At 70.7% G+C, this 115,343-nt stretch carries 96 protein-coding genes, 1 tRNA gene and 1 pseudogene (1 of these 98 running past the window's edge); 59 read left to right on the top strand and 39 right to left on the bottom strand.

Translation table 11 applies throughout. The features are described 5' to 3' along the window. From ACIBU0_RS36450 to ACIBU0_RS36440, 3 genes are all read left to right on the top strand, one after another. Positions 1-772: the 3' portion of an APC family permease gene (locus ACIBU0_RS36450; protein ID WP_398827301.1), read on the top strand. The gene continues 773 nt to the left of window position 1, outside the view; only the last 772 of its 1,545 coding nucleotides appear in the window; its start codon lies off the left edge, out of view; the stop codon is at positions 770-772. Between the two features lie 88 nt (positions 773-860). Next, on the top strand, positions 861-1,589 hold the full coding sequence (locus ACIBU0_RS36445; RefSeq protein ID WP_398827299.1) for a molybdopterin-dependent oxidoreductase: 729 nt from the start codon (positions 861-863) through the stop codon (positions 1,587-1,589). Further along, on the top strand, positions 1,573-2,208 hold the full coding sequence (locus ACIBU0_RS36440; RefSeq protein WP_398827297.1) for a cytochrome b/b6 domain-containing protein: 636 nt from the start codon (positions 1,573-1,575) through the stop codon (positions 2,206-2,208). The genes ACIBU0_RS36445 and ACIBU0_RS36440 overlap by 17 nt, the downstream gene beginning before the upstream one ends. On the opposite strand, the gene ACIBU0_RS36435 is transcribed toward ACIBU0_RS36440, so the two are convergent. From ACIBU0_RS36435 to ACIBU0_RS36415, 5 genes are all read right to left on the bottom strand, one after another. Continuing rightward, positions 2,156-3,265 carry a hypothetical protein gene (locus tag ACIBU0_RS36435; RefSeq protein WP_398827295.1) on the bottom strand — a complete coding sequence of 370 codons (1,110 nt, stop codon included), beginning with the start codon at positions 3,263-3,265 and terminating at the stop codon, positions 2,156-2,158. The two genes, ACIBU0_RS36440 and ACIBU0_RS36435, sit on opposite strands and share 53 nt — an antisense overlap. Before the next feature lie 137 nt (positions 3,266-3,402). After that, positions 3,403-4,428 carry an L-idonate 5-dehydrogenase gene (locus ACIBU0_RS36430; protein ID WP_398827293.1) on the bottom strand — a complete coding sequence of 342 codons (1,026 nt, stop codon included), beginning with the start codon at positions 4,426-4,428 and terminating at the stop codon, positions 3,403-3,405. Between the two features lie 14 nt (positions 4,429-4,442). After that, entirely contained in the window at positions 4,443-5,207 is a 765-nt protein-coding gene (locus ACIBU0_RS36425; protein ID WP_398827291.1) for an SDR family oxidoreductase, read from the bottom strand. An 18-nt stretch (positions 5,208-5,225) separates the two neighbouring features. Next, positions 5,226-6,638, bottom strand: a complete 1,413-nt coding sequence (locus tag ACIBU0_RS36420; protein WP_398827289.1) for a GntP family permease — start codon at positions 6,636-6,638, stop codon at positions 5,226-5,228. Positions 6,639-6,676: 38 nt separating this feature from the next. Then, the gene (locus tag ACIBU0_RS36415; RefSeq protein ID WP_398827287.1) at positions 6,677-7,195 is read right to left on the bottom strand and encodes a gluconokinase; all 519 of its coding nucleotides are present in this window, start codon (positions 7,193-7,195) and stop codon (positions 6,677-6,679) included. Between the two features lie 138 nt (positions 7,196-7,333). Between ACIBU0_RS36415 and ACIBU0_RS36410 the strand changes: the two genes are divergently transcribed. Continuing rightward, positions 7,334-8,035 (top strand): FadR/GntR family transcriptional regulator, encoded by a 702-nt coding sequence (locus tag ACIBU0_RS36410; RefSeq protein WP_398827285.1) that lies wholly within the window; start codon positions 7,334-7,336, stop codon positions 8,033-8,035. A 9-nt stretch (positions 8,036-8,044) separates the two neighbouring features. Here ACIBU0_RS36410 and ACIBU0_RS36405 read toward each other — a convergent pair whose 3' ends face one another. From ACIBU0_RS36405 to ACIBU0_RS36380, 6 genes are all read right to left on the bottom strand, one after another. Then, on the bottom strand, positions 8,045-8,419 hold the full coding sequence (locus ACIBU0_RS36405) for a YchJ family protein (protein ID WP_398827283.1): 375 nt from the start codon (positions 8,417-8,419) through the stop codon (positions 8,045-8,047). A gap of 13 nt (positions 8,420-8,432) precedes the next feature. Continuing rightward, on the bottom strand, positions 8,433-9,776 hold the full coding sequence (locus tag ACIBU0_RS36400) for a M1 family metallopeptidase (protein WP_398827281.1): 1,344 nt from the start codon (positions 9,774-9,776) through the stop codon (positions 8,433-8,435). An 80-nt stretch (positions 9,777-9,856) separates the two neighbouring features. Next, positions 9,857-13,723 (bottom strand): Pls/PosA family non-ribosomal peptide synthetase, encoded by a 3,867-nt coding sequence (locus ACIBU0_RS36395; protein WP_398827279.1) that lies wholly within the window; start codon positions 13,721-13,723, stop codon positions 9,857-9,859. A 277-nt stretch (positions 13,724-14,000) separates the two neighbouring features. Next, on the bottom strand, positions 14,001-15,284 hold the full coding sequence (locus ACIBU0_RS36390; protein WP_398827277.1) for an McrC family protein: 1,284 nt from the start codon (positions 15,282-15,284) through the stop codon (positions 14,001-14,003). After that, a complete protein-coding gene (locus ACIBU0_RS36385) occupies positions 15,268-17,376 on the bottom strand; it encodes an AAA family ATPase (RefSeq protein WP_398827275.1) in 2,109 nt (702 codons plus the stop codon). Before ACIBU0_RS36385 ends, ACIBU0_RS36390 begins: the two co-directional genes overlap by 17 nt. An 83-nt stretch (positions 17,377-17,459) precedes the next feature. Then, positions 17,460-17,547, bottom strand: a tRNA-Leu gene (locus ACIBU0_RS36380). Between the two features lie 189 nt (positions 17,548-17,736). Here ACIBU0_RS36380 and ACIBU0_RS36375 point away from each other — a divergent pair. The 3 genes from ACIBU0_RS36375 (at position 17,737) to ACIBU0_RS36365 (ending at position 20,455) form a co-directional block, all read left to right on the top strand. Further along, complete coding sequence (locus ACIBU0_RS36375) at positions 17,737-19,062, top strand: M20/M25/M40 family metallo-hydrolase (protein WP_398827273.1); 1,326 nt, start codon at positions 17,737-17,739, stop codon at positions 19,060-19,062. Positions 19,063-19,219: 157 nt separating this feature from the next. Further along, complete coding sequence (gene chpH / locus ACIBU0_RS36370) at positions 19,220-19,453, top strand: chaplin ChpH (RefSeq protein WP_398827271.1); 234 nt, start codon at positions 19,220-19,222, stop codon at positions 19,451-19,453. A 171-nt stretch (positions 19,454-19,624) separates the two neighbouring features. Beyond that, the gene (locus ACIBU0_RS36365; RefSeq protein ID WP_398827269.1) at positions 19,625-20,455 is read left to right on the top strand and encodes a chaplin; all 831 of its coding nucleotides are present in this window, start codon (positions 19,625-19,627) and stop codon (positions 20,453-20,455) included. Positions 20,456-20,566: 111 nt separating this feature from the next. Here the strand turns inward: ACIBU0_RS36365 and ACIBU0_RS36360 are convergent, their stop codons facing one another. Next, entirely contained in the window at positions 20,567-20,755 is a 189-nt protein-coding gene (locus ACIBU0_RS36360) for a DUF5703 family protein (protein WP_005485166.1), read from the bottom strand. Positions 20,756-20,802: 47 nt separating this feature from the next. On the opposite strand from ACIBU0_RS36360, the gene ACIBU0_RS36355 reads away from it, so the two are divergent. Continuing rightward, the gene (locus ACIBU0_RS36355) at positions 20,803-21,507 is read left to right on the top strand and encodes a hypothetical protein (RefSeq protein WP_398827267.1); all 705 of its coding nucleotides are present in this window, start codon (positions 20,803-20,805) and stop codon (positions 21,505-21,507) included. 159 nt (positions 21,508-21,666) lie between these two features. On the opposite strand, the gene ACIBU0_RS36350 is transcribed toward ACIBU0_RS36355, so the two are convergent. Together ACIBU0_RS36350 and ACIBU0_RS36345 are read right to left on the bottom strand one after the other, a co-directional pair. Then, entirely contained in the window at positions 21,667-24,171 is a 2,505-nt protein-coding gene (locus ACIBU0_RS36350) for a helix-hairpin-helix domain-containing protein (protein ID WP_398827265.1), read from the bottom strand. Further along, entirely contained in the window at positions 24,168-25,151 is a 984-nt protein-coding gene (locus ACIBU0_RS36345) for an aldo/keto reductase (protein ID WP_398827263.1), read from the bottom strand. Before ACIBU0_RS36345 ends, ACIBU0_RS36350 begins: the two co-directional genes overlap by 4 nt. 184 nt (positions 25,152-25,335) lie before the next feature. Between ACIBU0_RS36345 and ACIBU0_RS36340 the strand changes: the two genes are divergently transcribed. Together ACIBU0_RS36340 and ACIBU0_RS36335 are read left to right on the top strand one after the other, a co-directional pair. Beyond that, positions 25,336-26,391, top strand: coding sequence for an LLM class F420-dependent oxidoreductase (locus tag ACIBU0_RS36340; protein ID WP_398827261.1), 1,056 nt, complete (start codon positions 25,336-25,338; stop codon positions 26,389-26,391). A gap of 241 nt (positions 26,392-26,632) precedes the next feature. Continuing rightward, complete coding sequence (locus ACIBU0_RS36335) at positions 26,633-27,421, top strand: ferritin-like domain-containing protein (protein ID WP_398827259.1); 789 nt, start codon at positions 26,633-26,635, stop codon at positions 27,419-27,421. A gap of 31 nt (positions 27,422-27,452) precedes the next feature. On the opposite strand, the gene corA is transcribed toward ACIBU0_RS36335, so the two are convergent. Further along, on the bottom strand, positions 27,453-28,451 hold the full coding sequence (corA, locus tag ACIBU0_RS36330; protein ID WP_398827257.1) for a magnesium/cobalt transporter CorA: 999 nt from the start codon (positions 28,449-28,451) through the stop codon (positions 27,453-27,455). Between the two features lie 62 nt (positions 28,452-28,513). Between corA and ACIBU0_RS36325 the strand changes: the two genes are divergently transcribed. From ACIBU0_RS36325 to mshC, 4 genes are all read left to right on the top strand, one after another. Further along, entirely contained in the window at positions 28,514-29,200 is a 687-nt protein-coding gene (locus ACIBU0_RS36325; RefSeq protein WP_398827255.1) for a histidine phosphatase family protein, read from the top strand. A gap of 99 nt (positions 29,201-29,299) precedes the next feature. Continuing rightward, positions 29,300-29,890 carry a DUF3090 domain-containing protein gene (locus tag ACIBU0_RS36320; RefSeq protein ID WP_398827253.1) on the top strand — a complete coding sequence of 197 codons (591 nt, stop codon included), beginning with the start codon at positions 29,300-29,302 and terminating at the stop codon, positions 29,888-29,890. Then, entirely contained in the window at positions 29,854-30,672 is an 819-nt protein-coding gene (locus tag ACIBU0_RS36315) for an SCO1664 family protein (RefSeq protein ID WP_398827251.1), read from the top strand. The genes ACIBU0_RS36320 and ACIBU0_RS36315 overlap by 37 nt, the downstream gene beginning before the upstream one ends. A 112-nt stretch (positions 30,673-30,784) precedes the next feature. Further along, complete coding sequence (mshC, locus tag ACIBU0_RS36310) at positions 30,785-32,014, top strand: cysteine--1-D-myo-inosityl 2-amino-2-deoxy-alpha-D-glucopyranoside ligase (RefSeq protein WP_398827249.1); 1,230 nt, start codon at positions 30,785-30,787, stop codon at positions 32,012-32,014. A gap of 67 nt (positions 32,015-32,081) precedes the next feature. On the opposite strand, the gene ACIBU0_RS36305 is transcribed toward mshC, so the two are convergent. Continuing rightward, a complete protein-coding gene (locus ACIBU0_RS36305; RefSeq protein ID WP_398827247.1) occupies positions 32,082-32,651 on the bottom strand; it encodes a hypothetical protein in 570 nt (189 codons plus the stop codon). 54 nt (positions 32,652-32,705) lie between these two features. Next, positions 32,706-34,427 carry a S8 family peptidase gene (locus ACIBU0_RS36300; RefSeq protein ID WP_398827245.1) on the bottom strand — a complete coding sequence of 574 codons (1,722 nt, stop codon included), beginning with the start codon at positions 34,425-34,427 and terminating at the stop codon, positions 32,706-32,708. A 326-nt stretch (positions 34,428-34,753) separates the two neighbouring features. On the opposite strand from ACIBU0_RS36300, the gene ACIBU0_RS36295 reads away from it, so the two are divergent. Continuing rightward, positions 34,754-35,773 (top strand): SMP-30/gluconolactonase/LRE family protein, encoded by a 1,020-nt coding sequence (locus tag ACIBU0_RS36295; protein ID WP_398827243.1) that lies wholly within the window; start codon positions 34,754-34,756, stop codon positions 35,771-35,773. Between the two features lie 72 nt (positions 35,774-35,845). Here the strand turns inward: ACIBU0_RS36295 and ACIBU0_RS36290 are convergent, their stop codons facing one another. Then, a complete protein-coding gene (locus tag ACIBU0_RS36290) occupies positions 35,846-36,775 on the bottom strand; it encodes a PAC2 family protein (RefSeq protein ID WP_398827241.1) in 930 nt (309 codons plus the stop codon). A gap of 304 nt (positions 36,776-37,079) precedes the next feature. Between ACIBU0_RS36290 and ACIBU0_RS36285 the strand changes: the two genes are divergently transcribed. Continuing rightward, on the top strand, positions 37,080-39,476 hold the full coding sequence (locus tag ACIBU0_RS36285) for an NACHT domain-containing protein (RefSeq protein WP_398827558.1): 2,397 nt from the start codon (positions 37,080-37,082) through the stop codon (positions 39,474-39,476). A 22-nt stretch (positions 39,477-39,498) separates the two neighbouring features. Here the strand turns inward: ACIBU0_RS36285 and ACIBU0_RS36280 are convergent, their stop codons facing one another. Continuing rightward, positions 39,499-40,170 (bottom strand): FadR/GntR family transcriptional regulator, encoded by a 672-nt coding sequence (locus tag ACIBU0_RS36280; protein WP_398827239.1) that lies wholly within the window; start codon positions 40,168-40,170, stop codon positions 39,499-39,501. Positions 40,171-40,315: 145 nt separating this feature from the next. Between ACIBU0_RS36280 and ACIBU0_RS36275 the strand changes: the two genes are divergently transcribed. Both ACIBU0_RS36275 and ACIBU0_RS36270 read left to right on the top strand, forming a co-directional pair. Then, positions 40,316-40,648, top strand: a complete 333-nt coding sequence (locus ACIBU0_RS36275) for an ArsR/SmtB family transcription factor (RefSeq protein WP_398827237.1) — start codon at positions 40,316-40,318, stop codon at positions 40,646-40,648. A 73-nt stretch (positions 40,649-40,721) separates the two neighbouring features. After that, on the top strand, positions 40,722-41,597 hold the full coding sequence (locus ACIBU0_RS36270) for a TIGR03620 family F420-dependent LLM class oxidoreductase (protein ID WP_398827235.1): 876 nt from the start codon (positions 40,722-40,724) through the stop codon (positions 41,595-41,597). Here ACIBU0_RS36270 and ACIBU0_RS36265 read toward each other — a convergent pair whose 3' ends face one another. Then, complete coding sequence (locus ACIBU0_RS36265; protein ID WP_398827233.1) at positions 41,598-41,723, bottom strand: hypothetical protein; 126 nt, start codon at positions 41,721-41,723, stop codon at positions 41,598-41,600. It abuts the gene before it with no gap. A gap of 23 nt (positions 41,724-41,746) precedes the next feature. On the opposite strand from ACIBU0_RS36265, the gene ACIBU0_RS36260 reads away from it, so the two are divergent. Beyond that, positions 41,747-41,980 carry a hypothetical protein gene (locus ACIBU0_RS36260; RefSeq protein ID WP_398827231.1) on the top strand — a complete coding sequence of 78 codons (234 nt, stop codon included), beginning with the start codon at positions 41,747-41,749 and terminating at the stop codon, positions 41,978-41,980. 410 nt (positions 41,981-42,390) lie between these two features. On the opposite strand, the gene ACIBU0_RS36255 is transcribed toward ACIBU0_RS36260, so the two are convergent. The 4 genes from ACIBU0_RS36255 to ACIBU0_RS36240 all read right to left on the bottom strand — a co-directional run bounded on the left by ACIBU0_RS36255 (position 42,391) and on the right by ACIBU0_RS36240 (position 47,634). Beyond that, a complete protein-coding gene (locus ACIBU0_RS36255) occupies positions 42,391-44,007 on the bottom strand; it encodes an FAD-dependent oxidoreductase (protein ID WP_398827229.1) in 1,617 nt (538 codons plus the stop codon). A 51-nt stretch (positions 44,008-44,058) separates the two neighbouring features. Further along, on the bottom strand, positions 44,059-45,600 hold the full coding sequence (gene glpK, locus ACIBU0_RS36250; RefSeq protein ID WP_398827227.1) for a glycerol kinase GlpK: 1,542 nt from the start codon (positions 45,598-45,600) through the stop codon (positions 44,059-44,061). A 97-nt stretch (positions 45,601-45,697) separates the two neighbouring features. Further along, on the bottom strand, positions 45,698-46,492 hold the full coding sequence (locus ACIBU0_RS36245) for an MIP/aquaporin family protein (RefSeq protein WP_398827225.1): 795 nt from the start codon (positions 46,490-46,492) through the stop codon (positions 45,698-45,700). A gap of 377 nt (positions 46,493-46,869) precedes the next feature. Further along, positions 46,870-47,634, bottom strand: a complete 765-nt coding sequence (locus ACIBU0_RS36240; RefSeq protein WP_398827223.1) for an IclR family transcriptional regulator — start codon at positions 47,632-47,634, stop codon at positions 46,870-46,872. A gap of 297 nt (positions 47,635-47,931) precedes the next feature. On the opposite strand from ACIBU0_RS36240, the gene metH reads away from it, so the two are divergent. The 4 genes from metH (at position 47,932) to ACIBU0_RS36220 (ending at position 56,020) form a co-directional block, all read left to right on the top strand. Beyond that, positions 47,932-51,456, top strand: coding sequence for a methionine synthase (gene metH / locus ACIBU0_RS36235; protein ID WP_398827221.1), 3,525 nt, complete (start codon positions 47,932-47,934; stop codon positions 51,454-51,456). 160 nt (positions 51,457-51,616) lie between these two features. Further along, positions 51,617-52,312, top strand: a complete 696-nt coding sequence (locus ACIBU0_RS36230) for an HAD family hydrolase (protein WP_398827220.1) — start codon at positions 51,617-51,619, stop codon at positions 52,310-52,312. Between the two features lie 424 nt (positions 52,313-52,736). Continuing rightward, positions 52,737-54,341 carry an ABC transporter substrate-binding protein gene (locus ACIBU0_RS36225; RefSeq protein ID WP_398827218.1) on the top strand — a complete coding sequence of 535 codons (1,605 nt, stop codon included), beginning with the start codon at positions 52,737-52,739 and terminating at the stop codon, positions 54,339-54,341. Positions 54,342-54,439: 98 nt separating this feature from the next. Beyond that, positions 54,440-56,020, top strand: a complete 1,581-nt coding sequence (locus tag ACIBU0_RS36220) for an ABC transporter substrate-binding protein (protein ID WP_398827216.1) — start codon at positions 54,440-54,442, stop codon at positions 56,018-56,020. Positions 56,021-56,107: 87 nt separating this feature from the next. Here ACIBU0_RS36220 and ACIBU0_RS36215 read toward each other — a convergent pair whose 3' ends face one another. Together ACIBU0_RS36215 and ACIBU0_RS36210 are read right to left on the bottom strand one after the other, a co-directional pair. Beyond that, the gene (locus ACIBU0_RS36215; protein ID WP_366025543.1) at positions 56,108-56,779 is read right to left on the bottom strand and encodes a response regulator transcription factor; all 672 of its coding nucleotides are present in this window, start codon (positions 56,777-56,779) and stop codon (positions 56,108-56,110) included. 79 nt (positions 56,780-56,858) lie between these two features. Next, a complete protein-coding gene (locus tag ACIBU0_RS36210; protein ID WP_398827214.1) occupies positions 56,859-57,845 on the bottom strand; it encodes a RecB family exonuclease in 987 nt (328 codons plus the stop codon). Positions 57,846-58,020: 175 nt separating this feature from the next. Here ACIBU0_RS36210 and ACIBU0_RS36205 point away from each other — a divergent pair, with 175 nt between their 5' ends. From ACIBU0_RS36205 to ACIBU0_RS36195, 3 genes are all read left to right on the top strand, one after another. Next, positions 58,021-59,787: a site-2 protease family protein gene (locus ACIBU0_RS36205; RefSeq protein WP_398827212.1), complete on the top strand. Its 1,767-nt coding sequence runs from the start codon at positions 58,021-58,023 to the stop codon at positions 59,785-59,787. Between the two features lie 77 nt (positions 59,788-59,864). Then, on the top strand, positions 59,865-60,767 hold the full coding sequence (locus ACIBU0_RS36200; RefSeq protein WP_398827210.1) for a tRNA (adenine-N1)-methyltransferase: 903 nt from the start codon (positions 59,865-59,867) through the stop codon (positions 60,765-60,767). A 274-nt stretch (positions 60,768-61,041) separates the two neighbouring features. Further along, positions 61,042-61,620, top strand: coding sequence for a hypothetical protein (locus ACIBU0_RS36195; protein WP_398827556.1), 579 nt, complete (start codon positions 61,042-61,044; stop codon positions 61,618-61,620). Positions 61,621-61,677: 57 nt separating this feature from the next. On the opposite strand, the gene ACIBU0_RS36190 is transcribed toward ACIBU0_RS36195, so the two are convergent. Continuing rightward, positions 61,678-61,983 carry a ferredoxin gene (locus ACIBU0_RS36190; protein ID WP_398827209.1) on the bottom strand — a complete coding sequence of 102 codons (306 nt, stop codon included), beginning with the start codon at positions 61,981-61,983 and terminating at the stop codon, positions 61,678-61,680. Between the two features lie 245 nt (positions 61,984-62,228). Between ACIBU0_RS36190 and arc the strand changes: the two genes are divergently transcribed. The 6 genes from arc (at position 62,229) to prcA (ending at position 68,473) form a co-directional block, all read left to right on the top strand. After that, complete coding sequence (gene arc, locus ACIBU0_RS36185) at positions 62,229-63,995, top strand: proteasome ATPase (RefSeq protein WP_398827207.1); 1,767 nt, start codon at positions 62,229-62,231, stop codon at positions 63,993-63,995. 257 nt (positions 63,996-64,252) lie between these two features. Continuing rightward, positions 64,253-65,764, top strand: a complete 1,512-nt coding sequence (dop, locus tag ACIBU0_RS36180; RefSeq protein WP_398827205.1) for a depupylase/deamidase Dop — start codon at positions 64,253-64,255, stop codon at positions 65,762-65,764. Positions 65,765-65,962: 198 nt separating this feature from the next. Continuing rightward, positions 65,963-66,181, top strand: a complete 219-nt coding sequence (locus tag ACIBU0_RS36175) for a ubiquitin-like protein Pup (RefSeq protein WP_030244016.1) — start codon at positions 65,963-65,965, stop codon at positions 66,179-66,181. Between the two features lie 44 nt (positions 66,182-66,225). After that, entirely contained in the window at positions 66,226-66,837 is a 612-nt protein-coding gene (locus tag ACIBU0_RS36170; RefSeq protein ID WP_398827203.1) for an endonuclease VII domain-containing protein, read from the top strand. Then, complete coding sequence (gene prcB / locus ACIBU0_RS36165; RefSeq protein WP_398827201.1) at positions 66,789-67,634, top strand: proteasome subunit beta; 846 nt, start codon at positions 66,789-66,791, stop codon at positions 67,632-67,634. The genes ACIBU0_RS36170 and prcB overlap by 49 nt, the downstream gene beginning before the upstream one ends. Before the next feature lie 59 nt (positions 67,635-67,693). Continuing rightward, a complete protein-coding gene (prcA, locus tag ACIBU0_RS36160; protein WP_398827199.1) occupies positions 67,694-68,473 on the top strand; it encodes a proteasome subunit alpha in 780 nt (259 codons plus the stop codon). 82 nt (positions 68,474-68,555) lie between these two features. Here prcA and ACIBU0_RS36155 read toward each other — a convergent pair whose 3' ends face one another. After that, entirely contained in the window at positions 68,556-69,572 is a 1,017-nt protein-coding gene (locus tag ACIBU0_RS36155) for a LacI family DNA-binding transcriptional regulator (RefSeq protein ID WP_398827197.1), read from the bottom strand. Positions 69,573-69,731: 159 nt separating this feature from the next. Here ACIBU0_RS36155 and ACIBU0_RS36150 point away from each other — a divergent pair, with 159 nt between their 5' ends. The 11 genes from ACIBU0_RS36150 (at position 69,732) to ACIBU0_RS36100 (ending at position 81,088) form a co-directional block, all read left to right on the top strand. Next, positions 69,732-70,991, top strand: a complete 1,260-nt coding sequence (locus ACIBU0_RS36150) for an MFS transporter (RefSeq protein WP_398827195.1) — start codon at positions 69,732-69,734, stop codon at positions 70,989-70,991. A 9-nt stretch (positions 70,992-71,000) separates the two neighbouring features. Further along, on the top strand, positions 71,001-72,362 hold the full coding sequence (gene pafA / locus ACIBU0_RS36145; RefSeq protein ID WP_019754142.1) for a Pup--protein ligase: 1,362 nt from the start codon (positions 71,001-71,003) through the stop codon (positions 72,360-72,362). A 109-nt stretch (positions 72,363-72,471) separates the two neighbouring features. Continuing rightward, the gene (locus tag ACIBU0_RS36140) at positions 72,472-73,416 is read left to right on the top strand and encodes an FKBP-type peptidyl-prolyl cis-trans isomerase (RefSeq protein ID WP_398827192.1); all 945 of its coding nucleotides are present in this window, start codon (positions 72,472-72,474) and stop codon (positions 73,414-73,416) included. A 62-nt stretch (positions 73,417-73,478) separates the two neighbouring features. Then, the gene (locus ACIBU0_RS36135; protein ID WP_398827190.1) at positions 73,479-73,850 is read left to right on the top strand and encodes an FKBP-type peptidyl-prolyl cis-trans isomerase; all 372 of its coding nucleotides are present in this window, start codon (positions 73,479-73,481) and stop codon (positions 73,848-73,850) included. Between the two features lie 171 nt (positions 73,851-74,021). Further along, positions 74,022-74,975, top strand: coding sequence for a helix-turn-helix transcriptional regulator (locus tag ACIBU0_RS36130; RefSeq protein WP_398827188.1), 954 nt, complete (start codon positions 74,022-74,024; stop codon positions 74,973-74,975). Positions 74,976-74,994: 19 nt separating this feature from the next. Beyond that, entirely contained in the window at positions 74,995-76,023 is a 1,029-nt protein-coding gene (locus tag ACIBU0_RS36125) for a helix-turn-helix transcriptional regulator (RefSeq protein WP_398827186.1), read from the top strand. Positions 76,024-76,094: 71 nt separating this feature from the next. Continuing rightward, positions 76,095-76,388 carry a hypothetical protein gene (locus tag ACIBU0_RS36120; protein WP_398827185.1) on the top strand — a complete coding sequence of 98 codons (294 nt, stop codon included), beginning with the start codon at positions 76,095-76,097 and terminating at the stop codon, positions 76,386-76,388. Positions 76,389-76,407: 19 nt separating this feature from the next. Continuing rightward, positions 76,408-76,602, top strand: a complete 195-nt coding sequence (locus ACIBU0_RS36115) for a hypothetical protein (protein WP_398827183.1) — start codon at positions 76,408-76,410, stop codon at positions 76,600-76,602. 258 nt (positions 76,603-76,860) lie between these two features. Then, a complete protein-coding gene (gene tatA / locus ACIBU0_RS36110; protein WP_398827181.1) occupies positions 76,861-77,142 on the top strand; it encodes a Sec-independent protein translocase subunit TatA in 282 nt (93 codons plus the stop codon). A 47-nt stretch (positions 77,143-77,189) separates the two neighbouring features. Beyond that, positions 77,190-78,119: a twin-arginine translocase subunit TatC gene (gene tatC, locus ACIBU0_RS36105; protein ID WP_398827179.1), complete on the top strand. Its 930-nt coding sequence runs from the start codon at positions 77,190-77,192 to the stop codon at positions 78,117-78,119. Positions 78,120-78,235: 116 nt separating this feature from the next. Beyond that, a complete protein-coding gene (locus ACIBU0_RS36100) occupies positions 78,236-81,088 on the top strand; it encodes a DEAD/DEAH box helicase (protein ID WP_398827177.1) in 2,853 nt (950 codons plus the stop codon). 69 nt (positions 81,089-81,157) lie between these two features. On the opposite strand, the gene helR is transcribed toward ACIBU0_RS36100, so the two are convergent. The 6 genes from helR to ACIBU0_RS36070 all read right to left on the bottom strand — a co-directional run bounded on the left by helR (position 81,158) and on the right by ACIBU0_RS36070 (position 91,557). Beyond that, on the bottom strand, positions 81,158-83,344 hold the full coding sequence (gene helR, locus ACIBU0_RS36095) for an RNA polymerase recycling motor ATPase HelR (protein ID WP_398827175.1): 2,187 nt from the start codon (positions 83,342-83,344) through the stop codon (positions 81,158-81,160). Positions 83,345-83,429: 85 nt separating this feature from the next. Beyond that, a complete protein-coding gene (locus ACIBU0_RS36090; protein WP_398827173.1) occupies positions 83,430-84,662 on the bottom strand; it encodes a glycosyltransferase in 1,233 nt (410 codons plus the stop codon). A 152-nt stretch (positions 84,663-84,814) separates the two neighbouring features. Continuing rightward, the gene (gene atzF / locus ACIBU0_RS36085; RefSeq protein ID WP_398827171.1) at positions 84,815-86,527 is read right to left on the bottom strand and encodes an allophanate hydrolase; all 1,713 of its coding nucleotides are present in this window, start codon (positions 86,525-86,527) and stop codon (positions 84,815-84,817) included. Between the two features lie 19 nt (positions 86,528-86,546). Continuing rightward, positions 86,547-90,068 (bottom strand): 5-oxoprolinase/urea amidolyase family protein, encoded by a 3,522-nt coding sequence (locus ACIBU0_RS36080; RefSeq protein ID WP_398827169.1) that lies wholly within the window; start codon positions 90,066-90,068, stop codon positions 86,547-86,549. Beyond that, positions 90,065-90,736, bottom strand: coding sequence for an urea amidolyase associated protein UAAP2 (locus ACIBU0_RS36075; protein ID WP_398827167.1), 672 nt, complete (start codon positions 90,734-90,736; stop codon positions 90,065-90,067). The genes ACIBU0_RS36080 and ACIBU0_RS36075 overlap by 4 nt, the downstream gene beginning before the upstream one ends. Next, positions 90,733-91,557 (bottom strand): urea amidolyase associated protein UAAP1, encoded by an 825-nt coding sequence (locus ACIBU0_RS36070; protein ID WP_398827165.1) that lies wholly within the window; start codon positions 91,555-91,557, stop codon positions 90,733-90,735. Before ACIBU0_RS36070 ends, ACIBU0_RS36075 begins: the two co-directional genes overlap by 4 nt. Positions 91,558-91,895: 338 nt before the next feature. Here ACIBU0_RS36070 and ACIBU0_RS36065 point away from each other — a divergent pair, with 338 nt between their 5' ends. The 6 genes from ACIBU0_RS36065 to ACIBU0_RS36040 all read left to right on the top strand — a co-directional run bounded on the left by ACIBU0_RS36065 (position 91,896) and on the right by ACIBU0_RS36040 (position 97,555). Next, positions 91,896-92,531, top strand: coding sequence for a TetR/AcrR family transcriptional regulator (locus ACIBU0_RS36065; RefSeq protein WP_398827163.1), 636 nt, complete (start codon positions 91,896-91,898; stop codon positions 92,529-92,531). A 347-nt stretch (positions 92,532-92,878) separates the two neighbouring features. Continuing rightward, positions 92,879-94,471 (top strand): sensor histidine kinase, encoded by a 1,593-nt coding sequence (locus ACIBU0_RS36060; protein WP_398827161.1) that lies wholly within the window; start codon positions 92,879-92,881, stop codon positions 94,469-94,471. Beyond that, complete coding sequence (locus ACIBU0_RS36055; RefSeq protein WP_398827159.1) at positions 94,468-94,875, top strand: roadblock/LC7 domain-containing protein; 408 nt, start codon at positions 94,468-94,470, stop codon at positions 94,873-94,875. The genes ACIBU0_RS36060 and ACIBU0_RS36055 overlap by 4 nt, the downstream gene beginning before the upstream one ends. After that, a complete protein-coding gene (locus ACIBU0_RS36050) occupies positions 94,872-95,276 on the top strand; it encodes a DUF742 domain-containing protein (protein ID WP_398827157.1) in 405 nt (134 codons plus the stop codon). The genes ACIBU0_RS36055 and ACIBU0_RS36050 overlap by 4 nt, the downstream gene beginning before the upstream one ends. Continuing rightward, entirely contained in the window at positions 95,257-95,877 is a 621-nt protein-coding gene (locus tag ACIBU0_RS36045; RefSeq protein ID WP_398827155.1) for a GTP-binding protein, read from the top strand. Before ACIBU0_RS36050 ends, ACIBU0_RS36045 begins: the two co-directional genes overlap by 20 nt. 247 nt (positions 95,878-96,124) lie before the next feature. After that, the gene (locus ACIBU0_RS36040) at positions 96,125-97,555 is read left to right on the top strand and encodes a cytochrome P450 (protein WP_398827153.1); all 1,431 of its coding nucleotides are present in this window, start codon (positions 96,125-96,127) and stop codon (positions 97,553-97,555) included. Between the two features lie 15 nt (positions 97,556-97,570). Here ACIBU0_RS36040 and ACIBU0_RS36035 read toward each other — a convergent pair whose 3' ends face one another. Further along, positions 97,571-98,512, bottom strand: a complete 942-nt coding sequence (locus ACIBU0_RS36035) for an RluA family pseudouridine synthase (protein ID WP_398827151.1) — start codon at positions 98,510-98,512, stop codon at positions 97,571-97,573. 853 nt (positions 98,513-99,365) lie between these two features. On the opposite strand from ACIBU0_RS36035, the gene ACIBU0_RS36030 reads away from it, so the two are divergent. Together ACIBU0_RS36030 and ACIBU0_RS36025 are read left to right on the top strand one after the other, a co-directional pair. Beyond that, complete coding sequence (locus tag ACIBU0_RS36030) at positions 99,366-100,025, top strand: hypothetical protein (RefSeq protein WP_398827554.1); 660 nt, start codon at positions 99,366-99,368, stop codon at positions 100,023-100,025. Positions 100,026-100,290: 265 nt separating this feature from the next. Further along, positions 100,291-101,343 (top strand): hypothetical protein, encoded by a 1,053-nt coding sequence (locus ACIBU0_RS36025; RefSeq protein WP_398827149.1) that lies wholly within the window; start codon positions 100,291-100,293, stop codon positions 101,341-101,343. Between the two features lie 461 nt (positions 101,344-101,804). Here ACIBU0_RS36025 and ACIBU0_RS36020 read toward each other — a convergent pair whose 3' ends face one another. Continuing rightward, the gene (locus ACIBU0_RS36020; RefSeq protein WP_398827147.1) at positions 101,805-103,364 is read right to left on the bottom strand and encodes an amino acid permease; all 1,560 of its coding nucleotides are present in this window, start codon (positions 103,362-103,364) and stop codon (positions 101,805-101,807) included. A gap of 243 nt (positions 103,365-103,607) precedes the next feature. Here ACIBU0_RS36020 and ACIBU0_RS36015 point away from each other — a divergent pair, with 243 nt between their 5' ends. The 3 genes from ACIBU0_RS36015 (at position 103,608) to ACIBU0_RS36005 (ending at position 106,271) form a co-directional block, all read left to right on the top strand. Further along, positions 103,608-104,231, top strand: a complete 624-nt coding sequence (locus ACIBU0_RS36015; RefSeq protein ID WP_398827145.1) for a PadR family transcriptional regulator — start codon at positions 103,608-103,610, stop codon at positions 104,229-104,231. 214 nt (positions 104,232-104,445) lie between these two features. Beyond that, positions 104,446-105,495, top strand: a complete 1,050-nt coding sequence (locus tag ACIBU0_RS36010) for an ABC transporter ATP-binding protein (protein ID WP_398827143.1) — start codon at positions 104,446-104,448, stop codon at positions 105,493-105,495. Then, positions 105,492-106,271 (top strand): ABC transporter permease, encoded by a 780-nt coding sequence (locus tag ACIBU0_RS36005; protein ID WP_398827141.1) that lies wholly within the window; start codon positions 105,492-105,494, stop codon positions 106,269-106,271. The genes ACIBU0_RS36010 and ACIBU0_RS36005 overlap by 4 nt, the downstream gene beginning before the upstream one ends. A gap of 65 nt (positions 106,272-106,336) precedes the next feature. Here ACIBU0_RS36005 and ACIBU0_RS36000 read toward each other — a convergent pair whose 3' ends face one another. Both ACIBU0_RS36000 and ACIBU0_RS35995 read right to left on the bottom strand, forming a co-directional pair. Further along, entirely contained in the window at positions 106,337-107,182 is an 846-nt protein-coding gene (locus tag ACIBU0_RS36000) for a siderophore-interacting protein (protein WP_398827139.1), read from the bottom strand. 133 nt (positions 107,183-107,315) lie between these two features. Continuing rightward, positions 107,316-108,245, bottom strand: a complete 930-nt coding sequence (locus ACIBU0_RS35995; RefSeq protein ID WP_398827552.1) for a 5'-3' exonuclease H3TH domain-containing protein — start codon at positions 108,243-108,245, stop codon at positions 107,316-107,318. 255 nt (positions 108,246-108,500) lie between these two features. Between ACIBU0_RS35995 and ACIBU0_RS35990 the strand changes: the two genes are divergently transcribed. The 4 genes and pseudogenes from ACIBU0_RS35990 to ACIBU0_RS35975 form a co-directional block, all read left to right on the top strand. Then, positions 108,501-109,580: a glycine betaine/L-proline ABC transporter ATP-binding protein gene (locus ACIBU0_RS35990; RefSeq protein ID WP_398827137.1), complete on the top strand. Its 1,080-nt coding sequence runs from the start codon at positions 108,501-108,503 to the stop codon at positions 109,578-109,580. Beyond that, the gene (locus ACIBU0_RS35985) at positions 109,573-111,399 is read left to right on the top strand and encodes an ABC transporter permease/substrate binding protein (RefSeq protein ID WP_398827135.1); all 1,827 of its coding nucleotides are present in this window, start codon (positions 109,573-109,575) and stop codon (positions 111,397-111,399) included. Before ACIBU0_RS35990 ends, ACIBU0_RS35985 begins: the two co-directional genes overlap by 8 nt. Before the next feature lie 528 nt (positions 111,400-111,927). Next, a complete protein-coding gene (locus tag ACIBU0_RS35980) occupies positions 111,928-112,497 on the top strand; it encodes a helix-turn-helix domain-containing protein (protein WP_398827133.1) in 570 nt (189 codons plus the stop codon). Next, a pseudogene (locus tag ACIBU0_RS35975) lies at positions 112,497-113,098 on the top strand (helical backbone metal receptor); the annotation flags it as partial. The gene ACIBU0_RS35980 and the pseudogene ACIBU0_RS35975, both read left to right, overlap by 1 nt. A 28-nt stretch (positions 113,099-113,126) precedes the next feature. Here ACIBU0_RS35975 and ACIBU0_RS35970 read toward each other — a convergent pair. Then, complete coding sequence (locus ACIBU0_RS35970) at positions 113,127-114,251, bottom strand: TDT family transporter (protein ID WP_398827131.1); 1,125 nt, start codon at positions 114,249-114,251, stop codon at positions 113,127-113,129. A 70-nt stretch (positions 114,252-114,321) separates the two neighbouring features. On the opposite strand from ACIBU0_RS35970, the gene ACIBU0_RS35965 reads away from it, so the two are divergent. After that, complete coding sequence (locus ACIBU0_RS35965; RefSeq protein WP_398827129.1) at positions 114,322-115,245, top strand: LysR family transcriptional regulator; 924 nt, start codon at positions 114,322-114,324, stop codon at positions 115,243-115,245. Positions 115,246-115,343 lie beyond the last annotated feature (98 nt).

Genomic DNA, 115,343 nt, shown 5'->3' with positions numbered 1-115,343 from the left:
GATCGGCGGCATCGCGGTGTTCTACACGATCAGCTGCTGGGCGTACACCGTCGCCACCGGGCCCTCGGCGATCGTCGGCACGGCGCAGGAGCAGAGCGCCGGGCTGCTGTTCTTCCTCACCGAGGACCTGCTCGGGACCGGCTTCACCGACGTCCTGCACGTCCTGTTCGTGACCGGCATGTTCGCGGCGATGCTCAGCTTCCACAACGTCGTCGCCCGCTACGCCTTCGCCATGGGCCGCGAGGGCCTGCTGCCCGCCGCCTTCGGCCGCACCAGCGGCGCGAGCGGCGCCCCCGGCACGGGTTCCCTGCTGCAGACGGTGATCTCGCTCCTGGTCGTGGCCGCCTTCGCCCTCACCGACGACAAGCCGGCCGGAGACCCGACCGCGCCGGTCCTGCACCTGTTCACCTGGATGGGCAGCCTGGGAGCGCTGGGCGTCGCGGCCCTGATGGCGGCCGCCTCGGTCTCCGTCATCGTCTTCTTCGTCCGCCGCGGAGCCGCCGGAGCCCAGCTCTGGCGGCTCGCGGCCTCCGGGCTCGCCGTCCTCGCGCTGCTCTTCATCGTCGTCTACACCGTCAAGGACTTCGACGTCCTGATCGGGGCGGGCCCGGGCTCGTCCCTGAGCTGGGCCCTGCCCGCCGTCCTCGCGCTCGCCCTGGTCGTGGGTCTGGCCCAAGGCCTGCTCCTGCGCTCCCGCACCCCCGAGCGGCACGCCCGCATCGGGCTCGGCAACGAGGCCTTCCAGCTGGAGAAGGCGGCCCACGGCGACTGACGAGAACCGGGTGAGAAGTGGTTACGGAACTCTGACGGGCACCCGCGATCCCTGGCCCCACGAGGGACGTGGGTGCTCGAATGAGTACGTGAACTCCGAAGAACCCGAAGAGCGGCGGGGCAAACCCATCGGCCGCCGCGTCTTCCTCGGCACTGTGGGCCTGGGCGCCCTCGGCGTGATCACCGCGCCCACCCTGCAGCGCGGCCTGGAGTCCTTCCTCGCGGGCGCGTCCGACAAGGACCCCACCGGTTTGACCGGCCTGCTGCCCAACGGCGGCGGCTTCCGCTACTACTCGGTCGCCTCCTCCGTACCCCACAAGAGCGACGGCAGCTACCGCCTCACGGTCGACGGCCTGGTCGACCGCCCCCGCAGCTACACCCTGGCCGACCTGCGCGCCCTGCCGCAGACCCGGCTCGTGCGCGACGTGCAGTGCGTCACCGGCTGGCGGGTCCCCGACACACCGTTCGAGGGGGTGCGCCTGTCCCGGCTCCTCGACGCCGCGGGAGTGCGCCAAGAGGCCGGGGCGGTGCGCTTCACCTGCTTCGACGGCACGTACACCGAGAGCCTCACCCTCGACCAGGCCCGCCGCTCCGACGTCCTCGTCGCCCTGCGCATGCAGGACAAGGACCTGGGCCACGCCCATGGCGGCCCGGTCCGCCTCTATGTGGGCCCCATGTACTTCTACAAGTCCGCCAAGTGGCTCTCCGGCATCACCGTCACCGAGGATGTGAAGCCCGGCTACTGGGAGGAACGGGGCTACGACGTCGACGCCTGGGTCGGTCGCTCGAACGGACGCGACGATGAGCCTACGAGTTGACGCCGACGCCCCCGGCCGGGCCACGAGCGTGCGGCGCTTCAGCCGCGCCGAGCGCTGGGTGCACCGCACGACGGCCGCGCTGATGGGCGTGTGCGTGGTGACGGCGGCCTGCCTCTACATCCCCCAGTTCGCCGAACTCGTCGGCCGCCGCGAGCTGGTGGTCCGTGTCCACGAGTGGGCCGGCCTCGCCCTGCCCGTGCCCGTCCTGGCCGGCCTCGCCTCCCGCGCCTTCCGCGCCGACCTGGGCTTCCTCAACCGCTTCGGCCCGCACGACCGGGTGTGGCTGCGCGCCGCGTTCCGCCGTGACAAGCGGGCCGCGTCCCGTCCCGCGGGCAAGTTCAACGCCGGGCAGAAGATCTACGCGTCCTGGATCGCCGGCGCGACGCTGGTGATGCTCGGCACGGGGCTGTTGATGTGGTTCACCCACCTCGCGCCGCTGGTGTGGCGCACGAGTGCCACTTTCGTCCACGACTGGCTGGCCCTGACCATCGGGATCGTCCTCGCCGGGCACATCGGCATGGCGCTGGGTGACCCGGAGGCGCGGCGAGGAATGCGGACGGGGTCAGTCAGCCGGGAGTGGGCCGAGCGCGAGCATCCCCTGTGGCGACATCGAGGGTGAGAAGGGCGGGGGTGGGGTGGTCTGGATCCCCGGGTGTCCCAGCCCCCGTGTCCGGCTCCGGGACCACCTCGGGAGCGGCGACCCTGAAGGCCGCCGGCAGGCGCACTTCGGTTCCGGCACACCGGACCGTCACCTCGACGGGACCCGGCTCCAGCACCGGTACGACGACGGACAGCACGAGCCGATCGCCCGACCGCGACGTCAGCACGGGAACTCCGGGCACCTGCTGTCCCCCGACGCTCACGCTCACGCCCGGCAGCAGCTCGGCGTGGTCGACGTAGGGGTCCGCCAGCTCGATGCCGATCGCCTCGCCGGGCCGCGCCTCGCCGTCGCCGCCCGTGTCCACTCCGGCGATCCGGAAAGCGCAGGCAGCGGGCGTCCCCCTGGACGGGGGCTTCAATCGCACGGTGGCGCCGGGATGCCGCCGGTGGAAGTCGAGCAGACCGCCCAGGACGGTGTACGCGGCACGGCCCTTGCAGGTGCCGGCCCCGTCCGCCAGGGCGGCATGGTCGCGGGCCGCCTGCTCCCAGCTGCCTCCCTCGCCCTGGACGGCCAGGCAGGCGGTGGCCAGCCCGCGCAGCAGCGTCCACTCCGGGTCGGCCGGCGTCCGGGGCACCAGGTTCAGGGCGGTCCGGCACTCGGCGGGGGCGCGGAGCAGGTCGTACACGCTTGCCGGATCAGGAATGCCGTCGGCGTTCGGCGAGTCGGGCCCTGCCGGGAGCCAGGTGGGGACTTCGAGGAGCCTCGGATGCGTGGACGGGCTGGGGGCCGGGCTCGGACTCCTGCCCGCCGCGCTGCTCCGGCGTCGGCCGGGCGGGGCCGTGGGGACGGGCACGGTCGCGTGGCCGTCGGCCTTCTGCCGTACCGGAGGAGCGGAACTCGACAGTCCGGTCTGCGGCGTGCGAGGGCCGCCCGAGGGACCGGCGGTGCCGACCACACCCCCGCCACCCCTGCCGTCCGCCGTGCCCTTCCCGTCACTGGTGAAGGCCGCGGTGGCCACCGCCACCGCCCCCGCGACGAGCAGCCCCGAGATACGCGTCCCGAGGGAAACCGCCATGAAGCCCCCCGATGTTCCCGCCCCCGAACACTGCGGCAGCCGCCGGGGGACACCTCATCATCGGGCCCGAAGTGCCCCCAGGGAAGGCGCTTCAGGGAGTCGTCGGTGTGATTTCAGGCGCTGAGCAGCGCGGAGGTTCAGCCTCCGAAGTCCAGCAGCACCTTGCAGGATGTGCTCCGCTCCGCGGCGAGCGCGAACGCCGAACCGGCCTCCCGCACCGGCACCACCGCACTGACCAGTCCGTCGAACGACGCCTCGGCGGCGAGCAGTTCCAGCGCTTCGTCGAACTCCCCGTCGAACCGGAACGCCCCCCGCAGCTCGATCTCCCGGCTGACGACGAGGTTCCCCGCGAACGGGCTGTGTCCCGGCGGCAGCATCCCGAGCTGCACCACGACACCCCCGCGCCGCACGAGCCGCAGACAGGTGTCCAGCCCCGCCGCCACCCCCGACGCCTCGATCGCCACGTCCACCTCGGAAGGCCACCCGGCATCGTCCGGATCGTCGGCCCGTACGAGGACGTCGGCGCCGGCGACGCGCGCGTACCGCAGGGCCGCGGGCAGCAGGTCCGTCACCGTCACGCGCCCCGCACCGGCCGCCTTCGCCGCCGCGACCACCAGACACCCGATGGGCCCGGCCCCGGTGACGAGGACGTGCCGCCCGGCCACGTCCCCGGCCCGCCGCACGGCGTGGAGCGCGACGGACAGCGGCTCGGCGAGGGCCGCCCGCCGCAGCTCCAGCCCGGGCGGGAGCGGCCGCAACTGCTCCGCCTGGACGACCACTTGGGCGGCGAAACCGCCCTGCACATGCGGGAAGCGGGCCGCGCTGCCGAGGTAGCGGGTGTCCCGGCAGACGTTCCGCCGCCCGTCGGCGCACTCCGGGCACACCCCGCAGGGAGTGGCCGGGTGCACCGCGACCGCCGTACCCGGAGCCGGACCCGATGCTCCGGCACCGTACGAGACCACCGTCCCGACGACCTCGTGCCCGAGCACCATCGGCTCCTTGAGGCGGAAGTCGCCGACTCCGCCGTGCCGCCAGTAGTGCAGGTCGGATCCGCAGATCCCGCCGTACCGCACGGCGACGAGGGCCTGTCCGGGGCCGGGATCCGGCACCGGCAACCGGTCGACCCGCAGGTCGCCCTGACCGTGGATCACACAACCGAGCATCCCCGGGGCCTCCTTCACAGCACGCTCGTCATGCCGCCGTCGACGTACAGGACCTGCCCGCTGACGAAGTCCGCGGCCGGAGAGGCGAGGAACAGCACCCCGCCCACCAGGTCCTCGGTACGACCCCAGCGCCCGGCCGGGGTGCGTCGCCGCACCCACGCGCTGAACTCCTCGTCCTGGACCAGGGGCCGGGTCAGCTCGGTCTCGATGTAGCCGGGGCCGAGACCGTTGACCTGGACGCCGTACGGCCCCCAGTCCGCGCACATGCCCTTGGTGAGCATCTTCAGCGCGCCCTTGGTGGCGGCGTAGGGCGCGATGCCGGGGCGGACGACCTCGCTCTGCAGCGAGCAGATGTTGACGATCTTTCCGTGGCCGCGTTCCGTCATCCGCCGGGCGGCCTCCCGGCCCACGAGGAACGCGCTGGTGAGGTTGGTGTCCAGGATGCGGTGCCAGTCGGAGTCGGTGAACTCGAGGAGCGGGGCGCGCAGTTGCATCCCGGCGTTGTTGACCAGGATGTCGAGCGGGCCCACCCGCTCCTCGACATCCGCGATCCCGGCGGCCACCGACGGACCGTCGGTCACGTCGAACACGGCCGTGTGGATCCGGTCCCCGGGCAGTTCGGCGGCGGCCTCGGCGAGGCGTTCGCCGTCCCGTCCGTTGAGGACCACCGTGCAGCCGGCCTCCGCCAGGCCGCGGGCGAGGGCCAGGCCGATGCCCCGACTGGAGCCGGTGACCAGGGTGGTGCGGCCGCTGATGTCGAAGAGGGGGTGAGCCGTCACGTCGTACTCCTCGTATCCCTAAATGATCAGCGAGAGCAGCAGGACCACACCACCGGCGACCACCGAGATGATCGTCTCCATGACGGACCAGGTCTTGACGGTCTGGCCGACGTTCAGGCCGAAGTACTCCTTCACCAGCCAGAACCCGGCGTCGTTCACATGGCTGAAGAACAGCGACCCGGCGCCGATGGCGAGGACCAGCAGGGCCGCGTGGGTGGTCGACATGTCGGCGGCCAGCGGGGCCACGAGCCCGGCGGCCGAGACCGTCGCCACCGTCGCCGAACCCGTCGCCAGCCGGATCGCCACCGCGATCAGCCAGGCCAGCAGCAGCGCCGGGATGGACCAGTCCTCGGAGATGTCCAGGACCATCTGCCCCACGCCGGTGTCGATCAGCGTCTGCTTGAAGCCGCCGCCCGCGCCGACGATGAGCAGGATGCCCGCGATGGGCGCGAGGCCCTTCTCGACGAGCGGCGACAGCCGCTCCTTGCCGAACCCGGCGGGCCGCAGCAGCGTGAAGATGCCCAGGAGTACGGCGGCGAGCAGCGCGATCATCGGGGAGCCGATGACGTCGAAGACACGCTGGACGGTGTGGGCCGGGTCGTCGATCACGATGTCGACCAGCGCCTTGGAGAGCATCAGGACGACCGGGAGGAGGATCGTGATCAGCGTGGGCCCGAAGCCGGGGAGCGGGCGCTTGCCCTGTTCGTCGGACTCCTCGGAAGGGCGCTGCGGAATCATCCGGTCCGGAGCGGGCACGTCCACCCAGCGGGCCGCGTACCGCGAGAACAGCGGACCGGCGATGACGACGGTCGGTATCGCGACGAGGACGCCGAGCGCCAGCGTGACACCCAGGTCGGCGCCGACGGCGTCGATCGCGACCAGCGGGCCGGGGTGCGGCGGGACCAGGCCGTGCATCACGGACAGGCCGGCGAGGGCGGGGATGCCGATGCGCATCAGCGAGTAGTTGCCGCGCTTGGCGACCATCAGCACGACCGGGATCAGCAGCACGACGCCGACCTCGAAGAACAACGGCAGACCGATCACCGAGGCGATCAGCACCATCGCCCACGGCATCGAACGGCCTCCCGCCCTGGCGAGGATCGTGTCGACGATCTGGTCGGCGCCGCCCGAGTCGGCGAGCATCTTGCCGAGGATCGCGCCGAGCGCGATCAGCACACCCACGCCGGCGACCGTGGTGCCGAGGCCGGTGGTGAAGCTGGCGATGGCCTTGTCGAGCGGTGCCCCGGCGATCGCGCCGAGCACGAGCGTTCCGAGGGTCAGCGACAGGAACGCGTGGAGCTTGAACTTGGTGATGAGCAGGACGATGACGGCGATGCCCGCCAGGACGGCGATGCCCAGCTGAGCGTGGCCGGCCGAGGTGATGGGCTCGACGGTGTCCGCTGCCAGCATCTCGACGCTGAGTCTGGTCACGGGGGTTCCCTTGCAGGTACGGGGGTCGGGGGAAGGGGTTACGCGGTCGGCTCGGGGAGCGCCGTCAGGGCCGCGGAGGCCCGTTCGGTGATCTCCTCGGGGCTGCCGGACACATCCACGACGACTCCCGCCTCGTCCTCCTGGAGCGGCTGGAGGGTGGCGAACTGGGAGTCGAGCAGCGTGGTCGGCATGAAATGCCCCTGCCGGTGCGACATCCGGTCCTCGATGACCGCGCGGTCACCCGCGAGGTGCAGGAACACGACGTCCGGTGCGGCTGCCCGCAACCGGTCGCGGTACGAACGCTTCAGCGCCGAGCAGCTGACCACCCCGCCGAGCCCGGCCCGGCCGTGCGCCCAGGCGCCGATGGCGTCGAGCCAGGGCCACCTGTCGTCGTCGTCGAGCGGGGTGCCGGCCGACATCTTGGCGATGTTCGCCGGCGAGTGGAAGTCGTCGCCCTCGGCGTAGGGGACGCCGAGCCGGGCCGCGAGCAGGGGACCGATGGTGGTCTTCCCGGTGCCCGCGACGCCCATGACCACGACGACATGGGGGGTACTCATCGCTGCCTCACTGTCTGCTGTCTTCGTCGACACGTGATGTCGACGCACACTGAAACCGATTAGGTACGACGAATTCAAGACTCTGTGATGAATAAGTCTGACTTTTTGTTCCCGTGATCTGCCCCGTACGCTGAGTGCATGAGCACACCGGGCCGGGGGCTGCACGGCCATGTACTGGAAACCCTCGGCCCCGCGATCACCGCGGGCGAGTACCCGCCGGGCAGCGTCCTGCGCACGGACGAGCTGGCCCAGCGCTTCGACGTGTCACGCTCGGTGATGCGCGAGGCGGTCCGCGTCCTGGAGTCCATGCACCTGGTCGAGTCCCGCCGCCGCGTGGGCGTGACGGTGCGCCCCAAGTCCGAGTGGAACGTCTACGACCCGCAGGTCATCCGCTGGCGCCTGGCCGGCGCCGACCGCCCGCAGCAACTGCGCTCCCTCACGGTGCTGCGCTCGGCGATCGAGCCGGTGGCGGCGGGCCTGGCGGCCAAGCACGCCACGGCCGACCAGTGCGCCGAACTCACCGAGTGCGCCCTGGGCATGGTCGCCCACTCACGCGGCCACCAGCTGGAGGGCTACCTCGTCCACGACGTCGCCTTCCACCGCGTCATCCTCAACGCCTCCGGCAACGAGATGTTCGCCCGCCTGGGCGACGTCGTCGCCGAGGTCCTCGCGGGCCGCACCCACCACGAGGTCATGTTCGAGGACCCCGACCCGGCCGCCGTGACCCTGCACGTCCAGGTCGCCGAGGCGGTCCGCGCGGGCGACGCGGTCCGCGCGGAACACCTGACCCGCGAGATCACGGTCGGCGCCCTCCAGGAACTGGACATACTGGCGCCCTGACCTGCGGTGCTACGCGGGAAACTCCCCGTCGACGTACACCCACGCCCCCTCGACCCGCTCGAACCGGCTCCGCTCCCGCAGCGCGCCGCCCCGGTAGGAGGCCCGGAACTCCACGATCCCCGTGGTGTGGAACGCGGAGCCGTCGACCGCGTCGAGGATCTCCAGCCCGGTCCACCGCATCCCGGGATCCAGCTCCAGCCTCGCGGGCCGCGTCCTCGGATGCCAGGTGCGCAGCAGGTACGCCACATCGCCCTTGACGAACGCGCTGTACCGCGACCGCATGAGCGCCTCGGCGGTCGGCGCGGCGGCGGTACCACTGTGGAAGCGGCCGCAGCAGTCGGCGTACGCCTTGGAGAGCCCGCACGGGCAGGAACGCGTGGTCATGCCCGCCATTCTGCTAGACGGCCGCCCGCGTCTCGGCGCCGGGCAACGGCGGCAGTGCCGCACCGTGGACCCACGCCTGGAACAGCTCGTCCACGGGCTCGGCCGCGAACCGTGCCACATGCGAGGCGAACGCCGACGTCGTCACCGTCCCGTTCCGGTGCAGCCCCGCCCAGGCCCGCAGCATGCGGAAGAAGGCGTCGTCGCCGAGCGCGCAGCGCAACGCGTGCACGGTGAGTCCGCCGCGCTCGTAGAGCCGGTCGTCGAACATCGACTTCCGCCCCGGATCCGCCAGCCGCAGATCCTGCGGCAGCGTCGACAGCAACCGGTGTGCGGCAGCGGCGAGTTGCTGTGCCGTACGGCCGCCCGACCGCTCCGACCACAGCCACTCCGCGTACTTCGCGAACCCCTCGTTCAGCCAGATGTGCCGCCAGTCGGCGATGGAGACGCTGTTGCCGAACCACTGGTGCGCCAGCTCGTGCGCGACCAGCCGCTCCGAACCCCGCGCCCCGTCCACGTGGTTGGCGCCGAACAGCGACAACCCCTGTGCCTCGACGGGCACATCGAGCTCCTCCTCGGTCACCACGACCGCGTACTCGTCGAAGGGGTACGGCCCGAACAGCTGCTGGAAGAGGTGCATCATCTGGGGCTGCCGCGCGAAGTCCCGCGAGAACTCCGGCAGCAGATGCGCCGGAATGTGCGCGTGCTGCGGCACCCCGCCCAGGCCCGGGTCGGCCAGCACCACGGTCTGGTACTTGCCGATCGCCAGTCCCACCAGATAGCTGGACGTCGGCGCCGACTGCTCGTACACCCAGGTGGTCGTCGACGCCTTCGTCGTCCGGGTCAGCAGCCGCCCGCCCGCCACCACCGCGTACGCCGACGGCGTGGTGACCGAGATCTGGTACGACGCCTTGTCGGCGGGGCGGTCGTTGCACGGGTACCAGGACGGCGCCCCGATCGGCTGGCTCGCCACCAGCGCCCCGTCCTCCAGCTCCTCCCAACCGAGCCCGCCCCAGGGGCTGTTCACCGGCTTGGGGTTGCCCGACCAGTGCACCTCGACCGTGAAGGCCGCCCCGGCGCGGACCGGCTTGGCGGGGCGCACACGCAGCCTGCCGCCGCGGTGCGTGTAGTGCGGCTGCCGTCCGTCGACCCGGACCCGCCCGATCCTGAAGTCGGCCAGGTTCAGCACGAACTCGGTCAGCGGCGCCCGGCCCGCTATGGCGTTGATCCGGGCCGTCCCCGACAGCCGGTTCGGTCCCGGGCGGTAGTCCAGCGCGAGCTCGTACCGGTGCACCCGGTACCGGGGATCGCCGTGCTCCGGGAAGTACGGGTCCGCGCCCGCCGCCTGCTGAACTGCCACCGCTGTCTGTGCTCCCTGCGCCGTACTGCTGCCACTCCGTGAAACCGGTTCACCGCCCTCCGGCTCCGAGTGACCGGCGCTCAGGGACGCCATGCCTCGATCGGATTGCCGAGCCAACGGGTGTCGTCGGGGACCGACTCCGCCGCCATGACCAGCGACGCGGGACCCAGCGTCGCACGGGCCCCGATCGCGCTGCCGGGCAGGACGATCCCGCCAGGACCCAGCGTCGCGCCCTCACGGAGGACCACAGTATCCGTCCGCAAGATCCGGTCGTGGAAGAGGTGCGTCTGGAGCACACAGCCCCGGTTCACCGTGGACGCGTCCTCCAACGTCACCAGATCGGTCTCCGGCAGCCAGTAGCTCTCCACCCACACGCCCCTGCCGATCCGCGCGCCCAGCCCCCGCAGCCACGCCGTCATCACCGGCGTACCCGGCACCGAGCCCGCCAGCCACGGCACCGCGAGCACCTCGACGAAGGTGTCGGCCAGCTCGTTGCGCCACACGAAGGCGGACCACAGCGGATGCTCCCCGCTGTGGTGCCGCCCCACCAGCAGCCACTTCGCGACGATCGACACGACGCCGGCCACAGCCCCCGCCCCGAGCAGCACCAGCCCCGACAGCAGCGGCGCCCACACCGCCAGCGCACACAGCGCCGCCACCGTCAGCACCGCAAGCCCCGCCGAGCAGAACACCGGCACGATCCGGCACAGCTCCACCAGAGCGCGCGCCCACAGCAAGCGCGAAGGCGGCTCGTACGTACGGCTCTGGTCACCGTCGGCCGCGGCGCGCGGCAGCTTGACCGGCGGCAGCCCCAGATACGACGTGCCCTTCTTGGCCTTCTTCGGCGTTGCCGACAGCACCCCGACCAGCCCGCCGTCCGGCACGCTCCGCCCCGGCGCCGTCATCCCCGAGTTCCCGAGGAAGGCCCGCCGCCCGATCTCCGCCCGCCCGATCCGCATCCAGCCCCCGCCGAGCTCGTACGGCGCGGTCAGCGTGTCGTCGGCGAGGAACGCGCCCTCGCCGACCGTCGTCAGGCTGGGCAGCGCCAGCACGGTCGACACCTCGGCGCCCTTGCCGATCCGCATCCCGAGCAGCCGCAGCCACACCGGCGTGACCAGCCCGGCGTACAGCGGGAACAGCGTCTCGCGCGAGCGGTCCATCAGCTGCGTGACCGTCCACGCCTGCCAGCCGACCCGCCCGTGCGTCGGATACGTCCCCTCGCGCAGCCCCAGACTCAGCAGCCGTACCGCGATCAGGAGCAGCAGCGCGTACGTCAGCCCGTAGGCGAGCGTCGCCGGTACGAGGGCCTGCGCGGCGCCCGTCAGCGGCGCGTCCGGCGTGAGGAACGCGCGGGCCACGAGGAAGGCGGCCAGCCCCGCCAGCACCGGAAGCGCGGTCAGCGCGAATCCGGTGACGCCGTACAACACCCGCCAGTACGTGCCGCGCCGCGGCCGCTCCTTGGGCCAGTTGCGCTTGGCCTTGCCCAGCTTGACCGCGGGCGCGCCCGCCCACCGCTGACCGGTGGGAACCTGCCCCGTCACCGCGGAACCGGGCGCCACCTCGGCCCGCTTGCCCACCCGGGCACCGGGCAAGAGCGTGCTGCGCGTGCCGACGACGGCGTGCGCGCCCACCTTCACCGCCCCGATCTCCAGCCGGTCCCCGTCCAGCCAGTACCCGGACAGGTCCACCTCGGACTCGACGGCCGCGCCCCGCCCCAGCTTGAGCAGCCCGGTGACCGGCGGCAGCGAGTGCAGGTCCACGTCCGGACCCACCTTGGCGCCCAGCGCCCGCGCGTACCGCTCCAGCCACGCCCCGGTCAGCGAGGTCGCCCCACTGAACTCGGCGAGCCGCTCGGCGGTCCACAGCCGCAGATGCACGCCGCCACCCCGCGCGTACCGGCCGGGCTTCACGCCCCTGAGCAGCAGTCGCGCGCCCCCGGCGGCCAGCGCGAGCCGCCCCGGCGGACTGAACAGGACGACCGCACCGACCGCGACGAGCCACCAAGGGGCCGTCGGCAGCCAGCCGTAGGCGGGCAGCAGATTCCCCAGCGCGGCCAGCGCGACCGTCCAGCGCAGTCCGAGCAGGGTGAACAGCGGCAGGAGGAGCAGCAGCTGGATCACCTGAGCCCGCCTCGGCACGGGCGCGACGAACCGCTCCGACCCATCCTCCTGTACGGACTCCTCCAGGCGCCGGGCCAGCTTGCGCAGCACCGGCTGCTGGTAGATGTCCAGGACGGCCGCACTCGGATAGCGCGTCCGCAGCCGCGTCGTCAGCTGCGCGGCGGCCAGACTGCTGCCGCCGATCGCGAAGAACTCGTCGGAGGCGCTGGTGACGGGGATGCCGAGCACCTCGGTCCACTGCTCGGCGAGCCAGGCCTCGGTACCGTACAGCTGCTCGGCGGGACCGCCCGTTTCGAGGCCCTCCAGCGGCCAGGGCAGCGCGTTGCGGTCCACCTTGCCGGAGGTCCGCGTCGGCAGGTCCTCGACCGGTGCGAGCAACGGCACCAGCGCGGCGGGCAGTTCGGCGCGCAGCTTCTCGACCGCGGCCGCGTGGTCCCACCCGTCCTGGGTGACGACGTACCCGACGAGCAGCTGGTTGCCGCTGCGCGCGGTGCGCACGGCGGCGGCCGCACCGGCCACCCCGGGCAGCGCCTGCAACGCGGCGTCCACCTCACCGAGCTCGATCCGCCGCCCGCCCAGCTTGATCTGCTCGTCGGCCCGCCCGAGGAAGACCAGCCCCTCGGGCTCGGCGCGGACGAGGTCACCGCTGCGATACGCCCGCTCCCACCCCAGGGACTGAAGCGGCGCGTACTTCTCGGCGTCCTTCTCGGCATCGAGATACCGGGCCAGCCCGACCCCGCCGATCACCAACTGCCCGCTGGAGCCCATCGGCACGGGCTCCCCGGCCTCGTCGACGACGGCCAGCTCCCACCCGTTCAACGGCAGCCCGATCCGGATCGGCTCCTCGCCGCTCATCAGCGAGGCGCAGGCGACGACGGTCGCCTCGGTCGGCCCGTACGTGTTCCAGACCTCGCGTCCCTCGGTCACCAGCCGCTGCGCCAGCTCCGGCGGACAGGCCTCACCGCCGAAGATCAGCAGCCGTACGTCGTTGAGGGTCTCGGGTTCCCACAGCGCGGCCAGCGTCGGCACCGTGGACACCACGGTGATCTCCTGCTCGACCAGCCAGGGCCCCAGATCGGCCCCGCTCCTGACCTGCGCACGCGGCACCGGTACCAGACAGGCCCCGTACCGCCACGCCAGCCACATCTCCTCGCAGGACGCGTCGAACGCCACCGACAGCCCCGCCATGACCCGGTCCCCGGGCCCGATCGGCTCGTCGACAAGGAACAGCGCGGCCTCGGCGTCCACGAACGCGGCGGCACTGCGGTGACTCACGGCCACGCCCTTGGGCTTGCCCGTCGAGCCGGAGGTGAAGATGATCCACGCGTCGTGCCCGACGCCGGGCCGGGCGGCGGGAACATCGGAGACGCCATGCACGGCGATCTCGTGCCCGGCCCCGATGACGGCCCGGACACCGGCCTCCCCGAACACCAGCTCGGCCCGCTCGTCGGGGTCCTCGGCGTCCACGGGGACATAGGCGGCACCCGCGGTGAGTACGGCGAGAATGGCGACGTAGAGGTCATTGGTGCCGGAGGGCACCCGTACGCCCACCCGGTCGCCCAGCCCGACCCCGGCCCCGGCGAGCCGCCGCCGCAGCCGCTCCACCTCGACGGCCAGCGCGCGGTAGGTCAGACAGGTCGTGCCGTCGTCCAGGGCGGGCTCGTCCGGACAGGACCGCACGGAGGCGTCGAAGACGTCGACGAGCGTGCGGGGGGAGGCCGCGGGGCCCCCGGAGAAACGTGCCGTGTCACCGAACCGCTGGTGGATCTCCGCGCCGAGCTCTTCGTCGAGCAGGCCGAGAGCGTCGCTCTCCTGTATGGCTGCCATCCGGTCCTCGCGTCTCGATCCCGGAAGCCTCCGGGGTGCTGGCGGGCCCGCAGGTCTGCCTGGGGTTGTCCGGCTCCAGCTCCGTAACAAGCCGGAAATTTTAGTACGACGCTAGGTTCGGGGCTGATGGTTCGCCACTCAGAGTGGCCGTTCGAGTGAGCTCGGCAAGCTGGTTCCGGGCCGCTGACCTGCGGATCTTCCTGCCGCGCGAGAGATGTCCCACACGAACCGCACCAAGGTCAAGAAGGCGACATTCAGGGGCAGTTCGTGCGCCGCGTCAGCTGCCGCCGCCCGCCGCGAACCCCGCGACCAGCTTCCGCAACGGCTCCGCCGCCTGCTCGGGAGCCAGCCGGGTGTCGATGCCCAGGACGCTGATCGTTCCCAGGTGACCGCGCGGCCCGTCGACCCGGACGGTCCGGCTCGTGGCGCCGTCCGGCGCGGGGTGGACGATGGCGGCGAGCGGCGCGTCCGGCGTGGTGTATCCGGCGATGTACGTAAGGAGTTGGTGCCGGTTCTCGGCGCTGAGGTGCCGCCCGTCGTATCCGATGTACTTGGCGTCGAGCGGCAGGAAGCGCACAGGTGGGCCCTCGAACCGCAGGAGGACGTCGGGCTTGAACGGCTGACGGTAGGGCCCCGTCTCGTCGCTCGTCCTGATGGCCCGGTCGTCGGCGACGTCCTCCTTGCGCCCGCCGAACTCGGCCGCCGCCCCCGCGGCCATCCGCCGCACGACCCGCTCCCACAGCAGGTCCATGCCCAGCAGCAGACTCTTCGAGGGCAGGCCGCGGTCGCTCAGCAGGTCGGTGACCCCGCCTCCGCCCAGCACCAGCCGTGCCCAAGTGTGGGCGGCACGGTAGCGGGAGTTGAGCCTGGTGTACCGCGCGCGGGCCATCAGGCGTGATACCGCGACCTGAGGCCGGGGCCGGGGGAAGTGTTCGGCCGTGTCCCGCAGGGCTCGGGCCAGCTCGGCGTCGGTGGCCAGCGGAATCGCCGCGTGCAGCGCGGCACCGCAGATCAGGTTCTCCCAGGTGTCCACGCGCCGTTCGAAGGTCCGCACGTGCAGCCGGTCCACGGCGCCGTACCGACGGGACAGCTGGGCCCGCAGGTCCAGTTGCCCGCGCAGCACGGGCTGCTCCTGCTCGCTGCGTACGTACTCGCGCCGCAGTCCCTCGTCGAGCAGCGCCCGGCACTCGGTGAGCAGGGCGTGCGGGACGACGGCCGCGTAGCCCGCTGTTCCCGTGAGCCAGCTCCGGCTCGTCCGGTCGTGCGGTACGGGGATGTCCTGCGCGTAGCAGAGCCATGAGATGAGCCGGGCGCCGGAGATGGTCATCTTCGGCGTGATCGTCAGGCGCACGCGCTCCAGCCGGAGGACCCCGACCGTCGACCTGGCCTTGAGGTCCCAGCCCGTCAGGGTCCGCCGCAGCCGGAGCCGGCCACCGTCGACGAGCGGAGCGAGCACGCGGCGGTCGGCCTCGGTGAGCTGGTCGGGCGCCAGCAGGACGGACGTGTGCTCGTCCAGGACGACGTCCTGGAGACGGGAGCGGACCTCACCTGTCGACGGCATCGTCCGACTCCGTGAACTCGGCGGCGAGCGTGTGCGGGAGATCCTGCGCGGGCACGCGGGCGATGCGCCCGGACTCCGGGTCCACCAGGCCGCCCAGAACGGCCCGCAACGGCTCGGGCCGTCCCATGCCGTGATCCTCGATCTGCGGCACGATGTCGTGGTAGAAGACGGCGCTGAGCTCGTCCTCCGAGCTGACGGGCCGGTCCTCCCGAAGCAGAAACGCTTGGCCGAGCTGATGGTCGGGACCGAACTCGCGGACCAGTCTCGCGTTCAGCCCGGCGAGGAACGCCGCGAGGTCGAGCCCGCCGACGGAACCTTCGACGGAGTCCAGATCCGGCGGCACCTCCAGGAACGCGAACCGCCGCCGGATCGCCGCGTCCAGATGACCGACGCTGCGGTCGGCCGTGTTCATGGTGCCGATGATCCGCACATTGGCAGGGATGCTCACCTGCCGCCCGCTGATGGGCAGCGTCACCGGGATCCCCCGCTTGTCGATCTCCAGCAGCGTGACGAGTTCACCCAGGACGCGTGGCAGGTCGCCCCGGTTGATCTCGTCGATGACCAGCAGGAAGGTCCGGTCGGGCGCCTTCTCGGCCGCCGCGCAGATCCGCAGGAAGATCCCCTCGCGCCACTTCAGGTTCAGCCCCGCCTGGCCCGCGGCGGTGTCGGGCTTGTAGCCCTCCACGAAGTCCTCGTAGCCGTACGACGGATGGAAGGTCACCAGGGACACACCCGTCACTTCGGAGACCCCCGGGGCGGGAAGCAGCCCGGCCACGACGGACGCCCGTTCGGCGGCCGGCGCGTCGATGGCGTCCGCCCGCCCCGCCAGTGCCAGCGCCGCACTCAGGGCCAGCCTGGTCTTGCCGGTGCCCGGTGGGCCGTACAGGATCACCTGCCCCTTGTACTTCAGCGCGTCGAGCACGTCCTGCACGGCACCGGGGACGTCCACGGCCACCGGCGCGGCGGCACCGCGGCGGCTCAGGATCCGCCTCAGGAGCTTCTCCGGAACCTTCGCGAACGTCGGCTGCCAGGCGTTCTCGGGCGCGTCGAAGACCTGGGCGTAGCCCTCGTCCCAGGCCACGAGAACCTTGTGCCGGAACTCGTCGTAGCGCTCGTCATAGGTGTAGCCGCCGGTGACCTCGCCCAGCGCGAGCACTTCCGACTTGCCGCGGTTCGCGACGACACGGTCGCCGGGTTCCAGGTCCCGGTAGGCCAGCAACTGCCGGGCGAGCCGAAGATTGCCGCCGGTCGACTGGGGCCACACGTTGTCCAGTGCCCGCTTCAGTTCCGTGTCGCTCTCGTACTCGCCGAGATCGCCGATCTCGTCCCAGCCGACCCGGATGTGCTGCCCCGCCCGGCACTCCTCCCACAGGCGGGCGCCCGGTCCAGGAGCGATCTTCAAGGTGTCACGGCGCGGGGGCTTGGGAGAGAACTCGCCGTACAGGAAGCGCATGACCTCCAGCGGGTGCCACCCCTCGAACTCCGGCCTGCGGCGCACCAGGGCGAGCAGATCCCGGTTGGCCTGCCAGGAGTGAACGCCTCCGTAGAGCCGGTGACCGGTTCCGCCGAGTAACTCGGTGAAGTGCCGGATATGGGAAGCCGAGTAGATGGGCAGGAAGTCGTCCGGGAAGTAGGTGGCCAGGGTCTTGGTGACCAGCGCCTGCCCGTACGACAGCGTCACGAGCTCGTCGACGGCGAGGAAGTTCCGCTCCTGTACGGCGCCGAACGCGGCGACAAACTGACCGCGCACCACGTCCCAGGCCTCGTCCACGCTCAACTTCTGCAGCGGGGCCGGCAACCGCCACTCACCGGTGCGCCGGCTCCGGTAGATGATGTGCTTCGCCGCGCTGCCGCCCCGGATGCTGCCGAGCGCTTCCGTCCCGTACTCCATCAGCCAGCAGAACGGGCGGCCGGCACCCGGGTCGTGGACCGTGCCGAGGGCGTACCGGCTCAGCGGCAGACCCGGCCACTGCGTGAGCGGGAATCTCTCGACCACCTCCTGACGTGACCGCTCGGCCCGGGTCAGTACGTCCCTCAGCGCCGCCCGGTCGAAGGCCCGGGCCGCCTCTTCCACGCTCTTCTCGTCGGCCACCGGCTCATGATCCACCCTGGGGGCGGGACGGCGGGGCGAAAGTACGGAAAAGCAAAGGGCCCCTGGTGGACAGGGACCCTCACTGGTGTCCGAGGGGGGACTTGAACCCCCACGCCCGATAAAGGGCACTAGCACCTCAAGCTAGCGCGTCTGCCATTCCGCCACCCGGACAAGGTGTCTGTCGTGCGGGGTTTCCCTCGCGGCGACGAAGGAAACATTACCAGGCTTCGGAGGGTGCCTCGATCACCCCCCGTCGCGGCGTGAACGGCGTGTGACGGGTCGCCGCCGGTCTTGGGCGGCGCCGGGCGGAGGGGGAGGATGAGGGGGACCACCAGCAGGGACAGCGCGGGAGGAAGCAGCGTGAGCGACACGGACACGGCCAGGGGCGTCACCGGCGAGGACGAGGTCGTGGACCTCTGCCGCGAGCTGATCCAGATCGACACCAGCAACTACGGCGACCACTCGGGGCCGGGTGAGCGCAAGGCGGCCGAGTACGTCGCGGAGAAGCTCGCCGAGGTGGGGCTCGAACCCAAGATCTTCGAGTCGCACCCGGGGCGCGCCTCCACCGTGGCGCGGATCGAGGGGGAGGACCCGTCCCGGCCGGCGCTGCTCATCCACGGCCACACCGACGTCGTACCGGCGAACGCCGACGACTGGACCCACCACCCCTTCTCCGGCGAGGTCACCGACGGGTGCGTGTGGGGGCGTGGGGCCGTCGACATGAAGGACATGGACGCGATGACCCTGGCGGTCGTCCGGGACCGGCTGCGCAGCGGGCGCAGGCCGCCGCGGGACATCGTGCTCGCGTTCCTCGCGGACGAGGAGGCCGGCGGCAAGTACGGCGCCCGGTTCCTCGTCGACAAGCACCCGGACCTGTTCGAGGGCGTCACCGAGGCGATCAGCGAGGTGGGCGGATTCTCGTTCACCGTGAGCGAGCAGCGTCGGCTCTATCTGATCCAGACGGCCGAGAAGGGCATGCACTGGATGAAGCTGACCGTGGCCGGCACGGCGGGCCACGGGTCGATGATCCACCGGGACAACGCGATCACCGAGCTGTCGGAGGCCGTGGCCCGGCTGGGGCGGCACCAGTTCCCGGTGCGGGTCACCAAGACGACCCGGGCCTTCCTCGACGAACTCGGTGACGCCCTCGGCGTCGAGCTCGACGCCGAGGACATGGAGGCGACGCTCGCCAAGCTGGGCGGTATCGCCAAGCTCATCGGCGCGACGCTGCGGAACACGGCCAACCCGACCCAGCTCGGCGCCGGGTACAAGGTGAACGTCATCCCGGGCGAGGCCACCGCGCACGTCGACGGGCGCTTCCTGCCCGGGCACGAGGAGGAGTTCCTCGCGGACCTCGACCGGATCCTCGGCCCGAAGGTGCGGCGCGAGGACGTGCACTCCGACAAGGCCCTGGAGACCTCCTTCGACGGCTCGCTGGTCGAGGCGATGCAGTCGGCGCTGCTGGCCGAGGACCCGACCGCCAAGGCGATCCCCTACATGCTCTCCGGCGGCACCGACGCCAAGTCCTTCGACGACCTCGGCATCCGAGGCTTCGGCTTCGCGCCGCTGAAGCTGCCGCCGGAGCTGGACTTCGCGGGCATGTTCCACGGTGTCGACGAGCGGGTACCGGTCGACGGGCTGCAATTCGGGGTGCGCGTGCTGGACCGGTTCATCGATGCGTCCTGAATTGGGCCACTGAAACGACACTTCAGTAATCGTCCAGACGTACTGAACGTGGCTGGGGAGGGTGAACGCGCTCATAAGGTCGTAGCCCTATTAGTTCCTCCTCGTTACAGGTGATGCGATCAGCTACTTGTGATCGCATTGCCAACAAGGAGGAATAATGATCAAGAAGGTCGTCGCCGCTGCGGCTGCCACCGGTGGCCTGGTTCTCGCGGGCGCGGGCCTCGCTGTTGCCAGCTCGGGTGCCCAGGGTGCCGCTGTGCACTCCCCGGGTATCGCTTCCGGCAACGTCGTTCAGGCGCCGGTTCACGTCCCCGTGAACGTCTGCGGCAACACGATCTCGGTGATCGGGCTGCTGAACCCCGCCTTCGGCAACACCTGCATCAACAAGTGACGTTGTGCCTCGCCCCGTGAAAGGGGCTGAGCCCGTCGGCCCCGGAGCGCGTGCCATGCGCTCCGGGGCCGACCGGCCTTTTCTTCAGCGCCGGAACGTCGCTACATCGACCATCCGGCTTGATTCCGGCGTCGTCTTTTCGGAACAAGGTCGAAGGCAGGTAATTCAGCAATGCGACAGGTCACCCGCAAGGGCCTGATGACCGTGGCGGCCGCCACCGGCGTCCTCGCCGCCGCGAGCGGCGCCGCCCACGCGACCGGTTCGGGTGCGAGCGGCTCCAGCTCGGACTCGCCCGGCGTGCTGTCGGGCAACACGGTGCAGGCGCCGGTGCACGCGCCGGTCAACGTCTGCGGCAACACGGTCAACGTCATCGGGGTGCTCAACCCGGCGATCGGCAACAGCTGCGCCAACCAGGGCGGCGGTGCGTCCGGCGGCCACGACGGCACCGGCGGTGGCGGAGCGTCGGCCGACGGGCACGCCAGTGACTCGCCCGGCGTCGGCTCCGGCAACCACGTCCAGGCGCCGATCAACGTGCCGGTCAACGTGTGCGGCAACAGCGTCGACGTCATCGGCCTCGGCAACTCCACCGAGGGCAACGACTGCGCCAACAACGGCGGCGGGGCCCACACCCCGCCGGGCGGCGGCCACGAGAACCCGCCCGGGTCTCCGGAGCAGCCGGGCAACCCGGGTAACCCCGGCAACCCTGGTAACCCCGGCAACCCGGGTAACCCCGGTAACCCGGGCAACCCCGGAAGCCCGCAGAACCCGGACCAGCCGAGCCACCCCGGCACCCCGAGCACGCCGCCCGGCCAGGGCGACGTGACGCCGGGCGGCTCCTCGCACGGGAACCAGCCGGGCGCGCACTTCGTCACCCAGCCCCAGGGCGACGCACAGCTCGCGCAGACCGGCAGTGACCTGCCCATGGGCCTCGTCCTCCCGGTCGGCGCGGGGGCGCTGCTCGCGGGCGCGGTGCTCTACCGCAAGGCACGGGCAGCGGAGTAGGGCGTAGCCATCCGGTACGCACGGAGCGGGCCCCGCTGCCGCGGGGCCCGCTCCGTGCTGTGCGGTCCTTCTCCTGCTGTCCCTGTCTCGCTGTCTTCCTGTCGCCTCAGCTCACCACGTGGCCCGCACCTGGCGGATGATCCGGCGGCGCAGCCGCACCCGGCGGCTGCCGTCGCGCAGCAGGCTCAGGCGGTCCAACTCCCAGTGTCCGTACTCGGCATGGTCCGTCAGCAGGCGTGTGGCGTCCTTGCGGGATACCCCGCGCGGTACGTACACGTCGACAAATTCGTATTCCGGCATCGCATCTATTGTGCGGGCTGGGGCCCGGTACGGATAGCGTCTGCACTATGTCTGATGCTGTGCAGCCCACCGCTGCCGAGGTACGCGCCGCCGCCGAGGCGGTCAAGACCGCGCTCGACCGCCACCTGGCCGCGGTCGAACGCCGGTCGGGTGAGGACGATCCGGCCGTCTACGAGGCGTTCAACGACCTGGCCGCGGCCGCCGAGGCCTACGACGAGCTGCTCTACGACCGTTACGACGAGGTCACCCCCTTCGAGATCCCCGGTGCGGAGGACGCGCTGCCGCCGTACACGGGCCCCGAGGAACCGAACGCGCTGAGCGTGCTGATCCGCCGCGACTACGCCGTGGTGGAGCCGCAGCGGCTGCTGGCGCAGGCCGAGCGGATCGAGGCGGCGGACGACGAGGGCGCGGAGGCCGCCGGCACCGTGCACGGGGCGCTGGGCGTGCTGTTCGGCGAGTTCGAGCCGGACGAGATCGCCTCCCGGCACAAGGAGTTCGGCCTGGAGGAGGGCGACTCCACGCTCTGGGTGACCGCCGCGGACGTGGCGGCGGAGCCGGGGGAGTGGCTGGAGATGCCCTTCGAAGGGATCGATCCGCAGCGGGTGGTCTGCCGGTTCGACGTCAGCACGGTCTTCGACGACGAGATCGGTGACGTCGGTGACGAGATCGACGACGGGGACGATCTCGAGGACGACCTCGACACCGAGCTGGACGAGGACGAGGACCTGGAGCCGCTGGACGTGGACCGGTAGCGCGGGCGCGTCGGGTCGGCGGGGCTGATTCGACGGCGGCGGTCACGGTGGCGATCCGTGACCGCCGCCGTCGTGCTGTGTGACGAGGCCCCCACACTCTGCTGTTTCCTGGATCTTGAATCTTGGATCTGGGGATCTGCGGATCTGGGAGCGGATCGGTCAGTCCAGCGACGGCACCTGGTGGCCGAGCAGGACGGGGAGGCGGGTCGTGCGGGGCTTCGCCGGGATCTCTGCCACCGCTCGGGGGAGGGCCTGTTCCGCGCCGTGGACCACGGAGAGGTGGCGGTCTGCCCGGCCGAACGCCGTGTAGACCCAGGGGCGGCTGAGGGCCTGGGCCGCGTCGCCGGGGAGGACGACGACCGCCGCCGGCCAGCGGCAGCCCACCGCCTGGTGCGCGGTCAGGGCCCAGCCGTGCCGGACGGACTGCTCCACCCGGTCCTTCGGGACGACGACGGTCTCGCCCGCGCAGGACAGGTGCAGTCCCTCGGCGTCGGCCTTCACCACATGGCCCGGCAGCGTACGGCCCGGCGCGGGGGAGTAGGCGACGCGGTCACCGGGGTCGAAGCCGCCGAAGCGGCCCGGTCCGGGGTTGAGCCGCTCCTTGAGCGCGGCGTTGAGGGCGCGGGTGCCGGCCGCGCCGCCGTGGCCCGGCGTGATCACCTGGGTCTGCTCGGCCGGGATGCCGATCGCCCGCGGCACCGAGTCGGCGACGAGCTGCACGGTACGGTGCACGGCCTCGCCCGCGTCACGCACCGGCACGATCACGACCTCCTTGCCGGGCGCCTCGACCTGGTTCAGCTCGCCGATGCCGATACCGGACACCAGCTCGCCCAGCGGGCCGGGGTCCGGCCGCCGTGAGGCGATCTGCGGGCAGATCCGCGCCGCCAGCAGATCGGCGAACACCCGGCCGGGGCCCGCCGACCACAGCACCGCCGGATCCCCGGCCAGCACCAGCCGGGCCCCGTCCGGCAACGACTCCGTGAGCAGCGCCGCCGTCTCGACGTCCAACTGCGGCGCGTCGAGCACGACAAGCAGATCGAGATCCAGCGCCCCGTCCACGTCCCGACCGGGCCCTTCGGCACCGGAGAGCAGACCGGCCACGGTGACGACGCCGGGCTCGGCTCCCGTCCGCGAGGGGTCGGCCGGCCCGCCCGACTGGCTCAGCAGTGCCGAGAAGCGCGCTCGGCCGAGCGGGCTGTGCGCGGCCGCCCAGGCCCGCAGCCCGAGCCCCTGCGCCGCGTGCCACAGCGCCGCCGGCTCGGCGAGGGACGCTGCCCCGCCGGTGTGGAGGACCAGACCGTGCGCCGACACCGCGCGGATCAGGTCGGCGGCGGCGCCCGCGGCGGCCGCGGCCCGCTCCCACTCCTCGGCCGAACCGTCCTGCTTCGGCGCCGAGTTGATCAGGCGGGCCAGTCCGTCGGCGAGGCTCTCCTCCGCGAGGGCGTACCGCTCCAGGCCGACCAGGACACGGACCGGCCGCTCCTCGTCCTCCGCCGCTTCGTCGTCCCGTGGGGCCGGGGCGCCGGGTTCGTCCAGGGCGTCCTGGAAGGCCAGGGCATCGCCCTCGGCCAGGGTGTTCTGTACGGCCGTATCGGCGTCCGGCACACCCCGCTGGGCCAGCGCGGCGGTGAGCGTCGGCAGTTCGAGGGCCGTGTGTCCGGCCAGGGCCGCCTGCTCCAGGAGCCAGACGGTGAGCGCCCGGCCGCGCCGCTCGTCGTCCGGGCCGCACTCCGCGCCGAGCAGGGCCCGCGCGAACCCGTCGGCCTGGTCCGGCCGTACGCCGCCGACGCGCAGCAACTGCCAGGGGTCCGCCCGCAGCCGCTCACCCGCCCCCTCGCCGAGCATCGCGGCGACCTGCGGGGCGAAGTCCTCCGGGGCACCGCCGTCGGTCAGTACGCGCCGCACGGCGTCGAGGGTCTCGGGTGCGGGGGCTGCGGGCGTCTCGACCGCCGCAGGCTGTGGCCGGCGTACCGGCTCAGGGGCGGGCCGGCGTGGCGGCTCCGGCTCGCTGAAGACGGTGGCCACCGGCCTCGCCCCGCTCTCCACGGCACGTACGGCGGCGAGCAGATCCGCGGCTTTCCCGCTGAGCTTGGCCCCGCTCTCGACGGGCCCCTTCCTCTCCGCCTTCCGCCGCTCGATCCGCTCCCGCTCGACCCGCTGAGCGGCAAGCTCGGCCTCGGCCTCCGACACCTGCTGCGCGGAGTCGCCGTCGCCGTCCTCGGCGGAGGTCGTACGGGCGGCTGTGTCGCTGTCGCCGTCCTCGGTGGAGGAGGTGCGGGCCGCTGAGTCGCCGTCGCCGTGATCGGCCGAGGAGGCGCGCGTCGCGGCATCGTCGTCACTGCCGCCCGACCCGGCTCCGGGGACCGGACCCCCGCCGCCTGCGGCCTCGCTTTCCCCCTCCAGGCCGTTCGGCGGCGAATCCGCGGGCTTGTCCTCGCCCCCTTGGGTCCCTCCGGCCCCGCTTCCGCTGCTCCCGTCGTCGCCGCGCGACCCAGCAGCCGCACCTTCGCCGGTGACGGCCCCGCCCCCGGCGTCGGAGCCCCGCCCAGCGGCTTCGCCGCCGGCGGCCCGCGCGCCCCCGTCCCCCGGCGCCCCGCCCTCCGTCGCGGCCCCCGGCGGCACCGGCTCGGTGTTCTCCGTGGTCTCGGGCGGCTCCGTGCTCACAGCGTGCTCCAGTCGTGATCGGGATAGCGGTGCACGGGCGCCGACACATCGTCGAGCGCCCGGCAGATCTCGTCAGGAAGACTAAGGGCCTCCACTGACAACGCCGCCGTGAGCTGCTGTGCGTTGCGCGCGCCTATGACGGGCGCGGCCACGCCGGGCCGGTCGCGGACCCAGGCGAGGGCGACCTGGAGCGGGGTCACGGCCAGTCCGTCGGCCGCTGTCTGCACCGCGTCCACGATGCGGGTCGCCGTGTCGTCGAGGTACGGCGCGACGAAGGGCGCGAGGTGCTCGGAGGCACCCCGTGAGTCCGGCGGCGTCGCGTTGCGGTACTTGCCGGTGAGCACGCCCCGGCCGAGCGGGGAGGAGGGCAGCAGGCCGATGCCCAGATCGAGCGCGGCCGGCAGCACCTCGCGCTCCACGCCGCGCTGGAGCAACGAGTATTCCAACTGCGTGCTGGCCAGCCGGGTCCGCACACCCGGCGCCGCGAGCTGCCACGTCGCCGCCTTGGCCAGCTGCCAGCCGCAGAAGTTGGAGACACCGGCGTAGCGGGCGCGTCCGCTGCTGACCGCCAGGTCGAGGGCCTGGAGGGTCTCCTCCAGCGGCGTGTACGGGTCGTAGGCGTGGACGTGCCAGACGTCGACGTAGTCCGTGCCGAGCCGGGCCAGCGAGGCGTCCAGCGCGGAGAGCAGATGGCCGCGCGAGCCGTCGAAGCGGCGGTCGGGGTCGGGAACGCTGCCCGCCTTCGTGGAGATCACCAGGTCCCGGCGCGGGACCAGCCCTTCTATGAGACGGCCGAGGAGGTACTCGGCCTCTCCGTCGCCGTACACGTCGGCCGTGTCGACGAGGGTGCCGCCCGCCTCCCAGAACGTCTTCAGGAGGTCCGCGGCGTCATGCTCGTCGGTGTCCCTGCCCCAGGTGAGGGTGCCGAGCCCGATCCGGGACACGCGCAGGCCGGTGCGGCCGAGATGCCTCTGCTCCATGAACGCCGAGATTACTGGCCAGAACCTGCCACGTGGGGGCCTGTGGATGATCAGTTTGACCGGACGCCGACCGGCGGCGCCGGGGGCCGCCAGGGCGACGCCCGCCACACCGGCCTCCCCGTGGCAGGTCCCCCGCGCTATGGTCGGGCCCACAAGGGACGTTACTGATCGGTAAGGGGTCGCCATGCAGCTCGGGATCAACCTCGGCTACTGGGGTGCCGGAATGGACGCGGACAATCTCGCCGTCGCGCAGGAGGCGGACCGGCTGGGATACGCCGTGTGCTGGGCCGCCGAGGCGTACGGCTCGGACGCGGCCACCGTGCTCTCCTGGGTCGCCGCCCAGACCGAGCGCATCGACGTGGGCTCCGCCATCTTCCAGATCCCGGCCCGTCAGCCGGCGATGACCGCGATGACGGCCGCGACGCTGGACTCGCTCTCCGGCGGCCGCTTCCGGCTCGGCCTCGGCGTCTCGGGACCGCAGGTCTCCGAGGGCTGGTACGGCGTCAAGTTCGACAAGCCGCTGGCACGCACGCGCGAGTACGTCGAGATCGTCAGGAAGGCGATGACACGTGAGCGCCTGACGTACGAAGGGCAGCACTGGACGCTGCCCCTGCCCGGCGGCCCCGGCAAGCCGATCAAGCTGACCGTGCACCCGGAGCGCGAGCACATCCCGCTGTACATCGCCGCCATCGGTCCCAAGAACCTCGAACAGACCGGTGAGATCGCCGACGGCGCCCTCGTGATCTTCCCCTCCGCCGAGCACCTGGAGGAGACCACGATCCGCCACCTGCGCGCCGGGCGCGAGAAGGCCGGCAAGACCCTCGACGGGTTCGACGTCTGCCCGACGCTCCCGCTGGCCGTCGGCGAGGACAAGGACGTGACCACGCTCGCCGACACCTTCCGTCCCTACACCGCGCTGTACGTCGGCGGCATGGGCAGCGCGAAGCAGAACTTCTACAACCAGCTGGCGCAGCGCATGGGGTTCGAGGCCGCGGCCGCCGAGGTCCAGGAGAAGTACCTGTCCGGCGACAAGCAGGGCGCCGCGGCCGCCATTCCGCACGACCTGATCGACAAGACGACGCTGCTCGGTTCCGTGGACCGCATCGCGGACCGGATGAAGGAGTACGCGGCGGCCGGAGTCACCACCCTCAGCCTCGCCCCCGCCGGCTTCACGCTCGACGAGCGGATCGCCTCGCTCCGCGCCGGCACCGAGGCCCTGGAGCGCGCCGGACTGGCGTGACACGGGGCAGACGTGCTGAGGGCGTAGAGACCCGGAGATTTTCTACGGCCGTGGTGGGGGCTCGGGGGTCTTCCCCGCCACGGCCGTCAAGCAGAACAACGCGCGCGTGCCCGCACGGTTACGCCCCCGTCGTGACCCCGATGGTCATTCTTTTGGCGGAGTTGTCGGACACAACTGTTGCAGCACCTCTCTCAGCCCATTTGACTCGTTCTTTGCGGGATCCTGCAGAGAGGTGTCTCAGATGCTTTCGGCCAAGAGTCTGTTCCAGGAGATCCTCGACAACGACGAGTCCTTCCGCCTGTTCTGTTCCATCGCCGCCAGCGGTGAATCCCAGGGCGGCTGGGAGAACGCCCGCATCGCCGCGCTCGTCCCGGAGAGCGAACGCTCCCTCGCGCCCAAGATCACCCGGCACGGCGCGGACGAGGACAAGCACGGGCGGATCTTCAACGCCCTGCTGAAGAAGCGCGGCCTCGAGCCCGTCGCCGTCCCGCCCGAGACCGACTACACGATGCTGCTGGAGCGGCACGGCATCGGCCTGGCCCATGACAAGCTCAAGAGCGACGAACCCCTCACCGTCCAGGACATCGTGACGTATCTGTCGCACAGCAGGGTCACCGAACAGCGCGCCTCCGAGCAGATGGAGCTGCTGCGCAAGCACTTCGCCGACCACCCCGTCATCGGCCGCGCGGTCAAGCAGATCTCGGGCGACGAGGACAACCACCTCGCCTACTGCCACGAGGAACTCCTGCGCTTCGCGGCCCAGGGACACGGCCGGGCCATCCAGCGGACGCTGCGCGAGTGCGCGCTCGCCGAGATCCGGATCTACCGGGACGTCAGTCTCGCGGTCATGGACCACATGGGCCGCATCCTCGGCTGGTCCCGCCCGAAGGCGGCGCTGCTCGCCGCAGGCATCCACGCCGTGTACGCCTGGGAGCGGTTCGCGGGCTGGCGGCGCATGGTCTCCCTGAAGATGCCGGAACGGCGCGACGCCCTCGGCGGACCCGCCACCTCGGCGCCCGAGTTCGCCTGACGGCGCACGTACGCGTCGCTCCGGCCGAGCCCTACAACCAACCCCGTCTCTTGAACAGCCGGTACAGCAGCACCTCGACGGCGGTCATGCCCGCGATCAGCACCGGATACGACCAGGCCCACGTCAGCTCCGGCATGTGGTCGAAGTTCATCCCGTAGATCCCCGCGATCATCGTGGGGATCGCCGCCATGGCCGCCCACGCGGAGATCTTCCGCACATCGTCGTTCTGCCGGACGCTCATCTGCGCCAGATGCGCCGCGAGGACGTCGGAGACCAGCCGGTCCAGGCCCTCCACCGCCTCGTTCACGCGCGTGAGGTGGTCGCTCACGTCGCGGAAGAAGGGCTGCGCCTTCTCGTGCACGAACGGCACGCGCCCGCCGAACAGTCCCGTGCCCGCGAGCCGGGACAGCGGCTGCGCCAGAGGGCCGGTGGCCCTGCGGAACTCCAGGATCTGCCGCTTGAAGGCGTAGATGCGGGACGCGGTGTGCCGGGAGCTGCCGCCGACCGGCGAGAACACCTCCGCCTCCAGCTCCTCCAGGTCCGTGCCCAACTCGTCGGCCACGTCCACGTAGTGGTCGACCACGGCGTCGGCGATCGTGTACAGCACCGCCGTCGGGCCGTGCCGGAGCATCTCCGGCTCGTGCTCCAGACGGCGCCGTACCGTCCCGAGCGGCGCCTCCTCGCCGTGCCGGACGGTCACCACGAACGAGTCGCCGATGAAGACCATGACCTCGCCGGAGGAGACGATGTCGCTCTTCGGCTCGTACCCGACCGGCTTGAGGACCATGAACAGCGAGTCGTCGTACACCTCCAGCTTGGGCCGCTGGTGCGCCTTCAGAGCGTCCTCCACGGCCAGCGGGTGCAGCCCGAACTCCTCGGTGACCTTCTCGAACTCGTTCTCCGTGGGCTCGTACAGGCCGATCCAGACGAACGCGTCGTCCTGCAGACGGCACAGGTCCAGGGCGTCGGAGAGGTCCTCCGGCCCGTCCGCCCGGCGCCCGTCCCGGTAGATGGCGCAGTCGATGATCACGGAGCGTATTCTCCCGCCGTCCGCCCGCGGACGCACCCCCTGGTACGCCTACGCTGGGCGGCATGCCCACGCTGATCCTGGTCCGGCACGGACGTTCCACCGCCAACACCGAGGGAGTGCTCGCCGGCTGGACGCCCGGCGTCGCCCTCGACGAGCGCGGGGCCGCGCAGGCCGCCGCACTGCCCGCCCGGCTCGACGGGCTGCCGATCTCCGAGGTCGTCACGAGCCCCCTGCAGCGCTGCCAGGAGACGATCCGGCCGCTCCTCGGCGCCCGGCCCGGACTCACCGCACACACCGACGAGCGGATCGGGGAGTGCCACTACGGCGACTGGTCCGGCCGCAAGCTCGCCGAACTGGGCGACGAACCGCTGATGCAGGTCGTACAGGCGCACCCCTCGGCCGCCGCGTTCCCCGGCGGCGAGTCGATGCGCGCGATGCAGACCCGCGCCGCCGAAGCCGTACGCGAGTGGAACGCGCGCGTGGAGCGCGATCACGGCGCGGACGCCGTGTACCTGATGTGCTCGCACGGCGACATCATCAAGTCCCTCGTCGCTGACGCACTCGGTCTCCATCTCGACCTCTTCCAGAGGATCTCCGTCGAACCGTGTTCCATCACCGCGATCCGTTACACCCGCCTGAGGCCGTTCCTCGTACGCCTCGGGGACACCGGTGATTTCGCGTCCCTCGCCCCGCGCGAGGAACCGCCGGCCACGGACGCGACGGTCGGGGGCGGCGCGGGCGCACCGTGATCGTCCGGCGCAGTAGGGTGAAGCGGTCGAAGCAGCGCCGTACTCACGATTTCGCCGTACTCAGATTCGCCGTACCCACGATTCCCATGGAGACAGGACGTGTCCCGTCAGGTGTTCCTCTACGACCCCCCGGACCGCTTCGTGGCCGGTACGGTCGGGCTGCCCGGACGCCGTACGTTCTTCCTCCAGGCCACCGCAGGCTCCCGGGTGACCAGCGTGGCCCTGGAGAAGACCCAGGTCGCCGCCCTCGCCGAGCGCATGGACGAACTGCTCGACGAGGTCGTACGGCGTAGTGGCGGCAGCGCCGCCGTCCCCGCCATGGCGCCCACCGAGATCGCCGACACCGCACCTCTCGACACCCCCATCGAGGAGGAGTTCCGCGTCGGCACCATGGCCCTCGCCTGGGACGGCGAGGAGCAGCGCATGATCGTCGAGGCGCAGGCCCTCGTGGAGCTCGACGCCGACTCCGAGGAGGACCTCGCCGAGGCCGAGGAGCGGCTGCTCCAGGACGAGGAGAACGGACCTCCGATGCTGCGGGTCCGGCTCACCGGCGCGCAGGCGAGAGCCTTCGCCAAGCGCGCCCTGGACGTCGTCAACGCCGGGCGGCCGCCGTGCCCGCTGTGCAGCCTCCCGCTCGACCCGGAAGGACATGTATGTCCGCGCCAGAACGGATACCGCCGCGGAGCGTGACCTCGGTGGACCTGCTCGCCGAGGGTGAGCTGACCGTGCGCGGCCGCATCCGTGAGGCGTCGAACGCCGCCCTGTTCTGTACGGTCGCGCACGAGGGGCAGGAGGCGTCCTGCGTGTACAAGCCGGTCGCCGGTGAGCGGCCGCTGTGGGACTTTCCCGACGGGACGCTCGCGCAGCGCGAGGTCGCCGCGTACGAGGTCTCCGAGGCGACCGGCTGGGGGCTCGTACCGCCGACCGTGCTGCGGGACGGGCCGTACGGCGAGGGCATGGTCCAGCTGTGGATCGACGTGACGCCCGAGGCCGAGCTGCTCGCCCTCGTGGACGGTGAGGAGCCCGAGCCCGGCTGGAAGGCGATCGGCTTCGCCGAGGTCGGCGAGGGGAAGACCGCGCTGCTGGTGCACGCCGACGACGAGCGGCTGCGGCGGCTCGCCGTCCTGGACGCCGTGATCAACAACGCCGACCGCAAGGGCGGGCACCTGCTGCCCACCGAGGGCGGCCGGCTGTACGGCATCGACCACGGCGTCACCTTCAACGTCGAGAACAAGCTGCGGACGCTGCTGTGGGGCTGGGCGGGGGAGCCCCTCACCCCCGAATCCGTCGAGGTGCTCGGCACCCTGAAGGAAGGGCTGAAGCAGGGCGGCGAACTGGCCGTACGCCTGGCCGATCTGATCACAGCCGCCGAGGTGGAGGCCACGCGCGCGCGTGTCGAGGCGCTCCTGAGGTCCGGGAAGCATCCGGAGCCGAGCGGCGAGTGGCCGGCGATTCCCTGGCCGCCCGTCTAGCGGAGCCGTCCCGGCCGGCAGCACAATGGCCGGTATCGCACAAGAGCGCCTTACCGGCCATCCGGCCTGGTCCGGTTCGTATCCGGAACATCCGTCCGGTTAGGCTCATGACATGTATGCCTGGCCCGCTTCTGAGGTCCCCGCCCTGCCTGGTCAGGGCCGCGACCTGAGGATCCACGACACCGCGACCGGCGGTCTGGTCTCTCTTGACCCCGGTCCCGTCGCCCGTATCTACGTCTGCGGCATCACGCCGTACGACGCGACCCACATGGGTCACGCGGCGACCTACAACGCGTTCGACCTGGTTCAGCGCGTGTGGCTCGACACCAAGCGGCAGGTCCACTACGTCCAGAACGTCACCGACGTCGACGATCCGCTCCTGGAACGCGCCGAGCGGGACAGCATCGACTGGGTCGCCCTCGCCGAGAAGGAGACCGCGCTCTTCCGCGAGGACATGACCGCCCTGCGCATGCTGCCCCCGCAGCACTACATCGGCGCGGTGGAGGCGATACCCGGGATCGTGCCGCTCGTCGAGCGGCTGCGGGACGCCGGCGCCGCCTACGAACTCGAAGGCGACATCTACTTCTCCGTCGAGTCCGACCCGAACTTCGGCAAGGTCTCGAACCTCGACGCCGCCGCCATGCGGCTGCTGTCCGCCGAGCGCGGCGGCGACCCCGACCGGCCCGGCAAGAAGAACCCGCTCGACCCGATGCTCTGGATGGCCGCCCGGCCCGGCGAGCCCAGCTGGGACGGCGCCTCGCTCGGACGCGGCCGGCCCGGCTGGCACATCGAGTGCGTCGCCATCGCCCTCGACCACCTCGGCATGACCTTCGACGTCCAGGGCGGCGGCTCCGACCTCGCCTTCCCGCACCACGAGATGGGCGCCTCGCACGCCCAGGTGCTCACCGGCGAGTTCCCCATGGCCAAGGCCTACGTGCACGCCGGCATGGTCGCCCTGCACGGCGAGAAGATGTCCAAGTCCAAGGGGAACCTGGTCTTCGTGTCGCAGCTGCGGCGCGAGGGCGTCGACCCGGCCGCCATCCGGCTGGCCCTCCTCGCCCACCACTACCGGGCCGACTGGGAGTGGACCGACCAGGTCCTCGAGGACGCCGTCGCCCGCCTCGGCCGCTGGCGTGCCGCGGTGTCCCGGCCCGACGGGCCGTCGGCCGAGGCGCTGGTCGAGGAGATCCGCGACGCCCTCGCGAACGACCTGGACGCCCCGGCCGCGCTCGCGGCGGTCGACCGCTGGGTCGCCGTGCAGGAGGAGACGGGCGGTACGGACACGGGCGCCCCCGGTGTCGTATCGCGGGCCGTGGACGCCCTGTTGGGTGTCGCCCTGTAGCGACCGGAGCATGAGAGAGGGGCGCTTCCCCCGCCGGGTGGAAGCGCCCCTCTGGTTCAGGTGCCGGTCAGATCCGCTGGATCCGTACGCTGCGCAGGACGCTCGGCGACTGGGTGTCCCAGATGCCGATCACCTGGTGGCCGAACGCGAAGGCCTGCTGGATCTGCTGGTGGATCTGCGGGTTCGGGTTGTTGAGCACCCGGAACTGGTTGTTGATGCGCAGGAAGATCTGGTTCGGCTGCCCCTGGAGCGGGTGGACGACGTCGACGAAGCCGTTCGCCACACCGGAGGCGAGGGCCTGGGCCTGCACCTGCTGGACGACCTGCTGAACCGCCGCAAGCGTGACCTGCTGCAGCTGCTGTTGCATCTGCTGCTCGGCCTGCTGCGCCTGCTGGTCCTGCTGCTGGGTACCGAAAGGCTGGCCCAGCTGCTGCAGCAGCTGCTGGAACGGCTGCTGCTGGCCGAGCTGCTGGAGCTGCTCCAGCGAGCCGCTCATGCCGTACGGCTGCTGCTGGCCGAGGCCCTGCTGGCCGTAGCCCTGCTGCTGCCCGAACGGCTGCTGCTGGTACGGCGACGTGCTGGGGTACTGCTGGCCCTGCTGTTGTCCCATGTGACTCATCTGCGGGGTGGTGCTCATGCGGGTGTCACCTTCCCTTGATGTGATGGGCTTGCCTTGATGGGATGGGCTGCGTCAGCCGGTGATCACCAGGCCGACGATCTCGTCGTCCGAGAACCACACTCGGACATCGGGCCGTCCCCCCGCGAAGGCGGTGTGGACCGCCTGGCGGATCTCGGGAGACGGATGATTGAGGTTGCGCCACGCGCCGGCCACGAACAGCCGGAGCCGGGGCGGGAGTTCACGCGGATACGGCAGCAGCTCGTCCCAGTAGCGCTCGGCTTTGCCCGAGCCGACCGCCTGCGGCACCAGATACGTGACCGCCGCCTTGATGTCGGGCCGGTTGCCGATCCGCTGGGAGGCGGGCCGGCCCGGCGCGTCCTGCTGCGGGGAGCCCGTCGCCCGCAGCACCGTGCGGGCGCGTTCCGGGGACATCGGCTCCTGGCCCGCCGCCTTGAGCATGCCCTGCAGCGCGGCCAGGGCGCCGACCACGACCGGGGAGGCGGACGACGTCCCCGAGAACGTGTCGGTGTACCAGGCGATCTCCTCGGGCCCGCCCTGAAGGTCGCCGGGCCGGTCCCAGAAGCCGCCCGTCGTCGTCACCTCGCGTCCCCAGCCCTGGGCGTCCACCCGGGCGCCGTAGTTGGAGAACGCGAGCCGTGAGCGGTCCGGGCCGTGGTCGCGGCCGTGCGTGCCGGGCGGCGGGGCGCCCGCGCCGACCAGGACCGCGCCCGAGGGCGGGTTGGAGGGATTGAACGGGTTGCGCCACGACTCGGGGAATTCGTCGGGGCGGCGCTCGTAGACGGCGTCGTCGAGCGACTCGGCGCCGTTGCCCGCGGCGGCAACGACCAGGATGCCCTTGGAGGTGGCGTAGCGGACGGCGGCGAGGTCGTCCGGCCACCACTCGAGCGGGATGTAGCCGCGCTGGTCGTCGCGCTCGGCGTACTCGAACCGGGGCCCCGGGCGGTGCAGTTCGATCAGCACGATGTCGCCGGGGCTCAGCCGGTCGGCCGCCGCGTGGATCGCGGCCGCCGTGCCGATGCCCTGGAAGGACGCGGCCGCGGTCACCGTCTCCGGCACGATGCCGGTGACGCCGTACTCGTTGTGGTCGCCGCCGATCACGCCGATCACGGCGGTGCCGTGGTTGCGCCAGGCGAGGTCGGCCATCGGCGTGCCGACGACGACACCGGCCAGCTTGGCGGCCAGGTCCTCGTGGCCCAGCTGCCAGGAGCCCTCCACGTCGATCACCGTCACGCCCTGCCCGGAGCCGCCCGGCCGCTGCCAGGCCCAGTACGCGTCGACGCCCTCCGGCGCGGGCCGCAGATAGCCCTGCCGGCCGCTGTAGTCGGGCGTGACCGGCGCACCCTCCTTCAGGCGCCCGTCCTCACCGACCTGCCCGAGCGAGGCCGGCACCGCGCCCGGCTTCACATACGCCGTGTCGATCCCCGGCAACGCGGCGATGCGCGCGCGCAGTTGCTCGGCGCGGCTCTCCCCGCCGCGCACCCGGTAGAACAGCGCGAGGTCGGGCACGTCCTGGGCGACGGTGGCCTGCTGGAGCCGCTCCTCGCTGCCGAACAGCGGCTCCAGCGCGAGCTGTTCGTCCGTGAGGAACATGTTGAGCGCCGACACATCGGCGCCCGCCACCGACCGGACGCCCTCGGCCTGGGCCCGCAGCCGGGCCTCGGGACGGGCGACGACGATCAGTTCCTGCTCGGCTCCTCGATAGGTGAATCCCGCTCCGTCGGGCCCCGGCCCGGACGCTCCCGGACCCTGCGCCGGCTGTGCCTGCTCGCTCATCGTCTGCCGCTCCCTTCGGTCCTGCGGGTACCAAGTGCGGGTGGTGCGGCGCGCCTTCGGTGGAACAACCAAGCACGCCCGGACCGGTCCGTCCAGACTTATTTCGCCAACTCGGTTTGGAAACAAGTTGAATTGGGCAACGTGTGCAATCCGGCCTGAAAGAGATGTCACGCCACAATCGGGCCAGATGCTGTCCAGGTGCTGTCGAGGGGCTCTCTCTGGCTGCGGGGGCGGTCGGCGTGTGGTGGGGTGGACGAGTCAGCTGACCGTTGGACCCGCCGTCGGCCCGATCCGCCGGCCCGGTCCTGTCCGCGGAAGGACGCACCGTGGCCCTCGAACACCGCTCCTTCGCACCGCACCTCACCCGCCGCAGCCTCCTCACGGCCGGCGCCGCCACCGCGGGTGCCGTACTCGCCGGAGCCGCCGGCGCCTCCGCCACGGCGGCCGAAAGGACCGACAGAGCCGACAGAGCCGAGCGGGCCGAGAGGGCCGAACAGACCCAGCCCGCCGTGATCCCTCTCCCGAACGGCTTCCGCCCGGAGGGCATCACCATCGGCGGCGGACCCCACGCCTACCTCGGCTCCCTCGGCGACGGCTCGATCTACCGCGCCGACCTGCGCACCGGCGAGGGCTCGGTCATCTCCGCCGGGCCCGGCACCCCCTCGGTCGGCCTCAAACTCGACCACCTAGGACGCCTGTTCGTCGCCGGAGGCGGCCAGGGCGCCCGCGTCGTGGACGCCCGCACCGGCAGGATCCTCGCCTCGTACGTCCTCACCACCGCGGCCCCGACCTTCGCCAACGACGTGTTCCTGACCCCGCGCACGGCCTGGTTCACCGACTCCTACCAGCCCGCGCTGTACGCCCTGCCCCTCGGCCGGCACGGCGAACTGCCGGACGCCGAGAACGTCGTACGGATCACGCTGAGCGGCGACTGGAGCCAGGTCCCCGGCGAGGTCGTCAACGCCAACGGCATCACCCGCACCCCCGACGGCTCGGCCCTCCTCGTCGTGCAGTCCGGGGTCGGCGGCCTGCACCGCGTCAACCCGCGCACCGGCGTCACCCAGCGCGTCGATCTCGGCGACGCCGCCCCGCTCACCAACGGCGACGGCCTGCTGCTGACCGGCCGGACGCTGTACGTCGTCCAGAACCGGCAGAACGCGATCGACGTGTTCCGGCTCGCCGCCGACGGCCGCAGCGGCGTCTTCCGGCGCCGTATCACCGACCCGCTCTTCGACGTGCCGACCACGGTCGCCGCATACCGGGGCCGGCTCTACCTGCCCAACGCGCGCTTCACCACGACGCCGACGCCGCAGACGCCGTACGACGTGATCTCCGTGCCCGCGTGACCACTCCTGCGCGGGGACGGCGGAGGGCGGTGCGCAGCACAGCGCACCGCCCTCCGCCCGGCTGCGAGAGCCTCAGTCCTCCGAGGAGTCCTCGTCGTCGTCCTTGCCGCCCGGCTTCGGGGGCATCGGCGGACGCGTACGGTCCTCGGCCGACGGTCCGGCGCCGTCGCGCCGGCGCAGATACCGCTCGAACTCGCGGGCGATCGCCTCACCCGACGCCTCCGGCAGCTCCGCGGTGTCCCGGGCCTCCTCCAGCGTCTGCACGTACTCCGCGACCTCGCTGTCCTCGGCGGCCAGCTGGTCCACGCCGACCTGCCAGGCACGCGCGTCCTCGGGCAGCTCGCCCAGCGGGATGCGCACGTCGATCAGGTCCTCCAGCCGGTTGAGCAGGGCCAGCGTCGCCTTCGGGTTGGGCGGCTGCGACACGTAGTGCGGTACGGCGGCCCACAGCGACACCGCCGGCACGCCCGCGTGCGTGCACGCCTCCTGCAGGACGCCGACGATGCCCGTCGGGCCCTCGTACTTGGTCTCCTCCAGATCCATCCGGCGGGCCAGGTCCGTGTCGGACGTGGTCCCGCTGATGGGGACCGGACGCGTGTGCGGGGTGTCGCCGAGCAGGGCACCCAGGATGACCACCAGCTCCACGCCCAGTTCGTGCGCGAAGCCGAGCAGCTCGTTGCAGAACGAGCGCCACCGCATGGACGGTTCGATGCCTCGGACGAGTACGAGATCGCGCGGCTTCTCGCCGCCGACGCGGACGACGGACAACCTTGTCGTCGGCCACGTGATCTTGCGCACTCCGTCGTCCATCCACACCGTGGGGCGGTTCACCTGGAAGTCGTAGTAGTCCTCGGCGTCCAGCGCCGCGAACACCTCGCCCTTCCACTCCCTGTCCAGATGCGCGACCGCGGTGGAGGCGGCGTCGCCGGCATCGTTCCAGCCCTCGAACGCGGCCACCATGACCGGGTCGATCAGCTCGGGAACCCCCTCGAGCTCGATCACCCAGTGCCTCCTTCCGACGTGCCCTCGCCTGACCACCCAACCTTACGGCGTGCGGCGGGGGCGCCCGCAGCCCCCTCGCACGGGGGAGTGAACGGATCACTGCCCCGTTCGCCACCCCGGAACACCCCGGTAGAGATCCGATGTCCGACGAAAGCCGATGTGTCGGTGCAGGTCGGGCGCCATCACCCACTCGTGTGGAGGTCCGCGGATCGGCCGCCGGACGCCGTGCCGGTGCGGAACTCTTCGTCGGGTGAACGGAGTTGCCCCCAGGTCGCGTGTGCGTCGGGTCGGGATCGTGTATCTGATGCTCCTCGGCGTGGGGATCGCAGGGGCGCTGCTGGTCGCGCCGCGGGTCGAGGACCCGGCGGCCGTCGTGGCCGCGCTGCCGCCGACCCTCGCGGGTGCGTATCTGGCCTGGAGCGCGTATCGGGCGGACCGCGTCGAGGCGGCGTCCGCGCCGACGGACCCCGGCGTCGTCGCCGACCGGCTCGCCGTCGCCGTACGGCGGCAGTGGGAGGCGGAGGCACAGGTGCGGCGGCTGGCGGATCCGTATCCGTTGCCGGTCGGGTGGCGGGGCGCCGATCCCGACCTGGCCGAGGTGACGGAGGGGCTGGGCGGGCGGGACGGGGAGATCGGCGCCGTCTTCGCCGAGCGGGTGCCCGGGCGGCGGCTGCTGGTGCTGGGAGACCCCGGTTCGGGCAAGACACTGCTGCTCGTCCGCCTGGTACTGGCGCTGATCGAGGGGCGCGCGGCGGGCGATCCGGTGCCGGTGCTGTTTCCGCTGGCCTCCTGGGACCCGGCGGCCGTGGACCTGCGGGACTGGATGGAACGCAAGCTGGTGCAGGACTACACCGAGCTGGGGGCCGCTGCGCCCGGCGAGTACGGGGAGGCGACGCTCGCCGGGATGCTGCTGGACCGGCGGCTGGTGCTGCCCGTGCTCGACGGCTTCGACGAACTGCCCGCCGACACGGCCGGGTTGGCCCTGCACCGGATCGGTGAGGCGCTGCCGTACGGCTGCGGACTGGTGCTGTCGAGCCGGCCCGCGGAGTACCGGGCGGCGCTGCGTCCGCGGACCGGAGTGCCGGCCCGGCTGTCCGGGATGGCGGGCATCCGGCTGGAGCCGCTGGGCGCCGACGACGTGGCCGACTATCTGCTGCGGGACGCGGGCGGGGCCGGTACGCCCGCGGCGGAGCGCTGGACTTCGGTCGTCGCGGTGCTGGGCACGGACGCACCGGTGGCGCGGGCGCTCAGCAGCCCGCTGATGGTGTCGCTCGCCCGGTCCGTGTACAACCCGCGGCCGGGGGAGGGGGAGCTTCCTGATCCCGGGGAACTCGTGCGGTGCCCCACGCGGACCGCGGTCGAGCACCATCTGCTGGACGCGTTCGTGGAGGCCGCGTACCGGCCCCACCCGCGTCGGCCCTGCCGGTGGCCGACGGGACAGGCGCGGCGCGCGCTGCGGTTTCTGGCGCGGCACATGGAGAGAGGGCTCGACGGGGCGGCGGAGGTGGCGTGGTGGAAGGTGCACCACGCCGTTCCGCCCGCGTTGCCGCGGGTGCTGGCCGGGGTGCTGCTGGGCGTTCTCGGCTGGCTGGCCGAGGGCGTGACCATGGAACTGCGCGACCACTTCGCTCCGAACCCCCTGTCGGACCCGAACTGGGAGGAGCGCGGCGGACTCGGGGTGGCCGCGGCGGGACTGTGCGGCGGACTGGTGGGCGGTCTCGCGGCCGGCGTGGCCACCACCGTGCTGTGCGTGGCTGCCGCCGCTCCGCAGCCGACCGCCGAACTGGTGCTCAACCGGCTGGCCGACGCGGGTGTGCTGGCCCTGGTCGGTGTCATCGTCTCCGGATTCGCCTTCGGCTGCCGGCCGAGCTTCCTGCGGCCGGCCGACTGGGACGGACGGGCCGTCCTGACGGGAGTCACCGCCGCGGCCCTGTATGTGCCGGCCTTCCACAACGCCTGCGGAACCGTCTGCGCCCTCTTCTACGGTGTGGTCGCCGGCGCCATCCGCGCGGACGGCATGGGCCGCGACCCCGCCCGGCCGGTCGCCCGGCTCCGCTGGCGCTGGAGTCATCGGGGAGTCCTGATGGGGCTGTCGGGCGGAATCCTGCTGGGCAGTGGCATCCTCGCCGAGGGACTGCTCGCGGACGTGCTCTCGGGCGGCGCGCGCCAGGAGTACATCGCGCCGCCCGACCCGTTCGAAGCGCTCTGGGCCGCCGAGCAGGTGGCCGCGGTGTTCGCGGTGGCCTGCCTGCTCGTGCACGGCCTGCGGATGGTCCCCGTCGACCTCGGCACCTCGGTGGACGGCCGGGCGCTCCTGAGCAACGACCGGCGGGTCCTCGGTAGCTGCGTCCTCACCGCGGTGGTGCTCGGCGCCGCGATGATCGGCGTACAGGGCTCACTCGCCAAGCTCTGGGGCTCGACGCGTGCCTGGGGCGGGGACGCCGCCGGCGACTACCTCTGGCTCTACGTCGTGGGACTGATCCCGGCCCTGCTGACCGGGCTGGCGACGGGTATCCGGCAGGCCGCCTGGAGCGAGTACGCCGTCGCCCGCTGCTACCTGGTCCTGCGCGCCAAGCTGCCGCTCGACCTCATGGCCTTCCTCGCCGACGCCCACGACCGCGGGGTCCTGCGCCGCACCGGTGCCGTCTACCAGTTCCGCCACATCGAGCTGCAGCACAGACTCGCCGACAGCGAACCGTAAGTCACCGCACATGGACGGTGGGTCACAACGTCGACCGCAGCCACTGCTCCACGCTCGCGATGTGCACCGTCGCCCACGACCGCGCCGCCTCCGCGTCCCGGTCCCGCAGGGCGTCCAGGATCGCCCGGTGCTCGTGCAGGGTCCGGCTGACCGCGTCCTCCTGGGTCAGCCCCCGCCAGATACGTGCCCGCGTCGTCGGCCCCGAGAGCCCGTCGAGGAGCGAGCACAGCACGGAGTTCCCGGAGCTCTGCACGATGCCCCGGTGGAACTCCAGGTCGCTGGCGACGAGTTCCTCCACCGACGGATCGTTGCCGAGCTTGTCCAACTGGTTCGCCAGCGCGTCCAGTTGCTGCTCGCTGATGCGTGCCGCGGCCATCGCCGTGGCGGCCGGCTCCAGGATGCGGCGCACGGCGAGGAACTCCAGCACCGTGTCGTCGCGGTGGAAGTCGACGACGAAGCTCAGCGCCTCCAGCAGCAGCTGCGGGTCGAGGCTCGTGACGTAGGTGCCGTCGCCCTGCCGTACGTCCAGGATCCGGATCAGTGCCAGGGCCCGCACGGCCTCCCGCAGGGAGTTGCGGGACAGTCCGAGCTCGGCGGCCAGCTCGCTCTCCTTCGGGAGCCGGTCGCCGGGCCGTAGCGCACCGGAGACGATCATGTCCTTGATCTTCTCGATCGCCTCGTCGGTGACGGCCATGACCGGCCTCCCTGTCGTTCAGAGATCGGATGTATCAGGCCACATTATGGGGCCTGTTCGCCGGAGTGCTCCCCGATCGGCGATCACCGCCTCTTCGTCGAGGGGGCCCGGCCCCATGGAGCTCACCGACCTATACTCCGAACCCATGACCGACGCTGCGACCTCACCGGATACGGATCTGGTCGGCGCCCTGAAGGCGCTGGCCAACCCGGTGCGCCTGCAGCTGCTGGTGTGGCTGCGCGAGCCCGAGCGGCACTTCTCGCAGTACGAGGCGATCGCGGACCCGGCCGAGGTCGGGGTCTGTGTGAGCCACATCCAGGCCAAGGCCGGGCTGGCCCAGTCGACGGTGTCGGCGTACATGGCCGAACTGCAGCGGGCGGGTCTGGTGCGGGCGACGCGGGTGGGCAAGTGGACCCACTACAAGCGGGACGAGGAGCGCATCGCCGAGCTGGTCGCCCGGCTCGGCCGGACTCTCTAGCAGTGAGAAAACATCGAGAACCGCGGGGTGGCTCTGTTGCATTTCATATCGAGAATCTGCGATATTTCGATGCATGATGAACCTGGGGACCTTCGGCATCTACACCTTCGACTTCGAGCACCAGCCGGCCGCGCAGGTGCGTGACTCCGTCCAGGAACTGGAGCAGCGGGGATGGCGGGCGGTGTGGTTCCCCGAGGTGGGCGGGCGTGAGGCGCTCACGCAGGCCGGCCATCTGCTCTCCTGCACCGAGCGCCTGCACGTGGTCAACGGCATCGCGCAGATCTGGTCGCGTGAGGCGGGAGCGACCCACGCCGCGAGCGTCCTGCTGGCCGACGCCTACCCCGGACGGCATGTCCTGGGCCTGGGATTCGGCGGCAAGCGACAGGGCGTCAAACCCCTGGCCGCCATGGCCGGATACCTCGACGAACTGGACGCCCTCGCCAAGGAGTCCGCCATCCCCGCGCCGCAGACCCCGGCACGCCGCATCCTGGCCGCGTACGGCCCCAAGATGCTGGCCCTCGCCCGGGACCGCTCCGCCGGCGCCCACACCTACCACGTCAACACGGCCCACACCGCCCAGGCCAGGGACATCCTCGGCCCTGACGCGTTCCTCGGCGTCGAGCACGCGGTGCTCTTCGAACCGGACCCCGACCGGGCCCGTGCGACGGCACGCGCGCACCTGCACCCGTACCTCAACACCCCCTACAACATCGCCAAGTTCCGCCGCCTCGGCTACACCGACGACGAGATCGCGCACGGCGGCAGTGACCGGCTCGTGGACGACCTCGTGTTCTGGGGCGATGTGGACACGGTGACGGACAAGCTCCGCGCCCATGTCGCGGCGGGCGCCGACCATGTCGCCGTCCAGGTCATCGGCACACAGCCGGGCGGCTCCGCGATGCCGCACTGGCGGCGACTGGGCGAGACGCTGCTGCCCAGGCAGGCCTGATCACAGGCGCAGGTCGAGGGTCGGCTCGTCGTGCAGCGGGATGCCGTCCGCACCCGTCACGGGGATCGACGGCTTGAGGGCTCGGGCCTCGTCCACCGCGCCCGCCCGGACGCCGACGATCTGCATCCCGCGGCGCTGGTGGGAAGCGCATGGCGTCCAGGTTGTCGTTCGTGGTGACGAGCCACATCCGGTGGGCCGTCTCCGCGGCGTCGATGGTGACGACCTCCAGGCCGTCCTCGGCATCCTCGGCGAGCGAGTACGTGAGCAGGCCTACGAGTTCACCGTCCCGCTCGGCGAGCAGCGCCGGCAGTCCGGCGGCGTCGTACACCGTCGAGTGCCCCACCACGACGGTGCTGCGGTCGGCGAGCGCGCGGCAGGGGTGACGCCGGCTCCTCGGGGCATGATCGCGTGCTTGAGGGGGTGTGCGCCTGGAGACCCCGCCGTACACCCGCTCATCGCTGCGTCGGCTCCAACTCCAGCAGCTGCTAGGCCACTTGGTGCGGGGCACGGGGGCGGCCCTCGCAGGGCACCGTCCGATACCTCCGCTGCAGGGGCACTCCCGCCCAGGCCGCCTGAGTGTCGGCGTCCCCGGCCGGAGGCCGCCCGCAGCGCGGGGAGCAAGCGCGCACGCGAAAGGGGCGGCTCCAATCGGCGGGGAGCCGCCCCTTTCGTGGTGGCCGGCCCCGGTGCGGAAGGGGCCGCCCTCGGGTGGTCCGGCCCGGTCAGGGGAGTGGCCGGACCCGGCGCCGGGGGAGCCTCATCCGGCGGATTTCTCCCCCGGCGCCGTTCGAGGTCACTTCTTGTCGAGCAGGTCCTGCACCTTGGCGCGGATGTCGTCCGTGGCCAGACCCCGGATCGTCAGCGTCGTACGGCGGCGCAGCACGTCGTCCTGCGTCTCGGCCCACTCGTTGTCCCGGGCGTAGACGACCTGGGCCCAGATCTCCGGGGCGTCCGGGTGGACGCGCTCGCCCAGCTCCGGGTTCTCGTTGGCGATGCGGGCGATGTCGAAGGCCAGGGAGCCGTAGTGGGTCGCCAGGTGCTTCGCGGTGTCCGCCGCCATGCGCGGACCCGGCGCCGGACGGTCGGTCAGCAGCCGGTGGGCGACCGCGCGCGGGTTGGCGATGCCCGGCAGCGGCAGCTTCTTCGGCAGCGAGGAGATCGGCTCGAAGTCGTCGCCCAGCGGGGCGCCCGGCAGCGACTCCAGCTTCTGCATGACCGTACGGCCGATGTGCCGGAAGGTGGTCCACTTGCCGCCCGCGACGGACAGCATGCCGCCCTTGCCCTCGGTCACGACCGTCTCGCGCTTGGCCTTGGCCGTGTCACCGGGGCCGCCCGGCAGCACACGCAGACCGGCGAAGGCGTAGGTGATGAGGTCACGGCTGAGCTGCTGGTCCCGGATCGAGAACGCGGCCTCGTCCAGGATCTGGGCTATGTCCTTGTCGTTGACCGCGACGTCCGCCGGGTCGCCCTCGAACTCCTCGTCCGTGGTGCCCAGCAGGAGCATGTCCTCCCAGGGCAGGGCGAAGGTGATGCGGTACTTGTCGATCGGGGTCGCGAGCGCGGCCTTCCAGGGGGAGGTGCGCTTCAGGACCAGGTGCGCGCCCTTCGACAGGCGGATCGACGGCGCGGCGTTCGGGTCCTCCATCTTGCGCAGGTGGTCGACCCAGGGACCGGTCGCGTTCAGCACGAGCCGGGCGTTCACGCCGAACTCGTCACCGGACAGGCGGTCCCTGAGGTCCGCGCCGGTCACCCGGCCCTTGGTGAAGCGCAGGCCGGTGACCTCGGCGTGGTTGAGCACGACCGCGCCCGCCTCGACGGCCGCGCGGACCGTCATCAGCGCCATGCGCGCGTCGTTCATCTGGTCGTCGCCGTACACGGCCACGGCCTTGAGGTTCTCGGTGCGCAGCTCGGGCACGTCCTGCGCCGCCTTCGCGGGGGACAGGAGGTGGCCGACGCCGTCACCGAACGCGGACAGTGCGGAGTAGGCGAAGACACCCGCTCCGAGCTTCGCAGCGCCGTGCGGCCCGCCCTTGTACACGGGGAGGTAGAACGTGAGCGGGTTCGCCAGGTGGGGGGCCACCTGGCGAGACACCGCACGGCGCTCGAAGTGGTTCTCCGCCACCAGCTTCACCGCGCCGGTCTGCAGATAGCGCAGACCGCCGTGGAGCAGCTTGGAGGAGGCGGACGAGGTGGCGCCGGCGAAGTCGCCGGCGTCGACCAGAGCCACCCTGAGGCCGGACTGCGCGGCGTGCCAGGCGGTGGAGATGCCCAGGATGCCGCCGCCGATCACGAGAAGGTCGTACGACGCCTTGGAGAGCTGCTCCCGGGTCTCGGCGCGGCTCGGGTTGGAGCCGGAGGCCGGGCGCGTCCCCAGGGCAGGCACGGACTGCAGGGTGGACTGACTGGTCATTTCGGGTTCTTACTCCTCATCAGAGCCGGCGTGTGAGCTTCAGCGCTCTCGTCAGCTCTCCTCGTCCTCGAGCCAGCCCATGGTCCGGTCGACGGCCTTGAGCCAGCTCTTGTACTCACGGTCGCGGGTCTCCGCGTCCATGCGGGGGGTCCACTCGGCGGCCCGGCGCCAGTTGGCACGCAGGTCGTCGGTGCTGTTCCAGAAGCCGACGGCGAGACCGGCGGCGTAGGCGGCGCCGAGGCAGGTGGTCTCGGCGACCATCGGGCGCACCACGGGTGCGTCCAGGACGTCCGAGAGCGTCTGCATCAGCAGGTTGTTGGCGGTCATGCCGCCGTCGACCTTGAGGGTCACCAGCTCGACGCCGGAGTCCTTGACCATGGCGTCGGCGATCTCCCGCGTCTGCCAGGCGGTGGCCTCCAGGACGGCACGCGCGAGGTGCGCCTTGGTGACGTACCGGGTCAGACCGGCGATCACACCGCGGGCGTCGGAACGCCAGTGCGGGGCGAACAGGCCGGAGAAGGCCGGCACGAAGTAGGCGCCGCCGTTGTCCTCGACCGAGAGCGCGAGCGTCTCGATCTCGGCGGCCGTGGAGATCAGGCCCATCTGGTCGCGCATCCACTGCACCAGCGAACCGGTGACGGCGATCGAGCCTTCCAGGGCGTAGACCGTGTCCTGGTCGCCGATCTTGTAGCCGACGGTGGTGAGCAGACCGGCGTACGAGTTGATGATCTTGTCGCCGGTGTTCATCACCATGAAGGTGCCGGTGCCGTACGTCGACTTGGTCTCGCCCTCGGCGAAGCAGGTCTGGCCGAACAGGGCCGCCTGCTGGTCACCGAGCGCGGAGGCGACCGGGATGCCGCCGAGCAGGTCGCCCAGCTTGCCGCCGGTGATCTCGCCGTACACCTCGGCGGAGGAGCGGATCTCGGGCAGGATCTGCAGCGGCACGCCGATCGACTCGGCGATCTTGTCGTCCCACTCCATGGTGTGCAGGTTCATCAGCATGGTGCGGGACGCGTTCGTGACGTCAGTGACGTGCTTGCCGCCGTCGACACCACCGGTCAGGTTCCAGATGACCCAGGTGTCCATGGTGCCGAAGAGGATGTCGCCGGCCTCGGCGCGCTCCTTGAGGCCCTCGACGTTGTCCAGCAGCCAGCGGGCCTTGGGACCGGCGAAGTAGGAGGCGAGGGGAAGACCGGTCTCACGGCGGAAGCGGTCCTGGCCGACATTGCGCCCGAGCTCGCGGCAGAGGGCGTCGGTGCGGGTGTCCTGCCAGACGATGGCGTTGTAGACGGGCTCACCGGTGTTCTTGTCCCACAGCACGGTGGTCTCGCGCTGGTTGGTGATGCCGATGGCCTTGATGTCGTCGCGGGTGATGCCGGCCTTCTCGATGGCTCCGGCGACGACCTCCTGGACGTTGGTCCAGATCTCCGTGGCGTTGTGCTCGACCCAGCCCGGCTTCGGGAAGATCTGCTCGTGCTCCTTCTGGTCGACGGAGACGATACGTCCGTCGCGGTCGAAGACGATGCAGCGGGAGGAAGTCGTGCCCTGGTCGATGGCCGCGATGAAGGGGCCGGCGGTGTGGGCGTCGGTCACTGTGTGCTCCTGGAAGTTCCGTGGTTATGGGGCTTTACGTACGACGTGCGCTGAGAGTTTCGGTGCTTCTCACTCGAACAGGTGAAGCTCGGTTCTTCTAAGCGAATGCCACGTTGTAGATGCCTGCAGCGATCGCCGCGCCGATCAGCGGACCGACCACCGGGATCCAGGCGTAGCCCCAGTCGGAGCCGCCCTTGTTGGGCAGGGGCAGAAGGGCGTGCACGATACGCGGACCGAGGTCACGGGCCGGGTTGATCGCGTATCCGGTCGGGCCGCCGAGGGACAGACCGATCGAGACGACGACGAGCGCGACGATCAGTGCGCCGATCGGGCCGAGGCCGTCGCCGTTGTTGTTCAGGCCCTGCGTGAGGATGGCGAGCACCAGCACCACGGTGCCGATGATCTCCGTGAGCAGGTTCTGCACCACGTTGCGGATCTCGGGCCCGGTGGAGAAGACGCCCAGGACCGGGCCGGCGCCCTTCTCCTGGGCCTCGACGGCCTTGGCCGCCGTGGCCTGAGCACCCGGACCGCCGACGATCTCCTTGTCGGTGAGGTGGGCGTGGAACTGGCCGTAGTAGGCCACCCAGACCAGGGCCGCACCGATCATGGCGCCGAGGAGCTGTCCGGCGATGTACGTCGGAACGTTGCTCCAGTCGTTGTCCTTGATCGCCAGCGCGACCGTGACGGCCGGGTTCAGGTGGGCGCCCGACAGTGGCGCCGAGGTGTAGACCGCCGTGAGCACTGCGAAGCCCCACCCGAAGGTGATGGCGAGCCAGCCGGCGTTGCGAGCCTTGGAGGCCTTCAGTGTGACGGCCGCGCAAACGCCGCCGCCGAGCAGGATGAGTATGGCGGTACCGATGGTCTCGCCGATGAAGATGTCGGAGCTGGACACCCGCGACTCCTTTGTCCTTCGTCCAGGGGAAGCAGAACCCCGGGTCCCTCCGGTGGTTCGCGTGCCCTCGGGGGTGAGGGCGGTGGCGGCCCTTGGCGTTGTCACACTCTAGCGCGTATTGCCGGTAGGTGTTCGACAATGCCGACCGATGGACGGGAGTCTTGCCCCGGTGTAAGGCGCCCGTCAAGAGCTCTGTTATCGAATGCTCGATCGTTATGGGTTGTGTTGATTTATCGACACGAGCGGTTCGCTGCGTACTGCCGCGTAGGCAACACGGTGGGTGTCGCCGAGGCGCTTTATGCAGCTATGTCAGGACACAGCGAAGTCCGGAACGCCGTATGACGTCCCGGAATGTCACTGTTCCGGTGTGCGTGCCCTCAGAAGCGCCCGGCGCCCAGATCCCGCGACACCGCGCGGGCGCAGTCCCGCACCGCCGCGATGAGCTCGGGACGCAGCTCGCCGTCCCGGCACAGCCGCTCCACGGCGCCGGTGATGCCGACCGCGCCGACCGGCATGCGACGCCGGTCGTGGATGGGAGCGGCGAGGGAGGCGACGCCTTCCCAGGTCTCCTCGACGTCGGCCGCATAGCCACGCGCGCGTGTCATGTCGAGGATGTGCTCGAAGCCGTCCAGCTCGCACACGGTCCGGTCCGTGAAGGCCTTGCGGTCGGCCTCGATCGCCTCGCTGTGGGCGACCGGGTCGTACGCCGACAGGACCTTGCCCAGGGCCGTGGAGTGCAGCGGCTGCATGGCCCCTATTTCCAGCACTTGGCGGCTGTCGTCGGGCCGGAAGACGTGGTGGACGATCAGCACGCCCTGCTGGTGCAGGACGCCCAGATAGACGCTCTCCCCGCTGGAACGGGCCAGGTCGTCCGTCCAAACCAGGGCGCGCGCCCGCAGCTCGTGCACGTCCAGATAGGTCGTGCCCAGACGCAGCAGCTCGGCGCCCAGCTGATAGCGCCCCGAGACGTCGTCCTGCTCGACGAAGCCCTCCTGCTGGAGGGTGCGCAGAATGCCGTGCGCGGTGCCTTTGGCGAGGCCCAGGGACGAGGCGATGTCCGACAGGCCGAGGCGTCGCTCGCCGCCCGCGAGGAGCCGCAGCATCGCGGCCGCCCGTTCGAGCGACTGGATGTTCCGTGCCATCGCCGTACTGCCTCCGTCCCCTTCGACCGTCGACTCCGCGACGCCGCTGCCGCCGTTCGGCAATGTCGAACACTACTAGTCGATGCCGACCTCCCGCTAATGGTCCGTCGGTATCCGTCCGCTTCTGTTGTGTCACCCGTACCCCGCAGTCGACCTGCCCGCCATCCCCGTCCCGTCCCGTGGACGCCCTGACCATCCGGTGGCGGTCCCGGCTACCCTGGCGGCGTGCGCCCCCGTGGGGAAGGTTTCACGGAAGGACGCAAAGCCGACAGCCGTCGCACTCCAGGGAGCCCTTACATGGCCTCGTTGCCACCGACCCCTTCCGCCGACAGCCGGACCCGTGTGTCCGCCCTCCGCGAGGCACTCGCCACCCGTGTGGTGGTCGCCGACGGAGCGATGGGCACCATGTTGCAGGCCCAGGAGCCCACCCTCGAGGACTTCGAGCAGCTCGAGGGCTGCAACGAGATCCTCAACCTGACCCGGCCCGACATCGTCCGCTCCGTCCACGAGGCGTACTTCGACGCGGGCGTGGACTGCGTCGAGACCAACACGTTCGGCGCGAACTACGCGGCGATGGCCGAGTACGACATCCCCGAGCGCGTCTTCGAACTGTCGGAGGCGGGTGCCCGCATCGCCCGCGAGACGGCCGACTCCTTCGGTGCCCGCGACGGCCGCCAGCGGTGGGTGCTGGGCTCCATCGGCCCCGGCACCAAGCTGCCCACGCTCGGCCACATCGGCTACACCACGATCCGCGACGCCTTCCAGCAGAACGCCGAGGGCCTGATCGCGGGCGGCGCTGACGCGCTGATCGTGGAGACCACCCAGGACCTCCTCCAGACCAAGGCCGCCGTGATCGGCGCCCAGCGCGCCCGCGAGATCTCCGGCCTGGACCTCCCGATCATCGTCTCCGTCACCGTCGAGACGACCGGCACGATGCTGCTGGGCTCCGAGATCGGTGCCGCGCTCACCGCGCTGGAGCCGCTCGGCATCGACATGATCGGCATGAACTGCGCCACCGGCCCCGCCGAGATGAGCGAGCACCTGCGCTATCTCTCCCGGCACTCGCGCATCCCCCTGTCGTGCATGCCGAACGCGGGCCTGCCGGTCCTCGGCAAGGACGGCGCCACCTACCCGCTCACCCCGCCGGAGCTGGCCGACGCCCACGAGACCTTCGTCCGCGACTACGGCCTCTCCCTGGTCGGCGGCTGCTGCGGCACCACCCCCGAGCACCTGCGCCAGCTGGTCGAGCGCGTCCGCGGCGTCGCCCCGACCGAGCGCGACCCGCGCCCCGAGCCCGGCGCCGCCTCCCTCTACCAGACCGTCCCGTTCCGCCAGGACACCTCCTACCTCGCCATCGGCGAGCGCACCAACGCCAACGGCTCCAAGAAGTTCCGCGAGGCCATGCTGGAGGGCCGCTGGGACGACTGCGTCGAGATGGCCCGCGAGCAGATCCGCGAGGGCGCGCACATGCTCGACCTGTGCGTGGACTACGTCGGCCGCGACGGCGTCGCCGACATGGAGGAGCTGGCCGGCCGCTTCGCCACCGCTTCCACGCTGCCGATCGTCCTCGACTCCACCGAGGTCGACGTCATCCGGGCGGGCCTGGAGAAGCTCGGCGGGCGCGCGGTCATCAACTCGGTCAACTACGAGGACGGCGCCGGCCCGGAGTCCCGCTTCGCGAAGGTCACCAAGCTCGCCCAGGAGCACGGCGCCGCACTGATCGCGCTGACCATCGACGAGGAGGGTCAGGCCCGCACCCCCGAGAAGAAGGTCGAGATCGCCGAGCGGCTGATCGAGGACCTGACGACGAACTGGGGCATCAACGAGTCGGACATCCTCATCGACTGCCTGACCTTCACCATCTGCACCGGTCAGGAGGAGTCCCGGGGGGACGGCATCGCCACCATCGAGGCGATCCGCGAACTCAAGCGCCGCCACCCCGACGTGCAGACCACGCTGGGCCTGTCCAACATCTCCTTCGGCCTCAACCCGGCCGCCCGCATCCTGCTCAACTCCGTCTTCCTCGACGAGTGCGTCAAGGCGGGTCTGGACTCGGCGATCGTGCACGCCTCGAAGATCCTGCCGATCGCCCGTTTCAGCGAGGAAGAGGTCCAAACGGCCCTCGACCTCATCTACGACCGCCGCACCGAGGGCTACGACCCCCTCCAGAAGCTCATGCAGCTCTTCGAGGGCGCCACCGCCAAGTCCCTGAAGGCCGGCAAGGCCGAGGAACTGGCTGCCCTTCCGCTGGAGGAGCGTCTCAAGCGCCGCATCATCGACGGCGAGCGCAACGGCCTGGAGGCCGACCTCGACGCGGCCCTCCAGGACCGCCCCGCCCTCGACATCGTCAACGAGACCCTCCTGGACGGCATGAAGGTCGTCGGCGAGCTCTTCGGCTCCGGCCAGATGCAGCTGCCGTTCGTGCTCCAGTCCGCCGAGGTCATGAAGACCGCGGTCGCCTACCTCGAACCGCACATGGAGAAGGTCGAGGGCGACGAGGCCGGCAAGGGCACCATCGTGCTGGCCACCGTCCGCGGCGACGTGCACGACATCGGCAAGAACCTCGTCGACATCATCCTGTCCAACAACGGCTACAACGTCGTCAACCTCGGCATCAAGCAGCCCGTCTCCGCGATCCTGGAGGCGGCCGAGGAACACAGGGCCGACGTCATCGGCATGTCCGGCCTGCTGGTGAAGTCCACGGTGATCATGAAGGAGAACCTGGAGGAGCTCAACCAGCGCGGCCTGGCGGCGAACTACCCGGTCATTCTCGGCGGCGCCGCCCTCACCCGCGCGTACGTCGAGCAGGACCTGCACGAGATCTACGAGGGCGAAGTCCGCTACGCCCGGGACGCGTTCGAGGGCCTGCGCCTGATGGACGCCCTCATCGGCGTCAAGCGCGGCGTGCCCGGCGCGAAGCTCCCCGAGCTCAAGCAGCGCCGCGTCAGGAGCGCCACCGCCACGGCCGTACTGGAGGAGCGCCCCGAGGAAGGCCACGTCCGCTCCGACGTCGCCACCGACAACCCGGTCCCCGAGCCGCCGTTCTGGGGCACCCGTGTCGTCAAGGGCATCCAGCTCAAGGAGTACGCGTCCTGGCTCGACGAGGGCGCCCTCTTCAAGGGCCAGTGGGGCCTGAAGGAGGCCCGCACCGGAGACGGCCCGTCGTACCAGGAACTCGTCGAGACCGAGGGCCGCCCGCGCCTGCGCGGTCTGCTCGACAAGCTCCAGACGGAGAACCTCCTCGAAGCGGCCGTGGTCTACGGCTACTTCCCGTGCGTCTCCAAGGACGACGACCTGATCCTGCTGGACGAGCACGGCAACGAGAGCACCCGCTTCACCTTCCCGCGCCAGCGCCGCGGCCGCCGGCTGTGCCTCGCGGACTTCTTCCGCCCGCAGGAGTCGGGCGAGACGGACGTCGTCGGCCTCCAAGTGGTCACCGTGGGCTCGCGGATCGGCGAGGAGACGGCCCGGCTGTTCGAGTCGAACTCCTACCGCGACTACCTCGAACTGCACGGCCTGTCCGTGCAACTGGCCGAGGCGCTCGCCGAGTACTGGCACGCGCGCGTGCGTTCCGAGCTGGGCTTCGCCGGCGAGGACCCCGCCGACATCGAGGACATGTTCGCGCTCAAGTACCGCGGCGCCCGCTTCTCGCTGGGCTACGGCGCCTGCCCGAACCTGGAGGACCGGTCGAAGATCGCCGACCTGCTCCAGCCGGAGCGCATCGGCGTCCACCTGTCCGAGGAGTTCCAGCTGCACCCCGAGCAGTCCACGGACGCGATCGTCATCCACCACCCGGAGGCGAAGTACTTCAACGCACGATGAGGCGACCCCCGGCGGGTTCCGAGGGGTGTGACCCGTGTGCCCCGAGGCACACCCGTTAAACCAGGCGTTTCACCGCCGCACGTCGTACACTGGACGGTCCACCGCAGGCCGGTTCCCTCCGTGGGAACCGGCCTGATCGTCCCTTCAAGGAGGTACGTGGATGACCAGCACGGTCCCCGCGTCAGTAACGCGTACGGCCGATGGCTCGGCCCTGCAGGCAGTACTCCTCGACATGGACGGAACCCTGGTCGACACGGAGGGCTTCTGGTGGGACGTCGAGGTCGAGATCTTCGCCGGCCTCGGCCACGCCCTCGACGACACCTGGCGCCATGTCGTGGTCGGCGGCCCCATGAGCCGCAGTGCGGGGTTCCTGATCGAGGCGACCGGCGCCGACATCACGCTCGCCGAGCTCACCGTGCTGCTCAACCAGGGCTTCGAGGACCGCATCGACCGCGCCCTGCCGCTGATGCCGGGAGCCGCCCGGCTGCTGGCCGAACTGGCCGAGTACGAGGTTCCGACGGCCCTGGTCTCCGCCTCGCACCGGCGCATCATCGACCGCGTGCTCACCTCGCTCGGCCCCCAGCACTTCGCGTTGACCGTCGCCGGTGACGAGGTACCGCGCACCAAGCCGCACCCGGACCCGTACCTGTTCGCCGCCGCCGGACTCGGCGCCGACCCCGCCCGCTGCGCGGTCGTCGAGGACACCGCGACCGGCGTGGCCGCGGCCGAGGCCGCCGGCTGTCATGTGGTGGCCGTGCCGTCGGTGGCACCGATCACCCCGGCCGCCCGGCGCACCGTGGTGACGTCGCTGGAAGAGGTCGATCTGGCATTTCTGCGCGGACTGATGGCGGCGTGACAACGGAAATGCGCCCGCCCTTCACGCAGCGTGCAACATCGTTAAGCGCGGAAATTGCACAAGGAAATTCGAACGGGTCGACCGGCTGAATTCCAGCGCATCCGAAGACCGTTCAGTTTGTGACGTTCAACACTTCGGGTGGGGTCGACAGTCGGCTCGCACTGCGTCGGCCACCCCTCGTAGAGCGCTTGCAGCGTGCCCTTGTGTCCCGATTGATGGACGGGTGCACGAATCCTTCCGCTGTCAGGTTTTCGTTGTGTCCGCACCCGGTTCCGCTCCGTGATGAGGCCTCAACTCCACTGGCTGCGAACCCTCCTGCGCGCGGAGACTAACCTCGTCGCGAGAACATCGCACTTACCCCGTGATCCGCCGCAACACCCCTGCATGCCGGGTACACGGAGTCGACAGCTGGAGAAACCCGAGCATGAACCGCAAGACTTTGGTGCTGCCGGCCGTCATCGGCCTGCTCGCGCCGGTTCTCGCCGCCTGTGGCGGAACCGACAGCGGCAGCGACAACGGCGACGCGATCGTCGTCGGCACCACCGACGTGTTCACTGCCTCGAAGGACGCTCCCGCACCCCTCGACCCGGCCTACGCCTACGACGTCGGCACGTGGAACGTCCTGCGCCAGACCGTGCAGACCCTGATGGTCCAGCCGCGCGGCGAGGGCGACCCGGTGCCCGAGGCGGCCCAGAGCTGCGGCTTCACCGACAGCGGCAACGAACGCTACGCCTGCACCCTGCGCGAGGGCCTGAAGTTCGCGAACGGCGACCCCGTCACCGCGGCCGACGTGAAGTACTCCATCGACCGCGCCCGCGCCCTCAAGGCCGACAGCGGCGTCTTCGCGCTGCTGTCCACCATCGACACCGTCGAGACCCAGGGCGACCGCGAGGTCATCTTCCACCTCAAGACCGCCGACGCCACCTTCCCGTTCAAGCTGTCCACCCCGGTCGCCGGCATCGTCGACCCGGACGTCTACGCCAAGGACAAGCTGCGCGACGGCTTCGAGGTCGACGGCTCCGGCCCGTACACCCTCAAGGCCGAGGTGAAGGACGACCAGCTGGTCTCCGCCGTGTTCACCAAGAACCCCGACTACAAGGGGAGCCTGACGGTGAACAACGACAAGGTCGAACTGCGCAACTTCACGGACGCCGACGCGATGGGCGCCGCCCTCGCCGACGGCGACATCGACCTGATGACCCGCACCATGACGCCGGAGCAGATCCAGAAGCTGTCGTCCGACTCCGACGACACCGTCGACCTCGTCGACATGTCCGGCCTGGAAATCCGCTACCTGGCCTTCAACACCGACGCCCCGGCCGTCCGCAGCAAGGCCGTCCGCCAGGCCATGGCCCAGGTCATCGACCGCGGCGAACTCGTCTCCAAGGTCTACGGCTCCCAGGCCGAACCGCTGTACTCGCTGGTCCCCGCGAGCATCACGGGCCATTCCAACGCGTTCTTCAACAAGTACGGCGAACCGAGCACCGCCAAGGCCAAGGCGCTGCTGAACAAGGCGGGCATCACCACCCCGGTGAAGCTGACGCTGCACTACACGACCGACCACTACGGCGCGGCCACGAAGAAGGAGTTCGAGCTGCTGAAGAAGCAGCTGAACGACAGCGGCCTGTTCGACGTCGACGTCCAGGGCACCCCCTGGGCCACGTTCCGCCCCGCCGAGCAGAAGGGCGAGTACGACGTCTACGGCATGGGCTGGTTCCCGGACTTCCCGGACGCCGACAACTACCTCGCACCGTTCCTCGACAAGGACAACTTCCTCGGCTCGCCGTACGCCAACAGCACCATCCGCAACACCCTGATCCCGGAGTCCCGCCGCGCCGCCGACCGCCTGTCCGCGTCCGGCAGCCTGACCGACATCCAGGACATCGTCGCCAACGACGTGCCCGTGCTGCCGCTGTGGCAGGGCAAGCAGTACGTCGCGGCGGGCGACGACGTCACCGGCACGGCGTATGCGCTCAACTCCTCCTCCACCCTCCAGCTGTGGGAGCTCGGCCGTGGCGTGAGCGGCTGACGTCTCTCCACGCCCGGCGCCCAGGACCAGGGCGCCGGGCCGCCCGGGATCCAGGACGGGGCCCGGGCTACTCACAACCGACGACAAGGCACTCGTACGTGAACATGCGCAACCAGTGGCCAGTTCTGCCCGTCGTGGCAGGGCTGGCCTCCGGCCTGTTGACCGGCTGCGGAACGGAGACGGGCGGCTCCGGGGGAACCGGAAGCTCGGTGGTCATGGGGATGTCCGACGACGTCCTGGCCACCGACCCCGCCTCGGGCTACGACCCCGGATCCTGGCTGTTGTTCAACAACGTCTTCCAGTCGCTGCTCAGCTTCCCCAAGGGCGCCACCGAACCGCAGCCCGAGGCCGCCGAACAGTGCGTCTTCTCCGACACCCGGGCCACGGTCTACAAGTGCACCCTCAAGGACGGACTGAAGTTCAGCAACGGTGACGCGCTCACCTCGTCCGACGTCAAGTTCTCCTTCGACCGCATGCTGAAGATCAACGATCCCGACGGCCCCGCGGTCATGTTCCCCACGCTCGAGAAGGTGCAGACGCCGGACGACAAGACGGTCGTCTTCCGGCTCAACACCCCCGACGCCACCTTCCCGAGCAAGATAGCCTCCGGCGCCGGCTCCATCGTCGACGAGGACCAGTACGACGCGGACGGCCTGCGCAAGGACGGCGAGGCCGTCGGCTCCGGCCCCTACAAGCTGGACTCGTTCGACGACGAGGAGGCCGTCTTCGCCGTCAACGAGAACTACAAGGGCACCGCCGAGGTCCAGAACGACGGCGTCACGCTGAAGTTCTTCCACGGCGACCAGGACTCCCTGAAGAAGGCCCTGCTCGACGACCAGGTCGACATCGCCTACCGCGGCCTCGGCGCGGGCGCCATCGCCGACGTCGAGCAGTCCGGCGACGACTCCGGCGTCGAGGTCGTCGAGGGCAGCAGCGCCGAGGTCCAGCACCTGGTCTTCAACATGGACGACCCGGTCGCCGGAAAGCTCGGCGTCCGTAAGGCCATGGCCTACCTCATCGACCGCGACGCCCTCATCAAGGACGTCTACCAGGGCACGGCCACCCCGCTGTACTCGATCATCCCGGCCGGTATCGGCGGCCACAACACGGCCTTCTTCGACACCTACGGCGCCCGCCCCTCCAAGGCCAAGGCCGCCGCCGCGCTGCGCGACGAGGGCATCACCGGCAAGGTCAAGCTGACCCTGTGGTCCACGCCCTCGCGCTACGGCCCTGCCACCGACCAGGAACTCAAGGCGATCGCCGGGCAGCTCAACGACAGCGGCCTGTTCGACGCCGACGTGCAGTCCGTCGCCTTCGACCAGTACGAGAAGGACGTCGCCGCAGGCAAGTACGGCGTCTACGTGAAGGGCTGGATCCCGGACTACCCGGACGCCGACAACTTCACGGCCCCCTTCTTCGGCAAGGGCAACGTCCTCAGCAACAACTACGACAACAACGCGATCACCGGCACGCTCATCCCGCGCACCGCCGCCGAGAGCGACCGCTCCGCCACGGACGACGAGTTCGGCCGGCTCCAGGACATCGTGGCCAAGGAACTCCCCGTCCTCCCCGTCTGGCAGGCCAAGCAGTACGCGGTCGTCCACGACAACGTCTACGGCCTGGAGTACTGCCTCGACGCCTCCACCGTCTTCCGCTTCTGGGAGCTCAGCAAGGGCTGACACACGGTCGTACCCGCTCACGCAGACGCGGAGGGCGCCCCTTCTCGGAAGGGGCGCCCTCTTCGTCGTACCGCAAACTTCCTGTGCCTACTGGGCGCCGGGGCGCACCAGCCCGCTCTCGTACGCGTACACCGCGGCCTGCACCCGGTCCCGCAGCCCCAGCTTGGTCAGGACATGACCCACGTGCGTCTTCACGGTCGTCTCGCTCACGAACAGATCCGCGGCGATCTCCGCGTTGGACAGGCCCCGCGCCACCAGCTTCAGCACCTCCACCTCACGCTCGGTCAGCGTGTGCAGAGTGTCCGGAACCGGCTCGTCCCCCGAGGGCAGATGCGTGGCGTACTTGTCGAGCAGCCGGCGCGTGATGCTCGGCGCGAGCATCGCCTCACCACCGGCCACCACACGGATCGCCTGCACCAGCTCATTGGCCGGGGCGTCCTTCAGCAGAAAGCCGCTGGCGCCCGCCCTCAGCGCCTCCACCACGTACTCGTCGAGGTCGAACGTGGTCAGCACCAGCACCTTCGCCGGGCCGTCCCGCCCGGGCCCGGTGATCTGCCGGGTCGCCTCGACACCGTCCATCCGCGGCATGCGGATGTCCATCAGGACCACGTCGGGCTGCAGGGCCCGCACCTGGTCGAGGGCCTGCAGGCCGTCACCGGCCTCGCCCACGACCGCGAGGTCCTGCTCGGCCTCCAGGATCATCCGGAAGCCGGTACGCAGCAGCGGCTGGTCGTCGACCAGTAGGACGCGGATGGCCACCTAAGTCTCCTTCGCTAGTCCCGCCCCATTCTGCCCTGCGCATGTTCACCGGCTCCCCTCCGGGGCACGCCCCCGCGGCTCACGCACCCGACTCCGCCGCCCGCACCGGCAAGGGATAGGGCGGGGGAGTGCCGCCGAACTCCGGGCAGTGGGCCTGGTGGTCGCACCAGCCGCACAGCTTGGTCGGCCTCGGACGCCAGTCGCCCGTCTCCGTCGCCTGACGGATCGCCTCCCACAGCGCGTGCAGCTTGCGCTCGACCCGCTCCAGGTCCGCGCGGACGGGGTCGTACGTCAGCACGTCACCGCTGCCGAGATAGACGAGCTGGAGCCGGCGCGGGACCACCTTCTTCAGCCGCCACACGACGAGCGCGTAGAACTTCATCTGGAACAGAGCGCCCTCGGCGTACTCGGGCCGGGGCGCCTTACCGGTCTTGTAGTCGACGATCCGCACCTCGCCCGTCGCCGCCACGTCGACCCGGTCGATGATCCCGCGCAACCTGAGCCCCGACTCCAGCTCGGCCTCGACGAACAGCTCCCGCTCGGCGGGCTCCAGCCGGGTCGGATCCTCCAGACCGAACCACCGATCGACGAGCTGCTCCGCCTCCCCGAGCCACGCCGCCAGCCGCTCGCCCTCGGGATCGTCCGCGAACAGCTCCACGACCTCCGGCCTGCTCTCCCGCAGCCGCTCCCACTGGCCGGGGATCAGGGACTTGGCGCGCGGAGGGGTCCGCTCGGCAGCCGGCGCGTCGAAGAGCCGCTCCAGCACCGCATGCACCAGCGTGCCCTTCGTCGCCGCCGCGCTCGGCTTCTCCGGCAGCCGGTCGATCACCCGGAACCGGTAGAGCAGCGGGCACTGCATGAAGTCACTGGCACGGGAGGGCGACAGCGAGGCCGGTGCCATGGCCACGAGCGCGCCGCCGTCGACCGCCGTGGCCGCGCCCGCACCCCCCTCGACCGTCACCGCCGTACTGTCCGCCCCCGCCGGGACCTCGTCCGCAACCGGCCCCGTTCCGGGCGCGACGTCACCGCCGCAGTCCGCCGCGGCACCCTCCGTGCTCGTCTCCATGACCACAGACCTTACGGCCCGCCACTGACAGTGACCCAGCCGCGCCCGCCACGGCTGGGCCGGCAGCGGAAACAGAGGGGGTGCCGGGGAGAAACGCGTCACCATCGGCGCATACCATCGACCCGAGACCCTTCCGCCCGGCAGGAGCGGAAGACGCTTCGAACGAGGGGACACCGTGGACGAGAGCGGCAGCGGGCAGCCGCGGTCCGGCAACGAGGAATCGGCCGAGCACCACGCACCACCTGCGACCCCGGCCACGGGCCCCACACGCCCCGGCGCACCCCGACGCGCCACGGGCACCGACGCGCCCCCGACACCTCCGGCCGACGAACCGACCATGGTCGTACGGCGACCGGACCTTCCCCACGACACCACCCCCGCCGATGCGCCGGAGGGACACGGACGACCGCAGGCGCACGGGAAACCGGAGCGGCACGAGGGAGAAACGCACGCGGCAGGGGAGAAGCAAGCGAGCGGGGAAACGAAGGGGGAGCCGACGCCGCGATCCGCCGCAGGCGGCGACGAAGCCGAGCAGGGCGATGCCCCCCGGCATGCCCCCGACGACCGGGCGCCAGAGACGACCGACAAGCCGGTCCGTGACTCCGGCAGCCACGAAACCGGGCAGGACAACGCTCCCCGGCAAGACGCACCCCGGCACGACACCCCCAGCAGTACGCCGACCGGCGCCTCACCCGGCTCCGACCGCCCCGCCCCCACCCCTGACCACACCGTCGAGACCCACCGCACCCTCGCGCACGCCCGCGCCAAGGGACAGCCGCCCCGGCCACCGGAGCCGCGCGGCGGACTGCTCATGGGACGCCCCTTCGGCGTCCCCGTCTACGTGGCCCCCAGCTGGTTCCTCGTAGCCGCCCTCATCACCTGGGTGTTCGGCGGGCAGCTCGACCGCGTACTGCCCGAACTCGGCGCCGCCCGCTACCTCGTCTCCCTCTTCTTCGCCGTCGCCTTCTACGCCTCCGTCCTCGTCCACGAACTCGCCCACACCGTGGCCGCCCTCCGCTTCAAACTGCCCGTCCGCCGCATCCAGCTGCAGTTCTTCGGCGGCGTCTCCGAGATCGAGAAGGAGGCCGAGACTCCCGGACGCGAGTTCTGGCTCGCCTTCGTCGGACCGCTGCTCTCCCTCGCCCTCGCCGGCGTCTTCTACGCCGCCCTGCAGACCGTCGAACCCGGCACCGTCCCCGGCGTCCTGCTGGCCGGCCTGATGATCTCCAACCTCATCGTCGCCGCCTTCAACCTGCTGCCCGGCCTGCCCCTGGACGGCGGCCGCATGCTCCGCGCGGTCGTCTGGAAGATCACCGGCAAACCCATGAGCGGCACCATCGCCGCCGCCTGGATCGGCCGCGCCCTCGCCGTCTCCGTCCTCGTCGGACTCCCCTGGCTCACCCAGTCCGGCGCCCTCGGCTCCGACGCCGTCGACAACGTCGGCATGGACACCGTCATGGACGCCCTGCTCGCCGCCATCCTCGCCGCGATCATCTGGACCGGCGCCGGCAACAGCCTGCGCATGGCCCGCCTGCGCGAACACCTCCCCGAACTGCGCGCCCGCGCCCTCACCCGCCGCGCCGTCCCCGTCGAGACCGACACCCCGCTCTCCGAAGCCCTGCGCCGCGCCAACGCCGCGGGCGCCCGCGCCCTCGTCGTCGTCGACGCCGACGGCAACCCCCTCTCCCTCGTCCGCGAGGCCGCCATCGTCGGCGTACCCGAACACCGCCGCCCCTGGGTCGCCGTCAGCGGCCTCGCCCAGGACCTGACCGACGGCATGCGCGTCTCCGCCGAGCTCGCGGGAGAAGAACTCCTGGATGCCCTGCGAGCCACCCCGGCCACCGAGTACCTGGTCGTCGAGGAGACCGGCGAGATCTACGGCGTCCTGTCCGCGGCCGACGTCGAGCGCGCCTTCGTCAAAGCCATGGCACGGCCCAGCTGAGACACCCGCACTCCCGAAGCGGTGCCCGGCACACACGCGTGGTCGGCGGCCCCCCGAAACGCCGGTAGGCTGTTCACATGTCCGAACCGACCGGTGCCGCCCGCAGGCGCGGGCCCTTCAAGGTCGGGGACCAGGTTCAGCTGACCGACCCCAAGGGCCGCCACTACACGTTCACGCTCGAGGCCGGGAAGAACTTCCACACCCACAAGGGTTCCTTCCCGCACGACGAACTGATCGGCGCTCCCGAGGGCAGCGTTGTCCGCACCACCGGGAACGTCGCCTACCTCGCGCTGCGCCCCCTGCTCCCCGACTACGTCCTGTCCATGCCCCGCGGGGCAGCCGTCGTCTACCCCAAGGACGCGGGGCAGATCCTCGCCTTCGCCGACATCTTCCCCGGCGCACGCGTCGTCGAGGCCGGCGTCGGCTCCGGCTCGCTCAGCAGCTTCCTGCTGCGCGCCATCGGCGACCAGGGCATGCTGCACAGCTACGAGCGCCGCGAGGACTTCGCCGAGATCGCCAAGCAGAACGTCGAGCGCTACTTCGGCGGCCCGCACCCCGCCTGGCAGCTCACCGTCGGCGACCTCCAGGACAACCTGAGCGACACCGACGTCGACCGCGTCATCCTCGACATGCTCGCCCCCTGGGAATGCCTGGAGGCCGTCTCCAAGGCACTCGTCCCCGGCGGCATCCTCTGCTGCTACGTCGCCACCACCACCCAGCTCGCCCGGACCGTCGAGTCCATCCGCGAAATCGGCTGCTTCAACGAGCCGACCGCCTGGGAGACGATGATCCGCAACTGGCACATCGAGGGCCTCGCCGTCCGCCCGGACCACCGGATGATCGGCCACACCGGCTTCCTCCTCACCGCCCGCCGCCTCGCTGACGGCGTCGAGCCGCCCATGCGCCGCCGCCGCCCCGCCAAGGGCGCCTACGGGGAGGACTACGAAGGCCCCAACGCCGACGGAGGCACCGGCCGCTGAGGCGGCCCCGTGCCGCACCCAACGTACAAGCGCTGTGGCCGAGTTCCCGGAACACCTCCCGGAACTCGACCACAGCGCCTTTCCGTTGACGCACGACCCAGCCGACGCAAGACATACAAGCGACACGTCCGAGCCCCGCACGCCCCCCTGCGCACCCCCACCGCCGGACATCCCGCACCGGAACTCCACCCCCCCGCCGTTCCCCCGCACTGTGACGTATGGCACGATGCTGGCCACCCCCACCGGCACAGCCCCCTCGCAGGAGACGCTCCTAGTGCAGCAATCCGCCGTCCCGGAACTGGCACACACCCACACCCGACCGATCCACTGGCTCGCCACCGCCACAGCGGTCGCCGGAGTCGTGGCCTTCTCCTCGGTCCTGCAGCCCGACTCGGCGACAGCGGCCCAGACAGCCGGCCCCGAGGCGCACAGGGCCCATGCGGCCGCCACCCCACCCGACCCCACAGGCGTCGACTTCCCGCTCGAATGCGGCCCGGTGAAGCCGATCGTGGTCAAAAAAGCCACCGGAGACCTCGACGGCGACGGCAACCCCGAGACCGTGGCCGTCGTGCACTGCGACTCCCCGATGGGCACCCCGCCCGACGGCGTCTACGTCCTCACCCGCACCGCGGAGACGACCACACCCCGCATCGTCGCCACCCTCATCAACCCCAAGGACGGCGTCACCGTCAGTGACATCGCCGTACGCGACGGAGCCACCGTCGCCGACCTGCTCGGGTACTCGACGGAAGACGTACCGCGCTGCTGCCCCGACGTGAAGACCAGCGCGAAGTGGCAGTGGAAGAACGGCGCGTTCGTCCGCTCGACACCCGCCGGCGCCCGCAGCATCTGATCCACGCCACCGGCACTGTGAGAAATCAGACAGTCGTAACAGCCCGTATTCGCAAGGTCACTCGGCGTCCGGACCGTACACCTCGACCTTGTCCGAAACGCGACGCACATGGATGCACTCGCCCGGACACTCCTTCGCCGAGTCCACCACATCCGTGAGAAGCGGCAGCGGCACGGGCGTTGTCGCCCCCCTGGCCTGCAAAAGCTCGTCCTGCACGCCCTTCACATAGGCCAGACCATCGATGTCCAGCTCGAACACCTCCGGCGCGTACTGGGCGCAGATCCCGTCACCGGTACAGAGATCCTGGTCGATCCAGACCTCCAGCGCCTCGTCCCCGACCCCGGCCGCCTGCTCCACGCTCATCTCTCCTGCCGTGTACTACGCCGAGCCGAACGGGAATCCGGCCAGCTCTGACGGGTGTTGAACGCTTCGAGCCTACCTGTGGCGGCTTTCCAATCATGTTCGGTGGGTATTCCCCTGGCGTGAGGGAGAGCGCAAGGGTGAAGATCGGACACACCCCGACAGTCTTTGTGATCTAGGGGTTTCAATCGACACCCACCCAGGTAGGGTCTGGAAGCGTCCAGCTCCCCTTGGAGGAGGTGAGGACCGTGGCAGCCCACGACGACGACATGAACCGCGGCATCCGCCCGGGACGGGGGTCCGAAGACCCGGCCGGGCAGATCGCCTACCTTGAGCAGGAGATCGCCGTCCTGCGACGCAAGCTCGCCGACTCTCCGCGACACACGAGGATTCTCGAAGAGCGGATCGTCGAGCTGCAGACCAACCTGGCCGGCGTGTCCGCCCAGAACGAGCGACTCGCCAACACGCTCCGTGAGGCCCGAGACCAGATCGTGGCCCTCAAGGAAGAAGTCGACCGGCTCGCACAGCCACCGGCCGGCTTCGGTGTCTTCCTGCAAGCCAACGAGGACGGCACCGCCGACATCTTCACCGGAGGCCGCAAACTCCGCGTGAACGTCAGCCCGAGCGTCGAACTCGACGACCTCCGGCGCGGCCAGGAACTGATGCTCAACGAAGCGCTCAACGTGGTCGAAGCCATGGAGTTCGAGCGCGTCGGGGACATCGTCACCCTCAAGGAGATCCTCGAGGACGGCGAGCGCGCCCTGGTGCTCGGGCACACCGACGAGGAACGGGTGGTACGGCTCGCCGAGCCGCTGCTGGACGTCACCATCCGCCCCGGCGACGCCCTCCTGCTCGAACCCCGCTCCGGCTACGTCTACGAAGTCGTCCCCAAGAGCGAGGTCGAAGAACTCGTCCTCGAAGAAGTACCGGACATCGGCTACGAACAGATCGGCGGCCTGGGCAACCAGATCGAAATGATCCGCGACGCCGTCGAGCTCCCGTACCTCTACCCCGACCTGTTCAAGGAGCACGAACTGCGGCCGCCCAAGGGCGTCCTCCTGTACGGGCCCCCCGGATGCGGCAAGACCCTCATCGCCAAGGCGGTGGCCAACTCGCTGGCCAAGAAGGTCGCCGAGGTCACCGGCCAAGCCGCCGGCAAGAGCTTCTTCCTCAACATCAAGGGCCCCGAGCTCCTTAACAAGTACGTCGGCGAAACCGAGCGGCAGATCCGCCTCGTCTTCCAGCGCGCACGAGAAAAGGCCAGCGAGGGCACACCCGTCATCGTCTTCTTCGACGAAATGGAATCCCTCTTCCGCACCCGCGGATCCGGCGTCAGCTCGGACGTGGAGAACACCATCGTCCCCCAGCTGCTCGCCGAGATCGACGGCGTGGAAGGCCTGCAGAACGTGGTCGTCATCGGCGCCTCCAACCGCGAGGACATGATCGACCCCGCCATCCTGCGCCCCGGCCGCCTCGACGTGAAGATCAAGATCGAGCGTCCCGACGCCGAGGCCGCCAAGGACATCTTCGGCAAGTACCTCACCGAACGCCTCCCGCTCCACCCCGAGGACGTCGGCGAGCACAGCGGCGACAAGTCGATGACGGTCCAGAGCATGATCCAGACCGCCGTCGAGCAGATGTACGCCGAATCCGAGGAAAACCGCTTCCTGGAAGTCACCTACGCCAACGGCGACAAGGAAGTCCTCTACTTCAAGGACTTCAACTCCGGCGCCATGATCGAAAACATCGTGGGCCGCGCCAAGAAGATGGCGATCAAGGACTTCCTCGAACACAACCAGAAGGGCCTCCGCGTCTCCCACCTCCTCCAGGCCTGCGTGGACGAGTTCAAGGAGAACGAGGACCTGCCCAACACCACCAACCCGGACGACTGGGCCCGCATCTCCGGAAAGAAGGGCGAACGGATCGTCTACATCCGCACCCTCATCACCGGAAAGCAGGGCGCAGACACCGGACGCTCCATCGACACGGTGGCCAACACCGGTCAGTACCTGTAAAAGACAGGGCGGCTGCGGGTGCCCTCAGCGGGTACCCGCAGCCCACTGTTTTTCCGGCTGCTTTTCCGGCCGCGACCGGACCACAAGGCGTGCAAGGCAATGACGCAAATGATCTCCCCACCAGCGCAAAGGCGTTCTAGGCTCTTCCGTACCGCCGAGTCGCGCAGTGCGGGGACGGGCACCGCACACGCAACCGAGCGCCAGCGGTATCTGCGCGGCGCCCATGACCGAGGGTGCCGCCGGGCAAGGAGGGCCGCATGACCGTACGGCGAGTAATGGGCATCGAGACGGAGTACGGGATCTCCGTCCCCGGCCACCCCAATGCCAATGCCATGCTCACCTCGTCCCAGATCGTCAACGCCTACGCGGCGGCGATGCACCGGGCCCGCCGGGCCCGCTGGGACTTCGAGGAAGAGAACCCGCTGCGGGACGCGCGAGGCTTCGACCTCGCCCGCGAGGCCGCCGACGCCAGCCAGCTCACCGACGAGGACATCGGCCTGGCCAACGTCATCCTCACCAACGGAGCGCGGCTCTACGTCGACCACGCCCACCCCGAATACAGCGCGCCCGAGGTCACCAACCCCCGCGACGCCGTCCTCTGGGACAAGGCCGGCGAACGCATCATGGCCGAAGCCGCCGAACGCGCCGCCCAGCTGCCCGGCGCCCAGCCCATCCACCTCTACAAGAACAACACCGACAACAAGGGCGCCTCCTACGGCACACATGAGAACTACCTGATGAAGCGGGAAACCCCCTTCTCGGACATCGTGCGCCACCTCACGCCCTTCTTCGTCTCCCGCCAGGTCTTCGCCGGAGCGGGCCGAGTGGGCATCGGTCAGGACGGCCACGAGCACGGCTTCCAGCTCAGCCAGCGCGCCGACTACTTCGAAGTCGAGGTCGGACTCGAGACAACCCTCAAGCGCCCCATCATCAACACCCGCGACGAACCGCACGCGGACGCTGAGAAATACCGTCGCCTCCACGTGATCATCGGCGACGCGAATCTCTCCGAGATCTCGACGTACCTGAAGCTGGGCACCACCGCCCTCGTCCTGTCGATGATCGAGGACAGCTTCATCGCGGTCGACCTCGCCGTCGACCAGCCCGTACGCACCCTCCACCAGGTCTCGCACGACCCGTCACTCAAGCGACTGATCACACTGCGCAGCGGCCGCACGCTGACCGCCGTGCAGCTCCAGATGGAGTACTACGAGCTCTCGCGCAAATACGTGGAGGAGCGCTTCGGCGCGGACGCGGACGAGCAGACCAAGGACGTCCTGTCCCGGTGGGAAGACACCCTGAACCGCCTGGAACGGGATCCCATGAGCCTCGCCGGCGAACTGGACTGGGTCGCCAAGCGAGAACTCATGGAGGGCTACCGGCGCCGCGACAACCTCGACTGGGACGCCGCCAAGCTCCACCTCCTCGACCTCCAGTACGCCGACGTACGCCCCGAGAAGGGCCTCTACAACCGCCTCGCGGCCCGGGGACGCATGAAGCGCCTCCTGGACGAGGAGTCGGTGGAACGGGCGAAGGCGAAGCCGCCGGAGGACACCCGCGCGTACTTCCGCGGACGCTGCCTGGAGCAGTACGCCGACGACGTCGCCGCGGCCTCCTGGGACTCGGTCATCTTCGACCTGCCCGGCCGCGACTCCCTCCAGCGCGTTCCAACCCTCGAACCGCTTCGCGGAACGCGAAATCACGTCAAGGAGCTCCTGGACCGCTGTCGCACCGCGGAAGACCTGGTCAGGGTCCTGTCAGGCGGCTGAGGGTACCCGGGCGGTGTGGACCGGACGTCGGCTGGGCAGGGTGGAAAACCCGACGTCCGGGAATCATCGAGATGGCCCCCGTACGTTGGAGAAACTGCGGGGCCGATGTCAGACCCGGCTTGTAGGGTCTGATCATCACCGATCGGCAGGAAAGCCGACCTGTCGACCATGTCGGGCGAACTGAGCGGGGTGAGGGATATGGCAACCAAGGACACCGGCGGCGGACAGCAGAAGGCCACGCGTTCCACTGAGGAGGTCGAGGAGCAGGCGGCTGAGGCGCAGGCTTCGGAGGACCTCAAGGAGCGGCAAGAGAAGCTGAGCGATGACGTCGACTCGGTTCTGGACGAGATTGACGACGTACTCGAGGAAAATGCCGAGGATTTCGTGCGCTCCTTCGTGCAAAAGGGTGGACAGTAGAGGAATCCAAGCCGCTTTTGCCTTCGAATTGAAGGTTGCGGGGGATGAGGGTGGCTGGGGATCCGAACGCGAAGCAATGCACGGGCTGCAAGCGAGACTTGCCTCCTGAGTCATTTGCACGGGACAAGAACCGCCGTGATGGTCTTCAGGTGCGGTGCCGGGAGTGCGTAGCGGAGTACAGCGCAGCGCACTACCGGCGCCGCCGAGAAGCCATGGGGCAAGCCGTACGGGAGAAGGTGGATGTTCCGGCGGGGCACAAGCTCTGCCGGACATGCGGTGAGATCAAGCCGCACAGTGAGTGGCATCGCAACGCCACCGCATCCGACGGTCTATCGACACGGTGCAAAGCGTGCCGGGCCATCCAGGGGCGGCAGGACCATCTGAAGCGGCAGTACGGACTCACGGAAGCCGAGCGCGACGAGTTGGTCGCCTCGCAAGGGGGCGTCTGCTGCATATGTTTGGCAGCTCTGCCGGAGCATGTGGATCACTGCCATGAGACGGGTAGGGTCCGTGGCGTACTGTGCTTCAGCTGCAACGCTGCACTGGGGCAATTCAAGGATCGGCCCGACGTCATAGGGCGGGCTGCTGCTTACGTGGAAGGAATCGCGTGGAAGCCAACACTCGTAGCACCGGGCGTCTACCAGCTGCCTTCCTGACGCCTGGGTCGTCCTCCTTCATGGACTTTCTCTCCGAGCACCAGCCCGAGCTGCTGCCCGGCAACCGTCAACTGCCGCCCACACAGGGTGTGATCGAGGCGCCGCACGGGACGACGATCGTGGCCGTGACGTTCCCGGGTGGCGTCGTGCTCGCCGGTGACCGTCGGGCCACCATGGGTAACGTGATCGCCCAGCGCGACATCGAGAAGGTGTTCCCGGCGGACGAGTACTCGGCCGTCGGTATCGCCGGTACGGCCGGTCTGGCCGTCGAGATGGTCAAGCTCTTCCAGCTGGAGCTGGAGCACTTCGAGAAGGTCGAGGGTGCGCAGCTGTCGCTGGAGGGCAAGGCGAACCGGCTGTCGACCATGATCCGGTCGAACCTGGGGATGGCGATGCAGGGGCTGGCCGTGGTGCCGCTCTTCGCCGGGTATGACGTGGACCGGGAGAAGGGGCGGATCTTCTCCTACGACGTGACCGGTGGTCGGTCGGAGGAGCAGGGTTACGCCGCTACCGGCTCCGGTTCGATCTTCGCGCGTGGCGCGATGAAGAAGCTTTTCCGTAGTGATCTGAGCGAGGCCGAGGCCACGACGCTCGTGGTGCAGGCCCTGTATGACGCGGCTGACGACGACTCGGCGACCGGTGGTCCCGATGTCGCCCGCCGGATCTATCCGATCGTCACCGTGATCACCGAGGACGGTTTCCGCCGGCTCGGGGATGACGAGTCCTCCGAGATCGCGCGTTCCGTCCTGGAGCGGCGGCTGGAGCAGCCCGACGGCCCGCGGGCCGCGCTGCTGTAGCGGCGGTTCGGTCTTATCAAGGTGATCCTGTGACTTCGACAGAAAGGGACGGATAACCGGTGTCGACGCCGTTCTATGTCTCACCTCAGCAGGCCATGGCCGACCGGGCGGAGTACGCCCGTAAGGGCATCGCTCGTGGTCGCAGCCTGGTCGTGCTGCAGTATGCCGACGGCATCGTGTTCGTCGGTGAGAACCCGTCCCGTGCGCTGCACAAGTTCAGCGAGATCTATGATCGGATCGGTTTTGCGGCCGCCGGCAAGTACAACGAGTACGAGAACCTGCGGATCGGCGGTGTGCGGTATGCCGATCTTCGTGGTTACACCTATGACCGTGACGATGTGACCGCCCGAGGTCTTGCCAACGTCTACGCGCAGACGCTGGGCACGATCTTCTCTTCCGCGGCGGAGAAGCCGTATGAGGTGGAGCTGGTCGTCGCCGAGGTGGGTGAGACGCCTGAGGGTGATCAGATCTATCGGCTGCCGCATGACGGTTCGATCGTGGATGAGCACGGTTCGGTCGCGGTGGGTGGTAATGCCGAGCTGATCAGTAATTATCTGGATCAGCGTCATCAGGACGGCATGAGTCTGGCCGAGGCTCTCAAGCTGGCGGTTCAGGCTCTGTCGCGTGAGTCGAACGGTACGCAGCGGGAGATCCCGGCGGAGCGTCTCGAGGTCGCGGTGCTGGACCGTACGCGTCCGCAGTCGCGCAAGTTCAAGCGCATTGTCGGCCGTCAGCTGGCGCGGCTGCTGGAGGCCGACGGAGCGGCCACGGAGGCCGAGAGTGCCGATGGCGCCGACGATGCGGAGGGCTCCGAGGGGTCCGGTAGCTCGGAGGAGTAGTCCGCCGTCCCGATCTCATCTCGCCCGTGCTGTGCCCCGGCCGTTTCCCCGGCCGGGGCACTCGGCGTTTCCGGGGTGGTGTTCAGGGGGCGCTGGGTGGCGCTGTGGAGCCTCGTACGACGAGTTCGACGGGGATGTCGCCCTCCTGGGGCCGGCGGCCGTCCAGGACGGCCAGGAGGGCTTGCATGCCGCGTTCTCCGAAGAGCTCGGCGTCGAGGCGGACGGTGGTGAGTTCGGGGTCGATGGCGGTGGCGAGGGCGAGGTCGTCGAGGCCGGTGACGGAGATGTCGTCGGGGATGCGCAGGCCGAGGCGGCGTACGGCCTTGTAGGCGCCGGCGGCGAGTTTGTCGTCGTCGCAGATGATCGCTGTGGGGCGGGGGCCCTTGGCGGAGAGGGCGGTCAGGGTGGCCGCGAGGGCGCCGTCGATGGAGATGGGGGCCCGGACGGTGAGCAGGGATGTGCCGGGGACTTCGCCGATCCGGGCGTCCAGTTCGCGGGCGCGTACGTCGAAGGTCCATGAGGCGACGTCGGCCGCGAGGTGGAGGAAGCGGCGGTGGCCGAGGGTCAGCAGGTGGTCGGCGACCTGTCGGACGCCGTCTGTGATGTCGAGGTTGACGGTGGCGGCGCCGAGGCTGCCCTCGGGGTCGCTGTCGAGCATGACGAGGGGGAGCTGGTCGCCGCGGATGGCGGTGAGGGCGTCGGCGGCCATGGAGGATGCGATGACGCCGTCGAGGGCGGCTTGGGCGGAGGCGAAGGGGTCGCGGGCGGGGCCGATGCCTTCGGGGGAGGGGTAGAGGACGACGCCGAAGCCGTGCTGGGCGGCGATGCGGGCGGCGCCGGTGTAGACGCCGGCGAAGAATTCGGTGGTGAGGGCGGGGACGACGAGGAGGACGGTGCGGGTGCGGCCGAGGCGGAGGTTGCGGGCGGCGAGGTTGGGCCGGTAGCCGAGTTCGCGGGCGGCTTGTCGTACGCGTTCGGCTGTGGCTTCGGAGACGCGGCCGCGCCATTTGTCGCCGAGGACGAGGGAGACCGCGGCCTGGGAGACGCCTGCGGCCTGGGCGACGTCTCGGCTGGTGGGGCGGGTGCTGTGGTGTGCCACCGTCCGCCTGCTCCTCTTCGTGGGGGCGTTCGCCTCCGGGCGCGCGCCCGCCGCGCGCCTTCTGGCTCACGTCCGTTCGTCTGGACTCGTGAACAGCGCACATGGTACGTATGACGGAGGACGTTATACGTAAAACTTCAGCGGAGGGCGGCGCGGCCGATGACCGGCGCATACGTGGAGATCCTCAGGGCGAGGCATGCCGCCCGGCTGCTCGTCGGCACGCTCGTGGGCCGGTTGCCGAACGCTGTCGCCTCGCTGGCGATCGTGCTGTTCGTGCGCGCGGAGGGCGGTTCCTACAGCCTGGCGGGGGCTCTGGCGGCCGTGTACGGGGTCGCCAACGCGGTGGGTCAGCCGGTGCTGGGCCGACTGGTGGACCTGTACGGCCAGCCGCGGGTGCAGCTGCCCGCGGCGGTCGCCTCGGCGCTCGCGATGGGTGTCTTCGCCTTCGCGGGGACGGGTCCGCTCCCGCTCGCCTATGCGGCTGTGGCGGCTTCCGGTCTGTTCACGCCGCCGCTGGAGGGCGGTCTGCGGGCGCTGTGGTCGTCGGTCCTGCGCCGGGAGGACCAGGTGCACACGGCGTATGCCATGGACGCGGTGGCGCAGGAGGTGATGTTCACCGTCGGGCCGTTGCTGCTGACGCTGTGTACGTCGCTGTGGTCGGCGCAGGCGGCGCTGTTGGTCCTGAACGTCGTGGGGGTGCTGGGCGCGCTCTCCGTGGTCGTGTCGCCGCCCTCGCGTGCGTGGCGTTCGGCGCCGCGTGAGGCGCACTGGCTGGGTGCGCTGCGTTCGGCGGGGCTGCTGGCGCTGCTGGGCTCGTTCCTGTTCGTCGGTGTGGCGATGGGGTCGATCGCGGTGGCGGCGGTGTCGTACGCGGACGACAACGGCGGGGATGCGGTGTACGGCTGGTTGATGGCGGGCCTGGGGCTGGGTGCGCTGGTGGGTGGCTCGGTGTACGGGGTGCGGCAGTGGGGCGGGGAGCCGGCGCGGCGACTGCGTGTGCTGGTGGCGCTTCTGGCGGTGTGTTATCTGCCGCTGATGCTGATGCCGGGTGTGGTCGCCATGACGTTGCTGAGTGTGCTCGCGGGTGTGTTCCTCGCTCCGTGCATCGCATGTGCGTTCGTGTTGGTCGACCGGCATGCGCCGCGTGGGACGGTGACGGAGGCGTTCTCGTGGCTGGTGACGACGTTCACTGTGGGTGCGTCGGTGGGAACGGGTCTGGCGGGGCCGGTCGTCGAGGCCGGTGGGGCCTTGTGGGGGTTCGCCGTGCCGGGTGTGGCGGGAGCCGTGTCGTTGCTGGTCCTGCTGGGCACGGGGCGGGTCCTCGCAGCTCCCGCCAGGGGTGCGGTCGTTGCGGCTTCACTGGAAAATGATCCAAACCGTGCTGTCGAACCCCGTTTCAGCTCAGGGGATCGGGCGTAATGTTCAGTCATGGACCGCCGCATTTTCGGGCTGGAGAACGAGTACGGCGTCACGTGCACGTTCAGGGGACAGCGCCGCCTGTCGCCTGACGAGGTGGCGCGGTACCTCTTCCGCCGTGTCGTGTCATGGGGCCGTAGCAGCAATGTCTTTCTGCGAAACGGGGCCCGCCTGTATCTCGACGTGGGGTCACATCCGGAATACGCGACACCCGAATGTGACAACGTGATCGAACTGGTCACCCACGACAAGGCCGGCGAACGCATTCTGGAAGGACTCCTGGTAGACGCGGAACGACGCCTGCACGAGGAGGGAATCGCGGGCGACGTCTACCTCTTCAAGAACAACACCGACTCGGCGGGCAACTCCTACGGTTGCCACGAGAACTATCTGGTGGCGCGGCACGGGGAGTTCTCCCGGCTCGCGGACATCCTCATCCCGTTCCTTGTCACGCGCCAGCTGCTGTGCGGTGCGGGCAAGGTCCTGCAGACGCCGCGTGGTGCCGTGTACTGCGTCAGTCAGCGGGCGGAGCACATCTGGGAGGGCGTCTCCTCGGCGACGACCCGTTCCCGGCCGATCATCAACACGCGTGACGAGCCGCACGCGGACGCCGAGCGCTATCGGCGCCTGCATGTCATCGTGGGCGACTCGAACATGTCCGAGACGACCATGCTGCTCAAGGTCGGCGCCACCGACCTGGTGCTGCGCATGATCGAGGCGGGCACGGTGATGCGGGACCTGACCCTGGAGAACCCGATCCGGGCGATCCGCGAGGTCAGCCACGACATCACGGGCCGGCGCAAGGTGCGTCTGGCCAGCGGCCGGGAGGCCTCGGCGCTGGAGGTGCAGCGCGAGTACTACGAGAAGGCCGTGGACTTCTGCGAGCGCCGCGGTATCCGTACCGGCACGGTCGAGCAGGTGCTGGAGCTGTGGGGCCGCACGCTGGACGCGATCGAGTCCGAGGATCTCGACCGGATCGGCACCGAGATCGACTGGGTGATGAAGTACAAGCTCATCGAGCGGTACCGGGCCAAGCACAACATGACCATGTCGCATCCGCGGGTCGCCCAGATAGACCTCGCCTACCACGACATCCACCGTCGTCGTGGCCTGTACTACCTGCTGGAGAAGAAGGGTCAGGCCGCGCGTATCTGCAACGACTTGAAGATCTTCGAAGGCAAGTCGGTTCCGCCGCAGACCACTCGGGCCCGGCTGCGCGGTGACTTCATCCGCCGGGCCCAGGAACAGCGCCGGGACTTCACCGTCGACTGGGTCCATCTCAAGCTCAACGACCAGGCTCAGCGCACGGTGTTGTGCAAGGACCCGTTCCGTTCGGTGGACGACCGGGTGGAGAAACTCATCGCCGGAATGTGATCCGGGGTTTGAGGAAACGAGCCACGGGCCCCGTACGTTCTCGTACGGGGCCTGTCGCACACCCTAGAGTGGCGGGCGACCACAGTGCTGTCTGAGATCTGAGGAACACGTGCGCCGAATTGCAGGCCTTCTTGTCGTGCCGCTGCTGCTGCTGTCCGCGGCGGCCTGCGGCAGCGACGACGACAAGGGCTCCGACTCCAGCTCGACCCAGAACGGAGTGCCCGCGATCACCAAGGGCGCCGAGTTCGGGCAGAAGCCGACCTTGGCCAAGGGGGAGGGTGATCCGCCGAAGGAGCTGAAGGTCGAGGTCCTCAAGGAGGGGGACGGCGCGAAGCTCAAGAAGGGCGACGCCGCCGAGGTCAACTACTTCGGCCAGGAGTACGACGAGTCGAAGCCGTTCGACAACAGCTTCGACCGCGGCCAGCCGTTCTCGCTGACCCTGGGTGCGGGCGGCGTCATCCAGGGCTGGGAGAAGGGCCTGGAGGGGCAGAAGGTCGGCAGCCGGGTGGAGCTGGTGATCCCCCCGGACCTGGGGTACGGGGCGCAGGGCCAGGGTGACATCAAGGCCAACGCGACGCTGGTGTTCGTCGTGGACATCCTGAAGGGGACGTCCGTCCCCGCCTCCGCGAAGGGCAAGGAGGTCGCGCAGGACAACATCGACCTGCCGAAGGTCGGCACGAACACCGACGGCAAGGAGCCGAAGGTGACGATGCCGAAGGACAGCGACCCGCCGAAGAAGCTGGTCTCGAACTACGTCCTGGAGAGCGACGGCGCCGTCGTCAAGGGAACCGACAGTGTGGTTGTGAACTATGTCGCGCTGCTCTGGGAGGGCGGCAAGAAGTTCGACAGCACGTACGCGGCGGGGAAGACGCAGACGTTTCCGCTGGACCAGTTGTCGATCAAGGGTCTGAAGAACGGTCTGGTGGGCAAGAAGGTCGGCAGCCGGGTGCTGCTCGTCCTGCCGCCCGACCAGGCCTTCGGCAACCAGGAGCAGCAGGGCATCCCGAAGAACTCCACGCTGGTCTTCGCCGTCGACATCCTGGCCGTGGTGTAAGACTGGGCAGGTTGCCCATCAGTCATCGCACATGACGTATGCACCACAGAGGAGTCACTGCAGTGAGCATGGAGAAGCCTGAGATCGACTTCCCCGGCGGCGAGCCCCCGGCGAACCTCGAGATCAAGGACATCTGGGAGGGCGACGGCGCGGTGGCGCAGGCGGGCCAGACCGTCACCGTCCACTACGTGGGTGTCGCCTTCAGCACGGGTGAGGAGTTCGACGCCAGCTGGAACCGCGGTACGCCGTTCCGTTTCCCGCTGGGTGCCGGCCGTGTCATCAGGGGCTGGGACCAGGGCGTGCAGGGCATGAAGGTCGGTGGCCGTCGCCAGCTGACCATCCCGGCCCACCTCGCCTACGGCGACCAGAGCCCGACTCCGGCGATCAAGCCCGGTGAGACGCTGATCTTCGTGGTCGACCTGCTCGGCGTCTGACCGTCGTGTCGAGGGTCGTCGTCCGATCGGTGAGCGACTGATCGGCGTACGACCGGACCCGACTGGCTGGGGCCCATGCCTGTCCGGGCATGGGCCCTCGGCTTTTGCCACGCCACTTCGGGGCGGTACGGTCATCGGTCGTAAGCACCATAGGGAAGGCGAAGGGCGTCGATGGCCATTGCCAAGGCCGAGCGGCTCATGAACCTGGCGCTGTGTCTGCTCGGGACGCGGCGGCCGCTGAGCAAGCGCGAGCTGCGTGAGTCCATCGAGGCCTACCTGGAAGCGGGTTCCGACGACTCCTTCAACCGGATGTTCGAGCGGGACAAGGACGATCTGCGCGAGCTCGGCCTGGTCATCGAGACCGTCGAGAACCTCGACGGCGAGGTCGGCTATCTCGCCCGCCGCGACAGCAACCGCCTGCCGCCCATCACTCTGGACGCCGAGGAGGCCGCCGCTCTGGGGCTGGCCGCCAAGGTGTGGCAGCAGGCCCGGCTCGCGGGCGCGGCCAGCGGCGCCCTGCAGAAGCTGCGTGCGGCGGGGCTGCCGGAGGACGTCGACCCGTACGAGGTGCACGGGGCACTGGAGCCGCGTATCCCGGTGCACGAGGCCGCGTTCGAGCCGCTGATGCTGGCCTGCCGCGACCGCCGCCCGGTCGTCTTCGACTACCGCAAGGCCACCGCCGCCCGCCCCGAACCCCGGCATGTCGAGCCGTGGGCGCTGGAGTGCTGGCGCGGCCACTGGTATCTGGCGGGCTGGGACCGTGACCGTGGCGCCGAGCGGGTCTTCCGGCTGTCCCGGATCACCGGCAAGGTGCGCTCGCGCGGCACCCGCTTCACGGCGCCGGTCCCCGATGTCGTCACCGTGCGCGAGACCGTGGCGAGCTGGGCCGGGGAGACGGCCGACCGCTCGGCGCTGATCCGGCTGCGTACGGGCGCCGGGTACCCCCTTCGGGCGAAGGCCACGGCGGTGCGGGAACTCGGGGACGGCTGGGACGAGTTGGAGATTCCGTACGGTCACGGGCTGGATGCCTGGCTGGTGGAGTTCGGGCCGGACGTGGTGGTCGTGGAGCCGGCGGAGCTGCGGGCCGACGTGGTGGACCGGCTGCGTGCCGTGGCCAAGGGCTGAGGGGGAGCGGAGCGACACAGTGGCAGGCAAACCGGTCAGGCCCGTCAACGCCATCGACCAGACCCGGCGGATGCTCTCCCTGGTGACGTATCTGAGGGAGCGCCCGGGTGCGCGGATCGAGGACGTCGCCCGTGCCTTCGGCATCTCCGAGGACGAGCTGGTCTCCGACCTCGACGTGCTGCCCATGTGCGGCACCAGCTTCCGCGGCGGCGATCTGCTCGACATCGACACCGACGGCGAGCGCATCTGGTGGCACAACCCCGCCGCCCTCGGGGCAGAGGCGGCCGAGCCGCTGCGGCTGGCCGCCGACGAGGCGACCGCGCTGCTGGTGGCGGCCCGTGCCGTGGCCACGCTGCCCGGGCTGCGCGAGGGCGACCGGCAGGCGCTGCTGAGGGCGACCGCCAAGGTGGAGGCCGCGGCGGGGGAGGCGGCCGGTGCCAGTTCCCGGCTGTCGGTGACCTTCGAGTCCGAGGGCGGCGTCTTCGCGGATGTCGACCGTGCGATCTCCGAGCGGCGCCGCCTGTGGATCCGCTACTACTCGCCGGCCCGCGACGAGGTCACCGAGCGCGAGATCGACCCCATCCGCCTGGTCAGCGTCGGCCACACCTACGTGGAGGCCTGGTGCCGCCGCTCCGAGGCGCGCCGCACCTTCCGGCTCGACCGGGTCGCCGAGATCAAGATCCTGGACGAGCCGTCGGCGCCGCCCGAGATCGAGCTGCGGGACCTGTCGGAGGGGCTCGTGCAGCCCGCCGCGGAGGACCCGGAGGTCGTCGTCGAGGTCGGCCCGGGCGGACGCTGGGTCGCCGAGTACTACCCGCACGACAGCGCGGATGAGCTTGCGGACGGCGGGCTGCGTATCACCCTGCGTACGCCCGATCCGGCGTCGCTGCGGCGCCTGGCGCTGCGGCTCGGCCGCGACGGCCGCATCGTCTCCCCGCCCGAACTGGCGGACAGCGCCCGGCAGGCGGCCCGCGAGGCGCTGGCGGCGTACGACGGGATGGACGCGCGAGGCGCACACGGGGCGCATCCGGTTCACGACGGACAGTAGGACAGGCAGTTCGGCCAGGCAGTTGGCCCAGGGCAGTTGGACCAGCAGGGCGACAGGCGGGAGCAAGGGCTGTGAGCGAGTCGGTGACGTCCGGTGCGGTGGGAATGACGGTGGCGTCCGCGTTCGCCGGGATGAGGAGCGTGGCTCCGGTGGTGTTCAAGGCGGGCTGCCCGGACTGCCGGGCCCGGTTCGAGCTCGCCGCGAGTGCGTTTCGGCTCGCCATCGGTGCGAGCAGCCGCACGACGTTCTACTCCTTCACCTGCCCCGAGTGCGGTGCCTCCGTCCGCAAGCCGGCGGGGGAGCGGATCGTCGAGCTGCTGACCGGCGGCGGGGTCAGCACCCTGCGGCTGCACTCCGCCCTCTAGGACGGTCTAGGCTCGCGTCATGTTCTGGCCGATGTTCGCGGTAGCTGTGGGTTTTGTGGGTCTCGCCGTCCTCGGTGTGCTCGCCGTGCGGGTCTTCCTGGAGGCGCAGCGCCTCGGCCGGCAGGTGTCGGACTCGGCGCGGCGTATCAGCAGGGCGGCCGAGGACCTGGAGCGGGCGACGGTGAGCGCGGCCCGGGCTGCGGACTCGCTCTAGGGCGCTCAAGGATTCGGTGTGAGTCCTGCGTCGCGTGCGGTTTGGGCCGCTTCGCCCTGTCAACTTGCCGCTCCTGCCAGGTACGCTGCGAACTGCGGCCCCGAGAGCGAGGCGCGGGCCCGCGGACTGGGAGTATGCACAGGGATTGTCCTGCGTTCACCCCTGAGCGTTACGATCCCTGGCAGCACGGTGGTCGGACGAATGTCCGACCTGCCGGGTATTCGGACCATGTCGCCTCGGTGAAGAAGGTAAACAGCTATGGGTAGGCTCGGCCCCACCGAGATCATTCTGATCCTCGTCGTCATCATCCTGCTGTTCGGCGCGAAGAAGCTTCCGGACATGGCCCGCTCCCTCGGCAAGTCGGCGCGCATCCTCAAGAGCGAGGCCAAGGCGATGAAGGAGGACGACAAGTCCGCCGCCCCCGCCGACCCGCCGAGCAACGGCGACCAGCCCGCGGCTCAGCGCATCATCCAGGCCGCCCCCGGTGACGTGACCAGCTCGCGCCCGGTCAACGAGCCGACGGACACGAGCAAGCGCTGACGCAGGGCCGGTGACCTCCGGCCCGCCGCACGAGATGGGAACGTGGGTTGCTGAAGTCTGCCCGCAAGAAGGAGAAGGATCCCGAGGGGCGGATGCCCCTCGCGGAGCACCTTCGTGAGCTCCGCAACCGGCTCGCGAAGGGCATGCTGGCGATCACGGTCGTCACCATCGTGGCCGCCTTCTACAACGCGGAACTGATGAAGTTCCTGTCCGATCCCGTGCCTCGCTGCACCAAGGGACTGGGCGAGACCACGGGCGGTGCCTGCGCGGTCGTCGCGTACACCGACCTCCTTTCTCCCTTCACCACCACGGTGAAGGTGAGCCTCATGGCGGGCATCGTCCTGTCGAGCCCGATCTGGCTGTACCAGCTGTGGGCGTTCGTGGCCCCGGGACTGCACAAGCACGAGCGGAAGTACACGTACGCCTTCGTGGCGGCCGCCGTTCCGCTGTTCCTGGGCGGCGCCTGGCTCGCCTACACGATCATGCCGATCAGCATGAAGGTCCTGCTGGGCATCACGCCCGACGGGTCGGCGAACATCCTGCCGATGGACAAGATCCTCGACTTCAGCGTCCGGATGGTCCTGGTCTTCGGCGCCGCCTTCGAGCTCCCTCTGCTCCTGGTCATGCTGAACATGACAGGCGTGGTCACGGGCCGCCGCATGATCGGCTGGTGGCGCGGCGTCGTCATGGGCGTCTTCATCTTCGGCGCCGTCGCGACTCCCACCACCGACCCCGTCGGCATGTTGGCCCTCGCCGGGCCGATCGTGGTCCTGTACTTCATCGCGGTCGGCATCTCCCTGCTGAACGACCGCCGGCGCCGCCGCAACAACCCCGACGCGGACCTCGACGACGACGAGGCCTCCGACCTCGACCTGACCCCCGAGGACATCGGCGAGGTCGAGACCGTCTCCGCGAGCCGGGCACTGCCCGAGCAGACGAGCCGCGAGCGCGTCAACGGCTACGACGACGTCACCTGACAGCGGCAGCTGTCGCAGACAATGCGGCCGGGGCGCCTACGGGGCGTACCCGGCCGCTTCCGCTTCGCGGCCGTGAGCTGCGGGGACTGCGGGTTTGCGGAGGGCCGATCCGGATAATGATCGTCCTGTTGTCAGTGGGGCCCGGTACGCTCGAAAGCACGATGACAGAGGACCTCTCTCCGGCCGAGCGGTATGCGGCAGCGCGCAGGCGCGCTGTCGAGCAGGCCACCGCGCTCGCCTCCTTCCGCGAGATGTACGACTTCGGCCTCGACCCCTTCCAGATCGAGGCCTGCCAGGCGCTCGAAGCGGGGAAGGGCGTGCTGGTGGCCGCGCCCACCGGCTCCGGCAAGACGATCGTGGGCGAGTTCGCCGTCCACCTCGCCCTGATGCAGGGCAAGAAGTGCTTCTACACGACGCCCATCAAGGCGCTGTCCAACCAGAAGTACTCGGACCTGTGCCGCCGTTACGGGGACGGCATGGTCGGACTCCTCACCGGCGACAACAGCATCAACCCCGACGCCGCCGTGGTCGTGATGACCACGGAGGTGCTGCGGAACATGCTGTACGCGGGGTCGCAGACACTCCTCGGCCTCGGCTACGTGGTCATGGACGAGGTGCACTACCTCTCCGACCGCTTCCGCGGCGCCGTATGGGAAGAGGTGATCATTCACCTTCCCGAGTCGGTCACCCTGGTGTCACTCTCGGCGACCGTGTCCAACGCCGAGGAGTTCGGGGACTGGCTCGACACCGTCCGCGGCGACACCGAGGTGATCGTCTCCGAGCACCGGCCCGTACCGCTGTTCCAGCATGTGCTCGCCGGGCGGCGGATGTACGACCTGTTCGAGGAGGGCGAGGGCCACAAGAAGGCCGTCAACCCCGACCTCACGCGGCTGGCCCGCATGGAGGCGACCCGGCCGTCGTACCAGGACCGCAGACGCGGCCGCGCCATGCGCGAGGCCGACCGGGAGCGCGAGCGCAGACAGCGCTCCCGCGTGTGGACGCCCGGGCGTCCCGAAGTCATCGAACGCCTCGACGCCGAAGGGCTGCTGCCCGCCATCACCTTCATCTTCAGCCGCGCCGCCTGCGAGGCCGCCGTCCAGCAGTGCCTGTACGCGGGCCTGCGGCTGAACGACGAGGAGGCGCGGGAACGGGTACGCGCCCTCGTCGAGGAGCGCACCGCCTCCATCCCGACCGAGGACCTCCATGTCCTCGGCTACTACGAGTGGTTGGAAGGCCTGGAGCGCGGCATAGCCGCCCACCACGCGGGCATGCTGCCGACGTTCAAGGAGGTCGTCGAGGAGCTGTTCGTCCGCGGCCTGGTGAAGGCCGTGTTCGCCACGGAGACCCTGGCCCTGGGCATCAACATGCCCGCCCGGTCGGTGGTGTTGGAGAAGCTCGTCAAGTGGAACGGCGAGCAGCACGCCGACATCACGCCCGGCGAGTACACCCAGCTGACCGGTCGCGCGGGGCGGCGCGGCATCGACGTCGAGGGCCATGCGGTGGTGCTGTGGCAGCGCGGCATGAGCCCCGAGCACCTGGCCGGGCTCGCGGGCACGCGCACCTATCCGCTGCGGTCCAGCTTCAAGCCGTCGTACAACATGGCGGTCAACCTCGTCGAGCAGTTCGGCCGGCACCGCTCGCGCGAACTCCTCGAGACGTCCTTCGCGCAGTTCCAGGCCGACAAGTCGGTCGTCGGGATCTCGCGTCAGGTGCAGCGCAACGAGGAGGGGCTGGCCGGTTACAAGGAGTCCATGACCTGCCACCTCGGGGACTTCGAGGAGTACGCGCGGCTGCGCCGCGAACTCAAGGACCGCGAGAACGAGTTGGCCCGGCAGGGGGCGGCCCAGCGGCGAGCGGAGGCCGCCGTCGCCCTGGAGAGGCTCAAGCCGGGCGACGTCATCCATGTGCCGACGGGCAAGTACGCCGGTCTCGCCCTGGTCCTGGACCCGGGGCTGCCGGCCGGACGGTCCAACGGCCATCGCGGCTTCGAGCACCACGACGGGCCGCGCCCGCTGGTCCTCACCGCCGAGCGGCAGGTCAAGCGGCTGGCGTCCATCGACTTCCCGGTGCCCGTCGAGGCGCTGGAGCGGATGCGGATCCCCAAGTCCTTCAACCCGCGCTCCCCGCAGTCCCGTCGGGACCTCGCCTCCGCGCTGCGCACCAAGGCCGGGCACATTCCGCCGGAGCGGCACCGCAAGCGGCGCTCCCAGGCGGCCGACGACCGCGAGATCGAGCGGTTGCGCAAGGCCCTGCGCGCCCACCCCTGCCACGGGTGCAACGACCGTGAGGACCACGCCCGCTGGGCCGAGCGCTACCACCGGCTGCTGCGGGACACCTCGCAGCTGGAGCGCCGTATCGAGGGGCGTACGAACACGATCGCCCGTACGTTTGACCGCATTGTGGCCCTGTTGACCGAGTTGGACTATCTGCGCGGCGACGAGGTGACGGAGCACGGCAAGCGGCTTGCCCGGTTGTACGGGGAGCTGGATCTGCTGGCGAGCGAATGCCTGCGGGAGCGGGTCTGGGAAGGGCTCGGGCCTGCCGAACTGGCCGCGTGCGTCTCGGCGTTGGTGTACGAGGCACGGGTCGGGGACGACGCGATGGCGCCGAAGCTGCCGTCGGGCAAGGCCAAGGCCGCGCTGGGCGAGATGGTGCGGATCTGGGGGCGGCTGGATGCCCTTGAGGAGGAGTTCCGGATCACGCAGACCGAGGGGGTCGGGCAGCGTGAACCGGATCTCGGGTTTGCCTGGGCCGCCTATACGTGGGCCAACGGCAAGGGGCTCGACGAGGTGCTGCGTGAGGCGGAGATGCCGGCGGGGGACTTCGTGCGGTGGTGCAAGCAGGTGATCGATGTGCTGGGGCAGATCGCTGCGGCTTCTCCTGCGGAGGGCTCGACTGTGGGGAAGAGTGCGCGGAAGGCTGTTGAGGGGTTGCTGCGGGGTGTTGTCGCCTACTCGTCGGTGGGGTGATTGTTTGACGGCGGGTGCGGGTTCGTGGGGGCTGGTCGCGCAGTTCCCCGCGCCCCTGGGGGCGTGCAGTCATCGGAGGACCACCAGTTGCTGGGTCGCTCGCGTCATCGCCACGTAGCGGTCCACCGCTCCCTCGATGCCCTTGCCGAACCTCTCCGGGTTGATGAGGACGACCAAGTCGAACTCCAGTCCCTTCGAGAGCTCCGGCGTCAGTGAGCGGACGCGGGAGTTCGTCGGGCGGTACATGGCGTCGCCGATGACGCAGGCGATTCCTTCGGCGTGTGTGGCGAGCCACGTATCGATGATCGAGTCGAGGTCCGAAAGGGATCCGTGGACGACCGGCGCCCCGCCGGTGCGGATCGACGTCGGAACGTTCGCGTCCGGCAGGGCTGCCCGGATGACCGGCTCGGCCTCCGTCATGATCTCTTCCGGCGTTCGGTAGTTGATGGTCAGGGAGGCCAGGCTGATGCGGTCGAGGCCGATCCGCTTCAGGCGTTCCTGCCAGGACTCCGTGAAGCCGTGCCTGGCCTGGGCGCGGTCACCGACGATCGTGAAGCTCCGGGACGGGCAGCGCAGCAGCAGCATCTGCCACTCGGCGTCGGTGAGTTCCTGGGCCTCGTCCACGACGATGTGCGCGAACGGGCCGGCGAGGAGGTCGGGGTCGGCGGTGGTCACCTCGGACTCGTCGGTCAGGCTGACCCGGGCGTCCTGGCCCCGCAGCATCCTCACCAGGCCTTCGCCGTCGTCGCCGTCGGCGCCGGAGTCGGACGCGGCCGCGATCAGGTTGTCGACGACCTGCGTCATGCGCTCGCGCTGGGCGGCGAGGACGGCCTCGTGCCGGCGCTTGCGCCGGGCCGCCTCGGGATCGCCGAGCCGCTGCCGTGCCGCGTCCAGGAGCGGCAGGTCGGACACCGTCCACGCCTGAGGGTCCGCCCGCTGGAGCCTGTGCACCTCGTCGCGGCCGAGCCAGGGCGCGCACAACCGCAGGTACGCCGGTACCGACCACAGGTCACCGACGAGGTCGGCCGCTTCGAGCAGCGGCCAGGCGCGGTCGAAGGCCGTGAGCAGCTCCCTGTTCTGCCTCAGCGACCGGCGGAGCAGGTCGGCCGAGACTTCGCCGTCCTGCGCCGAGGCCTCGTCGTCGTGCTTGTCGATCAGGATGGTGAGCAGCTCCTCCCAGACCTGGTCGCGGGCCTCGTTGTGCGGCGTACCGGGTTCCGCCGCCTCGAACGCCGTGGCCCAGTCGTCGGCGCTCAGCCGGATGTCGGACCAGTGGGTCGTGACCGTCATCCCTTTGGCGGGCGGCTCCTCGTAGAACCGGACGGCCTTCTCGATCGCCTTCACCATCTCCGCGGAGGACTTCAGGCGAGCCACCTCGGGGTCGGTTTCCACCGCTGCCGAGGCTCCCTCGGCGACGAGGTCCCGCAGGATGCAGGTCTGGACCCCCTCCTCACCCAGGCTGGGCAGGACGTCGGAGACGTAGGCCAGGTAGGGCCGGTGCGGGCCGACGAACAGCACGCCGCCCCGACGGTGACCGAGGCGCGGGTCGGAGTGCAGGAGGTAGGCGGAGCGGTGCAGGGCGACGACGGTCTTCCCCGTGCCCGGGCCGCCGTCGACGACGAGCGCGCCGCGGGATCCCGCTCGGATGATGGCGTCCTGGTCGGCCTGGATGGTGCCGAGCACGTCCCGCATCCGGGGCGAACGGTCGCTGCCCAGGCCGGCGATGAAGGCGGACTGGTCGTCGAGTGCGGCGTGCCGTTGCAGCCCGTCGGCGGTGAACACCTCGTCCCAGTAGTCGCTGATGCGGCCGCTCGTCCACCGGTACCTGCGGCGGCTCGCCAGTCCCATCGGGTTGGCGTGGGTGGCTCCGAAGAACGGCTCGGCCGCGGGGGAGCGCCAGTCGACCAGCAGCCGGCGGCCGGAGCTGTCCGTGAGGCCGAGTCGTCCCACGTACACGGGTTCGGGATCGTCCGCGCCGACCATGTGGCCGAGGCACAGGTCCAGGCCGAAACGGCGCAGGGTGCGCAGACGGGCGGTCAGCCGGTGGATCTCCGTGTCCCGGTCCATCGCGTGGCGGCCCAGTCCGCCGGGCGCCCTGCGCGCCGCGTCGAGCTGGTCGGAGACCTCGGCGATCGTCTGTTCCAGGCAGTCGGCGAGGGCCGCGAAATACCGCTCGTCGCTGTCGATCAGCGCCGGGTCGGCCTTGGCGGAGAGGCGGTCGGGCAGGTCGAACGCGCTGGTGGTCAGGGGTTTCACAGGGATGGGCTCCGATCTGCGGTCGCTGACGACCGCCCCGCGCGGGTTTCGTGGTCTGGGTCGGGCCTCGATGGTCCCGCGTGGCCTACGCGGACGCAGACGGCGTTTCCCGGTCGATCGCGTCGAGCAGCAGCTGCGCGGCCACCGTCGCCCCGTCGGTGCGGATCGTGCCGGCCACGGCGGTGGCTCGGGCGCGGGTCTCGGGGGCCAGGGCCGTTGCGAGGGAGACCGAGAGGGACTCGAAGGTCGGGGTCGGACCGTCGTGGGCCGCGCCGATGCCCAGCTCTGCCACCCGGCGCGCCCAATACGGCTGGTCCACGATCTGGGGTACGACCACCTGAGGCGCGCCGGCCCGGGCGGCCGTCGTGGTGGTGCCCGCGCCACCGTGATGGACGACGGCGGCCACCCGGCCGAACAGCGCCTGCTGGTTGATCTCCCCGACGGCGAAGCAGTCGCCCCGGCCGTCGATCGGACCCAGTTCCGCCCAGCCGCGCCCGATGAGCACGCGGCGGCCCCGGGCGCGCACCGCATCGATCGCCACCCGGGCGACGTCGCCCGAACCGCGCAGGGACATGCTGCCGAAGCCCACGTACACCGGCGGTTCACCGGCCTCCAGGAACGCCTCCACCTCGCTCGGCAGCGGGCGTTCGTCCCGCAGGACCCAGGCGCCGGTCTGCACGACGTCGTGCCCCGTCAGCTCCTTTCCCGGCGCCAGCACCGGGTCCGCCGCCAGCCACGGCCGGTCGGTGAGGATGTGGTCGCGGACGTTGTCCACCGGTGGCAGACCGATCGACGCCCGGTGGGTGTTGAGCGCCTCGCCGTACAGCGCGTTCACCTTCTCGGTGTCCAGGTCCCACAGCACCCGGTTGTCGGTCACGCCCGGCGGGAACGGCTTGCCCGGCCGCGGCCCCGGCGGGTAGTTCGGCGACGGCAGCACCCACGGCTGGAACACCGCGCACTCATACCGGATGCCGAGCTTCTCGGCCACCGAGCGCACGCCGGCCGGCATCAAGCCGCTCGCCACCACAGCGTCACAGCCCTCGGCCGCCGCGGCGACCGTGCCGAAGTGCTCGGCCACCAACGCGGCCGCGACCTTGGGCGCCTTCTTCTCCGGCGGCTCCGCCCCCGTCACCAGCGCCCGCACCGACCGGCCGAACGGCACGTGCGGCACCCCGACACCGGCCAGCAGCTGTGCGAACTCCTCGTCCGGCGGCGCGCACACCCGGACCTGAGCACCGAGTGCCCGCAACGCCACCGCGAGTCCCGCCAGCGGTTCGACATCCCCGCGCGACCCAAAACCCATCAACAGCACACGCACTTTGTGACTCCCCGTTTCCGCAGGTACTGGCCTTAGGCCGGAGATTCTGCGGCACGACGGGGGCCTTGCCGCAAGCCCCCCAGTGCGCTATAAGTTGAGAGTGGCAAGGAGTGGGTGACCTCCTTGCCTTCTCTGTTTCTCGGGCCCCGACGTCAGGAGCGCCCGCCCCGGAGGTACGCCCGCCAGCCCCCGTACGACGTGATGTCCTCGGCGTCCGTGAGGGCCGCCGGCTCGCACAGGAACCCGGGGACGTGGCTGCCGTCCTCCAGCTCCACGCGCCCCAGGGTCATCGGGCGGGGCAGCTCGGCGAGGAGGCGGCCGAGCCCCTCGGCCGGGAGCCGCCACACCTCGGCCTCGATCGCGGCACCCCCCTTGTCGGAGCCGGAGCCGGAGCCGGAGCCGGAGCCGGAAGCGGCGCCGACGTGGACCAGCCCCGGCTTGGGCGGGGTCGTGGACAGGGCGTGCAGGCGATAGACGGGCGCCGTGGCGGTCGTACGGTCGAACCGGGCGCCCAGGGCGAGGAGTTGAGGGTTCAGCGGCTGGTCGGAGAGGTGGGCGCCGACCACGGCGAGACGGACCTCCGGGCGGAGCAGGCCGGCGATCCGGGCCAGCCGTTCGTCGGTGAACGCGGGGCCGATCAGCATCACGCCGAAGGGCAGGCCGTCCACCTCGCCGGCCGGGACGGCGACCGCGGCCAGGTCGAAGAGGTTCGTGGAGTTGGTGAAGCGGCCCAGGCGGGCGTTGGCCCCCAGCGGGTCGGCGGCCACCTCGGCGAGGGTGGGGTGACCGGGTGTGGTGGGGAGCAACAGGGCGTCCGCGCCGGCCAGTTCGGCTTCGGCGCGGGCGCGCAGGGCCGCGAGGCGGTCCTGGTCGGCGAAGAGCCGGTGTGCGGGGATGTCGCGGGCACGGGTGATGATGCCGGCGACGGTGGGGTCCAGGGTGTCGTCGCCCGCCGCCCTCGCCTTGTCGACAAAGCTCCCCACGGCCGTGTAGCGCTCGGCGACGAAGGCCCCCTCGTACAGCATGGCGGCCGCTTCGGTGAACGGGGCGAGGTCGACGGTGCGCAGGTCGGCCCCGGCGGCGGTGAGCTGCCGTACGGCCGCCTCGTACGCCTCGGCCCAGCCTGCGTCCAGCTCGCCGAGCTGCTGCGGGGGCGGGACCGCGATACGCCACGGTCCCGGTGCGCGCTGGGGGAGCGCGGGCAGGGCGCGGCCGGGCGGGGACGCCATGAACGACAGGGCCTGCTCGGCCTCCGGCAGGGTCCGCGCGAACACCGTCACGCAGTCGACCGACGCGCAGGCCGGGACGACGCCCGCCGTCGGGACGAGTCCCCGGGTGGGCTTGAGGCCGACGACGCCGTTGAAGGCTGCCGGGACCCGGCCCGAACCCGCGGTGTCCGTGCCGAGCGCGAAGTCGACGATGCCGAGCGCCACCGCGACGGCCGAACCGGAACTGGAACCGCCGCTGATCCGTGCGGGGTCGTGGGCATTGCGGACCGCGCCGTAGGGGGAGCGGGTGCCGACGAGGCCGGTCGCGAACTGGTCGAGGTTCGTGGTGCCGAGGACGAGCGCGCCGGCCGCCCGCAGCCGGGCGACCACGGGTGCGTCGGCTTCGGGTTCGTAGGCGTACGAAGGGCACCCCGCGGTCGTGGGAAGGCCCTGGACGTCGATGTTGCCCTTGGCGGCGAACAGGCGGCCCGCGAGCGCGAGCCGTTCCCCCGCGGCCACGCGTTCGTCGACGATCCGGGCCTCGGCCTCGACCGACGTCCGCGGACGCAGATCGATCCAGATCTCGGGGCGGTCCACGGCCTCGATCCGGGCGTAGGCGGCACGGACCCGGGACAGGGCGCTCGGCGTGCTCGGCATGTCTTGTTCTCCTCGCGATTCAGCTCGCGGCGGGCGCGAGGACGACCAGCGCCGTCCCCGCCTCCACCTGATCCCCGGGCCTGGCCAGGACCTCCACGACCACGCCGGCCATGGGCGCGGACACCCTGGACTCCATCTTCATCGCCTCCAGGGCGAGCAGCGGCTGTCCGGCCGTCACCTCGTCACCCGGCCGCACGTGCACCTGCCAGACCGACGCCGCGAACTCGGCCTCGACCAGCCGCCCGCCGGCCGGGACGGTCACCTCGACCGCGGGCGCGGCCGGCGCCGCCGCCTCGTCCGCCCGCGCGAACTCGCCGGCCGCCTCCCACGCGTCCCGCTCCGCCGCGAAGGCGGCCCGCTGCCGGGCCCGGAAGCGCGCGATCGACGCGGCGTTGTCGTCGAGGAAAGCCCGGTACTCGGCGAGCGAGAAGGCGCCCTCCTCGATGCGCGGCACGAACCGCCCGGACGTGATGTCCGCCCGCAGCTCCAGCAGCTCCTCGGCGCCCACCGGATACCAACGGATCCGGTCGAAGAACCGCAGCAGCCAGGGCGACCCCGGCTCGAACGCCCCGCGCTGCTGCCACGCCGACCACACCTGGGTCGTACGGCCCACGAACTGGTAGCCGCCGGGCCCCTCCATGCCGTAGACGCACAGGTAGGCCCCGCCGATGCCGACCGAGTTCTCCGCGGTCCAGGTGCGCGCCGGGTTGTACTTGGTGGTGACCAGACGGTGCCGCGGATCCAGCGGGGTCGCCACCGGGGCGCCCAGGTACACGTCGCCCAGGCCCAGCACCAGGTACTCCGCGTCGAACACCGTGCGGTACACGTCCTCCACCGACTCCAGGCCGTTGACCCGGCGGATGAACTCGATGTTCCACGGGCACCAGGGCGCGTCGTCGCGCACGCCCGTCATATAGCGGGCGATGGCCTCGCGGGTCGCCGGGTCGTCCCAGGACAGGGGGAGGTGGACGGTGCGGGACGGGACGACGAGCTCGTCCGTGGGCGGCAGGGCGGCGGTCATCTCCCGTACGGCGGCCAGGAGTTCGGCCTGCGTCACTCGGCCCGGGTCCAGCTGGATCTGGAGGGAGCGGATGCCCGGTGTCAGGTCGGTGATCCCGTCCGGGCCCTCCTCGGCCACCGCCTCCATCAGCGCGTGGACGCGCATGCGCAGGGCCAGGTCGAGCTGCATGGGGCCGAACTCGACGAGCAGGTTGTCGTCGCCGCTGCGGCGGTACGTCACATCGCCGTCCCGGGCCAGCACGCCGCCGTCGACGATCGCGGGGCGCTCCCGGCCGGTCACGTCCACCGGCACGAACCGCACCCTGTCGCCCGGCCGCAGCTGCCCCAGCTTCCAGCGCTCACCGCTGATCACGGTCGCCGGGCACACGAACCCGCCCAGCGACGGGCCGTCCGGGCCGAGCAGCACCGGCATGTCGCCCGTGTAGTCGACGGCGCCGACGGAGTACGGCGTGTCGTGGATGTTGGACGGATGCAGGCCCGCCTCACCACCGTCGGCTCGCGCCCAGCGCGGCCTGGGACCGACGAGCCGTACGCCGGTCCGCGCGGAGTTGAAGTGCACCTTCCAGTCGGCGGCGTAGAAGTCGCGTATGTCGTCCTCGGTGAAGAACTCCGGCGCGGCGTGCGGCCCTTCGACCGCCTTGATGTGCCATACGGCGCCGAAGGACGGGCGGTCCGGCAGGGGGACCGGCGCTCCCTCGGCGACCGCGCCGCCGTGCAGGACGTCGCCCGGCCGCAGCGCACGCCCGCCGTGCCCGCCGAACCGGCCGAGCGTGAACGTGCTCGCGCTGCCCAGGAAGGCCGGGACGTCGAGGCCGCCCGCGACGAGGACGTACGTCCGCAGCCCGGGCCCGTCCGGCGCGCCGACCTCCAGTACGGCCCCCGCCGGCACCGTCACCGGCTCCCACTGCGGCACGGGCGCGCTGTCGACGGTCACCGGGGCCGGGGCGCCCGTCACACACACGGTCGTGGTGTGCGTGAACCGCAGCGCCGGCCCCCGCAGCGTGCATTCGAGTCCCGGCGCACCCTCGTGGTTGCCCAGCGCCCGGTTGCCGAGGCGGAAGGACAGATCGTCCATCGGGCCGCAGGGCGGCACGCCGACCTGCCAGTATCCGGTGCGGCCCGGCCAGTCCTGCACGGTGGTGAGGGTGCCGCCGGAGACGACCTCGATGCGGGGCGTCGGGTCGGCCACGGCCGCGAGGGTCGCCGTCGAGTGGACGGCCTCGCGGAAGGCCCGGTCGGCCAGCGCCGCCCGCACCAGGCCGAGGTTCGTCTCGATGCCGTCCACGCGGGTGCGGGCCAGCGCCTCGTCCAGCCGCCGCAGGGCGTGCGCGCGGTCGGGGCCGTACGCGATGATCTTCGCGAGCATCGGGTCGTACGCCGTCGTCACCTCGGTGCCCGTCTCGACCCAGCCGTCGACCCGCACCCCGCGCGGGAACTCCACCCTTGTCAGCAGGCCCGCGCCGGGCCGGTGGTCGCGCGACGGGTCCTCGGCGTAGAGGCGGGCCTCGACGGCGTGGCCGCGCGGTGCGCCCGGGTCGCGGACGACGTCGCGCTCGCCCCGCGCAAGGCGCAGCATCCAGGCGACCAGGTCGACGCCGTAGATCTCCTCGGTGACCGGGTGCTCGACCTGGAGGCGGGTGTTGACCTCCAGGAAGTACGCCTCCTCGCGGGCGGCGTCGTACACGAACTCGACGGTTCCGGCCGAGCGGTAGCCGACGGAAGCGCACAGGTCGCGGGCCCGGGCGGCCAGTTGCTCGCGCACGTGCGCGGGGAGTCCCGGTGCCGGGGCCTCCTCCACGACCTTCTGGTTGCGGCGCTGGAGCGTGCAGTCCCGGTCGCCGAAGGTGACGACCCGGCCCTCACCGTCGCCGAAGACCTGGACCTCGACATGCCGGGCCTGCTCGACCAGCCGCTCCAGGAAGACACCTGACGAGGACTCCGCGGAGAAGGAGGCGGCGGCGACCCGCCGGACCCGCTCCCAGGCCTCGGTCAGTTCGCCGGCGGATCGACATGCCGACATGCCGATACCGCCCCCGCCGCCGGTCGCCTTCAGCATGACCGGGTAGCCGATGACCCGGGCCTCTTCGAGCGCCTCCGCGAGCGACCCGAGCAGCCCGGTCCCCGGCGCCGGCGGCACGCCCGCCGCCCCGGCCGCCGCCCGCGCCGTGTGCTTCGTCCCGAACAGCTCCAGCTGCCCGGGCGTCGGCCCGACGAACACGATCCCGGCGTCCTCGCAGCGGCGGGCGAAGGCCGCGTCCTCGGACAGGAAGCCGTAGCCGGGGTGGATCGCCCCCGCCCCCGTGTCCTTGGCGGCCTTCAGGACGAGGTCGGCATCGAGATACGACTCCTTCGCGGGCGCCGGACCGAGCCGCACCGCCCGGTCGGCGAGGCGGACGTGGGGGGCGGCGCGGTCGGCGTCGGAATACACCGCGACCGTCCTCAGGCCGAGTTCGCGGGCCGTACGGATGATCCGGACTGCTATCTCGCCCCGGTTGGCGACCAGCAGCGTGTCGAAGGTCATTCAGCCGCCCCGATCGTCATCCGGACCGCCGTCGGCTCGAAACCGTTGCAAGGGTTGTTGATCTGGGGGCAGTTGGAGACGAGGACGAGGACGTCCCGCTCGGCCCGCAGGGTCAGGGACAGCCCCGGTGCCGAGAGGCCGTCGACGATGCCGAGGGTGCCGTCCTTCTCGACCGGCACGTTCATGTACCAGTTGATGTTGGAGACGAGGTCGCGCTTGCCGAGGCCGTACTTGGCGCCCTCGGCGAGGAAGTTGTCCACGCAGGCGTGCTGGGACCAGGTGTGGTGGCCGTACCGGAGGGTGTTGGACTCCTTGGAGCAGGCGCCGCCCACCGTGTCGTGCCGGCCGACCTCGTCGGCGACGACGGTCATCAGCGGGGTGTGCTCGTTGGACATCAGCACGCTTCCCGTGGTGAGGAAGATGCCGCCCCGGGCTTGGATCGTGTCGGGCGCGCTGTAGCGGACCGCCGTGTCGTGGGCGTCGTACACGAGGAAGTCGACGGCCTGGTTGCCGTGCAGGTCGGTGATGGTCAGCGTCTCGCCGGAGCGGACGACGGACGACCAGGGGGCGCGGGCGGGAACGACGGTCGTGGTCGTCTTCGCGGTCGCGGTCGCGGTCGTGTTCTCGGCCGTGCTCGTGTTCTCGGTCGTGCCCGTGCTCGCGCTCATGCGATCCCCCTCGCGGCAAGGAATTCGGCGGTGTTGAGGAAGGCGCGGCGGCCCTCGGGCGTGGCCTCCCAGAGGGGGGCGCCGGGGCCGGTCGGCGCCGCGCGCCAGGCGAGCACCTCCAGCGGGGTGCTGACGTACTCGGGGCGGGGGTCGGCCGGATGCGGCACGTTGGCGATCAGCACGGTCACGTCCTGTTCGGCCCGCAGGGTCACACAGGCGCCGGGCCCGGCCGAGCCGGTGAAGCCGAGGCTGCCGTCCTCGCGCACCTCGACGCCCTGGAAGAAGGACAGCGACGGGGGCAGGTCCCTGGGCTCCAGGCCGTTCTTCGCGGCCGCCAGCTTGAACAGCTCGCGGCCGGCCGGGGAGGGGGACTGCGGGGTGCCGTCGCCGTAGCGCTCGGTGTTGCGTACGAGGGTGGAGGTGCCGCACAGCGTGTCGTGCCGGCCGGAGGTGTCGGCGACGACGGAGGCGAGGACGCGGCCCTGGTCGGACAGGAGCAGGCGCCCCTCGCCGAGGTAGGCGTTCCACTGCACCTTCACCGTGTCGGCGACGTTCAGCCGCTCCCAGGGCCGGTCGGCCACGTAGAGCAGCAGATGCGCGCAGGCGTCGCCGCGCAGATCCGTCAGCCGCAGCTCCGTGCCGCGGGCCAGCACCCTGTGCGTGTAGTTGCCGCCCGCCACCGTCTCGGCCCACACCAGGTGGCCCGCCTCGCGGGGCGGTGCCGGCCAGTCCCGGGCCGGCACCACGGGCATCGCCTCGGCCCGGGTTCCCTCTTGGGCGCGGGCGTGGTCACGGGCTCCGTAAGTGGTCTCTGTCGCCATGCGCGGACCTCCGGTCGGGTGTGGGCCTCCGGGTGCATTTCTGTCGCCCGACAGAAATTAGGGGTGGGGTGGGTCGGGGGGATTGCGGGGGTGTTGCCGGGTGGTTACTGAGGGTCGTGGGGAGGACGGTTTGCGGGGGTGGGCGAGGAGGGGGGCGGAGAAGGAGCGGGGTGCGGGTGCGATCGCTCATGGGCGGTGCTGCCGGCTCGAACTCCCGAGTGACAGCGCCGTTCCGTGGCTTGGGCCCCCGCGTGACAGCGTCCGGCAAGGCGTCCGCCGCTCGCCGTGGAAGCACTCGGCGAGATCGTCATGCGCCCCGATGTGCGAGGATCGAACCCATGGGTACGTCAGGTGAGCCGGGAGGCCGGCGGGTCGGCAGGCCGCGGGTCGCCCGGCGGCCGGACAGCGGTCTGGAACCGCGCGCCGAACTCCTCGCGGCCGCCGCCGAGTTGTTCACCACCCGGGGCTACGCCGCCACCACCACCCGCGCCGTCGCCGAGCGTGCCGGCATGCGGCAGGCCTCGATGTACCACTACGTCTCCGGCAAGGAGGAACTCCTCGCCGAGCTCCTGGAGTCCACGGTCACGCCCTCGCTCGCGTACGCCCGTGAACTCCTCGCCGCCGACGCGACCCCTGCCGAGGACCGGCTGTGGGAGCTGTGCCGCGCGGACGTGGAGCTGCTGTGCGGCGGCCCGCACAACCTCGGCGGGCTGTACCTGCTGCCCGAGGTGCGCGCCGAACGCTTCGCCGGCTTCCACGCCGTGCGCGCCGAACTCAAGGACGCCTACCGCCAGTTGATCGCCGCCACGGCCATGGGCGGCGCGCTCGCCAAGAGCGAGCTGGACCTGCGTACGGATCTGGTCTTCGGCCTGATCGAGGGCGTCATCCTCGTCCACCGCTCCGATCCGGAGCGCCCGGTGTCGGTGTTCGCCGAGGCCACGGCGGACGCGGCGCTGCGCATCGCGGGGATCTGAACAACGGGCCGATCGGCCTCTGAGCTCCTGCCGGGAGCCTGCGGAATCCGACCTTTCACCCGTCACGGTGAGTGTCTTTCGCACGCCCGTACGCCGTGACCCACCGTGTGCGATTGCATGCTGAACGTATAAATGGAGCCGAGCGTACTCCTGTCACACGCCCCATTTCAGGTGCTTGCTGAATATGACACGGCGATGATCCGGTCGGACTAAGCTCGCCCGCAGCGCACCGAGTTGAGGCGTATTCGTGCGCTTGTTCCCAAACATGCAGAAGATACCGACATACCCATGACGTACCCCGCTGCAAGCTCCCCCTACACCCACCCGATTCGTTTCAGAGGGCCCACATGGTGAGCGTTCAATCCCCGCCCCGACGCCGTGAACTCCCATACGCCCGCGTGCTCTTGCTGCCGGCCATAGTGATGGCCGCGGCAACCGGAGCCGCCGTCGCCGTGGTTGCGGAACCGGCCCGGACGGCCGTCGGCGTGTGCGGTGCCGTGGCCCTGCTGCTGGTGCTGGCATCCGCGGCCGAAGCGGCGCGCCGCGGTCGCGCCCTGCGGGACGTGCGGGCCGAGCACGCCCGTCACACCGCGTATCTGGAACGGCGTATCGCCGCCCACGACGAGGAGATGGCCCGCCTCGCGACGGAGATCACGCCCGCCGCGATCCACCGGCTCCGCTGTGGCGCTTCCCCCTATGAGGTGATGCGCGACCTCGCCGAGATCGACCCGTCCTACGCCCATCTCCCCCCGGCGCAGCTCGCGTTGGTGCAGTCGATGGTCGACATCGTCGACCACGAGGAAGCCCTGCGCGACTCCGCCCAGCGCTCCTTCGTGGACATCGCCCGACGCGTGCAGGCGATCGTCCACCAACAGGCCGTGGAACTGCGGGAGATGGAGGAGGACCACGGCCGTAACCCCGAGGTCTTCGACGACCTGCTGCGCATCGACCACGGCACCATGCTGATCGGCCGCCTCGCCGACTCCATCTCCGTGCTCGGCGGCGGGCGCCCCGGACGCCAGTGGCCCGAGCCCGTTCCGCTGTACAGCGTGCTGCGCGGTGCCATGTCCCGGATCCTGGAGTACCGGCGCATCAGCCTGGACTCCATCGCCAAGGTCAACATCGCCGGCATCTCCGTCGAGCCGATCATCCACGCCGCGGCCGAACTCCTCGACAACGCCACGCGCTACTCGCCGCCGCAGACCAAGGTGCACGTCACCGCCACCGAGGTGCAGACCGGTGTCGCGATCGAGATCGAGGACGCCGGAGTCAGCCTCAGCGAGGAGGCCCGCGCCCGGGTCGAGGGCATGCTCGAGCGCGCCAAGCAGGGCACCGACCTCCAGGATCTCGGTGAGTCCCCGCGCCTGGGCCTGGCCGTCGTCGGCCGCCTGTGCACGGCCTACAACATGCAGGTCTCGCTGCGGTCCTCCGCGTACGGCGGTGTCCGCGCCGTCCTGGTGGTGCCGCGCGACATGATGACCACCGACCCCGCGCCCGGACTCGCCCACGGCATCGGCGCCGGGGCGGCGCCCAAGGCCGAGGGCCCCGATGTGCTCGAAGGCCCCAAGCGCGCCCCCAAGAAGCGGCGCCCCACCAGCCCGAAGATCGCCGCCGCGATGTCCATGGAGGACGACGTCCCCACGGTCACCGAATGGACCGCCAACGGCCTGCCCCAGCGCCGTAGCCGGGTCAAGACGCCGCTCAGCAAGCGGATCGCCGAGCAGGCGGCCATCGAGCAGGCCGAACGGGAAGGCCGGCCGACCATCTGGTCGACGCGCAAGCCGGAGCCCGAGCCGGCGCCGGCGGAGGACGACTCCGTTCCCGGAGCGTGGGTCGAGGCGTTCTGGAACGGACTCAAGGACAAACCAGACCCGCTCACACTCAAACCGCGAACGCAACCGGCCCGCCCCGAGGCCGATGACGAGGGGGACCTCAAGTGATCCAGCAGCGCGCCAACTTCGACTGGATGCTCAAGGAGCTCCACGACGGCGTACCGGGCATCCAGATGATCGTGGTGCTCTCCGCCGACGGACTGCGCATCGCCCGTTACGGCGGCGAACCGGACACCGCCGACCGCGTGGCCGCGGCCTGTGCCGGCCTGCAGAGCCTGGCGAGCGCAGTCGCCTCGGAGATCCCGAAGAGCGACGGCAAGATGAAGATGGTCCTCATCGAGATCAACGGCGGCTACTTCTATCTGATGGCCGCCGGGGCCAACGCCTACCTCGCCGTCCTCTCCGACACGTTCGCCGAACCGGGCCGGATGAGCAACCGCATGTCCGACCTCGTCGCCCGCATCGGCGCCCATCTCACCAGTCCGCCCCGGCGCAACGGGCAGACCGTATGACTCCTCCGCAACGCCAGCGGCGACACCTCAAGGAACAACCGCCTCCACCACTGCCCAAGCCCGGCAACGAGAAGAAGAACCCGGAACGGCTCTTCGTGGTGGCCGGCCCGGACGGCGGCGAGCGCGACGCGGACCTCGACCTCGTCACCTTAATCGTGGCGCGCGCCGACCCTCCGCCTTCCGCCACGCCGGAACAGTCGGCGCTGCTCCGGCTCTGTACCGCCCCTCTGTCCGTGGCCGAACTCTCGGCCTATCTCAACCTGCCGTTCAGCATGATGACGGTCCTGCTCACCGACATGCTGACGGGCGGACTGGTGACGGCGCGCGCCCCGATCGTGCGCCAGGCCGTCGCCGACCGTTCAATTCTCGAAGCGGTGATGCATGGACTTCAAAGGCTCTGACATGCTCCCCGGTCCCCGGACCGAGGACCAACTGCCGCACACGGCCGAGGCCGCGGTCAAGATCGTGATCGTGGGCGGCTTCGGTGTCGGCAAGACGACCATGGTCGGCTCGGTCAGCGAGATCAGGCCGCTGACCACCGAAGAGACCATGACGCAAGCCGGCATCGGCGTCGACGACAACTACGGCTCGGACACCAAGACGGCCACCACGGTGGCGATGGACTTCGGCCGTATCAGCATCACCGAGCAGCTCGTGCTGTACCTCTTCGGCACCCCCGGCCAGGAACGCTTCTGGTTCCTGTGGAACGGGTTGTTCGAGGGCGCACTGGGCGCGGTCGTGCTGGTCGACACCCGCCGCCTCGAGGTCAGCTTCGACGTCATAGGGCGACTCGAGGAGTGCGGCGTGCCCTTCGTGGTGGCCGTCAACACCTTCCCGGACGCGCCCCGTTACCCCGTGTCCGAGCTCCGTACGGCACTCGACCTGCCCGAGGAGATCCCCATCATGGAGTGCGACGTACGCCGGCGGGCTTCCAGCCGGGATGTCCTGATGACTCTGATGCACTTCCTGCACCGCCTGGCTACGGCCAAGGCGCCCGCCTGAACCAGCTGCGGTCCAGCGGTACGGCCGTCCCACTCCGTCCCAGAGTCGTACGGCCCGCTCACGTCCCATGAGCTGCAGACGCGTTACCTGAGCCGCATGGTCCCGCGCACGACCTCCCCCCGGTTCTCCGGCCTCCCGAACCGTCCGAACCGGGGCCTCACCACCCCCTGTACACCGGAATCACTTCAGCTTCGGAGCGACCATAGTGACGCCTGAACCTCTCTTCCCGACCGGTACGGACGAGCCCATGGCCACCCCGCCACCCGGCTGCCCCGCACACGGCATCGGCCCAGGCGGGCTGCGCCGGCTGTACGGCCCCGGCGCGGAGGATCTGGGAGCCGTGTACGAGGAGTTGCGTGCCGAGTACGGCGCCGTGGCGCCTGTGCTGCTGCACGACGATGTGCCGATCTGGGTGGTGCTCGGCCATGCCGAGAACATGCACGCGGTGCGAACCCCCTCGCAGTTCTCCCGGGACACCCGGTTGTGGAACTCGATGCAGGACGGCACCGTCAAGCCCGACCACCCGCTCATGCCGCACCTCGCCTGGCAGCCCATCTGCTGCCACGCCGAGGGCGAAGAGCACCTGCGGCTGCGCGGCGCCGTAACCGGCGCCATGTCGACCATCGACCACCGAGGCATCCGCCGCTACATCAACCGCGCGACCCAGGACCTCGTCAACCAGTTCTGCGAGGAGGGCCAGGCCGACCTGGTCAGCCAGTTCGCAGAACGCCTGCCGATGATCGTGCTGTGCGAGATCCTCGGCATGCCCGACGAGTACAACGACCAGCTCGTACAGGCCGCCCGTGACCTGCCCAAGGGCACCGAGACCGCGATCGCCAGCAACGCGTACATCATGGACGTCCTCATGCGGCTCACCGCCAGCCGCCGGGCGCAGCCGAAGGACGACTTCACCAGCCATCTGATCAACCACCCGGCGCGGCTCACCGACGACGAGGTCGGCCAGCATCTGCGGGTCGTCCTGATCATCGCGTACGAGACGACCGCCAACCTCCTTGCCAACGTGCTGCGAGTGGTGCTCACCGATCCACGGTTCCGCGCTCAGCTCGGCGGCGGCCAGATGACGGTGCCCGAGGCGGTCGAGCAGTCCTTGTGGGACGAGCCGCCGTTCAGCACCCTGTTGGGCTATTTCGCCAAGCAGGAGACCGAGCTGGGTGGCCAGCGCATCCGGAAGGGCGACGGCCTGCTCGTGGGCCTTGCGCCGGGCAACGTCGATCCACGTGTCCGACCCGATCCCAAGGCCCACATGCAGGGCAACCGCTCCCATCTCGCCTTCAGCGGCGGTCCTCACGAGTGCCCGGGCCAGGACATCGGCCGCGCCATCGCCGAGGTCGGCGTCGACGCACTGCTGACCCGTCTGCCCGACGTCGAACTCGCCTGCGAGGAGCACGAGCTGAGCTGGCGGGCGTCCATCTCGAACCGGCACCTGGTCGAACTGCCGGTGCAGTTCGCGCCCAAGCACCAACAGGACGTCATGGCGCGCCCCGAGCACCCGTTGACGGCACAGCGCTCCAAGAACAGGCAGTTCAGCCCGCCACCGCGGCAGATGGCGGCCCCGGAGCCCGTTGCTCCGCAGCCCGCCGCCCCGGAGCCGTTGCCCGAAGCGGCGCGTCGGCGAGGGGTGTTCCGGCGGCTCCTGCGCTGGTGGCGCGGCGACTGAGCCGACGAGCCCGGGCTACCCGGCCCACTCGTCGTACGACAGCCAAGCCTGCAGCAGACGCGGGCTGACGAACCGGTGCTCGCGCCCCGTTACCGGATCGGTGAACTCCAGGACCCGTGCCAGCAGTTGGAGCGGACGCCGGAAGTCACCGGCCGCCACGGGGCCCGTCACCACCGGATACAGCGGATCACCAAGGATCGGCAGCCCCAAAGCGCTCATGTGCACCCGCAGTTGGTGCGTCTGCCCGGTACGTGGCACGAGCCGGTACCGGGCACGCCCCTCTCGGTGCTCCAGCAGCTCGATCCGGCTGACGGCATTGGGTTCGCCCTCGACCTCTCGGGCCGCTACCACGCCGCGCTCCTTGACGATCCGGCTGCGCACGATGCGTGGTAGGTCCACCGAGGGGTCGTACGGGGCCACCGCCTCGTACTCCTTCGCCACCTGCCTGTCGCGGAACAACGTCTGGTAAGCCCCGCGCTCCTCCGTGCGCACGGTGAACAGCACCAGCCCTGCCGTCAGCCGGTCCAGCCGGTGTGCCGCGCTCAGTGTCGGGACGCCCAGCTCCCGTCGCAGTCGCGCCAGGGCGCTCTCGGCGACATGGCTTCCTCGTGGCGTAACGGCCAGGAAGTGCGGTTTGTCGGCCACCACCACGTGCTCGTCCCGGTACACAACGTCGATCGCGAACGGCACCCGCTCCTCGTCGGGCAGCTCCCGATGGAACCACACGAACATCCCCGGCACATACGCCGTGTCCCTGGACACCGGACGCCCGGTGGCGTCCACGATCTGCCCCGCGTCCAGCATCTCGTCGATCACGCCGGGGCCGGCCGCCAGCCGCGCCACCAGATGATCCCGCACGGTCGCCCAGGCGTTCCCGGCCGGCAACCGGATCCGCACCGGATCCACCCCTTCGCGCTGCGGCAGGGGAGAGGGTGGGGGCGGAGTGCGGCGTCTCATCACGATCAAGTCTACGAGGGCACGACGGTGAGGACTCTGTCTCGTTTCGGTGGGGGCGTACGCGCGCGTGAGGTGTGGTGCGAATCTCGCGGAAGTACGCAGTGCGGGCCTTCTCCGGGGCGCACTCCGTAGGTCGCGTACGCATCGGTGCGTATATGCGTGCGCCTTACGCCATGGGCTTGTGGCTGGCACACTTCTAAACTTGTCCAGGTCGCAACAAGCCGTAACAAGCCGCAACCAGCCGCCTTGGAGCGGCGTGCTCCTCCTTTCGGCCGAGCGCGTGGGGTGATGTCTGTGGACCAGAGACCAACTGTGGGACAGGCGTTGTCGGAGATGCGGGTTCCCATCGCGGTGGGGGCACTGTCGGCGGAGCGGCTTGCCGAACTGGCAGGCGAGATCGGTGGGTTTGGCCTGCGCCGGACCGTCGACCTGCCCAAGGACGCCCCCGACGCCGACCGGGTCCGGGCGATCGCACCCTTCGACGCTGCGCCGTACACGATCGATCGGTCTCCTGCACATCGGCGCCGCCCTGCCCGGCGCCGGGTGACACCTCCTTGGCACCTTCACCGCTGGTGCGCCGCCCCTGGGCGGGGCGTTCGGCCTGTACGGCGAGTTGCTCGGCGGGTTCGGGGAGCCGGACGTCACCGCACGTCCCGCCTGGACGATCTTCGCGCAGGCAGACCCTGGTCCTGTTCACGCTCGCCAGCGGTAGGCGGCCCCCGCACTGCGCGGACGTCTTGGGGCGCCTTTTCGGCCACGTGGACTTGATCTAGGCTGACGGCGCCCACATTCGTGCAATCCTCAACGTCATTGGTGCGTTCCTACGTCGAGGACATGATTGCCCGAAGTCGCGATGCCGTACTGGCCCACGTCTCCTTCGCCCTGTCTCTGTCCCAGGCCTCCGTCGCGCGTCTGTGGCGCCCGGCGGACTTCACCATACGGAGGGCGCATGACCGCACCCGGCCCAGGCGTGTTATCGGCCGCCCACTCCGCCCATGGTGCCGCTCCGGTGGCCCATGAGCCGACCGATTGGTGGGGACTGTCCGACATTGACGCAACGTGTCCTCCGATGACCAAAACGCATCGCGAAGCCGGCCGTAATCGCCCCACCGGTTGCAACATCCCGCTCGCCGGCCATCAGGGCGACGAGGAGGTCACCGGCACCCTCGGTCACGCACCGGACCGTGTCCGCCTCGTCGACGGCCCGGCGGACGGCGAAGTCTTCAGGGGCCGATTCCTCAACTGCCGTCCCCGCCCGGCAGCGACATCTGCGATGCCACGCAGAACCGCCGGCTTGCCGGCCGCGCGACGGTTCGAGCCGGCCCGGGCGACATCAAGGCGTGCGCCAGACGGCCGCCCCCGAACTGCTCGGTGCCCTTTCCGCCTGGGCCTCGCCAGTGAGCGAGATCTTTCGACAACACATGCAACAGGGGAAAGAGATGTCACAGGAAATTCAATGCTCGATTCCACTTCCGGCGAGAACGTCTGCTCCCTCAGTGCCCGCCCAGGGTAGGCATTCAGGCCGCCTTGCGCTGTCCATCCGAGCCCGGCGCGGTCTGTGGCGGGACCTGTACCGCAACCACCGCAACGGCATCATCCTCGACGTCGACAGTTACGGCGCTCTGCGCTGCACCAGCGTGGGGATGGAATGTGCGCCTCGCGCCCTGTTGCATCGCGTGCTGCCGTCGGGCGCGTGGCGAGGCCTTCATCGGCTGCAATGTGGGACATGTGTCTGCATGAGCATGCAGCCGTTTCGCCTGGAAGCGGAGTAGAGCCTCATGAGGGATCGACCGGCTACCACCACTTTGGGGCCAAGCATGCAGATACCGAGCGTTCCCGTTCCCTTTACCGGCAGGATTGACCCGCGCGCCCGCAGCATCTGTGCGCAGTCCAAGGGGTGGGTCCAGCGGATGGGCATGATGTCGCCCGGCATGGCCGCCGAGTACTTCGACCGGCTTGCCTACGCCGACCTGGGCACCCGGTACTCGTATGGCGCCACCCGTGAAGGCGCCCAGATCCTGGCCGACCTGACATGCTGGTTCTTCCTTTGGGACGATCAGCACGACCGGTTGATCATCGAAGGCAAGGAATACGAGTGGCGCAGGCAGGTCACTCAGATCCGCGAGGTCGTCCACGACCCCTTCGGCTCGAACGCGGACCATCCGGCACCGCGAGCCCTCGGTGACATCCTGCGCCGCATCCGCCCCCACTTCTCCGGCGTGTGGTGGCGCCGCTTCACCCAGCACTGGGACGGAGTGGTGGCGGCCAACGACCGCGAGTTCGACAACCGCAGCGTCGGTGCCAGTGAAACCATCGACAACTACATCGAGCTCCGGCGCCGCTCCGTGGCCATGATCATGTGGATGGACCTGGTCGAACTGGCTGCCCAGACCGAACTGCCGCCGCAGCTCTACCGCACCCCCGAGTACCAGACCTGTGTGACTGCGACGGTCGACTATTGCGCCTGGTGCAATGACCTGCATTCCCTGGCCAAGGAGAGGAGTGCTGCCGACACCTCCAACATCGTCACCGTGATCAGCCGGGCCCGCGGCTGCAGTCTTGAAACAGCCGTTGAGGAGACCCTCCAGCGCATGGCCGCCCGCATCGAGGACTTCCGCCAAGCCGAGCAGAGGCTCAACGGCCGCATCGCAAACGGCATGCACCTTGATGAGGCCGTGCGGCAAGGACTGCACCGCTGTCTGCTGAGCATGAGGGACTGGAACGCCAACATGGACGCCTGGCACCGCATCTCCGCCCGCTACCTCGACGCCGCCCCCGGCGTCCGGCTCCAGCACTACAACGAGGATCTGGCCCGGCTGGGACAGGTTTGAGGTGTAGATCCCGGCGCTGGCAGCTCGACGGGACATGGACCGGTATCTGGGAGAAATTGCAGGTCAAGGTGGATGCCGGCGGGTGATCGCATGGGAGGTCTCAATCGACTCCACCGCCTGATTCACCTCGCTGTTGACGCCTCCTCCGCCGACTCCGTGGAGGAGGCCGGCGGCTGGATCGCGGGCTGGCACAAGGACTGGGGGGGGAGGGGGAGCGGACCGCGCAATGGGCCGTCGTGGACGTGAACACCGGCCGTCCGCTGGGCCGTGTGGCGCTGCGCGAGATACGGCTCGACGAGGTCACGGCCGAAAGTCGCCTACGGGACCACCGCCGAGGCCCGCGGCCAGGGCGTCGCCAACGCAGCGCCGCACTCCACGCTGACGGCCGGCCCGCATGCATCTGCGCGCGCGGCGGGCGGCTGACCCGACGACCGCCCGCGCACCCGTGGAGGTCGCCCGACCTAGACCGCCGTCTCCTGGTTCGGCGTCTTCTGCGCGGCCGTCGAGGCAGCCCTGAGGCCGCGGTGCGCCCGGAAGGCCGCACCCACCACGACCGTGGTGCCCAGGAACAACACCGTGAACCACTGGAACCACCAATGCCCACCCGCCGGGTCATACACCGCACCCCGCGGCCACGCGAGGTTGACCGTCATGGCGAGCCCGTACAGCAGGGCGAGCGTGTTGACCGGAACTCCCCAGCGGCCCAGAGAGAACAGGCCGGCGCCCGTCTCGTCGCTGCCGTCGGCGGTGAAGCGGCCGCGCAGGCGGGCCACCAGAAGCGGGCCGGTCACCATCGCGTAGGCCAGGTACAGCATCACGATGCAGGTCGTGCCGATGGCCAGGAACGCCTCCGGTGAGGCGAAGTTGAGCAGCAGCAGGGCCGCTGCCAGAACGCCGACGACCACCGCGGGCGCGCCGGGCATGCCCGTGCGCGGGCTGACCTTCGCGAGGCGGCGGGAGAACGGCAGTTGGCCGTCGCGGGCCATCGAGAACAGCATCCGGCAGGCGGCCGTCTGGATGGCGAGGGTCGCCACCGTGATCGCCACGACCACGTCGGCCAGCAGTGCCCTGCCCACGCCGTCGCCGAGGCTGCTGGTGAGGACGTAGCTCAGTCCGTCGACCGCCAGCCTGCCGTCCGTGAGGCTGGGGGCGGCGAGCAGGCCGCCGAGCACGAGCAGTCCGCCGAGCAGACCGGCGGCCCCCAGCGCGGTGAGGATCGTGCGGGGGGCGGTGCGGCGCGGGTGATGCGTCTCCTCGCTCATCTCGCCCGCGCTGTCGAAGCCGATCATCACGTACGCCGCCGTGAACGAGCCCACCAGCAGTGCGCCCAACAGGCCCGACTCGGCGGCGCCTTCGGTGTGGAAGGTGATGCCTGGGGAGCGTTCGGAGTGGGTCAGCAGCAGCGCGATGATCAGGAGCGCGCCGATGATCTCAGCGGTGACGCCGACGCGGTTGACCAGGGACAGCACCCGGTTGTCCAGGAGGTTCACGACCGTGGTGAGGGCCAGCAGGATCACGCCGAGCAGGGCGGCGTTCGCCGCGCCGTCCGCCGAGGTCGGTGCGGGGTCGGTGCCGATCACCTGGAAGCCGGACCAGAGCGCCGGCAGCACCATCTGCAGCGCCAGCGCGGCCGCCGCGACCACCACGATCTGCCCGATCACCATGATCCAGCCGGCGAACCAGCCGAAGGTGACGTTCGACAGGCGTGACGACCACTGGTAGATCGCGCCCGAGATCGGGTAGCGCGCGGCCAGTTCCGCGAAGCACGCCGCCACCAGCAGCTGTCCGGCGAGCACCGCGGGCCAGGCCCAGAAGAAGACGGGGCCGCCGAAGGCGTACCCGAAGGCGAAGAACTGGAAGACGGTCGTCAGGACGGAGATGAAGGAGAAACCCGCCGCGAACGACGCGTACCGGCCGAGGCTGCGGTGCAGTTCCTGGCGGTATCCGAACGCGGCGAGCATGCGGGCGTCGGGGTCGTGCGGCGGGTCCGGGCGGGTGTCGGCGGGGGCGGTGCTCGTCATGGCGGCAACCTGCTTTCGCACAGCGGCGCGAGAGTTCCTGTCGGGCGACAGAAATTAGGGAGGGGCTGTTTCGTTCGCATGACGTGCTCATGTCTGTGGCGGTCCCAAGTTCTCACGGTGGAGGTGCCGGGTTCTTCGCGGCGAGCGGTCAACGCGATACATCGTGTCCGGTTGACGGTTGCGGGCAGTCGCGATATGTTCGGTTGCGGATATTCGGAGGCGAGGTGGAAGGAGATGGTCGCCATGCCGAGGAAGCGCCGCAAGCTCACCAATCCGCTGGCGCTCGCCGTCATGACGACCCTCTGGCAGAAGCCGATGCATCCGTACGAGATCGCCCAGACCCTGCGCAGCCAGGGCAAGGACGCCAGCACGAAGATCAACTACGGCTCGCTCTACACGGTCGTGCAGAACCTCGAGAAGCACGACTTCGTCGAGGTGGCCGGTGTGGAGCGCCAGGGCAACCGCCCCGAGCGCACGGTCTACGGGCTCACCGAGGCCGGGCGCGAGGAGATGGCCGAGTGGCTGTCCGACCTGCTCGCCGTACCGGCGAAGGAGTACCCGATCTTCGAAACGGCGCTCTCGCTGATGGCGGCGCTGCCTCCCGACGAGGTGGTGCGGCTGCTGGAGACGCGGCTGAGCTCGCTGGAGGTGCAGGTGGCCAGTGGTCGGGGCGCGCTCGAGAAGCTCTACGAGAAGCTGCCGAGGCTGTTCCTCGTCGAGGTCGAGTACCAGCTGCACATGGTCGAGGCGCAGGCGCAGTGGGTCGGCGGTTTCCTCGAGGAGATCAAGAAGGGCTCGCTGCCCGGCGTCGACGAGTGGCGGCGCTTCCATGAAACGGGGGAGTTGCCGGCCGAGTTCACGCCATGAGAAGGGCCCCGGAAGGGGTCGTGAGCAAGACCCCGGAAGGGGTGGGGAGAAAAAAACCCCGGCGGGCTGTTGCAGCAGCTCCACCGGGGTCTCGAACCCCGAAACGGATCCGCCGTGCGGCGCAGCCGGGTCATCGAGGTGCGGCACACCCAGGATAGCCCGGCGCTCCTCACGCGGAACGATCACGCATCCGCTCATCAGGAGAGCAGTCGTCATGAGTACTCCCAGCAGGGCCACCCGTGCGCCCGCAGTCGAGACGCGTCAACTGACCAAGAACTACGGCGATGTCACCGCCCTGGCCGGCATGGACATCACCGTCGAGCCGGGCACCGTCTTCGGCCTCCTCGGTCCCAACGGCGCCGGCAAGTCCACCACCGTCAAGATCCTCACCACCCTGGCCCGCCCCGACTCGGGCTCGGCCACCGTCGCCGGCCACGACGTGCTGCGGCACCCGGACCGGGTGCGCCGCGCGATCGGCGTCGTCGCCCAGAATTCCGGCGCCGACCCGGTCGCCACGGGCCGCGAGAACCTTCAACTCCAGGGCAGGCTGTACGGCTTGAGGGGTGCGTCCCTGAGCCGTCGCGTCGCCGAGCTCCTCGACCGCTTCCGGCTCGCCGATGCCGCCGACCGCCCCGTCAAGGGCTACTCCGGCGGGATGCGCCGCCGTCTCGACGTCGCCCTCGGTCTGGTGCACCGACCCGAGGTGCTCTTCCTCGACGAGCCCACCACCGGTCTCGACCCCGAGACCCGCGCCGCCATGTGGGACGAGATCGGGCGCCTGGCCGGCGAGGACGGCATGACCGTCCTGCTCACCACGCACTACCTGGAGGAGGCCGACCGGCTCGCCGAGCGCATCGCGATCGTCGACCGCGGCCGGGTCGTTGTCGCGGGCACCCCGGACTCCCTCAAGGGCGAACTCCGCGGCGACGCCGTCCATGTGGAACTGCGGGCCGCGGTCGGGGAAGCAGGGGGTGCGCTGCTCAAGGGCGCCCTCGGCAGGCTGCCGGGCGTGCACGAGGTGCTGGTCGACGGGCGCCGCGTCAGCGTCCGCACCGACGAGGGAGCCGCCGCGCTGCCCGCGCTCCTCGCCGCACTCGAACGTGCGGGGGCCGGCGTCGCCACCGCGACCGTCGCCCGTCCGTCCCTCGACGACGTCTACCTCCGTTACACCGGCCGCCGTTACACGCAGGCCGAGGCCCCGGCCGAAGCCGACAGCACCGAGGACGCCGTTCTCGCCGGTGCCGCAGCGGGAGGTGCGCGATGAGCACGGCCGCCGTCGCCCAGACCTGGTACATGACGCAGCGTCAACTCATGGTGTTCGTACGGCAGCCCGCGTACGCGATCATCACCCTGATCCAGCCGGTGATCTGGCTGTTCCTGTTCGGCAGCCTCTTCAGGAAGGTCGTCGAGCTCGGCGGCTTCGGCACCGGCACATACCTCGACTACCTGGTGCCGGGCGTGGTCGTGATGAGCGCCCTCAGCTCCAACATGTGGGCGGGGATGGCCACGCTCGACGAGATCCAGCGGGGCACCCTCGACCGGTTCCTGACCACCCCGGTCAGCCGGGCCGCCCTGATGAACGGCAACGTCGTCAACAACGGCCTGGTCACCGCCCTGCAGTCGGTCGTCATCGTGCTGCTCGGTCTGCTGGGCGGCGCCGACTACCCGGGCGGCGTCGGCGGCATCGCCGTGCTGGTCCTGGCCTCGGTCCTGCTCGGCACGGTCTTCGGGGCGCTGTCCAACGCGCTCGGCATGCTGGTGCGGGAGCGGGAGTCGATCATCGGCATCAACACCTTCCTGCTGCTGCCGCTGACCTTCCTGTCCTCCGCCTTCATGGCACCGTCGCAGATGCCCGGCTGGATGCGGCACATCGCCGACTTCAACCCGCTCGACTGGGCCATGGTCGCGGGCCGCTCGGCGATGTCCGACCACCCCGACTGGGGTGACGTCCTACTCCGGGGCGGCGGGCTGCTGGCACTGGCGGCCGCGGCGGTGTGGCTGTCGATCCGGACGTTCCGCTCGTACCAGCGGTCGGTGTGAGCGCCCGGGCACGGTGAAGGGGCGGCGCCCTCTCAGGCGCCGCCCCTTGGACGTCCGTCGGCGGGCTAGGCGGCCGGCGCCGCCCCCTCCTGCTCCGCCTCGATCCGCGCGTTCCAGTCCCGCTTGGAGGCCTGCCAGCCGTCCTCGTTGTGGCCCAGCCGCCAGTACCCGGAGATCGACAGGTCCTCGCGGGGCACACCGCGCTCGACCCTCAGCAGCTGGCGCAGCTCCTTCACGAAGTGCGCCTCGCCGTGCACGAACGCGTGCAGCCGGCCCTCGGGGAACTCCAGCGCGCGTACGGCCTCGACCAGTGCCTCGCCGACGGGACGGGAGCCGCGGTGCAGCCAGACGACCTCCACATCGGAGTCGATCTTCTGCTCCTCCTCGGGGCCGGAGACCTCCACGAAGGCGTACGCCGTGGCGCCCTCGGGCAGCGACTCCAGGGAGCGGGCGATCGCGGGCAGCGCACTCTCGTCACCGACGAGCAGATGCCAGTCGGCGTCCGGGGCGGGGGCGTAGGCGCCGCCGGGGCCCATGAAGCGCACGGTCTCGCCGGGCTGGGCCCGCATCGCCCAAGGGCCGGCCAGGCCCTCGTCGCCGTGGAGCACGAAGTCCAACGTCAGTTCACGGTGCTCGGGATCCCACGCCCGCACCGTGTACGTCCGGGTCACCGGCCACTGGTCACGGGGCAGTTCCTCGCGGAGGCGCTCCAGGTCGAAGGGCTCGGGATAGCTCACACCCTCGGGGGAGAACAGGATCTTCACATAGTGATCCGTGCAGGTGTCCGCCGCGAAGTCGGCGAGCCCCTCACCGCCCAGCACCACACGCTGCATATGCGGGGTCAGCCGTTCGGTACGGATGACCTGCGCGGAGTGGGGTTTCCGCGGCTTGCGGGCAGAGCGTAGTGCCATCACTGGCCTCCCTCGTTCCAAGCTTAGGTTTACCTAAGTTAGCACCTCCGTCCGGCGAATGCCGCCATGACTCGATCAGAAAAGGCGCATGTCTCCATCACAAGGAACGAATTCCCCGCGCCAAGAACGCCATTCATGCCTCCAGCGTCAGCAGCAGCCGCTGCAGTGACCCGCCCAGGCCCCACCGCACCGCCAGCTCGTCCAGTCGCGCCGAGTCCCGGGGCGCGCGCGGCAGTGTGGGGTCCACGTCGGGCAGGGGTACGTCGTCCGCGACCCGTACCACGGTCGGCGCGACGGCGACGTAGGGCCGCGCCTCGTCCAGCCGCTTGCGCTGCGACGGTGTCAGCCTCGCCTTCGGGTCGTCGACCGCGGCCATGATCCCGGCCAGGTCCCCGAACTCGGCCAGCAGCTTCGCGGCCGTCTTCTCGCCGATACCGGGCACGCCGGGCAGGCCGTCGCTCGGGTCGCCGCGCAGCAGCGCCAGATCCGCGTACCCGCGGCCGTCGACGCCGTACTTCTCGCGCAGCCATGCCTCGTCGGTGAGCTGGAGGGTGCCCACACCCTTGAGCGGGTACAGCACCCGCACGCCCCGCGCGTCGTCCACCAGCTGGTACAGGTCGCGGTCGCCGGTGACGATGTCGACCGGGCCCTTGGCCCGCGCGGTGAACGTGCCGATCACGTCGTCCGCCTCGTACCCCTCGACCCCCACGCGCGCGATGCCGAGCGCGTCGAGGACGGCCTCGATGACCGGCACCTGCGGCGACAGGGTGTCGGGCACCTCCTCCTCGTCCGGCCCGGTCTCGTGCTCCTCGGCGACCCGGTGCGCCTTGTATGAGGGGATCAGCTCGACCCGCCACTGCGGCCGCCAGTCGGCGTCCATGCAGGCCACCAGCTCGGCGGGCCGGTGGTCCTTGACGAGGCGGTCGATGAAGTCGAGCAACCCGCGCACGGCGTTCACCGGTGTGCCGTCCGGGGCCTTCACGGAGTCCGGGACGCCGAAGTAGGCGCGGAAGTAGAGCGAGGCGGTGTCGAGGAGCATCAGTCGTCCGGTCACGCCTCGCATCATGCCGTACGGCACTGACAGCGGCCGTGCGGTGCGGCACCGGCGCGGTCCTGCCGTGCGGCACCGGCAGCGGTCCTGCCGTGCGCTCCACCCGCGCAACGGGTTGCGCCCTGCGCCCTTCCTGTGGCCTGGACCACTTGTGCGTTTGTGCCCGGAGAACCCGGGCAGGCGCGGCCTCGGAGCGACGTTGCTTGCGCATTCAACTGCCCCGGCCGTCGTCGCTCCGTTCATCTGCCGTCGAGACAAGAGGTACCCGTGTCATCCAGGCTTGAGGCCGAACATCTCTACAAGGTGTTCGGCAGACGACCGGACGAGGCCGTCGCGCGGCTCCGCCAGGGAGCCGACCGTGAGGAGCTGCGCGCCGACGGCACCACCGCCGCCGTGATCGACGCCTCCTTCACCGTGGACCCGGGCCAGATCTTCGTCGTCATGGGCCTGTCCGGATCCGGCAAGTCCACCCTGCTGCGCATGCTCAACGGGCTCCTGGAGCCGACCGCGGGCCACGTCCGCTTCGACGGCCAGGACCTGACCGCGATCGGCGACCGTGAGCTGCGCGAGGTCCGCGCCAAGAAGATCAGCATGGTGTTCCAGCACTTCGCGCTGTTCCCGCACCGCAGCGTCCTGGAGAACGCCGCCTACGGCCTCGCCGTCCAGGGCGTGCCCCGCGCCGAGCGCGAGAAGCGCGCCGCCGAGGCACTGGAGCTGTGCGGCCTGGCCGGCTGGGAGAAGTCCTGGCCCGACGAGCTGTCCGGCGGCATGCAGCAGCGCGTGGGCCTCGCCCGCGCCCTCGCCACCGATGCCGACCTGCTGCTCATGGACGAGTCCTTCAGCGCGCTCGACCCGCTGATCCGGCGCGACATGCAGGACCAGCTGCTCGAACTGCAGCGCACCCTGAAGAAGACGATCGTCTTCATCACCCACGACCTGAACGAGGCCATGCGGCTCGGCGATCGCATCGCGGTCATGCGCGACGGCCGTATCGTCCAGACGGGCACGGCGGAGGACATCCTGCTGCGCCCGGCGAACGACTACGTCGCCTCCTTCATCCAGGACGTCGACCGCTCCCGCGTGCTGACCGCGGGCGCGCTCATGGACACCTCCGTCACCGCCGACGCCCCGCTGTGCGCCTGCGAGACCGCGAGCCCCGAGACACCGTTCACGCAGCTGTGCGCGATCAGCGCCCGGCTGGCGCACCGCGTCTCGGTCGTGGACGAGGACAACCGGGTCGTCGGCGTCGTGCCGCGGCAGCGGCTGCTCGGCTTCCTCGGCGAGGAGACGGCCGACCCCGCGCCCTGCGACAACCCGGACGGGGGGAAGGTGATCGCCCATGCCTAGGCTGCCTCTCGGCGACTGGGTCGACTCCGGTGTGGACTGGCTCGTCGACCACATGGGCTGGCTCTTCGACGCGATCAAGGCGGTCGTGGAGGGCATGTACGACGGCGTCGACGCCGTCCTCACCGCCCCCGAGCCCCTGCTCCTGGCGGGCATCCTCGCCGTGCTCGCCTGGTGGCTGCGCGGACTGGTCGGCGGCGTCCTCGCCTTCGCCGGGTTCGCGCTGATCGACTCGCTGGACCTGTGGGAACAGGCCATGTCGACGCTGGCCCTGGTGCTCGTCGCGACCGTGATCGCGCTGGTGATCTCGATCCCGCTCGGCGTCTGGGCGGCCCGCTCCAGGACGGTCTCCGCCGCCCTGCGGCCCGTCCTGGACCTGCTGCAGACGATGCCGTCGATGGTGCTGCTCATCCCGGCCATGCTCTTCTTCGGCCTGGGCACCGCCGCCGGCGTCGTCGCCACCCTGATCTTCGCGCTCGCTCCCGGCGTCCGCATGACCGAGCTCGGCATCCGCCAGGTCGACGCGGAGCTGGTCGAGGCCGCCGAGGCCTTCGGCACCGCACCGCGCGACACCCTGCTGCGCGTCCAGCTGCCGCTCGCCCTGCCGACCATCATGGCGGGCATCAACCAGGTCATCATGCTGAGCCTGTCGATGGTCGTCATCGCCGGCATGGTCGGCACCGGCGGCCTCGGCGGCGCGGTCAACCAGGCCATCGGCCAGCTCGACATCGGCTTCGGGTTCGAGGCGGGCGTCGGCATCGTCGTCCTCGCCATCTACCTGGACCGCATCACCGGCGCGCTCGGCGCCCAGATCTCCCCGCTCGGCCGCCGGGCCGCCGCCAAGGCCCGCGCCGCGGGCGCCACCAAGGTCTGGAACTACCGCCCGCGCCCCGTCGTCGCGATCGCCGGCGTCGCCGTCCTGGCCCTGGTCGCGGGCGGCCTGAGCACCTTCGGCTCCTCCTCCGGCACCGCCGAGGCCTCCGCCTCGGACGTCGGCAAGGGCAAGGAGATCAAGATCGGCTACATCCCGTGGGACGAGGGCATCGCCTCCACGTACCTCTGGAAGGAACTGCTGGAGCGCCGCGGCTTCAAGGTCACCACCACCCAGTACGCCGCAGGCCCGCTCTACACGGGCGTCGCCACCGGCCAGATCGACTTCCAGACGGACGCCTGGCTGCCCACCACGCACGCCGAGTACTGGGCGAAGTACGGCAAGCAGCTCGACGACCTCGGCTCCTGGTACGGCCCCACCTCCCTGGAGCTCACCGTCCCGTCGTACATGAAGGACGTGAACTCCCTGGAGGACCTCAAGAGCAAGGCCTCCGACTTCAAGGGCAGGATCATCGGCATCGAGCCGAGCGCCGGGATGATGGGCCTGCTCAAGGACAAGGTCCTCAAGGAGTACGGGCTGGACGGCACGTACGACGTCGTGGACGGCTCGACGCCCGCGATGCTCGCCGAGCTCAAGCGGGCGTACGCCAAGCAGGAGCCGGTCGTCGTCACGCTCTGGTCGCCGCACTGGGCGTACAGCGACTACGACCTGAAGAAGCTCAAGGACCCGAAGGGCGCCTGGGGCAAGGGCGACGGCGTGCACACCCTCGCCCGCAAGGGCTTCGCCGACGACAATCCCCAGGTCGGCGAGTGGCTGAAGAACTTCTCCATGACCGAGAAGCAGCTCACCGGCCTGGAGTCGAAGATCACGAAGGCGGGCAAGGGCAAGGAGCAGGACGCCGTCCGCAGCTGGCTCGAGCAGAACCCGGGCCTGCTGGACAAGTGGGCTCCGGTCGCCGGATCGGAGCACAAGAACCAGGCGGCCGGGTGACCTGACGGACCCGGACCGCCGCCCGAGGGGCGGGTCGCGCCGTACGGTTTCCCCTCCCGTACGGCAGGCCCGCCCCTCGTGGTGTGCCCGCACCGTCACACCGCACGCCTACGAAAAGGATCCGGCCAACCACGCAGCGCTACCCCACCACCTGAACCCGGCCGGACCAACTCCCTTCCCCCGGCGGGGATTTGACGGCCCCGGGCGCGACCCCCGATCGGCCTTCCGGCCAGGCCGGCGGGCCGAGGGGCAACGGAACACCGACGGCCGCCGGAGTATGGAACAGAACAACAGCTCTCTTGTGCTGAGCGCGAGTCAGGAGTGGTATGGGGGTGCCCGGTGCATCGGGCGCACCCCTGCGCTGGCGCGAACGCATGGGTCGTACTCCCCCCGATGCGTCGTCGATGTGACGGGCGCATGAAACGGTTTGCCGAACATGCGTAGGGTGCAAGGAACTCAACAGACGGTGTGTGCCCGGCGGCGGGCGTGCGGACAGTGGACCGACGAGCGAAGGAAGGAGCCGGAGCGATGGGTGACCACAAGGATCAGCCCCTTCGAGTGGGCGCGGCCGTGCGGCGGCGGCGCCGTGCGCTGGACCTCACCCTCGCCGTCGTGGCCGAGCGCAGCGGCCTGTCGGTGCCCTTCCTGAGCCAGGTCGAGAACGACCGGGCACGTCCCAGCAGAAGCTCCCTCGAAAAGGTCGCCGACGCCCTGCGTACGACCGCCGTCGAGCTCCTCGCCGCGGCCGACCCGGCGTGCAGCGTCGACGTCGTACGGGCCGACACCACCGAACTGGCGCCGCAGCCACGGACCCGGTCCCTGGTGCGCGGTCACCACCAGATGCACGCCTCGGAGTTCACCGGCGACCATGACGCGGGCCGTGAATTCCAGTACCGCAACGACCAGTTGATGTACGTCGCGGACGGCGCCGTGGAGATCGAGGCGGAGGGCCGCGCCTACCGGCTCGGGCGGGGCGACACCCTGTACCTCACCGGCGGGGTGCGCCACCGCTGGCGCGCGACCGTGCCGGACACGCGCGTGATCGTCGTCGCGGTGGCGGAGCACATCGAGGCGGTCCGGGACCGGCCGGGACGCTGATGCACGTCGTCTCCCTGGTGCCGTCCCTCACGGAGGCCGTGGCCGTCTCGGCCCCCGGCGTTCTCGTCGGCGCCACGGACTGGTGCAGCCACCCCGCCGGCCTGGACGTCACGCGCGTCGGCGGCACCAAGAACCCCAAGGTCGAGAAGATCCTCGCGCTCAGCCCCGACCTGGTGATCGCCAACGAGGAGGAGAACCGCGCCCCCGACCTCGCCGCCCTCCGCGCGGCCGGCGTCGAGGTCCTGGTGACCGAGGTCCGGAACGTCCCGCAGGCCTTCCGCGAGCTGGCCCGCGTACTGGACGCCTGCGGTGCGGCGGCACGCCCGCGATGGCTGGACGAGGCGGAGCAGACCTGGTCCTCACTCCCGCCCCCGGAACGCCGTACGACGGCCGTGGTGCCGATCTGGCGGCGTCCCTGGATGGTGCTGGGCCGCGACACCTTCGCGGGCGACGTCCTGGCCCGCCTCGGCGTGGAAACCTGTACGCGACGCACGAGGACCGCTACCCCCGCATCCCGCTGGACGACCTGCGGGCAGCGGCCCCCGACGTCGTCGTCCTGCCCGACGAGCCCTACCGCTTCACGGCCGACGACGGCCCGGAGGCGTTCCCCGGACTGCCCTGCGCCCTGGTCAGCGGACGGCACCTGACGTGGTACGGCCCGTCACTGGCCGAGGCGCCGCGGGTGCTGGCCGGGGCCCTGCGAGCAGCGCGCCGCTGACGACGCCACGCACAGTGCACGCGGCGACGACGGTCCACGCCGCGACGAGGACGACGTACAGCCCGACCGCGAGCCCGTCGAACACGACGAGCCCGGTGTGCCGGGCCAGTGCCTCGGCGCCGGTGACACAGGTACCGACCGGGAAGGTGAACGCCCACCACGTCATCGCGAACCCCATGCCGTGCCGGCGCGCCCGCAGGACGTGAGCGGTGGCGAGCCCGAACCACAGCAGCGCGAAGCCCATGACGGGCACGCCGTGGAGGACGGCGAGAATGCCGAAGCCCTCGCTGTACGGGGCCGGGACCACACCCGGCGCGACGTCCGCGAAGATGCCGACGGCGGTGGTGGACTGCCCGAGCGGACCCAGCACCAGGAACAGGCTCGGGGTGAGGATGAGCGGCAGCGGCCCGCCGGTGACGATCCGGGCGAAGACCAGCGGCAGCATCAGCAAGGTCGCGAGCAGACTCAGCCCGAACAGGGCGAAGCAGGCGAAGAGCAGCGTCTCCCGGGCCTGCCCGGACGGAAGATGCGGCACCAGCAGCGGCCCGAGGGCGGCGGACACCATCGGCGCGACGAGCGGCAGCAGCCACACGGGCGTGGCCTGCGACGGCTCGATCCGATGGCGTACGGCCATGAGGTACGGCACGGCGACGGCGGCCGCCAGCCCGACGACCGTACCGGCCGTGAACAGCACGGCGTCGAGCGCGACCGCCGCCCCGGTCCCGATCCAGTCCCGGCCGACGGTCAGGGCACCGCCGCCGACGGCCGACAGGGCCATGGCCAGGCAGCCGTAGAAGGGCGCCGTGGCCGGGTCGAGGAGGTGGGCGCGGGCCTGGTCGCGGTGGTGGGTCCAGTGCAGGGCGCGGGCGGCGAGCAGGATGACGAGCAGGGCGAGGGAGAGCGCCCAGACGGCCGCGCAGGCGGTACGCAGGCCGGGGACCCGGACCGGCAGGGCGGCTCCGGCGGTGGCGACGGCGGCGGTGCCCATGACGGCGGAGTACCAGTTGGGTCCGAGATGACGGACGGCGGTGACCATGTGCACAGGGTCCTGTCGCCCGTCGTCTCCCACCAGGGACTTTGCCTCTATGGGCACATAAACTGGGCTTATGGCAGAGGTGGCGGAGGGGCAGTTTCGCGCGGGATCCCTGGCACATCGCGTCCCGGATCTCGGGGCGTTGGAGCTGTTGCTGGCGGTGGCGCGGCTCGGGAGTCTCGGTGGGGCGGCGCGGGAACTCGGCATCACACAGCCGGCGGCGAGCAGCCGGATCCGCTCGATGGAACGCCAGCTGGGTGTCGCACTGGTGGACCGTTCACCGAGAGGTTCCCGGCTCACGGACGCGGGGGCGCTGGTGACGGACTGGGCGCGGCGCGTCGTGGAGGCCGCGGAGGCGTTCGACGCGGGGGCGCAGGCGCTGCGGGACCGGCGTGACTCGCGGCTGCGGGTGGCGGCGAGCATGACCATCGCGGAGTACCTGCTGCCGGGCTGGCTGCTCGCCCTGCGCGCCCAGCGTCCCGACACCGCGGTGTCGCTGCTCGCCGGGAACTCCGCGGCCGTCGCCGAGCGGCTGCTGGCGGACGAGGCGGACCTCGGCTTCGTGGAGGGGCTGACGGTGCCGACGGGGCTGGACTCGGTGGTCATCGCCCACGACAACCTGATCGTGGTGACCGCGCCCGGTCACGCCTGGGCGCGTCGCCGGCGCTCGCTGGAGGCCTCCGAGCTCGCGGCGACGCCGCTGATCCTGCGTGAGAAGGGCTCCGGCACGCGGCAGGTCCTGGACGCGGCCCTGGGCGGGCTGGCCCGGCCCCTGATCGAGCTGTCCTCGACGACGGCGGTCAAGGCGGCCGTGGTGAGCGGGGCGGGGCCGGCGGTGCTGAGCGAGCTGGCCGTCGGCGAGGAACTGTCGATGCGCCGGCTGGTGAGTGTGCCGGTGGCGGGCGTGTCCCTGGCACGGGACCTGCGGGCGGTCTGGCCGACGGGCCACCGCCCGGTGGGCCCGGCACGGGACCTGCTGTCGCTGACGCGGGGTTAGTTCCTCGCCCCCGCCGCCCCTACCCGTCCCGTCCCTGGGGGCTGCGCCCCCAGACCCCCGCTTCGGCCCTGAAGGGGCCTCGTCCTCAAACGCCGGAC

This window comes from Streptomyces sp. NPDC049627, assembly GCF_044465645.1.
In the GTDB taxonomy this organism is placed as follows: Bacteria; Actinomycetota; Actinomycetes; order Streptomycetales; family Streptomycetaceae; genus Streptomyces.
Note: the sequence above shows the minus strand (reverse complement) of the source record. Positions and strands in the feature narration are given on the sequence as shown.

Coding starts and splice junctions, on each gene's coding strand:
- ACIBU0_RS36440 (WP_398827297.1), top strand. CDS start 1,573: ATGAGCCTACGAGTTGACGCCGACGCCCCCGGCCGGGCCACGAGCGTG.
- ACIBU0_RS36435 (WP_398827295.1), bottom strand. CDS start 3,265: ATGGCGGTTTCCCTCGGGACGCGTATCTCGGGGCTGCTCGTCGCGGGG.
- ACIBU0_RS36430 (WP_398827293.1), bottom strand. CDS start 4,428: ATGCTCGGTTGTGTGATCCACGGTCAGGGCGACCTGCGGGTCGACCGG.
- ACIBU0_RS36415 (WP_398827287.1), bottom strand. CDS start 7,195: ATGAGTACCCCCCATGTCGTCGTGGTCATGGGCGTCGCGGGCACCGGG.
- ACIBU0_RS36410 (WP_398827285.1), top strand. CDS start 7,334: ATGAGCACACCGGGCCGGGGGCTGCACGGCCATGTACTGGAAACCCTC.
- ACIBU0_RS36405 (WP_398827283.1), bottom strand. CDS start 8,419: ATGACCACGCGTTCCTGCCCGTGCGGGCTCTCCAAGGCGTACGCCGAC.
- ACIBU0_RS36395 (WP_398827279.1), bottom strand. CDS start 13,723: ATGGCAGCCATACAGGAGAGCGACGCTCTCGGCCTGCTCGACGAAGAG.
- ACIBU0_RS36390 (WP_398827277.1), bottom strand. CDS start 15,284: ATGCCGTCGACAGGTGAGGTCCGCTCCCGTCTCCAGGACGTCGTCCTG.
- chpH (WP_398827271.1), top strand. CDS start 19,220: ATGATCAAGAAGGTCGTCGCCGCTGCGGCTGCCACCGGTGGCCTGGTT.
- ACIBU0_RS36365 (WP_398827269.1), top strand. CDS start 19,625: ATGCGACAGGTCACCCGCAAGGGCCTGATGACCGTGGCGGCCGCCACC.
- ACIBU0_RS36360 (WP_005485166.1), bottom strand. CDS start 20,755: ATGCCGGAATACGAATTTGTCGACGTGTACGTACCGCGCGGGGTATCC.
- ACIBU0_RS36355 (WP_398827267.1), top strand. CDS start 20,803: ATGTCTGATGCTGTGCAGCCCACCGCTGCCGAGGTACGCGCCGCCGCC.
- ACIBU0_RS36345 (WP_398827263.1), bottom strand. CDS start 25,151: ATGGAGCAGAGGCATCTCGGCCGCACCGGCCTGCGCGTGTCCCGGATC.
- ACIBU0_RS36340 (WP_398827261.1), top strand. CDS start 25,336: ATGCAGCTCGGGATCAACCTCGGCTACTGGGGTGCCGGAATGGACGCG.
- ACIBU0_RS36335 (WP_398827259.1), top strand. CDS start 26,633: ATGCTTTCGGCCAAGAGTCTGTTCCAGGAGATCCTCGACAACGACGAG.
- ACIBU0_RS36325 (WP_398827255.1), top strand. CDS start 28,514: ATGCCCACGCTGATCCTGGTCCGGCACGGACGTTCCACCGCCAACACC.
- ACIBU0_RS36315 (WP_398827251.1), top strand. CDS start 29,854: ATGTCCGCGCCAGAACGGATACCGCCGCGGAGCGTGACCTCGGTGGAC.
- mshC (WP_398827249.1), top strand. CDS start 30,785: ATGTATGCCTGGCCCGCTTCTGAGGTCCCCGCCCTGCCTGGTCAGGGC.
- ACIBU0_RS36305 (WP_398827247.1), bottom strand. CDS start 32,651: ATGAGCACCACCCCGCAGATGAGTCACATGGGACAACAGCAGGGCCAG.
- ACIBU0_RS36300 (WP_398827245.1), bottom strand. CDS start 34,427: ATGAGCGAGCAGGCACAGCCGGCGCAGGGTCCGGGAGCGTCCGGGCCG.
- ACIBU0_RS36285 (WP_398827558.1), top strand. CDS start 37,080: ATGCTCCTCGGCGTGGGGATCGCAGGGGCGCTGCTGGTCGCGCCGCGG.
- ACIBU0_RS36280 (WP_398827239.1), bottom strand. CDS start 40,170: ATGGCCGTCACCGACGAGGCGATCGAGAAGATCAAGGACATGATCGTC.
- ACIBU0_RS36275 (WP_398827237.1), top strand. CDS start 40,316: ATGACCGACGCTGCGACCTCACCGGATACGGATCTGGTCGGCGCCCTG.
- ACIBU0_RS36270 (WP_398827235.1), top strand. CDS start 40,722: ATGATGAACCTGGGGACCTTCGGCATCTACACCTTCGACTTCGAGCAC.
- ACIBU0_RS36265 (WP_398827233.1), bottom strand. CDS start 41,723: ATGCAGATCGTCGGCGTCCGGGCGGGCGCGGTGGACGAGGCCCGAGCC.
- ACIBU0_RS36260 (WP_398827231.1), top strand. CDS start 41,747: ATGGCGTCCAGGTTGTCGTTCGTGGTGACGAGCCACATCCGGTGGGCC.
- ACIBU0_RS36255 (WP_398827229.1), bottom strand. CDS start 44,007: ATGACCAGTCAGTCCACCCTGCAGTCCGTGCCTGCCCTGGGGACGCGC.
- ACIBU0_RS36240 (WP_398827223.1), bottom strand. CDS start 47,634: ATGGCACGGAACATCCAGTCGCTCGAACGGGCGGCCGCGATGCTGCGG.
- metH (WP_398827221.1), top strand. CDS start 47,932: ATGGCCTCGTTGCCACCGACCCCTTCCGCCGACAGCCGGACCCGTGTG.
- ACIBU0_RS36230 (WP_398827220.1), top strand. CDS start 51,617: ATGACCAGCACGGTCCCCGCGTCAGTAACGCGTACGGCCGATGGCTCG.
- ACIBU0_RS36225 (WP_398827218.1), top strand. CDS start 52,737: ATGAACCGCAAGACTTTGGTGCTGCCGGCCGTCATCGGCCTGCTCGCG.
- ACIBU0_RS36210 (WP_398827214.1), bottom strand. CDS start 57,845: ATGGAGACGAGCACGGAGGGTGCCGCGGCGGACTGCGGCGGTGACGTC.
- ACIBU0_RS36200 (WP_398827210.1), top strand. CDS start 59,865: ATGTCCGAACCGACCGGTGCCGCCCGCAGGCGCGGGCCCTTCAAGGTC.
- ACIBU0_RS36190 (WP_398827209.1), bottom strand. CDS start 61,983: ATGAGCGTGGAGCAGGCGGCCGGGGTCGGGGACGAGGCGCTGGAGGTC.
- dop (WP_398827205.1), top strand. CDS start 64,253: ATGACCGTACGGCGAGTAATGGGCATCGAGACGGAGTACGGGATCTCC.
- ACIBU0_RS36175 (WP_030244016.1), top strand. CDS start 65,963: ATGGCAACCAAGGACACCGGCGGCGGACAGCAGAAGGCCACGCGTTCC.
- ACIBU0_RS36170 (WP_398827203.1), top strand. CDS start 66,226: ATGAGGGTGGCTGGGGATCCGAACGCGAAGCAATGCACGGGCTGCAAG.
- ACIBU0_RS36150 (WP_398827195.1), top strand. CDS start 69,732: ATGACCGGCGCATACGTGGAGATCCTCAGGGCGAGGCATGCCGCCCGG.
- pafA (WP_019754142.1), top strand. CDS start 71,001: ATGGACCGCCGCATTTTCGGGCTGGAGAACGAGTACGGCGTCACGTGC.
- ACIBU0_RS36130 (WP_398827188.1), top strand. CDS start 74,022: ATGGCCATTGCCAAGGCCGAGCGGCTCATGAACCTGGCGCTGTGTCTG.
- ACIBU0_RS36115 (WP_398827183.1), top strand. CDS start 76,408: ATGTTCTGGCCGATGTTCGCGGTAGCTGTGGGTTTTGTGGGTCTCGCC.
- tatA (WP_398827181.1), top strand. CDS start 76,861: ATGGGTAGGCTCGGCCCCACCGAGATCATTCTGATCCTCGTCGTCATC.
- ACIBU0_RS36100 (WP_398827177.1), top strand. CDS start 78,236: ATGATCGTCCTGTTGTCAGTGGGGCCCGGTACGCTCGAAAGCACGATG.
- atzF (WP_398827171.1), bottom strand. CDS start 86,527: ATGCCGAGCACGCCGAGCGCCCTGTCCCGGGTCCGTGCCGCCTACGCC.
- ACIBU0_RS36080 (WP_398827169.1), bottom strand. CDS start 90,068: ATGACCTTCGACACGCTGCTGGTCGCCAACCGGGGCGAGATAGCAGTC.
- ACIBU0_RS36075 (WP_398827167.1), bottom strand. CDS start 90,736: ATGAGCGCGAGCACGGGCACGACCGAGAACACGAGCACGGCCGAGAAC.
- ACIBU0_RS36070 (WP_398827165.1), bottom strand. CDS start 91,557: ATGGCGACAGAGACCACTTACGGAGCCCGTGACCACGCCCGCGCCCAA.
- ACIBU0_RS36065 (WP_398827163.1), top strand. CDS start 91,896: ATGGGTACGTCAGGTGAGCCGGGAGGCCGGCGGGTCGGCAGGCCGCGG.
- ACIBU0_RS36060 (WP_398827161.1), top strand. CDS start 92,879: ATGGTGAGCGTTCAATCCCCGCCCCGACGCCGTGAACTCCCATACGCC.
- ACIBU0_RS36050 (WP_398827157.1), top strand. CDS start 94,872: ATGACTCCTCCGCAACGCCAGCGGCGACACCTCAAGGAACAACCGCCT.
- ACIBU0_RS36045 (WP_398827155.1), top strand. CDS start 95,257: ATGGACTTCAAAGGCTCTGACATGCTCCCCGGTCCCCGGACCGAGGAC.
- ACIBU0_RS36040 (WP_398827153.1), top strand. CDS start 96,125: ATGGCCACCCCGCCACCCGGCTGCCCCGCACACGGCATCGGCCCAGGC.
- ACIBU0_RS36035 (WP_398827151.1), bottom strand. CDS start 98,512: ATGAGACGCCGCACTCCGCCCCCACCCTCTCCCCTGCCGCAGCGCGAA.
- ACIBU0_RS36030 (WP_398827554.1), top strand. CDS start 99,366: ATGCCGTACTGGCCCACGTCTCCTTCGCCCTGTCTCTGTCCCAGGCCT.
- ACIBU0_RS36025 (WP_398827149.1), top strand. CDS start 100,291: ATGAGGGATCGACCGGCTACCACCACTTTGGGGCCAAGCATGCAGATA.
- ACIBU0_RS36020 (WP_398827147.1), bottom strand. CDS start 103,364: ATGACGAGCACCGCCCCCGCCGACACCCGCCCGGACCCGCCGCACGAC.
- ACIBU0_RS36015 (WP_398827145.1), top strand. CDS start 103,608: ATGCCGAGGAAGCGCCGCAAGCTCACCAATCCGCTGGCGCTCGCCGTC.
- ACIBU0_RS36010 (WP_398827143.1), top strand. CDS start 104,446: ATGAGTACTCCCAGCAGGGCCACCCGTGCGCCCGCAGTCGAGACGCGT.
- ACIBU0_RS36005 (WP_398827141.1), top strand. CDS start 105,492: ATGAGCACGGCCGCCGTCGCCCAGACCTGGTACATGACGCAGCGTCAA.
- ACIBU0_RS36000 (WP_398827139.1), bottom strand. CDS start 107,182: ATGGCACTACGCTCTGCCCGCAAGCCGCGGAAACCCCACTCCGCGCAG.
- ACIBU0_RS35995 (WP_398827552.1), bottom strand. CDS start 108,245: ATGCGAGGCGTGACCGGACGACTGATGCTCCTCGACACCGCCTCGCTC.
- ACIBU0_RS35985 (WP_398827135.1), top strand. CDS start 109,573: ATGCCTAGGCTGCCTCTCGGCGACTGGGTCGACTCCGGTGTGGACTGG.
- ACIBU0_RS35980 (WP_398827133.1), top strand. CDS start 111,928: ATGGGTGACCACAAGGATCAGCCCCTTCGAGTGGGCGCGGCCGTGCGG.
- ACIBU0_RS35970 (WP_398827131.1), bottom strand. CDS start 114,251: ATGGTCACCGCCGTCCGTCATCTCGGACCCAACTGGTACTCCGCCGTC.
- ACIBU0_RS35965 (WP_398827129.1), top strand. CDS start 114,322: ATGGCAGAGGTGGCGGAGGGGCAGTTTCGCGCGGGATCCCTGGCACAT.